Genomic DNA, 113088 nt, shown 5'->3' with positions numbered 1-113088 from the left:
GCCCAGCGTTCCGATCGCCTCGAGCAGCTGGTTGGCGCCGAGGACGACGAAGACCAGCGCGATGATCCCGAGCACCACGTTGAGCACCCATCCGTTGCGCCACGCCTGCGGCATATGCCGCGAATTCAGCAGGAACAGCAGCGTCAGGGCCAGGAACGGCATGAACAGCGAGCCCAGCACCCCGTAGGCCACGATCACCTGCACCGGCTTGCCGAGCAGGAGCAGCAGCATCGGCGGGAACGTCAGCCACAGGATGTAGAAGCGGTAGTAGCGACCGCCGATGCCCCGGTCCCGATGGCCTTCGGGACGCCTGCGCACATGTCCGAAGAAATCCGCGAACATGATCGAGACGCCGTTCCACACCCCCAGCATCGACGAGAACGACGAGGCCCAGAATCCGATCAGGAAGACCCAGCTCATCGGCTCCCCGTACCGGGAGGCCAGGACCTCGGCCAGATCGACCAGGCCCTGATCGCCCTCCTCGATGGCGATGCCGCCGGAGTAGAGGAGCTCAGCACCCACGACGAGCATGGCGACCACGAAGATCCCCGAGATCACGTAGGCCATGGCGTTGTCGATGCGCATCACGCGCATCCAGCGCGGGGTGGACCATCCCTTCGCCGCCAGCCAGTATCCGTAGGCCGCCAAGGTGATCGTGCCGCCGACGCCGCCGGCGATGCTCAGGGCATAGAGGAGCCCGCCGTCCGGGACGCGCGGGACGAGTCCGAGGAGGATCTCGCCGATGTTCGGAAGGGTGACGATCGCGGCGCCGACGACGGTCACGAACATGACTCCGACGAGGACCGCGATGATCTTCTCGAGCCGGTGGTAGTGGCCGAGCCAGACCAGCGCGGCACCGATCAGTCCGCAGCCGACGGCGTAGACCATCAGCGGCACCTCGGCGACGCCCCCGATGTCCCCGATCACGGGCAGTTTCGGGACCAGTGCCACCAGGGGCAGCGCGGAGGCCGACATCGCCGTCGCGCCGTACACGAAGCCCCACACCATGATGTACGGGCCGAAGTAGAGCGAGGTCCACCAGCCGAGCCTCCGCCAGCCCTCGAAGATGGAGTGGCCCGAGGCCAGGGTCCACCTCCCGGCGCCCTCGACGAGGAAGATCTTGATGATCACCCCGGCGACCGCGGCCCACAGCAGGGCGTAGCCGAACCGGGACCCGGCGACGAGCGTTGCGACGAGATCGCCCGCACCGATGCCGGTCGCAGCCACCACGAGGCCGGGGCCGATCAGTCGCCAGCGCGGTGGGGCCTCCGGCTCGGTCGCAGCCCCCGCCGCTGCGCCGGCTGTGCCGGGCCCGCCCGGTGCGTCCGGCGCGGGCGTGGCGTCGTCGCCAGGATGCTGCTGTGGATCCATGGTCCGATGCTACGGGCACCGGTGCCTCTGCTCCGGGAGGTTCGCCCCCGCGGGTGCTCCGTGCTCGCGCGGCAGCGACAACGTCAACGTCAACGTGCCAGCGCTCGGCGATCGCCGCGAGGGGGAGCGCTCAGCGGCCGCGTGGGAGCACCCTGCCGCCCAGCACGATCGCACTGCGCTCGCGCAGGGCGGTGTGGTCGCTCCGCGGATCTCGCGGCAGGACCAGCAGATCGGCGGGAGCACCGTTCTCGAGGCCGGGGACGCCGAGGAACCGACGAGGTGCCCAGGCGGAGGCCTCCAGGATCTCTGTCCCGGTCAGGCCCGCCCGGGAGAGTTCGTCGAGCTCGTCATGGATGATGCCGTGGCCGAGCACTCCCCCGGCGTCGGTCCCCACCAGCAGCTGGACCCCCGCGTCGTGGGCGTCCCGGGTGCGCTGGAAGCGGGCCTCGCGCAGCCGGCGCATATGAGCGGCGTAGGCGGGGAACTTCTTCTCGCCCTGCGCGGCGTACGTCTCGAACTCGTCGACGTTGACGAGGGTGGTGACCACCGGGACCTCGGCCGCGGCGGCTCGCGCGATGGTCTCGTCGGTCAGACCGGTGGCGTGCTCGAGGCAGTCGAAGCCGGCGTCCAGGGCCAGCGGCAGCGTCTCCTCGTCGAAGGTGTGGGTGGTGATCCGGGCTCCGGCGTCGTGGGCGGCTCGGGCGGCGGCCGCGAAGTCCTCGGCGTCCCAGCACGGGGTCAGGTCGCCGACGTCGCGGTCGATCCAGTCGCCCACCAGCTTCACCCAGCCGTCGCTGCGCGCCGCCTCCTGAGCCACCGCGCCGGGGAGCTGCTCGGGCTCCAGCTCATGGGCGTAGCCGCGGAGGTATCGCCGCGTGCGGGCGAGGTGGCGCCCGCAGCGGATCAGCCGCGGCAGGTCACCGTGCCGCTGCAGCGGGGAGTTGTCGATGATGGAGCCGGCGTCGCGGATCAGGAGGACTCCGGTGTCGCGGTCGGTGAGGGCCTGATCGCGCGCCGTCTCGAGGCTGGTGCCTGCCCCGTCGTTCCCGATGCCGATGTGGCAGTGCAGGTCCGCGAGGCCGGGAACCACGAAGCCGTCGACCTCGACGACCTCCGTCCCGGCCGGCAGCTCGGGTCGCTCGTGATGGATGCGCCCACCCATCACCCAGGCCTCGGGGATCTCCTGCTCCGGCCCCAGCAGCACCGGCCCGCTCAGATGCAGGACGTCCTCGTCGCCGTGCTCGGGTGCCGTGGCAGTCGCTCCAGTGCTCATGTCTCGAGGATATCGACGCCTCGTCGCTCCGCGGCCCCGTCCCAGCCCCCACGGCCCAGCGCCCCGGACCGACGCGTTCGGTTCCGATGTGTTCCACTGCTTGGAACATATCGGAACCGAACCGGGGTGCTCACGGTCAGCCCCGGGACGCATCACGATCCTGGCCGGAGGTCGGCATCCGTGCCCGGATGGCCGCGTCGAGGCGCGCGAAGAAATCCGCAGGCCGCTGGAAGTCCGCGACGGAGATCCTGAGCACCTTCCATCCCAGATCGTGAAGCACCTCGTTCTTATGCAGATCGCGCTGCCACGTCCGCCTGTCCTCGCGGTGGTGCTCGCTGTCGTATTCGATCGCGATCCGCCACTGGTCATATGCCAGGTCTATGTAGAAGAGGGAGCCGGTCGCACCGTCACGCACCGAGACGTTGGGCGCAGGCTCGGGGTAGCCGCGAGCGCAGATCAGCAGCCTCATCCTCGTCTCCATCGGCGACCACACCCGCTCCCGCGCTTCGTTCGCAGCTCGGCGCACGGCGCGCGCGCCCCGTCCGCGGGAACTTCTCGCGTCAGCTCGGATCTGCTGCAGGGGCACGCGGATGCTCGCGCCGTGACGGTCCGCAGCCAGGGCGTCGACGCACGCCACAAGTTCCATCCGGGACAGCTTCGGGGCGATCTCCTGGAGTACGGTGACGGGCGCCGAGATCGTCAGTCCGCCGAACTGGATGGTCGGAGCGGGCCGTCTCTGGTGAACGACGAGCGATGCCTGGGTCCTCCGAGCCCCGCCGCGACCCATGCGACAGTGCAGCCCTGCGCCCTCCCTGCGGGTCAGCCGCCGAGGCAATGGCAGCCCCAGCAGTTCGGCTGCGGTCTCATCGCTGATCACGGAGCCGGGCACGACGACGGTCTGCAGGGCGAAGGCCACGTCCGTCAAGGGCGCCGGAGCGTCCGCCCGACAGCACAGGCCCGGGAGCGGGGACGTGATCGCTTCGGACGCGAGCACCCTGGGATGCATGCCCTGCTCGCGGAGCACACGACGGGAGTACATCGTGCCCGGCTTCACGTCCCGAGCCTCTCTCAACACCATGGGCGGGACCATATTGGTCGCGTCAGGTGGCGTTCCGGTGCCACCGGTCCGGTGTGCAGGACGACGCTCTGGGGAGGAAAGGTCCTCGCCGGAGACATGACGTGCACGTGCACGTGCCGAGAGCGGCGTACCCCTCCCTGGTGCCCGGCCGCGTCGCGACCCGTACCCTGCGCCATGCCCCGCGCCGGCTGACAGTGCTACACGACGCCCTACCACGATGGGTTCTGATTTGTTCCGGCACGCGGAACAAATCAGAACCCAACCAGGCCCGCGAGGCGCGTGGCCGTCGGCGCAGGGACTATGCCCCACGGCGTCACGTCACTTGCCGCCGAGCAGCTTCTGCATCTCCGGGGGCAGCTGACTGGGGTCGAAGTCAGTCGCGTCGGGAGTGCCCTGGGTACCGGCCGCGGTGCCGGCGCCGAAGGCCGAGTCGCCCTGCGCGCCCTGGCTGGCCTTCTTGGCCGCCTCGGCCTGCTCACGGGCCGCCTTCGCAGGGTTCTTCGACTTCGACTTCTTGACCTGCTTCTGCGGGGCCTGCTTGCCGCGTGACTTCTTGCCCATGCCCATGCCGGGCCCGCCGGGCATCCCCGGCATCCCGCCACCGCCGGGCATGCCACCGCCGCCGCCGGCCATGCCGCGACCCATCGTCTTCATCATCTGCTGGGCCTGCTTGAACCGCTCGAGCAGCTGATTGATCTGCTGGACGGTGGTGCCGGAACCTCGCGCGATGCGGTTGCGGCGCGAGCCGTTGAGGATCTTGGGGTTGTTGCGCTCCTCCGGCGTCATCGAGCGGATGATCGCCTCGACCCGGCCGATCTCGCTCTCGTCGAAGTTCTCGAGCGCCTCGCGGTACTGGCCCATGTTCGGCAGCATCCCGAGCATCTTCTTGATGTTGCCCATGCTCTTGAGCTGCTGCATCTGGGCGAGGAAGTCGTCGAGGGTGAAGTCCTCGCCGGAGGCCAGCTTCTGCGCGGCCTTCTCCGCTTCCTTCTGGTCGAAGGCCTTCTCGGCCTGCTCGATCAGGGTGAGCACGTCACCCATGTCCAGGATGCGGTTCGCCATCCGGTCCGGGTGGAAGCGCTCGAAGTCGTCGAGGCTCTCACCGGTGGAGGCGAACAGGATCGGGCGCTCGGTCACGCCGGTGACCGACAGGGCGGCACCGCCGCGGGCGTCGCCGTCGAGCTTGGAGAGGACCACACCGGTGAAGCCGACGCCGTCGCGGAAGGCCTCGGCGACACGGGCGGCATCCTGACCGATCATGGCGTCGACGACGAACAGGGTCTCGTGGGGATTGACGGCGTCGCGGATGTTCCGCGCCTGCTCCATCATCTCCTCGTCGATGCCGAGACGGCCCGCGGTGTCGACGATGACCACGTCGTGCTGCTGGAACTGGGCGGTGGAGACGCCGTTCATGGCGACCAGCACCGGATCGCCCACGCCGTTGCCGGGCTCGGGCGCGAACACGGGCACGCCTGCTCGTTCGCCGACGATCTGCAGCTGGTTCACGGCGTTGGGGCGCTGGAGGTCGGCGGCGACGAGCATCGGGGTGTGCCCCTCGCTCTTCATCCACTTCGCGAGCTTGCCGGCCAGAGTCGTCTTGCCGGCGCCCTGGAGGCCGGCGAGCATGATCACCGTCGGGGGGTTCTTCGCCCAGCCCAGCTCACCGGTGGCACCGCCGAGCACCTCGACGAGCTCGTCATTGACGATCTTGACGACCTGCTGCGCGGGGTTGAGCGCCTTGGAGACCTCTTCACCGAGGGCGCGCTCGCGGACGCGAGCGGTGAACGAGCGCACGACGGAGACGGCCACGTCGGCATCGAGCAGGGCTCGCCGGATCTCGCGGATCGTCTTGTCGACGTCCGCTTCGGTGAGGCGGCCGTGGCCGCGCAGACCCTTCAGCGACGCTGTGATGCGATCGGAGAGGTTGTTGAACACGAAGCGCTTCCCCTTGGTCGTATGGACCGCACCAGTGTAGTGGCCTCGTCTGCACCTCCCCAGCGGCGCATGAGGAGAGACCTGACACGCCGCCGATCGCCTCGGCCCGGAGCGGCTCAGGTCGCGGCGGCGTCCATCAGTGCCGAGACGATCCGGCCGACGGTCGGCGGGTCCAGGGCGCGGCCGTGCTCATCGGTCAGGTACAGCACGTCCACGGCCCGCTGGCCGAGCGTCATCACGTGGGCGCTGCGCACCTGCAGCCGGTGCACGGTGATCACCTCGGCCACGTCCGCCAGCAGGCTGGGACGGTTGCGGGCGTTGACCTGGACCACGGTGGCCTCGCGGGAGGCGCCGGGCAGCAGCGTGACCACGGGCGTGTCCTCGGTGGTCCGCGGTGGCGGCGCCGGGGGCAGCTCGAGGACGCGGGCATCGGGCCGGTCGCGGTGGGCGAGCTCGTGGTCCAGGGCGGTGCGCAGCACGGAGGGGTGCGGGAGGTCCGACGGGGCGACCGCGACCCACCAGGTGTTCACCGCGACGCCGTCCATAGTGACGACCACGGCGCTGTGCACATCCAGCCGCAGGCGCACCAGCACCCGGGCCATCGCGGCGAACACCCCGGAGGCGTCGGGGGCGCCGACGCAGATCTGCGAGATCGGCTCGTTCTCGGTCGGTGCCGGGTAGATCACCTGGGCGCTGTCGGTGCGCTTGACCGCGGTGAGCACCGCATCCTGCACGGACCGCTGCGGCGTCAGCACCAGGCGCGGCGCCGGGGCGGTCCCGGTGAGGGCGTCGCGGGCGAGGTCGGTGAGGTGGTCGACGAGGTCGGCGCGCCAGGTGGACCAGGCGGCCGGCCCGGCGGCGATCGCGTCGGCCTCGGTCAGGGCGCGCAGGATCTCGAGCGTGTCCAGGTCGTGGCCGACGGCGGACAGCAGGTCGCGCAGGGTCGCGGGATCGGCCAGGTCCCGGCCCGTGGCGAGCCCGATCAGGGTGAGGTGCTCGCGCACCAGCGTGCCGATCAGTGCGGAGTCGGTCTTGTCGAAGCCGAGATGGCGGGCGGCGGCCTCGGCCAGCGGCGCGCCCTCGGCGGCGTGGTCACGCGCGCCGGGCCGCTTGCCGAGGTCGTGCAGCAGCGCCGTGACCAGCAGCAGGTCGGGACGACCGACGCGCGGCAGGAATCGCTGCGCCTCCAGGACGGTCTCGACCTGGTGGCGGTCGACCGTGAAGCGGTGGACGGCGGAGCGCTGCGGGCGGTTGCGGATCTCGCTCCAGCCCGGGACCCACCGGGCGAAGACACCCTTGACGTCGAGCGCCTCGTAGACGTCGGCGAAGTGCTCGCCCGCGAACGCGTCCACGAGCACGTCGCGCTGGACGGGCAGCAGCGGGTCGGTCCCGCCCTCGGCCATGCGCGCCAGGGTGGCGTCGGCCAGTGGCAGCCCGGTGGTGGCGGCGTGGCGAACGGCGGCGAGGTCGCGCAGCAGATCGCGCACCGAGGGGTCCACCGAGACCTCCCCGGCCTGGACCAGCACGCCGTGGGGCAGACGGGTCAGGGCGGGCCGACGGTCCGTGCCGGCGCCGCGGGTGGCGGCACCGCCCGGGGCGATGGCGGCCTCCGCGGCGCGGACGGTGCGGTGCAGCTCCCAGGTGACGGCGCGGGCGGCTTCGGCGAGCACGGTGTGGTGGTCGTCGGCCGTGGCGTGCCCGGTCAGCGCGGCGACCGCGTCCTGATCGGCGCGGCCCAGGCGCGTGCCCGAGGAGCCGGTGACCGCCTGCAAGGCATCCCGGGCGTCCCCGAGGGTGCGCGCCGCGGCGTCGACCACGGCGTGATCGTGGTCCGCCAGCCAGCTCTCGGCGATGGCCCGGATGACCGTGACGTCGCGCAGCCCGCCGCGGTCGGACTTGAGGTTCGGTTCGGTGGAGTGGGCCAGGGCGCCGTAGCGGTGCGAGCGGTCGAAGGCGAGGTCGACCAGGTCGGAGACCCGCCGGCGTGCCTCTCGGCGCCACTGGGTGCGCACGCGACGGGCGGTCTCCTCGACCATCTCCGCATCCCCGGCGACGTGGCGCAGATCGAGCAGGGAGATCGCTGCTCGCAGGTCGTCGCGGGAGACCTGTTCGCACTCGCTCGGGCTGCGGACAGCGTGATCCAGTGCCGTCCCGGAGTCCCAGATCGGGTACCACAGGGCGCTCGCGAGCCGCTCCGACTCGGAGGCGTCCAGACGCTCCGGGTCGATCAGCAGCACCAGGTCCAGATCGCTGCCGGGTCCGAGGTCCCGCCGCCCCAGGGAGCCGATCGCTGCCAGGGCCGCGCCGGACGCGGGACCGCCGGCCCCCGTCCACAGCTCGCTCAGCCAGCCGTCGACGAGGGCGGCCTGCTCGAGTCTGCGGGTGGGGCCGGCGGAGGGATCCGCGAAGCCGTCGTGGAGAACCTGCGTGATCCGGCGTACGGACAACGCCTCAGACGGCATCCGCGTCCCGTTCCCCGGTGCGCACTCGCACGACGGAGCCGACGTCGGTGGTCCAGACCTTGCCGTCGCCGATGCGCCCGCTGCGGGAGGCGGCGACGATGAGGTCGATGATGGCGGCCTCGTCCACGGTCTCGGCGAGCACCTCGACCTTGATCTTCGGGATGGTGTCGATCGTGTACTCAGCACCGCGGTAGACCTCGGTGTGACCACCCTGGCGGCCGTATCCGGCGACCTCGGTGATGGTCAGGCCGCTGACCCCGTACTCGCGCAGGGAGTCGGTGACCGCCTGCAGGGCGTGCGGCTGGATGATCGCGGTGATGAGCTTCATCGGGGCTCTCCTGTGGTGATGGGCCGGGGATCGTCGTCGGCACCGTCGGTCTCTTTCGCGGTCGTCGAGCCGACGGTACCCGGTGCGGGGTTCCGGGGCTCCCGGGACGCTCCCCCACCGGAGGAGGGCGCGGCGGTCGGGGCGGGCCCCCGGTCACGACGACCGGAGAGGGCTCCGGCGAGATCGTAGCCGGACTCGGCGTGGTGGGTGACGTCGATGCCGGCGAGCTCGTCGGCCTCGCTGATCCTCCAGCCCATCGTGTACTTCAGGGCCAGGCCGATCACGGCGGTGAGCACGCCCGAGATGAGCATGGCGACCACGGCCACCACGATCTGGACGAGCAGCAGGCTGACGCCGCCGCCGAAGATCAGCCCGCCCTCGTCGGCGAGCACACCGATCAGCACGGTGCCGACCAGACCGCCGACGAGGTGGACGCCGACCACGTCGAGCGAGTCGTCGATGCCGAAGCGGTACTTCAGGCCGACGGCGAGGGCGCACAGCGCACCGGCGACCAGACCCATGACGATCGAGGTGACCGGGTTCAGGGCGGCAGCGGCCGGGGTGATGGCGACCAGGCCGGCCACCACGCCGGAGGCTGCACCCAGGCTGGTGACGTGCTTGTCGCGGATCTTCTCGACCAGTGCCCAGCCGAGCATCGCGCCGGCGGTGGCGACGGTCGTGTTGACCCAGGCCAGGCCCGCGGTCTCGTCGGCCGTTCCGGCGGAGCCGGCGTTGAAGCCGAACCAGCCGAACCACAGCAGCGCGGCGCCGAGCATGACCAGCGGCAGGTTGTGCGGCCGCATCGGCTCCTTGCCGAAGCCCTTGCGGGCGCCGACGATCAGGGCGAGCACCAGACCGGCGATGCCGGCATTGATGTGGACGACGGTGCCACCGGCGAAGTCGACCGGTTCGGCGATCGCCGCGAAGGGCCCGTCACCGCTGAGCAGGCCACCGCCCCAGACCATGTGGGCCAGCGGCGCATAGACGATCAGCGACCAGACGAAGGTGAAGACCATCCAGGTGCCGAGCTTGACGCGGTCGGCGATGGCACCGGAGATCAGGGCGGTGGCGATGATCGCGAAGGTCATCTGGAAGCCGGCCGCGACGAGGAACGGCACGCCGGCCTCACCGAGGATCGACTGATCGTCGGTGCCGCTGAGTCCGAAGTACTCGACGGGATTGCCGAACAGAGTGCCGACGTCGGTGCCGAAGGCGATCGAGTATCCGGCCAGCGTCCAGGCGATCGCGACGACGGCGATGGCGCTGAAGGACATCAGCATCATGTTCAGGACGGTGCGGGCTCGCACCATGCCGCCGTAGAAGAGGGAGAGGCCCGGGGTCATCAGCAGGACGAGGGATGCACTGGCGAGAATCCAGGCAGTCGCCCCCGTGTCGAGGGTGAAGTCCATGTCGGCTCCAGGGTGGAGGGGACGGCCCGCGCTCCGTGAGGAGACGGGGCCGCTCGACCAGGCTGGTCGCGCCTCACATAGTGGGGTGCCCGCGCCGGATAACCCACACTCAGAAGCTGGCGTGATCAATCCGTGACCCAACAGGTCGCTCCGCGGGACGACGGCGGGACGACCCGGAGTCCGACCGCCACGCTCCCGGCGCTACTCCCCCAGCAGCGCGTCGACGAAGCCGTACGGGTCGAACGGGGTCAGGTCGTCCATGCCCTCGCCCAGGCCCACCATCTTCACCGGGACGCCGAGCTCGCGCTGGACGTTGACGACGATGCCGCCCTTGGCGGTGCCGTCGAGCTTGGTCAGCACGATGCCGGTGATGTCGACGGCCTCGGCGAACACGCGGGCCTGCTGCATCCCGTTCTGACCGGTGGTGGCGTCGATGACCAGGAGCACCTCGGCGACCTCGTCACCGTGCAGGCCCTTCTGGGCCACGCGGCGCACCTTGCCGAGCTCGTCCATCAGGCCCTTCTTGTTCTGCAGGCGGCCCGCGGTATCGATGATGACCACGTCGGCGGTCTCCTCGATGCCTTCCTTGACGGCGTCGAAGGCGACCGCGGCCGGGTCGGCGCCGTCGCGGTCGGCGCGGATCGTCTCGACGCCGACGCGGGAGCCCCAGGTCGTCAGCTGGTCGGCGGCGGCGGCTCGGAAGGTGTCGGCCGCTCCCAGGACGACGGAGCGCTCGGCGGCGACCAGGACTCGGGCGAGCTTGCCGACGGTGGTGGTCTTGCCGGTGCCGTTGACCCCGACCATGAGGATCACCGAGGGGACCTCGGTGCCGTCGGGGGCGGTGCGGCGACTGGCTGCGACGCGCCGGTCCAGGGCCGGGTCGATGAGGGTGACCAGCTCCTCTCGGAGGGCCTCGCGCACGGCGGCGGGGTCGTCGGTGCCCAGGACCTTGATGCGCCGGCGCAGGTTCTCCAGCAGCTCGTCGGTCGCGTCGGGCCCGAGATCGGCGAGCAGGAGGGTCTCCTCGATCTCGTCCCAGGTCTCCTCGTCGACGCCCGTGCCGCGGGTCAGCAGGGTGAGGATGCCGCGACCGAGCGCCCCGGAGCGGGCGAGGCGGTCGCGCAGACGCACCATCCGGTCCGCCGGTGCCTCGGGGGTCTCCAGCACGCGCGGGGCGGCCGTGGCCTCCGGCTCGGCCTCGGCCTCGGCCTCCGGTTCCGGCGCCGGTGCGACGGCCGTGTCCTCGGCCGGCGGCTGCTGCGGGGGCGCGCCGGTTTCCGTCGGGGCCGTGGCGTCGGCGGTGGGGGCGTGCTCCGCAGCGGGCGGCCCGCCGGCTCGGTCGGCCTCGTCGGTCTCCGGCCGCGCGGGCCGCACCTGCTCGGGCGCGCGCTCGCTCGGCGGCGTCGTGGGGGCCTCGGGCGGTGCGCTGTCCGCGGGGCCGGGTTCTGCGGTCGGCTCCGCCGGGGTCTTCTCGCCGGCGCTGGGCGCCGGGGGCGAGAGGGTGTCCGCCCAGCTGGGCGGGGCGGGCCGTTCCTTGACGGCTGTCGCCGAGCGGCTCTCGCCGCCGGCCGGCTCGCCGGTGCCGGGGCGCCGCTCGTCCTCGGGGCGGTCCGAGGACTTCTTGCCCCGGCTGCGGAGGTACGCCCACGCGCCGGCACCGAGCACGAGGACGCTGCCACCGCCGCCGGCGATCAGGGCGAGGATGTCATTGGGGTCCACGGGTCACCTCCGAGGTCGGGGAAGCCGACGATGCGGCGAGGACAGCGGTCAGTCTAGGCGGACGTGGTGGCGTGACCCCGCCCCGGGGCAGCACTGTGGAGAAACGGTCCTGTGGAGAAGCGGTGCGTCTCACGAGGGCCGGGCGGTCGGCGGGCGTCGATGTTCCGGCGAGCAGGCGACGGCCCGACACTCATGGGGGGCCGACACTCATGGGGCCACGTCACTGCTGGGCCACGTGGCCGCGGCCATGGGCCCACGCGTCAGTTCTTCTCGCGCGAGGTCCGCGAGACGTGACGGCGATCGCGCGGCGTCGGGCCCTCGTCGTCGTCCCGGCGGGCGCGCAGATGGGGCGCGGCGACCGCGAACAGGATCCCGAGCGCCACCAGGACGGCGATCCCCAGGAAGACGATGGTGACGAGGGCCGGTTGCATGCCCATATTGTGCATCGCGCCGTGGGGAGCCCGCTGGATCTCCCGGCGCGGCGCGTGCCGCACGGACCGATGGGTCGGGTGCTCAGCCGAGCTCGGGGAACCAGATGCCGATCTCGCGGGCGGCGGACTCCTCGGAGTCCGAGCCGTGCACGAGGTTCTGGATGACCGGCAGGTCGTACTCCCGGGCGAGGTCGCCGCGGATGGTGCCGGGCGCCGCCTCGGTGGGGTTGGTGGCACCGGCCAGGGAGCGGAAGCCGGCGATGACGCTGTCGCCCTCGGCGACGAGCGCGACCAGCGGGGCCGATCCCATGTATTCCACGAGACCCGGGTAGAAGGGCTTGCCCTCGTGCTCGGCGTAGTGGGCGGCCAGCTCCTCGGAGGTGGCGGTGCGCTGGGCGAGGGCGGAGATCTCGTACCCCTTGGCCTCGATGCGGCGGATGATCTCCCCGCGCAGGCCGCGCTGGACGGCGTCGGGCTTGAGCAGGACGAGGGTGCGCTGTGCGGTCATGGCACCAGGGTACCCACGACGGCGAGAGGTCCCCGCATCGGCGCCTCAGCCCGCGGAGCCCTCGCCGTCCGGCTCGTCTCCCGGACCGCGGGCGGCGCGCACCCGGGCGTCCACGGCATCCTTCTCCCGGTCCAGCTGGTGGCCCTTGAACACACCGAAGACGTACAGCCCGGCGAATCCGAGACCGACCACCCACATCGCGGTGACCTGCAGGCCCAGCAGGATCACGGGGAGCTGCAGCACCATGCCCAGCAGGTAGGGCCACCCGGCGCGCCGGAGCAGTCCGGAGCACAGCACCAGTGCGAGCGCGGTGACCAGTCCCCAGACCCAGGTCACGGTCCTCTGGTCGGGGACCAGCTGGTGGGCGACGAGCACTGCGAAGAAGACCACGAACGCCTCGATGACGAGGATGGTGGCGGACAGGGCGCGCTGGGCGCCGTGGGCTCTGCGCGACGGGGCGAGGTCCAGCGGCATGGTCAGTCCTCCTGCGGAACGCCGAGCAGGTCGCGCACCTCGGCCACCAGCGTGACGGAGCCTGCGACGATCACGCCGCCGAACTGATCGCCCTCGGTCTCGGAGAGGTCCACGGCCGCCTGGATCGCATCGGGCAGGCTGCCTTGTTCGACGACACGGTCGTCGTCGCCGAACACGTCGCGGGCGAGGTCGGCGAGCTCGTCGGTGGCGATGGCGCGCGGTGAGGACGACTGGGTGATGACCACGCTGTCCAGCACGGATTCGAGGACGCCGAGGATCTCTTCGGCGTCCTTCTCGGCCAGGATCCCGACGACGCCGACGGTGCGGGTGAAGCGGAAGTTCTCACGGATGGTCTCGACCAGGGTGAGGGCGCCGGCGGGGTTGTGGGCGGCGTCCAGCAGGATCGTCGGCGACTGCCGCACGACCTCGGCGCGCCCGGGCGAGGTGATCGAGGACAGGGCGTCGGTGAGCATGTCCTTGTCCAGGACGGTGCCGCCGTCGCCCAGCAGCGCCTCCGCCGCGGACACCGCGAGCAGGGCGTTGCGCGCCTGGTGCTCGCCGAGGAGGGAGAGGAAGACCTCCTCGTAGCGCCCCGCGATGCCCTGCAGGCTCAGCATCTGCCCGCCGACGCCGGGGGTCCGGGCGAGCACGCCGATCTGCTGGTCCTCGATCGCCGCGTCGGCCCCGAGCTCGGCAATCCGGTCGCGCAGCACGTCGGCGGCGTCCTCGTAGGGCTGGGAGGCGATGACCGCGGTGGCCTCGGCGGTGAGGATCCCGGCCTTCTCCCCCGCGATCTCGGCGATGGTCTCCCCCAGGTACTCCTGGTGGTCCAGCGAGATCGGGGTGATGACCGTGACGTCGGGCCGGACCACACCGGTCGCGTCCCAGGTGCCGCCGAGGCCGGTCTCGACCACGGCGACGTCCACCGGAGCGGAGGCGAAGGCCTGGAAGCTCATGGCGGTGAGGTACTCGAAGTAGGTCAGCGGCACTCCCCCGGCGGCCTCCGATTCGGCGTCGACGATCGCCGCGAACGGCTCGACGTCCCGGTAGGCCTGGAGGAAGCCCTCCTCGTCGATCGGGGCTCCGTCGATCGCGATCCGTTCGACGGGTGAGTGCAGGTGCGGGCTGGTGGTGCGCCCGGTGCGCAGCCCGGCCTCCCGCAGGATCCGCTCCAGGATCCGCGCCGTGGTGGTCTTGCCGTTGGTGCCGGCGATGCGGATCGAGCGGTAGGCGTGCTGGGGGTCGCCCATCAGCTCCATCACCCGCATGATCCGCGAGAGGTCCGGTTCGATCCGGTTCTCGGGGGCGCGCTCGAGCAGCGCCGCGTAGACCTCACGGAGCTCGGGCGACATGACCGGGCGGGACGTACCCGGGCGGGGAGAACTCGGCACAGCGGCTCCTGGGATCTGCGGGGCGTACGGGGCGCCGATCAGTGTACGAGGGACCGCTGTGATGGTTCCTCCCCAGCGTGCGGCTGTCCACCTCGATGGCGCCGCCGCGGGCGGGAGCATCTGCCCGCTCATAGCCTCGATCCGACGGCCGGCGCGGCCAGCGCGGTCCCGGAGAGGCGAGGGGAGGCAGTGCGATGTCCCACGCGGTCGCGTTCCGGGGGATGGATCCACAGCGGGCCCGCGCCCACGGCGACAGGCTGCGCTCGGCGTCCGAGGATCTTGCCGAGCTCCGCGGGCGGCTGGATCCGGTGGTGGCGAGGGTCGGCTGGGTCGGCCCGGATGCCGATGTCCTCCGCGCGCGATGGAGCGATCTGGCCTCGGGGCGGCTCACTCAGCTGGGCACGGATCTGCTCTCGCTCTCCGGCATGCTGATGGCCGAAGCCGCCCGGCAGGATGCCGCCTCCGCGGCGGGGGCTGCCGAAGCCGCCGGGCGGCCGCAGCCGTTGCCCGGCCACGACGGCCACGACGACCGCGATGGCACCGACGGGTCCGGCTACCTGACCCGGGACGATCCGCGGTTGCCCGACTGGCTCGAGGAGCCCTTCGAGGGTGCCGCGTCGGACCTCGCGGGCGTCGTCTCCGACGCGATCGGGTGGGGCGTCGACCAGGCGCTGGAGGGAGCAGGGTGGGCGGCCGGCCGGCTGGGCCTGGACCCCGACGGTCTCGAGCAGGCCCACCGGGACAGCGACGCCCTCGGCGGCCTGCTGGAGGACTGGGCCACCGGGGAGCGCGTGCCGACGATCGCCGAGCTGGGCGCGAGCACGCTCCTGGCCGCCGGCTCCACCGCCATCGCGCCCGCCGAGCTGCTGACCGAGACCGGGCTCCTCGATCCGAGGACGGATGTCACCGTGCACGGCGTCCGCGCGGTCCCTCATCTCTCGACGCCGCGGGACCTCGCCGATCTGATCGTCGCGAACGATGAGGCGCGGCGGTCGGGCGTCGTCGGGGTGGCGGCCGGCGGGTACGACGGCACGAGCTCGGGGCAGGTGCGCATCCAGACCGTCCGGGCGGCGGACGGGGGCGAGGCCTACATCGTCCATGCGCCGCCGACCGGCGGGGAGCCCATCTGGGACCCGCAGGCGTGGGGTCCCCAGGGCAATTCCGCCGGCTGGGACTCGAACCTGCGGTCCATGGCCGGGCAGGAGTCCGCAGCGATGGCGGACGTCAGGGCCGCGATGGAGGCGACCGGGGTGCCGCCCGGCGCGGACGTCCTGTTCGTCGGCCACTCCCAGGGCGGGCTCACGGCCGCGCAGCTCGCGGCGGACCCCGCGTTCAACAGCACCAGTGGCCGGCCCGGCTCCTACGACGTCACCCACATCTTCTCGGTGGGCTCCCCGGTCGAGACGGTCGTGCCGGCCCGGGCAGCCACCGAGGTGGTCAATGTGGCGCACAACCCGGTGTGGGCGCCGACGCCCCAGGTGTCCGGGTTCCCCTCGCCCGGGTACGCGCCGATCCACATCGCCGATCCGGTGCCGCGGCTGGATCTGGACGGGCACAGGGTCGACGGCAGCCGCGTCGCTGCGCCGAACGTCCACGACGCCTGGCTCGATGCGCCGCAGCAGACGTATGGCGAGTCCTCACAGATCACCAACGCGCACGAGTCCGTGCTGCGAACGTCCCACGGCATCGATCCGACCGGCGGCTACTTCGGCTCCGTGCGCCACAGCATCGACAGCAACCCGGTCCTGGCCCGGCTGCAGGCCGATCTCGAGGGGCGCTACGTCGGCGAGGGGGTGGTCGTGGTCTCGGACCAGGTCGTCGAGGTCGGCCGGGAGGACATGCGCTGAGCGGCGTTCTCCGTCCGGACCGGTCAGTCCACGCTCATCCGGTACACGAAGGCGGCCATCGCGTCCCGGGCGATGGGCCTCAGCGGGCGGTACGTGCCGTCCGGCCAGCCGGTGGTGATGCCCTCCGCGTCGGCCCACGTGATCTCCCGGTAGAAGATCGAGGAGTCCCGGGTGACGTCGGTCAGCGAGGAGGAGGCGGGCGCGGTGAACGCCGGGGACCCCGAGGCGCGGTAGAGGAAGGCCGCCATGGCGTCACGGGCCACGGGCTGCAGCGGGCGGTAGGTGCCGTCCGGCCAGCCGGTCGTGATGCCTTCGGACTCCGCCCAGGTGATCTCCTTGTAGAAGATCGACGTCTTCGCGCTGACGTCGGTGAACGGGGACTTCTCCGGCGGGGTGAACTCCGGGGAGCCGGCGGCGCGGTAGAGGAAGGCGGCCATGGCGTCGCGGGCGATGGGCTCCAGCGGGCGGTATGTGCCGTCGGACCAGCCGGTGGACAGCCCGGTGTGCTTCATCCACGCGATCTCGGTGAAGAAGATCGAGCTGCCGTAGGGCACGTCGGTGAAGGGTGCGACCGGATCCTTGCTCCACGTTGCAGAAATCGGGTGCCGATCCGCCGGGGCTCCCGTGGGCGAGCCGAACCACAGCGAGAAGTTGCGGAAGAAGTTCCGGTTGCCGTAGGTCGCGCAGACGTCATCGGCGACCGCCCCGGCCCCGGCATCGAGGGTGGCCTGGGTTGGCGTGAAGGGCGTGTAGTTGTACAGCGCAGCGGTGGCACGGTTGGCGATCTTCACCTCGCCGTAGCCGCAGAAGGCATACGGGCTGTACTGGATGTCGTAGGTCTTGCCCGCCTGGTACCGGTAGTTGCGGGCGGGGTCGCCGTACTCCTGCAGCCGGGAGGTGCCGTGGTAGATCTGCTGGGCGAATCCGCCGAAAGCCGGGTCGCAGCCGTCGAAGTCGGGACAGCGGAAGCCCAGCGCCTGCTGGAGCTGGCGGGGCGTCGCGTTCCTTGTCGTGATCAGTCCTTGTTCCTTCTGGAGCATCACGAGGATCACCTGGGGGTTCACGCCGCAGGCGCGGGCGACGTCGGCGATGATGCGGCCGGCGGTGGCGTTCCGCGCCGCGGGGATCGCCGCGCAGTACGCGGTCGCGTCCCGTCGCGGCGTGTCCGCCGTGAAGTTCTTCAGGCAGGCCGCGCCGTCCGTGCCGTCAATGCACTTCTCCCCCCGCTCCTCGAGGAAGGCATCGACCTCCGCTCCGGTCATCGACTCGAAGTCGAACATCCTCGTGTTCGTGATGAGGGATCCCGGCGAGAAGCCTCCCAGGCCCGGCGGCGGAGACTCGGCGCGAGCCGACGGGGCGCCGGCGAGCACGACGCCCACGAGCAGGGCCAGGGTAAGGACGAGGAGCGCCGGCGAGCGCCGACGAACTCGAGCGCGAACCGGGACGGACAGGACCGGCGCGAGGGGGCGCGACGAGGAAGAGGCGAGAACCATCGTGATCTCCGAGGTCAGGGATCCCGGGGATGGATCCGTGCTCAGCATAGGGCGGCGCGGCGGTTACGCATCTTCGCTCTGACCAGCTGATGCCGACTTGCAACCCAGTGGCCTCCACGAGTTCACCTGCGGGGGCACGGGATATGGCGCTGACCCTGCTCTATCGTGGTGCTGCGGGCGACCCCCGGGGGGAGGAACAGTGTCTGTGAAACGTCGATATCTGTTCCTGGGAGGTGTCCTCGGCCTGTTCTCCCCATTGACTGGCTGCGGCTTTCTCGGCCCCACCGAGGATGACGTCAACGTCGCCATCAAGAGAGCCCCCGGGGTCACGGGCGCGGACATCCACCACGGCCAAGCGGGGTCTTTTCGATCCAAGATCTCCGGCACGGTCGCCCTCGATGTCACCACGGACGAACTGCACGACGCGTTCGATGAGGTTTGGCGCCGCGGCGTCGAGGTCCTCCACCGGTTGTACGACGGCGACAGAGGAATTCGGGTCGCGGATGTCATAGCCAGCAATGCCGTAGATGCCACCGTCTCTTCGAGAGATCTCGTCGAACTCGGAGAATCGCGGCATCCGACCCTCGGCCACTTCTACGACCACTACGGGATCGCCTGACCCCGGTCATCGACGACTTTCCGGATCTCGAAACTCACGTCGTGCGCCGGATTCGCGCGGGTCACCGGCCCGACGTCGCGTGGTGCTGGCCCGACGCCAAACGGGAGCACCGCGCTACTCTGATGTTGCGCCATCTATCCCGGAGGAAGTCGATGCTCGACACTCGCCGTTACCTCGTCCTGGGAGGCGCCGTGGGCCTGTTCTCGCTGCTGACTGGCTGCAGACTGTTGCGCCCCGCCGGAAGTTCCGTCGTGGAGGCCATGGAGAGCGCCCCGGGAGTCACCGGAGCGGAGATCAACTTCGGTCCCGGCGGAGGCTTGAGGTCCCATATCTCCGGCACCATCACCCTCGGCGTCACTTCCGAGGCGCTGCACGACGCGTTCGACGAAGCCTGGCGGCGCGGCGTCGAGGCCCTCCACCGCAGGTACGACGGCGAACGGGGGATCCTGGTCGATGCAATCTTCGGGGAGGGCGCCGACGGAGCCGAAGTAACGTCGACCGACCTGGTCGAACTCGGAAGATCGAGGCACGCGACCCTGGGCCATTTCTACGACCACTACGGGGCCAACTGACTCTGCTTATCGACGAGGTCCAAGATCCCGGAGCTCTCGTCGCGCAGGGAATCTTGCGAGCGCTTCCGGCGCGAGTGGCGACGACGATGTCTCCTCTACCGTGCTTCCTTTCCGTAGTACGCGCCTCGCATCCTCCCGTTCTTCGCGGGGAAACTGCCCACCCCGGGCCGGGGAGGCGAGACGATCGCCCACCGCCCCGGCCCGGTGCGGCCTCAGGCGCGCGCCACGGACACCATGACGGCGCCTCCGGAGACCGTCTCGCTCGCGCTGTGCGCGCCCTCCGCCGCGGCGGCCGGCACCGCGAGATCCACGGCGAGCACCTCCGCGGCCACCAGGTCCCGGTGCGCGGCGACCGCGGAGGTCACCGCCTCGTCGCCGTCCACGGTCAGGCGGATCCGGTCGGAGACATCCAGGCCCGCCTCGCGGCGCGCGGACTGGATCGCCCGGACCACGTCGCGGGCGGTGCCCTCGGCCTCCAGCTCGGGGCTGACCCGCGTATCGAGGGCGAGGAAGTCCCCGCCGCGCAGCACGCCGACCGCGCGCCCCTCCATGGCCGAGGTCTCTCCCGCGACCAGGTCCAGGGAGTACTCCCCGTCCTCCAGGGCGATGCCGCCGGAGGTGACCTGGCCGGTCTCGTCCACGGACCAGTCGCCGCTCTTGGATCCCTTGATCACGGCCTGGACCTGCTTGCCCAGGCGGGGCCCGGCGGCGCGGGCGTTGACGACGAGGCGCTGCTCGACGCCCATGCCCTGGGCCTCCTCGCTGGTGACGTCCAGCAGGCGCACGTGCTTGACGTTCAGCTCGTCGGCGATGAGCGCGGCGAACGGCTCGAGCGAGGCGGGGTCGTGGTGGACCACGGTGAGCTCGGCCAGCGGCAGCCGGGCCCGCAGCTGCTCCTTCTTGCGCAGCGAGTTGCCGACGCTGGCGATGTGGCGGACGTCGTCCATCTGCGCGACGAGGTGCTCGTCCCGCGGGAACAGGGCGTCATCGGGCCAGTCGGTCAGGTGCACGGAGCGCCCGCCGGTCAGCTGCTTCCAGATCTCTTCGGTGACCATGGGAAGCAACGGTGCGGTGACCCGGCACAGGGCCTCCAAGCACGTCGAGAGCACGTCGATGGCCTGCGCGTCGCCCTCCCAGAACCGGTCGCGGGAGCGGCGCACGTACCAGTTGGTGAGCATGTCCAGATAGTCCTGGATCTGCTCGGCGGCGTCGGCGATCGCCAGCGCGGTCAGCGACCCCTTGACCCCGCGCACCAGATCACCGGTGCGGGCCAGCAGGTAGCGGTCCATGACGTCGTCGGAGTCGTAGCGCGCCTGTCCCCGGTAGCCCGTCGGCCGCCCGTCGGCGTCCTTGTCCCCGGCGGCATTGGCGTACAGCCCCAGGAAGTACCAGACGTTCCACAGCGGCAGCACCACGTGGCGGGTGGCGTCGCGGATCTTGGGCTCATCGACGATCAGGTTCCCGCCGCGCAGGATCGGCGAGGACATGAGGAACCAGCGCATCGCGTCGGCCCCGTAGGTCGAGTACATGTCGCGCACGTCGGGGTAGTTGCGCAGCGATTTGGACATCTTCTGCCCGTCCTCGCCGAGCACGATGCCGTGGCAGATCACGCTGGAGAACGCGGGCCGGTCGAACAGCGCGGTGGACAGGACGTGCATGGTGTAGAACCAGCCGCGGGTCTGCCCGATGTACTCGACGATGAAGTCCGCCGGGTTGTGGGACTCGAACCATTCGGCGTTCTCGAAGGGGTAGTGCACCTGGGCGTACGGCATCGACCCGGAGTCGAACCAGACGTCGAACACCTCGCTCACGCGGCGCATCGTCGAGCGGCCGGTGGGGTCGTCCGGGTTCGGCCGGGTGAGCTCGTCGATGTAGGGGCGGTGGAGGTTCACCTCGCCGTGCTCGTCGCGCGGCAGGGTGCCGAAGGCCTCTTCGAGCTCGGCGAGGGAGCCGTAGACCTCGGTGCGCGGGTAGTTCGCGTCATCGCTCTTCCACACAGGGATCGGCGAGCCCCAGTACCGGTTGCGGGAGATCGCCCAGTCCCGGGCGCCCTCGAGCCACCGGCCGAACTGGCCGTCCTTGACGTTGCCGGGGACCCAGTCGATCTGCTCGTTCAGTTCGAGCATGCGCTCGCGCTGGTCGGCGACCTTCACGTACCAGGAGCTGACGGCCTTGTAGATCAGCGGGTTCCGGCAGCGCCAGCAGTGCGGGTAGGAGTGGACGTAGCTGGTCTCGCGCAGCAGGCGGCCGGCGCGCTGGAGGTTGCGGATCAGGGGCCGGTTGGCGTCGAAGACCTGCAGCCCGGCGATCTCGTCGAGGTCGGTGCCGGCGAAGTAGTCCAGGAACTGCGCGCCGTCGTCGACGGAGACGATGACGGGGATGCCGTACTCGGCATTGACCTGCTGGTCGATCTCGCCGTACGCGGTGGCCTGGTGGACCACGCCGGTGCCGTCGTCGGTGGAGACGTAGTCGGCGACGGTGACGATCCAGGCGTTCTGGGTACCCCAGCGCTCCCGGTCCTCGGAGTAGACGGTCCACAGCGGCTCGTAGGCGACGTGCTCCAGCTCGCGACCGGCGAAGCGGCGCTCCTCGATCGCGGCGACGGCGGCCTCGGCGTCCTCGTAGCCGAGCTCCTTGGCGTGCGCGCCCACCAGGTCGGCGGCCAGCAGGAACCGGCCCTCCCCGGCGGCGGTGCCGTCGGCGGCGCCGAGCGGGCCGGCCGGGACCACGGCGTAGTCCAGCTCGGGGCCGACGGCGAGGGAGAAGTTCGTCGGCAGCGTCCAGGGGGTGGTGGTCCAGGCCAGGGCCTTCACGCCCGCCAGTGCCAGCTCCTCGGCCCGCTCCCCGGTGAAGGGGAACGTCACGGTGACGGTCTGGTCCTGACGCTCCTGGTAGACGTCCTCGTCCATGCGCAGCTCGTGCGCGCTCAGCGGCGTCTGGTCCTTCCAGCAGTACGGCAGCACGTAGTAGCCCTCGTAGGCCCGCCCGCGGTCGTGGAGGGTCTTGAAGGCCCACAGCACCGACTCCATGTAGGAGACGTCGAGGGTCTTGTAATCGTTCTCGAAGTCCACCCAGCGGGCCTGGCGGGTGACGTAGTCCTCCCACTCCTTGGTGTACTTCAGCACCGAGTTCCGGGCGGCGTTGTTGAACGCCTGCAGCCCCATCTCCTCGATCTCGGACTTCTCGGTCATCCCCAGCTCGCGCATCGCCTCGAGCTCGGCGGGCAGGCCGTGGGTGTCCCAGCCGAAGCGGCGGTCGACCTTGTAGCCGCACATGGTGCGGAAGCGCGGGATGACGTCCTTGACGAAGCCGGTCAGCAGGTGGCCGTAGTGCGGCAGGCCGTTGGCGAAGGGCGGCCCGTCGTAGAAGACGAACTCCTCGGAGCCCTCGCGCTGGGCGATCGAGGCGCGGAAGGTGTCGTCGGCCCGCCAGAACTCCTGGACGGAGTTCTCGAGCGCAGGCAGATTCACAGAGGGGACGAGCGGGCCTCCGGTGACCGGGTAGACCATGGGGCGGACCTCCGAGGGGAGAACTGGGGACGGCGGCTGGGACATCTCGCTGTCCGAGGACGCTGCCGGCCGGAGCCGGTGGCGCGGTACCACCCCGGTTGACGCCCTGCGCCGGCCGACGGCCGACGGGACGTCCCCTCGTTCCTCAGCTGTGACGGGCTGGTCCCGGCGGGTTCTACTGGGCCCGCGCCCGCGTGCGGGCGGCCGGGCGGTTCTTCCCGCGGCTCTCCGGTGATGGCCGGGTCGATGCCGATGGCGGCCAGTGTACGCGGCGCCTGCGGACCGGTCACGCGGCGGCGAGGGCAGGAGATGCGGATGACACGGCGACTCGGCCCACGGCGGAACCGGGTCCCGGCGCCGCGGGGCACAGAGAAACCGCGCGGTGTGCACAGCCGCAGTTCAGGTCGACGTCATGGGATGGCCCCATCGGCAGATCGCCGGCAGGTCCCTGAAGGAGGAACCGACATGGAGGACGAGTCCCGCTCCGCGCATCGTCCGCGCCCCTCGTCGCACATCCCTGGGGCGGAGGAGTGCGCGGGACTGCCCGAGGGCACCTTCTCCGAGGCCGGGAGCGCTGCGGCCCATCGCGGCCTGCGCGACCGGGCCACTGCCGGTGCCGCAGCCCTCGGCGCCACCGCCATGCTGGTCCTCAGCTTCGGTCCGGCCGCGCTCGCCCTGAGCCCGTCGGCCCCGACCACCGGTGCAACCGGCTCGACCGGTCACGGCGACCGGGCCTCCGTCGCCTCGCCCACCCCCGGCTCCGCGGCAGCCCCCGCACCGCCCCGATCCCAGGAGGACGACGAGGAGGACGGTCACGGCGAGGGCCAGGAGGGGAACGCCGCCTGAGCCCGCCATGCTGAGACAGGGCTCACGCTGGGCGGCCGGTCCTGTTCGCCTGAGCCGCCGGCGTGGGATATTGGTGGGCGCGTTCCCGCCGACGTCACAGATCCCGGGCGTCGGGACGATCCAGCTTGGAGGAGCACCCATGTCGCTGTTCGGAGAGCCCTTCACCGCCAAGTGCCTGAAGTCGGGCATGACGGTCGAGGTCCAGGAAGGGCAATCCCTCCTGCAAGCGCTGCTCGACGCCGGCATCCCGATGGACTATTCCTGCGAGGGCGGCGTGTGCGGCACCTGCGTGGTCCCCCTGGTCTCCGGCGAGGTGGAGCACATGGACGAGTTCCTCATGGACGACGAGAAGGATGATCAGATGATCACCTGCGTCTCCCGTGGCGAGGGCGAGATCGAGATCGACGTCTGAGCGCTCGCTCGTCACAGTCGCGGCCCGGCCACCACCCAGGTCAGGCCCACCAGCGCCATCAGTCCCGCTGCCGAGGCCACGGCGAGCGGCACGGTGATGCTCGGGCCCGCCACCAGCAGCCAGAGGACCCCGACCGCCGCCAGCCCCAGCAGCAGCACGAACAGGACCGGTCGGCCGGCGGCGGGCTTGCCGCCGCGGTGCCGGGACGAGGGGTCGTCGGGGTGCGTCATCGCCATCATGGCGTCCTGTCCGCTCGGAGCTGTGGTCACCGCCGGGCGGGTGCGCCCGGCGATGCTCCGATCCTCGCTCCGCGGGCCGCTCCCGCACATCCCGCCAGCGGTGGAGATCCCTCTCCCCCTTTGGTCGTAGGCGGCGCGCCGACCGGGCTGCGCCGGGCTACCGCAGTGCGCCCTGGCCGGAGGAATCCTGCGCGGCGAGCTGGGCGAACGCGCCACCGCGGGCGACCAGCTCCGCGAAGGTGCCGCGCTCGATGATCTCGCCGTGGGACATGACGAGGATCTGATCGGCGTCGCGGACGGTCGAGAGCCGATGGGCGATCGAGACCGTGGTGCGCCCGCGGGCGAGAGCGCCGAGCGCCCCGGACATCGCCCGCTCGGTGGCGACGTCGAGCGCGGAGGTCGCCTCGTCCAGCAGCAGCACCGGCGGGTCGCGGAGGATGGCGCGGGCCAGCGCGAGACGCTGCTTCTCGCCGCCGGAGAACCGGTACCCGCGCTCGCCCACCACGGTGGCGTACCCGTCGGGCAGGCCCGCGATGTGCTCGTGGATCTGGGCGATCCGGCAGGCGCGCTCGAGATCCTCGTCCTGGGCGTCCGGCCGGGCGAAGCGCAGGTTCTCCGCGACGGTCGCGTGCAGCAGGTAGGTCTCCTGGGTGACCACCCCGAGGCTCTCGGCGAGCGATTCGCGGGCGACCTGGCGGAGGTCGTGACCGTCCAGGGTGATGCGACCGGAATCGGGGTCGTAGAGGCGGGCCATGAGATATCCGGTGGTGGTCTTGCCGGATCCGGTGGTGCCCACCACGGCCGTGTGCTTCCCGGCGGGGACGACGAGGTCCAGGCCCCGCAGCGCCGGTTCGTCCGCCTCGGGGTAGGCGAACGAGACGTTCTCGAAGCGGATCTCGCCGCGCACCCGGGCCACGTCGAGCCGGACGGCATCGGGGGCGTCGTCGACGGTGACCGGGATGTCGAGGTATTCGAAGACGCGGGTGAACAGGGCGAGGGAGCTGTTGATCTGGGTGGCGACCCGCAGCAGGCCGTTGATCTGGGGGAACAGGCTGGACTGCAGGGCGATGAAGGCGACCAGGGTGCCGATGGTGACGCCCCCTCCCCCGGAGTCGCGGAACAGCAGATGGCCGCCGACGAAGTAGGTCAGCGCCGGGAACAGGGCCATGACGGTGGTGAACACGGCCATCTGCCAGCGGCCGGCCATCTCGGAGCGCACCTCGAGGTCGGCGAGCTCGCGCGAGTCCGCGGTGAAGGCCTCCGTCAGCGCCTGCGAGCGCCCCATCGTCAGCCCCAGCAGCACGCCGGAGACGGACAGCGACTCCTGGATGCCCGCGGAGAGATCCGCGGCCTTCTCCTGCCGGGTGCGGACGATGACCCGCCGGCGGCGCCCCACCCGCCGGTTCATCCACACCGCCAGCGGCAGCGCGATGAGCGAGAACAGAGTCAGCCGCCAGTCCAGCGCCACCATCGCGACCAGAGCCATCACCACGCCGGCGCCGGCGGAGACGATCTGGGTCATGACCGTGGTGACCACGGCCTGCATGGATCCGATGTCCGAGGAGATGCGGGACTGGATCTCTCCCGTGCGGGTACGGGTGAAGAAACCCAAGCCCAGACGCTGCAGGTGCCCGTACAGGGAGACGCGCAGGTCGTGCATGACGGCCTGGCCCACGCGCGTGGACAGCATCGCCTGGGTGACGCCGAGGGCGCTGGAGACGATGGTGACGGCGACCAGGCCGCCGACGGCCCAGGCCAGGAGGTCCGCGCGCTGCTCGGGCAGGGCGACGTCGACGATCTCGCGGATCAGGAACGGGGAGACGACCCCGGCGGCCGCCGCGATCGCGATCAGGGCCAGCACGGCGAGCAGGGTGCCGCGGTAGGGGCGGAACAGGGCGAGCACCCGGCGCAGGTCCGGCCGCTCCGTCCGGTGGTCTGCGACCCGGGCCGCGGGAGGCCCGGCCCCGTGGGCCATCAGACTCCCTGGTGCCGGGCGACCCGGTGCGCGGCGGCCTGGGCGAGGGGGCGCACGGTGACCAGGTCGAGATTGACGTGGTGGGGGGCGCTGAGGGCGTAGGCGATGACGTCGGCGCAGTCCTGGGCCGTCAGCGGGTTCTCGACGCCCTCGTAGACCTTGTCGGCCGCGTCCCGGTCACCGAGCCGCACCAGGGAGAACTCCTCGGTGCGGACCATTCCCGGGGCCACCTCGATCACGCGCACCTTCTCCCCGTTCAGCTCCAGACGCAGGGTACGGGCGAGCATGTGCTCGCCGGCCTTGGCGGCGTTGTAGCCGGAGCCGCCGGGGTAGGCCTCGTGGGCGGCCACCGAGGTCACGAACAGCACGTCACCGCGGCCGCTCGCACGCACCGCGGGCAGCAGCGCCCGGGTGACCCGCAGGGCGCCGAGCACGTTGGACTCGTACATCCCCTGCCACTTCTCCAGATCCGCCTCGGCGACCGGATCGACGCCGAGGGCGCCGCCGGCGACGTGGACGATCGAGTTCAGGGTGCCGCCGAAGAGGTCCTCGACGCGGGCGGCCAGCGCCGCCACGGAGTCGTCGTCGGTGACGTCGACGGCGAGGATCTCGCAGCCGGTCTCGGCGGCGAGCTCGCGGAGCTTCTCCTCGCGTCGGGCGACGGCGAGCACGCGCCACCCGTCGGCGGCCAGGCGGGTGGCGGTGGCGCGGCCGATGCCGGAGGAGGCACCGGTGACGACGGCGGTCAGCGGCGCTGTGCCGGGCGCGGAGGTCTCGGATGCTGCGGCGGCGGAAGTCATGGCTCCGAGCATACGATCCCCGCCGCCCCGGGCGGCGGGCTCACCACGCGGATTCGTGGTCGCTGCGGTGGTCCTCCGGCTCGATCTGCAGCGTGCAGTGCTCCAGCCCGTGGCGGTCACGCAGCAGCACCTCGGCCTCGTCGAGCACCCCGTGGGGGTCGCAGCCGTGGTCGATGCGCAGGTGAGCGGTCGCCACGTCCATCCCCGAGGTGAGCGTCCACAGGTGCAGGTCGTGCACCTCGCTCACGCCCGCGACCCCGGCCAGGTCCTCCTCGACCTCGGCGGGGACCAGGTGCCGGGGGGTCGTCTGGGCGAGCACGCCGAGAACCTCGCGGCCCAGAATCACCGCCCGCACGGCGACGAAGACGCCGATCGCCAGGGCGACGACCGTGTCCGCGAGCGTCGATCCGGTCAGCGCCACCAGCACGGCCGCGATCACCACACCGAGGGAGCCGACCGTGTCGGCGAGGACCTCGAGGTAGGCACCCTTGACGTTCAGGCTCTCCTGCGCACCCTTGGCCAGCAGCCGCATCACCACGAGGTTCACCGCGAGGCCGAGCAGCCCGACCACGAGCATCACCCCCGTGCCGACGCTCGTCGCCTCGCCGATCCGGCCGAGCGCCTCGATGATCACCCAGGCGGCGACGGCCAGCATGACCAGCACGGCGAGCAGCGAGGCGAAGACCTCCACCCGGTACAGGCCGAAGCTGCGGCGCCCGCTGCGATCGGGACGGCCCGCGATCACGGTCGCCCCGAGCGCGGCCGACAGGACCAGGACGTCGGCCGCCATGTGCCCGGCGTCGGACAGCAGCGCGAGCGAGCCCGAGACCAGCGCGGCGATCAGTTCGACCAGGAAGAACGCGCCGACCAGCACCGCGGCGAGCGCGAGGCGCGAGCGGTGGCGGCCGCCGGCGCTCAGCGCCTCATGGGCGGATCCGTGGGAGTGCGAGTGCCCCGCAGCCATCAGCTGTGCCCCTCGCGTTCGGGATGGGCGGCCTCGGTGTGCGCGGTGTGGGCCACCGCGAGATCGAGCAGCATCCGCACGTGCGGATCATCGAGCCGGTAGAAGACGCGGCGCCCGTCGCGCCGCGGGGCGACGACGCGATGGGCGCGCAGCAGCTTCAGGGCGTGCGAGGTCGAGGAGTCGGACTGCCCGGTCACCGCGGCCAGGTCGTGCACGCACAGCTCCCCGTCCAGGAGGGCGAGCAGCATCGCCAGCCGGTTCGGCTCGCCGAGCAGGGAGAAGACGTCCGCGGTGTCGGCCACGTCTGCGTCGGCGGGCATGCGCTCACGGGCGAGCGCGACCCGCCCCGGGTCGACCAGGTCATCACCGGGATTGTCGCCGACCCGCGACGACACCTGCACATCTGATGACATCTTCATATGAGAAGGCTACGTGCGGCTGAGGGGACCGTCAACGGGAGCGGCGGTCAGACCCCGTGCATCTCCGGACGCGGCGCACCCTCGGCCGCCTGCGGGAGGCGGCCTGTGCGCAGCCGGGACATGAGCGCGGCGATGGCGCCGTCACCGGTGACGTTGGTGGCGGTGCCGAAGGAGTCGATCGCGATGTAGGCGGCGATCATCAGGCCGACGGCGGCTTCGCTGAAGCCGAGCACGGAGGACAGCACGCCCGCGGCCGCCATGATCGCGCCGCCGGGGACCCCGGGAGCGGCGATCATCACCACGCCGAGCATGGCGACGAAGCCGATCAGGGCGCCGACGTCCAGGGGCGTGCCGGTGACGATCATGATGGCCACGGCGAAGGTGGTGATCTTCAGGGTGGAGCCGGCGAGGTGGATGGTCGCGCACAGCGGCACGACGAAGTCGGCGATCGCGGCGGGGACCCCGTTGCGCTTGGTGCACTCGATGGTCACCGGGATGGTCGCCGCCGAGGAGCTGGTGCCCAGCGCGGTCGCGTAGGCCGGCGCCATCGTCCACAGCATGCGCAGCGGGTTGCGGCCGCTCGCCCAGCCCGCGAGGGAGAACTGGGCCAGCAGCACCACCACGGTCATCGCCAGCACCAGCAGCACGACGGCCAGGAAGGTGCCGATCACCGTCCAGATCTGGCCGTTCATGGTCAGCCCGAGGAACATGCCGAAGATGAACAGCGGCAGCAGCGGGATGATGATCGCCTCGATGGTGCGGACGACGATCGTGCGCAGCTGCTCGAAGGACTCCTGCAGCGCACCGCGCGGGACCAGGGTGAGCCCGATGCCGAGGCAGAACGCGAGGATCAGGGCGGTCATCACCTCGAACACCGGCGGGATCTCGAGACTGAAGTACGGAGCGATCGCGGAGTCCTCGGGGTTCTCCAGCGTGGCGACCTCCGCGCCGCCGATCAGTCGCGGCAGCACGAGCAGGGAGACGGCGAGGGCGAACATCCCGCACAGCAGGGTGGAGAGGTAGGCGATGCCCGCGGTGGCGGCGAGCATCCGTCCCGCCCCGCGCCCGAGCTCCGCGATGGCCGGGGTCACCAGGCCCACGATGATCAGCGGGATGAGGAACTCCAGGAACGCGGAGAAGAGACCGTTGAAGGTCGTGAACACGCGGGCGATCGCCTCGGGCATGACCAGGCCCAGGAGTACGCCGAGCATGATCGCGACGACGATCCGGGGCAGCAGCCCGAGACGCCGCCGGGCGCGGGACAGGGCGGGAGGATCGTCGTCCGTCCGCCCGGTGGCGGTTCCGGGACGGGCGGACTCAGCAGCGGTGCTCATGGGGATCATCCGGTTCGATCGAAGGAACGAGAACCGGGACAGCGTAGTAGCGGGCCGCACCAATCGCGTCGAACCACGCCGAACCCCTTGTGACCGCCGACACGGCCCCCTAGTATCGCGCGAGTGTCTGCTTACGGGAGGATCGCCGCCGCCTCCTTCCGGCAGTACTCGACGTACCGGATGGCGACCGCCGCGGGCGTCTTCACCAACACCGTCTTCGGATTCATCCGGGCCTCGATCATGTTCGCGGCGATCACCTCGGCGGGCGGCGAGCTCAGCGGGTACAGCATCGCCCAGGCGGCCACCTACGTCTGGCTCGGCCAGGCGCTGCTCGCCCCCATCGAGGCCTTCGGCACGCGGGAGGTCTCCCAGCGGGTCCACCAGGGTGAGGTCGCCGTCGACCTGCTGCGCCCGACGTCGTTCCTGGGACTGTACTACGCGCAGAAGCTCGGCCGCTCGGGCTTCCTGCTGCTGGGGCGCGGGGTCCCGCCGCTGGCCGTCGGCGCGATCGTCACGGGTCTCGCCCTTCCCGAGGAGCCGAGCTCCTACCTGCTGGGGGCGCTGTCGCTGCTGCTGGCCATCACCCTCGCCTTCCTGGCGGACATGATGGTGAACCTGACGGCGTTCTGGCTGCTGGAGATCCGTGGGCTGAGCGTCGTCTACACCACCGTGATGAACCTGCTGTCCGGGTTCCTCATCCCCATCGTGTGGTTCCCGGACTGGCTGCTGGCCATCGCCCGGGCCACGCCGTTCCCCTCGATGATCCAGACCCCGATCGACACGCTCTCGGGCCGGGTGCCGCCCGCCGAAGCGGTCGGGATGGTCGGCGTGCAGGTGCTGTGGGTGGCAGCGCTCCTCGGCGCCGCCTACCTGATGCTGCGGGCCGGCGTGCGCAGTGTGGAGGTCCAGGGTGGCTGAGACGTCCCGCACCCCGCGCACAGACCGTCCCGTCTCCACGGCCCGGATGGTCGCGACCCTGTACGGATCACGGATCCGTTCGCAGGCCACGTTCCGCACCAGCTTCGCCTCCGACATCGCGGGGCAGGTTCTGGTCGTGGCCACGGAGTTCCTCGAGCTGTGGGTGATCCTCGCCCAGGTCGGCACCCTCGGCGGCATGGACCTCGCCCAGGTCGCCGTGGTCTACGGGCTCGGCGCCCTCGCCTTCGGCCTGGCGGACATGTTCTTCGGCGAGATCGACGGACTCTCCGCCTCGATCCGCTCCGGGAAGCTCGAGACGCTGCTGATCCGCCCGGTGCCGATGCTGCTGCAGATCTCCAGCCTCGACCTCTCCCTGCGACGCCTGGGCCGGATCCTCGTGGGCCTGGCGATGTACGTCGTCGCCCTGAGCCTCGCCGGGTTCCAGCCCAGCGCCACCGGAGTGATGCTGGCGATCCTGGCTCCGCTCGCCGGGGCGCTGCTGTTCGGCGCGCTGTTCACGATGGCCGGAGCCCTGCAGTTCTGGCTGGTCGACGGGCGCGAGTTCGCCAACGCCTTCACCTACGGCGGCAACTACGTCGCCACCACGCCCGGCGCCGTGTTCGCCCTGCCGATGCGCGCCTTCTTCACCTTCGTCATCCCGGCGACCCTGGTCGCCTACGCCCCCACCCTCGCGCTGCTGGACCTGCCCGGTCCCCAGCTGGTCCCGCAGTGGGCCGGCTGGATGGGTCTGCCCGCCGCGATCCTCGCCTGGATCGTCGCCGGCCTGCTCTGGCGCGCCGGGGTCCGCAGATACACAGGAGCCGGCGGATGAATCTCCCCCAGTCCACACCCGAGCCCCCGCAGCCCGACAGCGCGCGTGGTCGCCCCGATCCGGCCGCCTGGCTCACGAACCTGCGCCGCGACTACGTCGTGCGCGCTCCCGTGCCCGGTTCCCGGCGCCGCCGGCGCCAGGTGGTCCGGGCGGTCGATGACATCAGCCTGCGCATCGACCGCGGCGAGTCCGTGGGGTTCGTCGGCGCGAACGGCGCCGGCAAGTCCACGACGATCAAGATGATGACCGGGATCCTGCAGCCGACGTCGGGATCGCTGCGCGTGCTGGGCCGCGACCCGGTGCCCGAGCGGCGTCGGCTCACCCGGGAGATCGGCGTCGTGTTCGGCCAGCGCTCGCAGCTGTGGTGGGATCTGCCGCTGCGCGAGAGCTATACGATCCTGGGCTCGATGCACCGCCTCACCGACCGTCAGCGCGAGGCGCGACTGGAGAGGCTCGTCGACGGGCTCGACCTCGGCGGCTTCCTCGGCCGGCCGGTGCGGCAGCTGTCGCTGGGACAGCGGATGCGGGGCGAGGTGGCCGCCGCTCTGCTCCACTCCCCCGACCTGGTGGTGCTCGACGAGCCGACGATCGGGCTGGACATGGTCTCGAAGGAAGGGCTGCGCCGCTTCCTGCGCACCGACCGCGAAGAGCGCGGCACCACCCTGTTCCTGACCACGCACGACATGGGCGACGTGGAGCGGCTGTGCGAGCGGATCGTGGTGGTCAACTCCGGCACGGTCGCCTACGACGGTCCGCTGGACTCGTTCCGCGAGCACCTCGGGGCACCGCGCGAGCTGATCGTGGATCTCGCCGAGCCGGTGGCCGGGCTCGACCTGCCGCGCGGGGCCGAGAAGCTGGCGGTGGAGGCCGACGGGATCCGCCACCGCATCCGGTTCTCCGGCACGGAGCTGACGGTCCCGGCCCTGCTGTCCGCGATCAATGCCCAGGCCGAGGTGCGTGACCTCTCCCTGACCGAGCCGGCCATCGAGGATCTGGTGCGGCAGATCTATGCCCGTGGCGGGGTCGGCTAGAAACCGCATGGCCGACGCACGGGACACGAATCCCGGAAGCTGACACCGAGATGCGATCCGTATATTTTCCTGCATTTTCCCGCGCCCGCGGGCTGTCGCGACATTCCTGGTGAACCCTCACGGCACGGGTCGCGGGAGAGAAGCACGAATTCGCGAGCAGACCGTGATGTGACAGGCGCGCAGACGGAGCGAAAATCACTCCGGTCCTCCCCACCGACCACTCGTCCACAAATCTCCGCACATCCCCGATAGCTCTTTCGCGCAATGGCCACAACAGGTACGCTAGAAGCTACACCGACACGAAAGCCGTTACACACTCTCCCAGGCATTCGACGAGGGCGCGGCAGAGCATTGTGAAACTCTTTCGGTGCGCAAGCGACACGCATTCACGGCAGGGCCACGATCGGAGAGGAGCTGACATGGGCGGCGAGCTGCAGGACCCGGCGCCGGCACTGCTCGACGCCCTCGAGCCTCCTGCAGCGGACCCGGACCGGCCCATCCCGGTGTGGTCCGTGAGGGCGCGCAAACCGCTCACCGACGAGCGGATCATCGCCGCAGCTGACGCCGAGCCGGACACCGACCAGGCTGATCGAGTGCTGCACCTCCACCGGCGCATGCAGTACCGCACCCGCGCGTACGCCGCCCAGCTCGAGACGATGAGCGAGTTCTTCACCGAGGATCCCGATACCGCCGGGCGCCTGGACGACGCCTATGTCGCCGCACTGAAGATCGCCACCGCCATGCGCTGCTCCACCCGCAGAGCACAGGGCATGATCCGTGACGCGCACCTGGCGGTCGAGATCATGCCCGAGACCTTCTCCCGACTGGGTGAGGGCGACCTTCCGGAGGAGTGGCACCACCACCTGCTGCGGAAGGTCCGGCGCCTGGACGAGGAGCAGATCCGTCTGACCGACCACCACGTCGCGACGTGGGATCTCCCGTCGATCTCCCGCTCCCAGTTCGACCGTCACCTCTCCCACCTCATCGCCCTGATCACAGCCGACATGCCCACGCCTCCCCCACAGGCGCAGCGGAACGTCACCGTCGAGGTCGACGACCCTCAGTGCGGCACCGCGACGATGTCGATCACCGGCCCGATCCCGGAGATCGCGGCGCTCGCGAGGCGGCTGGACTCCTCCGCCCGCACCGTGCAGCAGGCCCAGCGCCACGCGCTGCGGGAGGACGGCGAGACCCCGGTCCCGTTCGACCTCGACGACGACGTCCGCGACCGGGGCAGAGCTCTGCCTCGCAGCGCGCTGCGGTACGCGATCCTCACCCGTTCCGTGCTGGACATCGACCCGGTCGAGGAGACGGCCCAGCCCGTCACGATCAACGTCACCGTGCCGGCCCTCACCCTGCTCGGAGCGACGGACGCGCCCGGCATGCTCGACGGCACGACTCCGATCCCCGCCGATCAGGCTCGGGCTCTGGCCGGTGAGACCGGCAGCACCTGGCACCGGATCCTCACCGATCCCGCGACCGGCGCCTACCTCCCCACCACGGCGACGACCTACAAGCCCAGTGCTCAGATGCGCGAACAGCTCCGCCTGCGCCATCCCGTCTGCGCCGCCCCCGGCTGCCACCGGCCCACGGCGCTCGCGGCCGAGGACGATCACATCGTCGAGTTCGACCACGGGCATCCCGCAGGGGGCGGGCAGACCACGCTCGTGAACCTCCACCGGCTCTGCTGGCGCCACCACCAGCTCAAGACGGCAGGCCGTATCGACCCGCAGCGCGATCCTGAGCGCGGTCCTGACCCCGGTACGGCTCCCCCGGGGCCGATCACGACGGACTGGGAGATCGACTCGGTGATCCGCACCCGCACCTGCGAGGACACCGACCTCGCCACCCCGCATCTCGTCGCCGCGCTGGATGTCGCCTGGCAGGCCCATCAGCGCCGCCGGGAGGATGTCGAGCGGCGAGTCCATGGCAGCAGCCGGCGCTCGGATCCCGAACCGCCCGCCGGGGATGCACCTGCCGACCTCCCACCGTTCTGAGCCGGTCGAGTCCGAGCAGGTCGACACGCCTGTCCTCTCTCCCTGCACTGATGCAGACTGTGGGCGGGCGATACTGTCCCACCATCGCGCACCGGGGAACCGCAGGTAAGGGAGGAACATGGCCCGCTCGTACGCCACTGTCGGACAGATGCTGACCTATGCCGTCGATCGGTCCGTGCCCGCCCCGGATCAGGAGGCCTGGTACGACGCGAACACGCGGGCCGAGGCCATCCTGCGCCACATGCTCGAGTTCGTCCTCATGTCGCCGAAGAGCCGCGAGGCGTTTCTGGGCACAGTCGCACGCACCGAGCACACCACCGGCAGCATCGCCGCCCCTCCCCGCCTCCGCAAGAAGGCCCCGGATCTGGTGGCCGAACTGCTGCCCAGCTCCACGAAGTCCGACGACGGCGCGCGCCTGGCCGTCGCGCTGCGCGTGGGCGGCGGCTTCAGCGCCAAGGAGCTGTGGGATCTGCGCCGAACCCTCGGCTCCTCTCCCCTCCACCTCCTCGTGGCCATCGCCCGGCACACGGAGGAGGACGTGCCCGAGGGCGTCGTGCTCACCACCTGGGAACAGCTGGGCACGGACCTGCCCAAGGCCGATTCGGGCCACGGGCATCTGTGGGAGACCATCGGCGAGATCGGGCAGAACGCGGGGCGACCGGTCGAGCAGTACCCGATCGATCCCAAGCGGCTGCTCACCAAGTCGCGGACAGCGCAGGAGTTCCGCGCCCACCTCGACGTGTTCCACCAGGCCAGCCGGACCCTGCTCGGCACGAGTCCGCACTTCTCCACCCGGCGAGGTCAGACCGACGCCCACCTGCAGGCCGGGGTGAGCCGCCTGCGGACAGGCCTGGAGTTCGGCGCGGTGGAGCAGGGCAGCCCGGTCCGCTTCGCCCGCACCGGCTCCACATCAGTCCCTCTCGGCATCGGCCGGCTCGAGACCGACGCCGACCGTGCGGCCGCGAAGGAGCGGCTGGGGACCATCCAGCGCCGCACGGCCTGGCGCAGCGAGACCGGCGACCTGCCCGCCCCGGGTGAGCTGATCGGCGCCGCCGCCTCCCCGGAGGTGGAGAGCGCGCGGCTGCTGCTGTGGGCCATCTTCAACCCCATGCTGCTGCGCGACCGCGGGTTCGACCTCGCCCCGGCCCGTCGGCAGCCGGCGTTGAGCGCGACCACCATGGGGCTGCGCCTGCTGTACCGCGGGGACGACTCCGGTGCCACCTATCGGATCTGGGTGGGCGGCAGCCGCGAGTGGGACAGCCTCATTCCTCGCGTCACCCGGGAGGAGAGCCCGGACCGGCCCACCGAGACGTACGCAGTCGCCCCGCGCAAGAGCCACTCCACCGCGGACTTCGTGTGGGAGGTCCACCGTGCGCTGCGCTCCCTGACCATCGCCTGACGCGCCCGCATGCGCGAAGATGAGGGTATGGATGCCCCTGTAATGCACGGTCAGTACAAGGTTCGTGGCGGCAAGCTGGTCTCCGCCGAGGTCACGGAGCGGGAGGGCCGCATCGCCACGGCCCACGTGTTCGGCGACTTCTTCCTCGAGCCGGACGACGCGCTCGAGGACATGAACGCGGCGCTGGTCGGCATGGAGACCGACGCCTCCGCCGCTGAGCTCACCGCTGCGCTCGATGCGCGTCTCGACGGGGTGGAGATGATCGGCTTCAGCACCGAGGCCGTGGCCATCGCCGTGCGCCGGGCGCTCGGGCACGCCTCCAGCTGGGATGACCTCACCTTCGACGTGATCGGCCCGGTGGCGATGGCTCCGGTGATGCACGTCGCCCTCGACGAGGTGCTGCCGCTCGAGGTGGCCGCCGGCCGGCGCGGCCCGCTGCTGCGGATCTGGGACTGGGACTCGCCCCTGGTGGTCATCGGCTCGTACCAGTCGGTGCGCAACGAGATCGACCCCGAGGGCGCCGCCCGCCACGGCATCGGCGTGGTGCGGCGCATCACCGGCGGCGGCGCGATGTTCATGGAGCAGGGCAACTGCATCACCTACTCCCTGGTCGTGCCCACCTCGCTGGTCGAGGGGCTGAGCTTCGAGCAGGCCTACGCCTACCTCGACGACTGGGTGATGGGGGCACTCGCCGAGATCGGCGTGCGGGCGCACTACGTGCCGCTGAACGACATCGCGTCCGAGCAGGGCAAGATCGGCGGGGCCGCCCAGCGCCGCTTCGCCGGCGGGGTGCTGCTGCACCACGTGACGATGTCCTACGACATCGACGCCGACAAGATGGGCGAGGTGCTCCGGATCGGCCGGGAGAAGATGTCCGACAAGGGCACCCGCAGCGCGAACAAGCGCGTGGACCCGATCCGCTCGCAGACCGGCATGGCCCGCGAGCAGATCATCGAGGGCTTCCTCGAGCACTTCCGCTCTCGCTACGACACCCGCGAGTCGGCCTACACCGAGGACGAGCTCGGCAAGGCCCGAGACCTGGTGGCCACCAAGTTCGGCACCGAGGAGTGGACCCACCGCGTGCCGTGACGCCGCCGAGGGGACGCGCACGCCACATGCTCCCGCGTTGCACTGGCCGGCAGACCTGGAACAATGAGCCCATGACCGATATCGCTCCGCGCCAGAACCCTGCCCTTCCCGATCGTCCCTCGCTCGAGGGCCTCGAGGAGAAGTGGGACGGCGTATGGAGTGAGCAGGAGCTGTACGCGTTCGATCCCGACACCACCCGCGAGCAGGTCTTCAGCGTCGACACCCCGCCGCCGACCGCGTCGGGCTCGCTGCACATCGGCCACGTGTTCGGCTACTCGCAGGCCGACATGATCGTGCGCTACCAGCGCATGCGCGGCAAGAACGTGTTCTACCCGCTGGGTTGGGACGACAACGGCCTGCCCACCGAGCGCCGGGTGCAGAACTACTTCGGGGTGCGCTGCGACCCCTCGCTGCCCTACGACCCGGACTTCACGCCTCCGCAGGAGGGCGGCGACAACAGGTCCTCCAAGGCCGCGAACCAGCTGCCGATCTCGCGCCGCAACTTCATCGAGCTGTGCGAGCGCCTCACCGAGGTCGATGAGAAGTCCTTCGAGGAGGTCTTCCGCACGCTCGGCCTGTCGGTGGACTGGAACCACAGCTACCAGACGATCGACGCTCGCTCCCGCGCCACCAGTCAGCGCGCCTTCCTCGAGAACCTCGAGAAGGGCCAGGCGTACCAGGCGGAGGCCCCCACCATGTGGGACGTCACCTACCGCACCGCCGTGGCCCAGGCCGAGCAGGAGGACCGCGACCGCGACGGCGCCTACCACCGCATCGGCTTCACCCGCACGAACGCGGCCGAGAAGGCAGACTCCACCGTCTATATCGAGACCACCCGCCCCGAACTGCTGCCGGCGTGCGTCGCCCTGGTCGCCCACCCCGACGACGAGCGCTACCAGGAGCTGCTGGGCACCACCGTCACCTCTCCCCTGTTCGGCGTCGAGGTCCCCGTGATGGCCCATCCCCTCGCCCAGATGGACAAGGGCGCGGGCATCGCCATGATCTGCACCTTCGGCGACGCCAACGACGTCACCTGGTGGCGCGAGCTCGAACTGCCCACCCGCAGCGTGATCGGCCGCGACGGCCGCTTCGTGGCCGAGGCCCCGTGGATCACCACCGACGAGGGCCGGGCGCGCTACGCCGAGCTGGCGGGCCTGACCGTCTTCAGCGCCCGGAAGAAGGTCGTCGAGATGGTCACCGAGACCGGTGACCTGGTCGGCGAGCCGAAGAAGATCTCCCACCCCGTGAAGTTCTACGAGAACGGCGACAAGCCGCTGGAGTACGTGACCTCCCGCCAGTGGTACCTCGCCAACGGTGGCCGCGACCAGTCCGGAGGCGGGCTGCGCGACGCCCTCATCGAGCGCGGCACCGAGCTGACGTGGCACCCGCCGTACATGGAGTCGCGCTACCGCAACTGGGTCGAGGGCCTCACCGGTGACTGGCTGATCTCCCGCCAGCGCTTCTTCGGCGTGCCCTTCCCCATCTGGTACGCCGTCGGCGCCGACGGCACGACCGACTACGAGACCGTGCTGACCCCGCCCGTCGACGCCCTGCCGATCGATCCCACGATCGATGTGCCCGAGGGCTACAGCGAGGACCAGCGGAACCAGCCCGGCGGCTTCGTCGCCGACCCCGATGTGCTCGACACCTGGGCCACCTCATCGCTCACCCCGCAGCTCGCCGGCGGCTGGAACACCGATCCGGAGCTGTTCTCGAAGGTGTACCCGATGGACCTGCGCCCGCAGGGCCACGACATCATCCGCACCTGGCTGTTCTCCACGGTCGTCCGCTCCCATCTGCAGCAGGACGCGCTGCCCTGGAAGCACGCCTCGATCAACGGCTGGATCCTGGACCCCGACCGCAAGAAGATGTCGAAATCCAAGGGCAACGTGGTCACCCCCATCGGGCTGCTGCACCAGCACGGCACCGACGGGGTGCGCTACTGGGCAGGCCGGGCCCGCCAGGGCGTGGACACCGCGTTCGACGAGGGTCAGATGAAGATCGGCCGACGGCTGGCGATCAAGGTCCTCAACGCCTCCAAGTTCGCCCTGGGATTCGGTGCCGCTCCGGCCGATCCCGCCGGCCGCCTGGCGGCGGACCCGTCGGCCCTCACCGATCCGCTGGACAAGGCGCTGCTGGCGAACCTCGCCCAGGTCGTGGAGCAGGCCACCGCGGCGTTCGAGGACATGGACTACGCCCGCAGCCTCGAGGCCGTGGAGCCCTTCTTCTGGGCCTTCTGCGACGACTACATCGAGCTGGTCAAGGAGCGCGCACACGGCAACGGGCCGACGGGTGAGGCCGGTGCCGCCTCGGCGCGCGCGGCGCTGGCGATCGCCCTGGACGTGCTGCTGCGCCTCTTCGCTCCGGTGATCGTGTTCGCGACCGAGGAGGTCTGGTCGTGGTGGCGCGACGGCAGCGTGCACACCCAGCCCTGGCCCGAGGCGGCTCCGCTGCGGGAGGCCTCCGCCGGGCAGGATGCCGCGCTGCTGGAGACGGTGGCCCAGGCCGCGATCTCGCTGCGCCGCCTGAAGTCCGATGCGAAGGTCTCGCAGAAGACGCCGATCCTTCGGGTGCGGCTGGTCGCCCCGCAGGCCGCGTCGGCGCACCTCGAGGCCGCTTCGGCGGACCTCACGGCGCTGGGGCGGATCGAGGCACTCGAGCTGGAGGCCCGGGACGTCGAAGAGATCACCACCGAGGACGTCGAGCTCGGAGAGCCGCCGGTCAAGCAGAAGCAGAGCTGAGCGGCCGAGGCCCCGCGGGTCTGATGAGCACGGTACGGTCCACCACCAGCACGCGTCTGAAGTGGTTCGGCGCGCTGATGGTCGTTCTCGGGTTGTTCAGCGGGCTCTACGGCCTGGTGCACCTCGTACGCGGCTCCGTGCTCGCCGGGCTGGCGGTCCTCGCCCTCGGCGGAGTCATCGCCGTGGTGGGAATCGTCGTGCTCGTGATCGGGGCCAGGACCTGTGCACGGGTCGGGCCCCGGTCGATCTCGTGGCCCGCGGGGCTCGGCGCGCGCACCACGGTCGGGTGGGACCAGGTCGCCCGAGTGCTCGTGCCGGGACGCGGCGATCACGGTGATGCGGTCGCCCTGCAGCTGCACGACGGTCGGGTGCTGCCCGTCTCCCCGCTGCGCAAGACACAGGGCGCCGACGACAGTACCGGCCTCTTGCCGTGGTACCTCCGTGCAGGTGCCGCAGTGCAGCGGGCGCACCACGCCTGGAACGTCCAGCAGCCGCGGCGTTGAGCAGCGGCTGCGTTGGCGGTGTCAGTCGAACGGGTTGATGGCGCCGACCACGTCGCCGGCCACCTCGGTGGCGCCGTCGAACGCGCCCTTTGCGTCCCCGATGGCGTCGTCGAGGTTGTAGTCGCCGGGCGTGATGTCGTTGACGATCTCATTGGGGTGGATGGACACGGCGAGATCCGCCTTGACGCCGAGAGCGGCGGCGACATCCCCGCCGACCGCAATGCCGACTTCGTCGGTCGACACGGTGCCGCCCACGCTTCCGCCGAGACCGGCGCCGGCCTCGACGCCGAACGACGCGGACGAGGAGAGCCAGCCGCCTGGCGATGTCCCGGCGATATCGGCATCCGCTTTGGCCCCTGCGAACGCCCCCGCGTCCGCACCGAAGGTGAAGCCGTTGACATTGCCCTCGTCATTGCGTGTCGCGTGCGCATATGCGTTCGCATGAGCTTCGGCGCCCGCGTAGCCGGTCGCGCCCACGGTGGCACTGGCTCCGTGCGGTCCGGCCAGGGTGCCGTGGATGTCGCCGTACGCGCCTGCTCCGGCAGCGGCACCGGCGCTGGCTCCGTCCGGACCGTACGTGACTCCGGCCTCACCGTACGCCTCCGCCCCCACGCGGCCATCGGTCTGGTAGCTCGCGCCCCCGGGCAGGTTCAGCTTCTCGTCGAACCCGATCTCCGCCCCGGCGCGAGCACCGGCTGTATGGGTCGTGTTGCCATAGGCGTCCACGGTGGTGCTGTGTCCGGCACTGGCCCGCGTGTTCGCGTAGCCATCGGCGTACCCGAGTTCGTTGTCGATCTCGCGACCGTCCCAGTGCGAGCCGCCGCTCGAGTACTGCCCCACGGGACGCCCGTCGGACGCCGCATTTCCCACGCCGTAGCCCGGGCCGCCGTAGAACCCCTGCGGACCGCTGCCCCCACCGCCGGTGAACCAGTCGCTGAACGCATTCCCGAGCCCACGGCGGAGGATGCCGGGGTCCAACGGACCGCCGGGCAGCGGCATCGTAAACGGCATGGGGTACGGGAACGGGAAGGGGCCGAAGTCGGGGAGGGAGGGCAGGTACAGCATCCCGCCGCTGGAGGCCTGGTCCTGTTCGGTCGCGTGCTGCTCCAGTTCCCGCTGCGAACCGCGGATGTCGTGCTCGCTCGCCAGCATCCGGGGCCTCACCGTGCCGTGCCAGTGCTCACGGAACGCGGTGGCGTCGGGCCCGACCCATTCGACCGAATCGATCAGGGCTGTGGCCGTGTCCGCGAGATCGGCGATGCGCTGGGCGCCCTGCCCGAAGGCGCTCGCCTGCGAGCGCAGCTGTTCCGTGTCCGCTCCGTAGAATCCCGCCATCGCGCCCACCGACCCCTTTTCCTCGCACTCGTCCCTGACGTGCTCACGACACTAGACGTGCCGTCCGCCGCGCGCGATGGGGAGGACTACCCATAGGGTGTGGCCGCACGCGGGGCCGATCCTCGCCATCCACGTCCTCGGAAGGCATCTCATGTCCACGACACTGCGCAGCGCGGGCTCGCGCGTCAATCACGTCATCGGTCCGATGGTGATGCTGATCGGCGTCGCTGCGGGCATCGCGGCGATCGTTCTCGCCATCGCCCTGGAGGCTCTGCCGTTCCTCGTGCTCTTCGTTCCCGCTGCGCTCGCGGTCGGCGGGGGCGCGTTCGTGCTGTGGGGCGCACGACGGTCCCGGCTGCTGATCGACGAGACCGGGTTCACGTGGGCGGGATTCGTGGGACGGCAGCATGCGGTGCGCTGGGACACGCTGCACCGGCTCCTCCCTCCCCCGCCGGGGGCCTCACGTGTCGTGGCGATTGCCGAGCTGCGCGACGGCTCCTCCGTCGAGGTCCGGGCGCTGTGGGACTCTCCGACCTCACCGTCCGCGCTGCTGGGGGCCTCGGACCATTCTGCAGCCCGGGATGCGCTCATCGCAGCGCACCGGGAGTGGCTTTCGACCCGGTCGTGACCCGACACCGCTCTCTGGGCCTCCCTACGCCCCGCCGACTCGCGATCTCAGGAACCCACCCCTTGCGCACACGACACCGGCCCCTCGCCACCATCGCGATCACCGCAGCCGGCCTCTCCCTCCTCCCCCTGGCCGCCTGCACGACCAGCAACGGGGACGAGGACCCGACCACCCCGACCACGACGCACGAGGCCCCTCCCACTGCGGATCCCGCGGACGCGACGCCACAGGAACGCATCGCGGCATCGTTCGAAGCCTCGGATGCAGCCGCGGCCGAGGGCTGGAAGGACACCAGCTACATCGACGATTTCTTCGTGCCCGAGTTGGCGGAGAAGCAGCGAGCCGACGACCAGGAACGAGCGGAATCAGGCGCCGTGGTCACAGGGGAAACGAAGCTCTCCAGTTGGGAAGTCGTCGAAGAGACAGACACGACCGCGGTCGTGGAGTTCTGTCAGGACTCCGGCGCGTTGGAAGCCACTAAGGACGGTGAGCCCGTGGAGATCACCAACCAGCGGGAGGAAAGCGTCGGCCGCTTCACGCTGGTGAACGAATCCGACTCTGATCCCTGGGTGATCGAAGAACAGGCTTATTACGACGAGGGAACGACGTGCGACGAGTATTTCGCGGGCTGATCACCGTCAGCGCGGCGACCGGCATCCGGCTGGCCTCGAGCCCCGCATGGGCGGAGGGGGACGATCAAGACCAGCGTCTCCGTCCGTGACGGAGGAGGCAGCAGGGCCACAGCCGGCACAGGCGCCGGGGGCTGACCGGCCGCGTGCCCTTCGGTCCCGGCCTCATCCTCGGCACAGCCGTCGTGCTGCTCGTCCGAGTCAGCGCACGACCTCCCGGTATCCGGAATCGAGCCGGCGCGTCCATCCGCGCGAGTCCAGGTGCTCGAGCAGCGGAATCGCGACCCGGCGCGTGGTGCCGAGCGCCTGGCGCGCCTGGGAGGCGGTGAAGGGCTGCGACAGGGCTGCGAGCTCCCGCATCGCGAGGGCCGGCGCGGTCGGCAGCAGGATCACCTCGCCCGGCAGCCGCAGCAGCCGTCCCTGGCGCGCGGCGGCGGCGAGTTCGCGGGGGCCCAGTCCCAGCCCGCGGAGGTCATCGGCTTCCGGCGCACTGAACGGTTCGGCAGCCAGGCGCGTCTCGAGCGATCGCAGGGACTCCTCCGCCGCCCCGAGCCCATCGTCGGAAGCGGCGTCCCGCACCCGGCCGTCGGCCTGGCTCAGGCCGGCGGCGGCCACCACCGCGTCCAGCAGCCCGGGGTCGGGCAGATCGACGGCGTCGGCCGCGGCCTTGCGCGGGAGGCCTGCCGAGAGAGCATCGCCGGCCCGGTCGGCGGCCACCGCCTCGCGCAGCCGGGTCGTCCACCTCTCCATCGAGTCCGTATCCACCAGCCAGTCCCCGTGACGCTCCACGCCGGGAAGGCGGCCCGACGGGAGGGGGATCCCGAAGCGGGCCAGGATCTCGGCACGCACCGCACCTCGCCGTGCGACCTCGGCGGCGGCATCACCGGCCAGCGGCATGGCCTCGAGCGTCTCGCGGCGCCGGGTCCCCTCGCCCCGGCGGGCCAGTGCCGGCGGATCCACGTCCAGCACGCTCACCCCGGTGCGGACCCGGCGGCTGCCGCCGCCGCGCAGCACCATGCGGTCCCCGACGCTCAACGGCAGGCTGCGCGTGAGGGTGAGACGGGCATGGTCGTCCCCGAACGGGCGCACCCGGGCGGGAACGGCGGCGGTCCCCACGTGCACCACGAGCTCGGTGGGCGCATCGGCGAAGCTCGCGCCGGTCACCCGGCGCACGTCGATGCTTCCGGTGACCTCCCATGCCCCGGGAGTGACCAGGGCGTCCCCGCGTCCGATCTCCTCCGGGGCAGTACCTCGCAGGTTCACCGCGGCGCGGTTGACGGGGCCGAGTTGCTCCACCGGGCCGCCGCGGCTCTGCAGGCCGCGCACCACGACCTCTCCCCCACGCTCGGCGCCGCACAGCTCGAATCGGTCCTCCCGAGCGAGGGTGCCGGCAGCGAGGGTTCCGGTGACCACCGTGCCGGCCCCGGAGATGGTGAAGGAGCGGTCCACCCACAGTCTCACCCGCTCGTGCGGGGAGGGCTGCCGGGCGCCGGTCACCGCGACGTCGAGCGCCTCCCGCAGTTCGTCGAGCCCGGCCCCGGTCACGGCGGAGACGGCGAGCGCCGGGGCCTGCCCGAGGCCGGTGCCGGCGAGCTCGACGCGCGCCTGGGCGATCACCTCCTCCACGCGGTCCGGGGCCAGATCGGCGCGGGTGATGACCAGGATGCCCTGATCGATGCCGAGGGCGGCGATGGCGTCGCGGTGGTCAGCGGACTGGTCCCGCCAGCCCTCGTCGGCCGCGACCACGAAGCAGACGATGGGCGCGGGGCCGATGCCGGCCAGCATGTTGCCCAGGAATCGTTCGTGGCCGGGCACATCGACGAAGGAGACCTCGCGGCCCGAGGGCAGGGTGGTCCAGGCGAAGCCGAGATCGATGGTCAGCCCGCGGCGCTTCTCGTCGGCCAGCCGGTCGGGGTCGGAGCCGGTCAGCGCCCGGATCAGGGTGGACTTGCCGTGGTCGACGTGTCCGGCGGTGGCGATGACCTGCCTCATCGCGTGGGGCGCTCCTCGCGCCCGGCGAGCGTGTCCCGGGCCGCCCGGACCGCCTCGACCAGCGAGTCGTCGTCGGCCTCCGGCACGCAGCGCAGATCGAGCAGGCACTCCCCCTCGCGCACTGTCGGGACGACGGCGGGATCGCCCGTGCGCAGCGGGGAGGCGAGCTCGGGCTCGAGCGCGACGGCCCAGCCGGGCAGCGGCACTTCGGCGCCTCCCCCGCCGCCGACGCGGCCGTCGTGCGGGACGAGCCGCCCGTCGACCCGTTCGGCGAGGCGAGCGGTGCGCTCCCGAAGCGCCTCGGGATCGGTGCGCAGCGCCTCGAGCACCGGTGCGGTGGGTCCTGCGAGCGTGGCTTCGAGGGCGGCGAGCGCGAGCTTGTCGGCGCGGACGGCGCGGGCCAGGGGATGCCGGGCGAGGCGCGCGATGACGTCGGCCCGTCCCAGCAGGATCCCGGCCTGGGGGCCGCCGAGGAGCTTGTCGCCGCTGGCGATGACCAGGTCGGCGCCGTCACGGAGGGCGGTCGCGATATCGGGCTCGTCGGCCAGGAGGGCCTCGGGGGTCAGCAGTCCGCTGCCGAGATCGGCGATCAGGGGGATGCCGGCGTCCCGGCAGATCGGGGCGAGCTCGGCGATCGGGACCGCGCTGGTGAAGCCGCTGATGCGGTAGTTGCTGGTGTGGATGCGCAGCACGCAGGCGGTGGCGGGGCCGATCGCGTCGGTGTAGTCGGCCACGTGGGTGCGGTTCGTGGTGCCGACCTCGCGCAGCGTGGGGCCGGTCGACGTGATGAGATCGGGCAGGCGGAAGCCGGCGCCGATTTCGATGAGCTCCCCGCGGCTGACGATGACGTCGTCCCGCTCGGGCCCGGCGGCCAGGGCGGTGGTGGTCAGGGCCAGGGCGGCGGCGCCGTTGTTGACCACGAGGGCGTCCTCCGCGTCGGGGCATGCCTCGAGCAGTGCGGTGCGCACCCCGGCGCCGCGGCGGGAGCGGGTGCCCTGGGCGAGGTCGAATTCGACGTCGGTGTACCCGGCGGCCTCGAGCAGGGCCTGCCGGGCGGGCTCGGACAGCGGGGCGCGGCCGAGGTTGGTGTGGACGATGACGCCGGTGGCGTTCAGCACCGGCCGCAGGGAGGCCGACGGCCGGTCCCCGAGGGCGCGCAGCACCTCGGCCGGCACGTCCTCGGGGGCGATGTGGCCACCGCGGGCGCGGTCCTGCACGGCGCGGACCACGCCGCGGACGACGTGCTCGCCGAGCGCAGCGCGGGCTCGTTCCACCTCGGGGTGGGCGAGCAGCCGGTCGGTGCGGGGGATGCGGCGGCGCGGGTCCTCGGCGGTCTCACGCTGGTCCTCGCGCACGGTCCCCTCCTTCTCGGCCGACGGGAGCGGAGGCGGACGGGAATCGAACCCGCCAGGGCGAGATGCTCGCCCTCACCGGTTTTGAAGACCGGGGTGACCACCAGGACACGGACGCCTCCCAGTCGTTCCGGCCGGATCAGCCGGAACGGTCCTGCTCAGCGTATCGGCGCGTCTCGGGTGCGTGCTGGACGTCAGGCGCCGGCGCGACCGATCGGAAGGGCGCATCGGCACCCGACCGACACCTGTCGCGGGATGGCGACCACCTGCTGACGTGCCGAGCACCTCGTCCGTAGACTCGGTGCCATGACGGCCGACGCAGCCCCGAGCACCGCGACTCCGACCGGCGCCGCGAGCCCCGGCATCCGCCTGACGACGATGGCCCACGGCGGCGGGTGCGCCTGCAAGATCCCGCCCGGCGAGTTGGAGGAGGCCGTCTCGGCGCTTGCCGGGCAGGTCGACGAGAGCGTGATCGTGGGGCTCGACGACGGGGACGACGCCGCCGCCGTGCGGATCGATGGGGACACCGCGGTGCTCTCGACCGCGGATTTCTTCACCCCCGTGGTCGATGATCCCTACGACTGGGGCCGGATCGCCGCCGCCAACGCCCTCTCGGACATCTACGCGATGGGCGGCGACCCGGTGGTGGCCATCAACCTGGTGGGCTGGCCGCGGGACGTGCTGCCCATGGAGCTGCTGCGCGAGGTGCTGCGGGGCGGCCTGGCGGTCACCCAGGAGGCCGGAGTCCCCCTCATCGGCGGGCACAGCGTCGACGACCCCGAACCCAAGTACGGCATGGCCGTCACGGGCATCGCCCGCCCCGACCGGCTCCTGCGCAACGACGCCGCCCGGCCGGGCCGGCCGCTCACGCTGACCAAGCCCATCGGGGTGGGGCTGCTGAACAACCGCCACAAGGCCACCGGCGAGGTGTCCGAGGCGGCCGTGGCGACGATGACCGAGCTGAACCGGGACGCCGCGCAGGCCGCCCTGACCGCCGGCGCGGTGGCGGCGACCGACGTGACGGGCTTCGGCCTGCTGGGGCACCTGTTCAAGATGGTGCGCGCCTCCGGGGCGGGGGCAGTCCTCGATCGCTCTGCCGTGCCGCTGGTCGAGGGTGCGGCCGACGCGCTGCGGGACGGCTACGTCTCGGGCGGGACCCGCCGGAATCTCGACTGGGTGCGTGAGCACCTGCGGGCGGCCGACGGGATCACCGAGGAGGACCTGCTGCTGCTCGCGGACGCACAGACCTCCGGCGGCCTGCTGGTCGTCGGCGAGGTGCCGGGCTACCCGATCATCGGCGAGATCGTGGAGGGCACGGGTATCGAGGTGCGGTGAGGCCGGGACTCGCACTCGCCCGGCCGAGCCGCGTGCTGGGGCTACTGCGGCTGCTCCGCCCGCTCTGAGGACGTCGGCTCGTCCGGCCGCCCGCCGGTCTGCCGCGGTCCCGTGGTGATCGAGTCGTCGACCACGCCTTCCGCGCGACGCCGTTCGAGGCGTTCGCGCTGGGGCTCGATCGTGCGCCGGGGATCCTTGACCGACTCCAGCCCGGCCTCCAGCACACCGAACCGGGTCAGGGCCGAGGCCGCAGCCAGGGCCAGGCCGCTCGCCGCCGCGATCGGCCGGCTGCGACCGGCCAGCAGGGCACCGAGACCGCCGGCGATCGCCAGGCCCTCGGAGAGCTTCAGCTTCCACCCGGCGCTCCCGCTCTCCAGCGGCTCGGCCTCGAGAGGATGCATCTGCCCCCGCATCCGGCGCGTCGCGACCAGGTCCCCGACCACCCCGGCCACCGCCAGGGCGCGCGCCGGCCCGGTCTCCCGGACAGGCGTGGTGACCAGGGCGGTGCCGCCCGCGGCGAGGGAGGCCGAGGAGACGAACACGTAGGCCAGCGACTTCCGGGAGGCGGCCCAGGTGGGAACCGCCGTGTCGCCCAGCAGAGTCGCCGTGTAGGCGGCCAGAGGACCGCCGAGCACCGCGGACGTCGTCCCGCCGGCGCACTCGGCGACCCGCAGCAGCGGCCGCAGCCGTCCCAGCGGCAGCCGTTCCCCCGACATCCGATCCACTTCGCCCGCCGCGGCGAAGCCGGCGGCAGTGCCGAAGGCTGTCAGCAGCCAGGTGCCCATGCTCATCGGGGAGCTGGGCTTGAACACGCGCAGCATGTACAGGAATCGTTCCGGGCGGCCCAGGTCGTACACCAGAGCAGGCAGACCGATGCTGACCGCGCCGAGGGCGGTCAAGCGCGAGTTGCGCCGCAGTCGGGGCCGACCAGTCACGGCGGCGCCGGCACCCAGCAGGGCGGAGCCGCCCGCGAGGCCGCCGACGAAGAAGTACAGCCCGATCGGCCACTCCCACGGCGGCGCCTTGACGACGGGGCGGCCGTAGTACGAGTCGAACTCGCCATCCGTCGTGCTGCTCGGCGGCTCGTTCGACCCCGCCCCGCGCCCGGAGTTCGACTGGTTCGCGGAGTTCGCCCGATCTATCTGGTCAGGTTCGCGCGGCGGCCCGTCCCGGCGCCGGCGGCCGCGTCGGGCGGGCTCGGGCGGCCGGTAGTCGTCGAACTCGGAGGTGACGGCGCGGCCGGAGTCAGCGGAGTCGGTCACCGGCGCGCTCCCAGGAACGCGAGGGCGGTGGCGGCGATCATCCCGAGCGCGGCCGCCCCGGCCGTGCGGTACATCTGCGGCAGCTCCTTCGTGGGCACCTGCGGATCGGGGGGTAGCCCGTACACCTCGGGTTCGTCGAGCAGGAGGAAGACCGAGCCGATGCCGCCGACGCCGTCCTGGGAATTGGCGCCGTACAGGCGCGCCTCCGTCATGCCCTGCCCGTGGAGCTGCTGGACGCGCTCCTCGGCGGCCTCGACCAGGTCCTCGCGGTCACCGAACTTGATCGACTCGGTCGGGCAGGTCTGCGCACAGGCGGGCGTCTGCCCGTCGACGAGGCGGTCGTGGCAGAGCGTGCACTTGTTCGCGGTGCCGCGGTGGGGGACGTCCTGCTCGATCTCCTTCGAGGAGGACCTCGGGGCCACGGTGCCGTCGTCGCGGCGCTCGATCACCCCGAAGGGGCACCCGCCCACGCAGGTCCCGCAGCCGTTGCAGACATCCGACTGGACGACGACGCTGCCGAACTCGGTGCGGTACAGCGCCCCCGTGGGACACACGTCCAGGCAGCCCGCGTTGGTGCAGTGCTTGCAGACGTCCGAGGACATCAACCAGCGGAACTCCGGGGTGTCCGGCATCGTGGTGTCGGTCGCAGTGGTGCCGACGCCCGGTGCAGGCGCGTTTTTGCGGGGACCGACGGTCGGCATTCCCAGGCTGACCAGCTTGCGGCCGGATTCCCTGGCCTCGTCGATCCGCTCGGAGTCCTGTTCGACGAAGGCCACGTGACGCCAGGTGTTCGCCCCCAGCTGCCCGGTGTTGTCGAACGAGGATCCCAGCAGCTCGAACTCGCCGTCGGCCGGGTTGTTGTTCCACTCCTTGCAGGCGACCTCGCAGGCCTTGCACCCGATGCAGATGGAGGTGTCGGTGAAGAAGCCCTTGCGGGGATGGGTGTGCTCCCAGCCCGTATCCGCCGCCGGGTCTCCTGCTGATTCCGTCAGCGATCCCATCACTGCTCCTCTCGCGTGGTGCGGGTGGGGTCCGGGGCCTCGCCCCGGTGACGCTCGGGGGCGATGATCCTCTCCACGCCGGTGTGGATGTCGATGCCGGCGCGGTGCTGATGCTCGGTGACCAGGTCGCGCAGCGCCGCTCCGCGGGGGCGCCGCCCGGGACGCACCGTGCAGGCGATCACCTTGGAGTTCTGGATCTGGGTATTGGCATCGAGGTTGATGCCGATCAGATCGTTGACGCTGTCACCCTCGACGATCGCCGAGGAGCCCTGCGCCCAGTGGTACGGCATGCCGATCTGGTGCACGGTGCGCCCGGCGATCTGCAGCGGCGTCATCCGCCGGGTGACGACCACCTTCGCCTCGATCGCCGAGCGCGGGGAGATCAGCGTGGCCCAGCCGTACGGCTCCAGGCCCACCTCCTCGGCCAGCTCCGGGGAGACCTCGCAGAACAGCTCGGGCTGCAGCTCGGAGAGGTAGGGCAGGAAGCGGCTCATACCACCGGCGGTGTGGTGCTCGGTCAGCCGGTACGTGGTGAACACGTAGGGGTACACCTCCCCCGCGGTGCCGGTGATGCCGGGCCCGTTGAGGTTGTCGGGGTCCGAGAACGCCACCCGGGTGGGGTTGGCCTGCTGGCGGTACAGCGGATTGGCGATGATGGACTCGACCGCCTCGTAGTGGGTGGGCAACGGCCCGTCGACCATGCCCGAGGGGGCGAACAGCCAGCCGCGGCCGTCGGCCTGCATGATGAACGCGTCATTGCCGGCGAGCGCCTCGGCGCCTCCCAGATCGGCGTCCCCGACGTCGTGCGGGGACTTCTCCACCGGGAAATCGGGGACGTCCTTGCCGGTCCAGCGCTGCTGGTCCTCGTCCCACCAGATGTACTTCTTGCGCTCGCTCCACGGCTTCCCGTCGAGATCGGCCGAGGCACGGTTGTAGAGGATCCGGCGGTTCGCCGGCCACGCCCAGGCCCACTCCGCGGCAGTGATGTCCTGTTCGCTGCCGGGCCTGCGGCGCGCCGCCTGGTTGATGCCCTCGGCGTAGACGCCGGTGTAGATCCAGCAGCCGCCGGCGGTGGTGCCGTCAGCAGTCATCTCCGTGTAGGAGGACAGGGCCTCGCCGTCCCTCTCCCCGCCGACGTAGTAGCCGTTGATCTCCTTGAGCACCGACTCGGGGTCGGGCTCCCCGTGCTCCGTCAGCGGGTAGTCCCAGGTCAGGTCCAGCAGCGGACGATCCCGCGGATCCTCGGAGCCGGCCAGCCGATCCCGGATCCGTGTGCCCAGCTCGTACATGAACTGCAGCTCGCTCATGCAGTCGCCGGGAGGCGTCACGGCCTGGTCCCGCCACTGCACGAGGCGCTGGGTCTGGGTGAAGGAGCCCGATTTCTCGGTGTGGTTCGCGGCGGGCAGGAAGAACACCTCGGTGCCGATGTCCTCGCTCCGCAGCTCCCCGGACTCGATCTCCGGCCCCTCCTTCCACCAGGTCGCGGACTCGATCATGTTGAAGTCGCGCACCACCAGCCATTTCAGGTGGGACATCCCCAGCCGCTGCATGCGCCCGTTGGCGGAGCCCACAGCGGGGTTCTGGCCCAGCAGGAAGAATCCGTCGAGCCCGTCCTCGAGCATCCGCATCGTGGTCTGGTACGTCCCGTGGGGGCCGCTGAGGCGGGGCAGGTAGTCGAACGCCCAGTCGTTCTCCGCGGTCGCGGCGTCTCCCCACCACGCCTTGAGCAGGTTGACCGCATAGGCCTCGGAGTTCGCCCAGAATCCCTTCTGGCTCTTGCTGCCGATGGAGTCGACGTACTCGCGAAAGCTGCTGTGCGAGCCGACCTTGGGCATCGGCAGGTATCCGGGCAGCAGGTTGAACAGGGTCGGGATGTCTGTGGAGCCCTGGATCGTGGCGTGGCCGCGCAGCGCCATGATCCCGCCGCCGGGACGACCCATGTTGCCCAGCAGCAGCTGCAGCACCCCGGCGGCGCGGATGAACTGGGCCCCGCCGATGTGCTGGGTCCAGCCCACCGCGTAGGCGAAGCAGGTGGTGCGCTCCGGTCCCGAGTTCTCCGCCATGGAACGGGCGAGGTACTCGAAGTCCTCCCGGGAGATGCCGCAGGTCTCCTCGACCAGCTCCGGGGTGTAGCGGGCGTAGTGGCGCCTGAGGATCTGGAAGACGGTGCGGGGATCCTGCAGCGTCTCGTCGCGCGCCGGGGCGCCGCGCTGTAGGGGCGGCCCGCCGGAGCCGTGCGACTCCCCCTGCGCCTCGCCGTCCTCTGCGGTCTCGCCGCTGGAGCGCCCGGAACGCTCGTGGGAGGCGTACAGCTGCGAGTCGTTGTCCCCGTCGGCCGAGGAGTCGTCGTACTGCCAGGAGGCCATGTCGTACGAGCCCTGGTCCGGGTCGAAGCCGGAGAACAGCCCGTCGGCGTCCTCGGCGTCGACGTAGTCCTCGTCGATCAGGGACGAGGCATTGGTGAACGCCCGGACGTAGTCCTCGAACCAGAGGTCATGGGTCAGGACGTAGTTGATGACCGCGCCCAGCAGCACGATGTCCGTCCCGGCGCGCAACGGGATGTGCTTGTCCGCATTGGCGCTGGTGCGGGAGAAGCGCGGGTCGACGTGGATGACCCTGGCGCCCTTCGCCCGCGCCTCCATGACCCACTGATAACCGACGGGATGGGCTTCGGCCATGTTGGAGCCCTGGATGACGATGCAGTCGGCGTTGGCCATGTCCTGCAGGTACTGCGTGGCGCCGCCACGCCCGAACGAGGTCCCCAGACCGGGGACCGTGGCAGAGTGTCAAATGCGCGCCTGGTTCTCCATCTGGATGGCGCCGGCCGCCGTGAAGAGCTTCTTGGCGAGGTAGTTCTCCTCGTTGTCGATGGTCGCCCCGCCGAGGGAGGCGATGCCCATCGCACGGCGCAGCGGCCGCCCCTGCTCGTCCTCGTCCTCCCAGTGGTGGCGTCGCGCCTCCAGGAAGCGGTCCGCGATCATGTCCAGCGCGGTGTCGAGGTCGAGGTCCTCCCAGTCGCTGGCGTAGGGCCGGCGGTAACGGACCGTCGTGACACGGCGCGGGGAGTTGGCCAGCTGCTCGCTGGCGGCGCCCTTGGGGCACAGGCGGCCGCGGGAGATCGGGGAATCCGGGTCACCCTCGATCTGGATGACCTTGTTGTCCTTGGCGTAGATCTTCTGGCCGCAGCCGACGGCGCAGTACGGGCAGACGCTCTGGACGACGGTGTCCGCCTCTGCGGTGCGTGGAGCCTTGTCCCGGGTGGCCTGCGAGGTGACCGCAGATCCCCGGCCCATCGGATCCTTGCCGCGCAGCTGCCGGATCACCGGCCACTCGAGGAACTGGGGGCGAGCCATGTGAGCGACGTTACCAGCGCGGCCCCGGATCCCGCCATCGACCTGCCGGGCGGTCAGGCCGTCTCGGAGCCCTCGTCGCGCAGGCGCTCGTGATGGCGGATCACCTCGGTGACGATGAAGCGAAGGAACGCCTCGGCGAACACCGGGTCGAGGCCGGCCGTGTCGGCGAGGGAACGCAGGCGCTGGATCTGCTCGCGCTCGCGGGAGGGGTCGGCGGGAGGGAGGCCGTGGGTGGCCTTGAGAACACCCACCCGCTGGGTGTGGGCGAAGCGCTCCGCGAGCAGGTGCACGAGGGCGGCGTCGATGTTGTCGATGCTGCGGCGCTCCTGGCGCAGCAGCTCCTTCGCACGGTCGGCGTCGTCGGCTGCCGCGGCGGATGAGGAGTCGGACATCAGGCCGAGCGATCCTGCCGCGAGTCCTCGACCGCCCGGTCGCTGTCCTTGCCGGTGACCATCAGCGGGGCGCGGCCCTCGGTGACGACGCCTTCGGTGATGACCACCTTCACGACGTCGTGGCGCGAGGGGACCTCGAACATGACCGACTGCAGGGACTCCTCGAGGATCGCCCGCAATCCGCGCGCGCCGGTGCCGCGCTCGATGGCTCGGTCGGCGATGGCCTCCAGGGCGCTGCGCTCGAAGTCGAGTTCGACGCCGTCGAGCTCGAACATCTTCTGGAACTGCCGCACCAGGGCATTGCGGGGCTCGGTGAGGATCTGGATCAGCGCCTCGCGGTCGAGATTGGAGACGGAGGTGATCACCGGCAGGCGGCCGATGAACTCGGGGATCAGGCCGAACTTCAGCAGGTCCTCGGGCACCAGCTCGGAGTAGACGGCCTCCTGCTCGAGCGCGGTGTGCAGCTCGGCCCCGAAGCCGATGCCGCGCCGGCCGATGCGGGAGGTGATGATGTCCTCGATGCCTGCGAAGGCGCCCGCCACGATGAACAGGACGTTCGTGGTGTCGATCTGGATGAATTCCTGATGGGGGTGCTTGCGCCCACCCTGAGGCGGAACGGCCGCGACCGTTCCCTCGATGATCTTCAGCAGGGCCTGCTGCACGCCCTCGCCGGAGACGTCCCGGGTGATCGACGGGTTCTCCGACTTACGGCCGATCTTGTCGACCTCGTCGATGTAGATAATGCCGCGCTCGGCCTTCTTGACGTCGTAGTCGGCGGCCTGGAGGAGCTTGAGCAGGATGTTCTCGACATCCTCGCCGACGTACCCGGCCTCCGTCAGCGCCGTGGCGTCGGCCATCGCGAACGGGACGTCCAGCAGTCGCGCGAGCGTCTGGGCGAGGTAGGTCTTGCCGCAGCCGGTGGGGCCGACGAGCATCACGTTGGACTTGGCGACCTCGATCTCGTCCTTCTCCCCGCCGGCCTCCTCGGCCAGCGCGGCGGCGGCGGACTTCGCCGCGGGCGCGGTCTCCCCGTTCTCCTGCGCGCGCACGCGCTTGTAGTGGTTGTAGACGGCGACGGCGAGGGCACGCTTGGCCGGGATCTGGCCGACGACGTACTCCTCGAGGAAGCCGAAGATCTCCTGCGGGGTGGGCAGCGGTGCCTGCTCCTCGGCGGCGGGCTGCGCGGCCTGGATCTCCTCGGCGATGATCTCGTTGCACAGCTCGATGCACTCTTCGCAGATGTACACGCCCGGCCCGGAGATCAGCCGTTCGACCTGTTTCTGCGACTTGCCGCAGAAGGAGCATTTGAACACGTCGGCCCCATCGCTCGTGCGCGCCATCTCCGTGTCCTTTCGTCAGGCCGTCGTCCATGCGGTCATCGCGGTGCGCGGGATCCCGACCCGGGATCTCGCGCACCCGACCACGGTACCGCGTCGGTCCCCCGCGATACGGGAGGCTAGTCCTCGGGGTGCCGGGTGCGGAAGCGGGCCCGGCGACTGCTCCCCGTGCCCCGGCGCACCGGGAGGCGGGAAGCGGCCGACGGACCCGTCGCCGCCGGTGCGACGCCGCGGCCGGGCGATGACCGCCCGGCCGCGGCGAGCACTCAGGAGGAGACCTGCTGGCGGAGCTCCTTGCGGGACTCCAGGACCTGGTCGACCAGGCCGTAGTCCAGCGCGCCGGCGGCAGTGAGGATCTTGTCGCGCTCGATGTCGGTGCTGATCTGTTCCGTGGTGCGGCCCGTGTGGTGGGCCAGCGTCTCCTCGAGCCAGACGCGCATGCGCATGATCTCGTTGGCCTGGATCTCCAGGTCGGAGGCCTGGCCGCCGCCGCCCTCGCCGCCCATGGCGGGCTGGTGGATGAGGATGCGGGCGTTGGGCAGCGCCAGGCGCTTGCCCGGGGACCCTGCGGCCAGCAGCACCGCGGCGGCCGAGGCCGCCTGGCCGAGGCACACCGTGGTGATGTCCGGCTTGATGTACTGCATCGTGTCGTAGATGGCGGTCAGTGCGGTGAACGAGCCGCCGGGGCTGTTGATGTACAGCGTGATGTCGCGGTCGGGGTCCTGGGACTCCAGGACCAGCAGCTGGGCCATGACGTCATCGGCCGAGGCGTCGTCGACCTGGACGCCGAGGAAGATGATGCGGTCCTCGAACAGCTTGGTGTAGGGGTCCTGGCGCTTGAGGCCGTAGGCCGTGCGCTCCTCGTACTGCGGCAGCACGTAGCGGGACGTCGGCATGGGAGCGGCCTGGCCGTAGCCGCCGGCCTGGGCGGTCGGCAGCGAGCCGATGGTGCGGGGATCGAAGGTCACGGGTTCTCCTTGCTGGAAGCGGGTCTGATGGTGACGGAGGGGCGGTCAGTCGTCGGTGCCGCCGCCGCCCGTGACGTCACCCGAACCGGTGACGATCTTGTCGATGAAGCCGTACTCGAGAGCCTCGGTGGCCGTGAACCAGTGGTCGCGGTCCGAATCCTCGGTGATCTGCTCGACCGTCTTGCCGGTCTGCTCGGCGATCAGCTCGGCGAGCTGACGCTTCATGGACAGGATGAGATCGGCCTGGATCTTGATGTCCGTGGCGGTGCCGCCGAGGCCACCGAGCGGCTGGTGCATGAGCACGCGCGTGTGGGCGGTCGCGTAGCGCTTGCCCTTGGCGCCCGAGGAGAGCAGGAACTGGCCCATCGACGCCGCCATGCCCATGCCGATCGTCACCACGTCCGGCTGGACGTACTGCATCGTGTCGTAGATGGCCATGCCCGCGGTGATCGAACCCCCGGGGCTGTTTATGTAGAGGTAGATGTCCTTGTCCGGATCCTCGGCCGCCAGCAGCAGGATCTTCGCGCAGATCGCGTTGGCGTTGTCATCGCGCACCTCGGAGCCGAGCCACACGATGCGGTCGCGCAGCAGGCGCTGGTAGACGTTGTCGTCGAGGCCCATGCCCATGGGGTTGTCCCCGGCCGCCATGCTCGGCCGGGGGCTGTCGGTGCTCTGGGAGGTCACAGTGTCTCCTTCGTGGCGGGATTGGCGATGAGACGACTCTAAGCGCTGGCGACCGCGCCGGGGTGCGCTGTTCGCCCAAGGCTCAGCGGTCAGGCCGGATCGCGGCACCCGGGCCCCGCCGTCCGCTCCCGAGCAACCGCCTCGTCCCACGGTCATGGCACGCAGGCAGCCTGTGGTCCACGACTCCCGCGAGAGTCAAGTCGCGGCGGGGTCCGGTCCCGAATGGTCGGGATGACGTAAAGGTCCCCCCAAGTCCCCTGCCGGGCTGTTTCAAGCCCCTCGGTTCCTGGCCCGAGCGCTCCTACGGTGGACGCATCACCCACAAGATCGCCCACAAGCCGGTGGTCACATAGTCCCGTAAGACATCCCGACCCAACAGGTCGGAGCCGGAAGGAACGATCCGCACATCATGGCGAAGCACAACACGCACCGCATCCCCGGTCGCGCCCACTCTCCCGTCCTCAACGCCCAGAACGCCGCCCGTGGACTCGGCGGAGCCGCCGTCCTCGGCACCGTCGTGGTCGGGTCCGCCTTCTCCGGCGGCGGCGCCGCGCAGGCCGCGCCCAGCGCGCCCTCCGCTCCGGCAGCCCCCTCCGTGCAGTCCGCGCCTGCGGCTCCGGCCGAGGCGGCGCCGACCGCGGTCCTCGACTCCACCGAGAAGCTCCGCTGGGGCTCCGAGGGCGGCAACGTGGAGGACCTCCAGTCCGCGCTGAACGACCACGGCGCGAGCCTCGCCGAGGACGGCATCTTCGGCCCCAAGACCCACGCCGCTGTGAAGGACTACCAGTCCAGCAACGGCCTGCAGGTGGACGGCGTCGTCGGCCCCGAGACCCGCGGCTCGCTCAACGGCGAGTCCGGCGTGCCCTCCGGTGGCGGCGCCTCGGTCCCGACCAGCTCCTCCAGCTCCAGCAGCAGCTCCATCGTGGACGCCGCCCGCTCCGTGATCGGCACCCACTACAGCTGGGCCGGCAACTCCCCCAGCGAGGGCTTCGACTGCTCCGGCCTAGTCCAGTACGCCTACCAGGCAGCCGGCATCGACGTGCCGCGCACGAGCGGCGCCATCACCGATGGCGGCCGCATGATCTCGCAGTCCGAGGCACAGCCGGGCGACATCGTGGCCTACTCCGGCCACGTCGCGATCTACGCCGGCGACGGCCAGATCATCGACGCCTCCGGCTCCAAGCAGCAGGTCGTCGAGCGCGGCATCTGGGGCAACCCGATCGGGTTCGTCACCTACCGCTGATCCGCTCAGCTCCTCACCGAGGGCCCGGTCTCCGCATGGAGGCCGGGCCCTCGTACGTCGTGAGGCCGTCGGGTATCCGGCGCGGCATAGCCGGACACGCAGCAGTGTCGCGACACGGGGCCGCTCAGCGCCGCGGCCGGTACACCCGTCCGAGCGAACGTGCCGCTCCCGGGATCGCACCCACCAGCTCCCAGTCCACGCGGCGCCCACCGGGCACCTCGAAGATCCGGGTGCCGTCGCCGAGGAAGACGGGCGCGACGAAGACCTGCATCTCGTCGATGAGATCGTGCTCGAGGGCCTGCCGGGCGATGTCGGCGCTGATGATCTGGACGTCCTTCGCGCCGGCTGCCTCGCGAGCGCGACGCACCGCCTCGGTGACGTGGCAGTCCAGCGGGACGACCGTGGGATCCTCGGCGAGCTCCTCGGGGCGGTGGGTCAGGATGAACTCCGTGCCGCTGAAGGCGCCGCCGTAGGCCTCGGAGGTGAGCTCGCCGCGCTGGTCCCGCTGCGCGAGGGCGGCGTCGTACCCTGCGCGGCCGGAGATGATCGCTCCCACCTCACCGGCCATGGCCTCGACGACCCCGTCCTCGAGTCCCTCGCCCTCCGTGCTGTGCGCCTCGTGCTCGCGAGCCGCCAGGTCCTCCAGCCAGCTCATGTCGTGCCCGGGCCCGGCGATGAAGCCGTCGAGCGACGCGGTGAACCCCCAGGTGACCTTGCCCATGACCGCTCCCCGCTGCTCGTCGGCGCCTGATGTGCTCCGGCCCACGATACTCGCGGCGTGCTCGGGTCCTGCGAGCGCACCCGTCGGGCCCGGGCGAGCTCGATGGCCCGGCGCAGTGCGGGCATGCAAACGGGCCGCCGCCCCCGGGTGGGGACGACGGCCCGTCTCGATGGTGGCTGCGAGCTCAGCGCCCACAGCCGGCGGTCACTTCGCCGCGGAGTCCTCGGACTCCTCGGCGGCGCTCTCGTCGCCGGCCTCGTCGTCGCTCGCCTCGGCAGCGGGCTCGTCCTCAGCGGACTCGTCCTCGCCGGACTCCTCATCGGCCGGGGCGTCGAGTCCCAGCTCGAGCACCTCGCCGTCGGTGTTCTTGACGGTGATGTCGGCCAGGACGACGTCCAGGGCCTTGGAGCGCTGGACCTCGGCGAAGATCTGCTCCAGCTGACCGGACTGCGCGAGCATCTGCATCAGCTGGTTCGGCTCGACGCCGTACTGCTGGGAGAGCTGGCTCATGTAGTTCATGAGGTCGTTCTGGTCGACGTTGACCTCGCGGGTCGCGTTGATCTCGTCCAGCAGGAACTGGGCGCGAACGGCGCGGGCGGTGTCCTCGCGGATCTCCTCGCCGTGCGGGTCGCCCTCTTCCTTGCCCTCGTTCTCGAGGTGGGTGTTGATCTCGTCCTGGACGAGCTGATCGGGCACCGGGATCTCGAGCTCGTCGAGGAGCTTCTCGAGCAGGGCGTTGCGGGCCAGTGCCACGCGGTTGCCCTCGGCGTCGGTGGCGGCCTGCTTGCGCAGGTCCTCCTTGAGCTCGTCGATGGTGTCGAACTCGGAGGCCATCTCGGCGAACTCGTCGTCGGCCTCGGGCAGCTCGCGCACCTTCACGGACTGCGGGGTGACCTTGATCTGCGCCTCTTCCCCGGCGTGCTCGCCGCCGGCGAGCTTCGAGGTGAAGGTGGTGGTCTCCTCGGCGGAGAGGCCGGTGAGGGCCTCGTCCAGGCCCTCGAGCATGTTGCCCTCGCCGATCTGGTACGAGACGCCCTCGACGGTCTCGATCTCCTCGTCGTCGATGGTCGCGACGAGGTCGAGGGAGACGAAGTCACCGTTCTCGGCGGGACGGTCGACGCCCACCAGGGTGCCGAAGCGCTCGCGTAGCTCGGTCAGGCGCACCTCGACGGCGTCGTCGTCGACCGTCGGCTCCTCGATCTCCACCTCGAGGGCGGAGAAGTCGGGCAGGTCGATCTCGGGACGCACGTCCTGCTCGACGACGAAGACGAGGTTGCCCTCCTCGGAGCCGTCCAGGCCGGGGATCTCGTTGACCTCGACCTCGGGGCGGCCGACGGGCTTGATTTCGGCCTCGGCGGCAGCCTTCTGGTAGAGGTCCGGCATCGCGTCGTTGACGGCTTCCTGCATGATCGCGGGGCGACCGAAGCGCTGCTCGACGAGACGGGAGGGAACCTTGCCCTTGCGGAAGCCGGGGATCTGCACCTGGTCGGCGATCTTCTTCGTGGCGGCCTCGACGGCCGGCTTGAGCTCGTCGAAGGGCACCTCGACGGTGAGCTTCACCCGGGTCGGGTTGAGCTTCTCGGACTCGGTCTTCACTGGTCAGGTCTCCCTGTACATGGATGTCTATGGTCTGTTCTCACGAGCGCCTCGGAGCTCGCACATGGCGACCCGTCGGCGGAGTCGGGGTGACAGGATTTGAACCTGCGACTTCCCGCTCCCAAAGCGGGTGCTCTACCAAGCTGAGCTACACCCCGGAGGGCAACCCGAGGGATATTACCGTCTCGCCCTGCATGGCGCTCGACTCGCCGTCTCGGGCTGTGAGGAGATGCATCCCGCCACACCCGCTGGAGGGTGTGCCACCTGCGCCGGTGATCTGGTTCAATAGTGGTCCACGCGGATGTAGCTCAATGGTAGAGCCTCAGTCTTCCAAACTGATTACGCGGGTTCGATTCCCGTCATCCGCTCCAGCGCGCGAGCCGCGGCACCGTCCATCGGGCCGCGGCTCGCGCCGTCCTCGGGCCCTCCAGGCCGTCGGTCGCGCCCACGCTTCGGCGCGCTCGCTCATCCCAGCACTCCTTCGCGTAGGGCTCGCAGCACGGCGTTGGTCCTGTCGCGTGCCCCCATCTTCGCCAGGATCGTCGAGGCATGGTTCTTGACGGTCCCTTCGGCCAGGTGGAGCAGCCCCGCGATCTCGCGGTTGCTGTACCCCTCGGCGATCAGCCGCAGCACGTCCAGCTCCCGCCCGGTCAGCTGCTGGATCGGCGCCCCGTCACCCGATATCGACGAGCCCGCGCGAATGGCCCGGAGCAGGCTCTCGGTGATGGACGGCGAGATCAGGGTGCCGCCGTCGGCGAGCGTGTCCACAGCGCGGGCGAGCTGGTCGACGGTGACGTCCTTGAGCAGGTAGCCGCGGGCGCCGGCGCGCAGAGCCCGCAGCACGAGCTCGTCGTCATCGAAGGTGGTCAGCACGAGTACCGGGATGCTGCATCCCCGCGCGCGGAGCTGCTCGAGGGTCCAGATCCCGTCGCGTCGCGGCATCCGCAGATCCAGCATCGCCACATCCGGCAGATGCCTCTCGATCTGCTCCAGCGCCGTCACTCCGTTCTCCGCCTCGGCGACCACCTCGATCCCGGCCACCTCCAGCAGGGTGCGGATCCCTTCCCGGACCAGCGTCTGGTCGTCCGCGAGCACGACGCGGCTCATGGCGCCTCCAAGCGTCCGCTGACGCGGAATCCGCCACGGCCGTCGATGGTGAGGGCCCCACCGAGGGCCTCGAACCGTTCGCGCATGCCTCGCAGTCCGTTGCCGAGCTGCGGCGCCCCCGCCCCGGCCCCGTCGTCGCGCGCCTCCAGCACGGCGTCGGCGCCGTCACGGCTGAGCTCGATGACGAGTCGTTCCGCATCCGAGTGCCGGATCGCATTGGTCACGGCCTCCTGGGCCAGCCGGAGGAAGGCGAGGGCCTGGTCCTCGGTCAGCGGCACGTCAGGGTCCACCCGGACCTCGACCTCGAGCCCGGGGATCCCCTCGACGATGCCCCGCAGCGCCCCGGCGAGATCGACCGGCTCCGCGCGCAGCTCGCCGACGGTCGAGCGCACGTCGCGCAGGAGTGCCCGGGCCACCTCGTCGGCCTTCTCGACATGGGTCCCGGCCCGCTCCGGGTCGAGGTGCCGGGCAGCCTCGAGGTTCAGCGTCAGCACGGTGAGCTGATGGCCGATCAGGTCGTGCAGCTCGCGCGAGATCCGCAGCCGCTCCGCGGTCCGAGTGGATTCGGCGAGCATCACGCTCGCGGCCCGTGCGTCGACGTGCGCCCTCGCGAGCTCGGTACGCAGGCGCTTCTCCCGCAGCAGGGCGGCGGTGCTGAGGGCCGAGGCGATCTGGATCATCAGGTAGAACCCGGCGAGCACCAGCGCCTCGGAGCGGCCGCTGGAGGCGAGCAGGCTCGCGCCCAGGACCGCGGCGGTGTTGACCACGGCGATGGCCACGGTCACCGGGAGCGGCACCACGTACACGCTGAGTGCGGTCGTCAGCACGACGACGATGTGCAGCACGCCGGTCGCGGGCACCGTGAGGATCAGTGCCCATGCGCTCACGAGTGCACAGCACAGGGACGCGATCGCCGCCCCGCGGCGCCTGGTCAGTGCGCCCGTGCCGAACACGGCGGCGAGGAACACCACCAGCAGCAGCGCCCACAGCGGTCGCGCGATCCGCGGCTCGATCACCCCGAGCAGCGACGGCATGGCCACCGCGACCGCGATGACCAGCATCGCCAGCCCCGCCCAGCCCTCGGTGCCCAGTCGTCGCATGCGCTCATCGTAGAGCGGCGCCACCCGCGGGCACCCGTGCCGATGGTCATGGGTCGTGGTGGTGACCGTCGGCACGCGCGGCGGCGAACCGCCGCTGCCTACCGTCGAGATATGACGAACACCCCTGCACCAGCCGTGATCGAGGTCGAGCACGTCGCCAAGAGCTACCGCGGCGCGGTCGCCGTCGCGGACGTCTCGCTGCAGGTGCGCGAGGGCGAGACGGTGGGGATGCTCGGCGTCAACGGAGCGGGGAAGACCACCACCGTCGAGATGATCGCCGGGCTCCGCGCTCCGGATCACGGGCGCATCAGCGTCCTCGGGCTCGACCCCCGCCGCGATCGCGCACAGCTCACCCAGGTTCTCGGGATGCAGCTGCAGGAGGCGCAGCTGCACCCCTCCCTGACGGTCTCGGAACTCATCGAGCTGTACCGCAGCTTCTACCCGCGCCCGCGGTCCCAGGCCGAGCTCCTCGAGCTCGTCGAGCTGACCGCGGAGCGCGACGTCCGCTTCGAGAAGCTCTCCGGGGGTCGCCGGCAACGGCTCTCCATCGCTCTCGCCCTGGCCGGCAGGCCGCGGGTCCTGATCCTCGACGAACTCACGACGGGACTGGATCCGGCGGCCCGGCGCCGCATGTGGCGCACCATCGAGACCCTTCGCGCCGAGGGCGTGACCATCCTCCTGGTCTCCCACACGATGGAGGAGGTCGAGCGGCTGTGCGACCGCCTCGTCCTGCTCGAGGCCGGGCGGGTGATCGCCGCGGCCGCACCTGCCGAGCTGCTCGCACGCAGCGGCACCGCAACCCTCGACGAAGCATTTCTCCAGCTCACCGGCCATGACCCGGAGGTCTCCGAATGAATGCCACCGACGCACACGTCCCCGCTGCGATCCCCGCCCGGTCGCCGGGCCTGCGGTCCCTGCTGGTGCTGGTCCGCTGCGAGATCCGGATGGTCGTGCGCGACACGGCTGGCCTGCTGGTTCCGCTCGGCCTGCCGCTGCTGATCCTGCTCACCAGCGCCGGGTCGGCGGGCGAGCAGGAGATCGTCCGCGGGCGCACGGCACTGGACCTGTTCGTGCTGCCGCTGATCATCGTGATGGTGCTGACGATGGTGGGGGTGCTGAACATGCCGAGCTTCCTGGCCACCTACCGCCGCACCGGGGTCCTGCGTCGGCTGAGGGTGACGCCCGCTTCGCCGCTGATGGTGATGCTCGCCCAGGTCATCACCAGCATTCTGCAATCGGCGCTGGGCATCGGCCTGGCGGGAGCCCTCGCGGTGGCGCTGTTCGGGGCGAACCCTCCCGTGGACGTGCTCCCGGCGCTGGGGGTGCTGGCTCTGGCCGCGGCCGCTCTGTACGCCACCGGGATGATCGTCGCGGCGGTGGCGCCGACCCCGAACTCCGCCGTCGCCATCGGTCTGGTCGCGTTCCTGCTCCTGGGCGCCAGCGGAGGCATGTTCGGGGGACCCGAGGCCCTGCCGGAGCCGGTCGCCGAGCTCGGCTCCCACCTGCCCTTCGGGGCCGCGGTCGAGGGGCTCTCCGCGGCATGGGCCGGTGATCCGGTCGCCGGCATCTCCGTGCTCTCACTGACCGTGACCCTCGTCCTCGGGGTCGGGATCTCCGCCTGGCTGTTCCGCTGGGACTGAGGGCGGCGACGCGGTTCCCGGTCGGGATCAGCCGGTGGCGCGGCGCACCAGCTCCGCGATCCGCCCGGCGACCTCGTCATCAAAGGCCGTGGGCCAGAACGGCCCTCCCGGTTCAGGCCGGACTCTGCTGGATGCGGATCATGTTCCCGGCGGGGTCGCGCACGGCGCAGTCCCGCAGGCCGTAGTCCTGGTCGATCGGCTCCTGGACGATGTCCGCCTCGGCGGCCTCGAGCGCAGCGAACGTCGCATCGAGGTCTGTCGCGGCGAGGTTGACGCCGAAGTAGGAGCCCTTGGCGATGATCGCCTGCAGGGTCGCGTTCTCCTCGGCCGTGACCCCGTTGCCCTCGAACAGGGGGTGCAGCACGATCGCGGTGTCCGGCTGACCGGCGGGCCCGACGGTGATCCACCGCATCTGGCCGCCGCCGACGTCGAGGCGCACCTCGAAGCCGAGGACGTCACGGTAGAAGGCGAGCGAGGCCTCCGCATCGGTGTGGGGCAGGAAGCTGGAGTGGATGGTCAGGGCGGGCGGCGTCTCGGCGTTCGTGGTCATGCCTGAGACGTTAGAGGGGTTCCGGAGCCGACGCTTCTCGATTCCTGACCGGTCTGGTGACGCGGCGCGCGATGCACGGCGGCATGGAGTCCAGAACGTCGGCGCCGCGCTCACGGTAGACGGAGGGCGGGACGCCCACGAGCTCTCGGAACCGCGTGCTGAAGGTGCCGAGCGACGTGAAGCCCACCTCCATGCAGATGTCCGTGACGGATCGGTCCGTCTGCCGCAGCAGGGTCATGGCCCGTTCGATCCGCCGCGTCATGAGGTACGAGTACGGCGATTCCCCGTACTCCTCGCGGAAGCGGCGGCTGAAGTGCCCGGCGGACATGTGCACCGAGCGGGCGAGTGAGTCGACGTCGAGGGCCTGGGCGTGATCGCGGTCCATGCGGTCTCGCGCCCGTCGCAGCGCCACCAGGTCCGCCGTCGGGACGACGGGCCGGGGCCGCCCTGCCGGGAACCGCACGACGACGGTCTCCCCGTCCTCTGCCACCACGGTATCCCCGTGTCCGAGCGCGCCGATCGCCCTCGCCGCGGCCAGCGCCGAGGGTGCCTGGTCGCGGTGCATCTCCATCAGCAGCATGCCTCGCGGGGCGAGCCAGTGCGGTGCCTGCTCGAGCAGGCGACGGATCTCCGTCAGGCCGTCGTCCCCGGCCACCAGCGCAGCGACCGGCTCGTGCTCACGCGCCTCGCGCGGCATCGTGGCCAGCGCGGGAGCGGGAACGTAGGGCGGGACCGCCGCGATCACGTCGGCCGTGCCCATGAGCTCGCCCGGGAAGCCCGCCAGAGCGGCGCCGTGGTGCACGCCGGAGCCCGGCGGGAGGTTGCGCCGGGCGTGGCGCAGCGCCTGCTGGTCCTGGTCGCTCACGTGCAGCCGCACCCCGGGGACCCGGCGGCCGACGATCGCGGCGATCGGGGCGATGCCGCAGTAGGGCTCCAGCACGACGGCTCGTGGGCGCCGGTGGGCAGCGGCGGCGGCCTCCTCGATCAGCAGCTCGGTGCGCTGGCGGGGGACGAACACCCCTGGCCCGATGCGGAGCCTCTCCCCCGCGATCTCGACGGCGCCGATCACGTGCTCGAGGAACTCCCCCGCCACGCGGCGAGCTGTCATCCTCTCCAGCTCGTCCTCGCTCTCGGCGGCGGCGCGCAGGAGCCGCGCCTCGTCCTCGGCGAAGACAGAGCCGGCACGGCGCAGCCGCGCTACCAGCGGATCGGGTCCCATGACCGGCATTCTCGCCCCTCGAGGGCCCCCGCGCGCATCGCCATGACCGAATCCCGCTGGCGCCGCTGGCCGCAGCGCGGTTCACTGGGCACATGACCGTGATGACCGACGACGAGCGCTACGCCGCGATCCGCGCCCGGGACACCCGCTTCGACGGGATGTTCTTCACCTGCGTGCGCTCCACGGGCATCTTCTGCCGCCCCTCGTGCCCGGCCCGCACCCCGCGACGGACCGGCGTGGAGTTCGTCCCGTCGGCCGCTGCTGCGGTGGCCGCCGGGTACCGGGCCTGCAAGCGCTGCGGGCCGATGGCCCCTCCCGGCAGCCCGGATGACGACCCGACGGGTTCGCTCGCCGGGCGGGCGCTGCGGCTGATCGATGCCGGGGCGCTGGATGACGGCGGCACCGTTCCCGCCCTGGCGCGGCGGCTGGCGGTCTCCGAGCGGACGCTGCACCGGGCACTGCTGGCCGCCACCGGGGCCGGTGCCCTCGCCCATGCCCGACTGCGCCGGGCGCGCCGCGCCCATGAGCTCGTCGTCGGGTCCTCTCTGCCGCTGGCGCAGATCGCGCACGCGGCGGGGTTCGGCAGTGAACGGCAGTTCCACGAGACGTTCACCCGCGTCTTCGGCCATGCGCCCTCGGTGGTCCGCGAACGTGCGCGGGGTGGCCCGGAGGCTCGGGGCCGACAGGGCGGTGCAGCACGGGGGCGGGCCGGTGACGCGGCCGGCGCGACCGGTGACGCCGCCATCGTCACCGCCCAACTGGCTGTGCGCCGCCCTTTCGACGGAGCCGGGCTCGCCGCATGGTTCGCGCATCGGGCGGTGCCCGGCGTGGAGGAGGTGAGGGGACTGCGGTGGACGCGGGCGCTCCGCCTTCAGCACGGGCCTGCGGTGCTGCAGGTTGACCTGGGGGCCGAGGGACCGCTGCCCCTGAGGGTGCATCTGGCCGATCTGCGCGATCACGCCGTGGCGATCTCCCTGGCCCGTCGGCTGCTGGACCTGGACGCGGACCCAGCCGGGATCGACGCCGGGCTGGCCGCTGCACTTCCCGCACTGGGCCACCTCGTCGACCACCGCCCCGGAGTGCGCCTGCCGGGCCTTCCGAGCATCGCCGAGGCCCTGCTGTGGTCGGTCACCGGCCAGCAGATCACCACCGCTCAGGCCCGGGATCAGGTCACCCGGGCCACGGATCTCCTCGGGACGCCGCTGCCGGCGAGCCTGCACGTCGACGGCGTCAGCCGGTTGCCGGTGGACTCCGCCATCGCGGCCGCCCACGCCGAGGAATGGTTCCGTGGACCCGGCATCCGCCGCGAGACCCTGCAGACCGCTGTCCGCGCCGCCACCGACCCGGACGCCGGGATCGACGCCTCGCTGCCCCTCGACGAGCTGCGGACCCGACTGCTCGCACTGCGCGGGATAGGTCCCTGGAGCGCCGACTACGTCCTGCTGCGTGCCGTCAGGGCCGTCGATGTCGCGCCGGCACGAGACGTCGCGCTGCTGGCCGCTGCCCGCGACCTCGGGATCGCCCAGGACCACGCCTCGCTCGAGGCCGCACTCGCCGCCGCCTCTCCGTGGCGCTCCTACGCCGCGATGCAGCTCTGGCACCACCAGGCCCAGCTGCGCGCTCCTGAACAGCCCGCCGGCCGCGGCCGGTCCCGGACGGACCGGGACGCACCGGTCCGCGACCTCTCGGAAGGACATCTCCCATGACTCAGCCGCACCCCTTCGGTCCGTCGGCCGCCGACACATCGGCTCCCCGCCGCGCAGCACCCAGCGGGCCGGTCGCCGGCAGCCCGGCCCGCAGCGCACCGGCGACCACGTCGCCGAACGCACCGCGCCACCGCCGCGTGGCCACTGCGCTCGGTGAGTACGTGATCGCCGCGGAGGGCGAGGGCATCACCGGGCTCTGGCGCGCGCGGCAGAGCCACTATCCCAGGCCGGAGCGGCTCGGGAGACCCGCATCGCCCGATGACCCGCTGCTCACCCGCGCCGAGGAGCAGCTGCTCGCCTACTTGGGCGGCGAGCGCGAGGACTTCGCCCTGCCGCTGGCCCCGCGCGGGACACCGTTCCAGCACGCCGTCTGGGACCGGCTCCGGGAGATCCCTCGCGGGTCGACCACCACCTACGGACGGATCGCCCACGACCTCGGCCGTCCCCGCGCCGCGCAGGCCGTCGGCGCCGCCGTCGGCTCCAACCCGATCTCCATCGTGGTGCCCTGCCATCGCGTGCTGGGAACCAGCGGCGCGATCACCGGGTACGCGGGCGGAACAGAGACGAAACAGGCACTGCTGGTCCTCGAGGGGGCCCTGCCCGCGTGACACGATGTCGGCTATGTCCCGACCCGTGCAGCACCCGTTCCACTTCCCCGTCGCCGCCCGCTACGCGGGCATGGAGTCCTCGCCGCTGAAGGACATCTTCACCCTCGCCGCCCGCGAGGACGTCGTCTCCTTCGCCGGCGGGATCCCGGACCCGGACCTGTTCGCGCTCGAGGACGTGGCCGCCTCCTATGACTGGGTCCTCACCCACCAGGGTCATCGCGCTCTCCAGTACGGCGTCAGCGAGGGCGAGGTGGAGCTGCGCGAGCAGGCCGCCGCGCGCCTGTCCCGCTCCCTGCCCACCGCCGCCTCCCAGATCCGCATCACCTCGGGGTCGCAGGAGGGATTGTTCGTCGTCGCCGAGGCCCTGCTGGAGCCCGGTGACGTGGTGCTCGTGGAGTCGCCGACATACCTCGCGGCGGTGCAGGCCTTCTCCGTCCACGGCGCGCGCATGGTCGGCGTCGAGACTGACGATGACGGCGTGGTGCCCGAAGCGCTCGAGGAGGCGATCCGCACCCATCACCCGCGGATGGTCTATCTGATCCCCACCTTCCAGAATCCCACCGGGCGCACCATGCCCGTGGCCCGCCGGCAGGCCGTGGCCGACGTGCTCCAGCGCAACGACGTGCCGCTGATCGAGGACGACCCGTACGGGGAGCTCAGCTTCACCGGCAGCACCTGGGCCCCGATCGCCTCCCTGCCCGGGATGGGCGAGCGCACCCTGCTGCTGAACTCGATGAGCAAGCTGATGAGCCCGGGCCTGCGGATCGGCTGGATCCGCGCCGAGGGCCCGATCCTGGACACGCTGGCGGTCGCCAAGGCCGCGATCTCGATGCAGTCCTCCGTGGTGGATCAGCTGACCGTGGCCCGGTATCTCGAGACGACGGACCTGGATGCGCACGTGACCCGGGTCGCCGCCGTCTACCGCGAGCGGCGCGATGCGATGGCGCAGGCGATCGCACCGGTGCTGCCCGCGGGAGCCCACGTCACCCATCCCGACGGCGGCATGTTCCTGTGGACCGCGCTCGGCGACGGCTATGACGCGCAGACGATGCTCATGGACGCCGTCGAGGCCGGCGTCGCCTACCTGCCCGGCTGGTCGTTCTTCGCCGAGAACCCGGACCGCTCGACGATGCGACTGAGCTTCGTCACGCACTCCCCCGCCGTCATCGAGCAGGCGATCACTCGGCTCGGCGAGGTCATCGCGCGCCACGGGCGGAACTGAGACGCGCCGTCGTTGAGGCGCGGCGCCGGACGGCGTACCGCAATCTGTGACAGCACTCACACGTGGATCAGCGAACTGAGGGCTCCGGGGAGGGTCGTCATGCATGCCACGCAGAACCAACGGGAGAGCCGGCCAGGTGGCCTCCTGCTCGTCGCGGCCATCATCAGCATCTGCCTGTCCTTCGGGTTCTCCGTCGACCGGACCGGTCTCCGCTGGTTCTGGACGGAGACACCGTGGGTGGCGCCCGGACTGGTCCTGCTCGGCGTCGTGCTCGGCGCGCTGTACGTCCTGATGCGTGGCCGCGCCGCCCGCCGTCGGTAGCCGGACGCCGTCGCCGTGGCCCGCCGCCGGCCGCGCTACGCCGTCAGCTCGCGCGGTTTCTGCCAGCGCAGCGTCACCCGGAATCCTTCGCGGCGCCGGAGGACGGCACCCGGAACGATCAGGTCAGCACGCTCGCGCAGTGTGGCGAGGGACCGGGCCGCCTCGCGGACCGGTGGGGAGATCTCGCGCGGCTCCTGCACGACGATCCCGGGCTCCCTCGACGCGGGTCGCGAGGTCCCCGGTGCAGGTCGCGGGTGCTTCAGCATCCCGATCAGCGGATTGGCCAGAGCGTTGCCGACATCCCACAGCTGATCCAGCACGCCGGCCGGGCGAACCAGCGTGACCACGAGCAGGCGGCCGCCGGGGCACAGCAGATCCCGGGCCTGCAGCAGGGTCTCGTCGAGATCCATGTGGTGCAACGACGCGACCACGGTCACGGCATCGTAGGTGCCGAGCAGGCCAGAGTGCTCGGCGTGCTCGGAGTGCTCGGCCAGCGTGCGGCGCCAGATGCGTACCCGGGGATTCTCATGGAAGCGGGTGGCCGAGGCATAGGCCATGGCCTGGTCCGGGTCGATCCCATCGATGCGCCCGGCGTGAGCGCACAGGGCGGCCACGAGATCACCCCTCCCGCAGCCCACGTCGAGCACCCGGCCGCTGGTGGCGGGCAGGGAGCGCACGATCCAGGAGTGGAAGTGGTGGTTGTGGTTCCACGGATGCCGGTCGTTGAGGCGCTTCAGCCCGCGGCCCGCCCAGCGGATCACCGGGTTCTCGGTGGTGCGGATGTCCATGGTCGTTCCTCTCCTCGTCCGTCCGGATGACTCAGGTGCGCAGGGCGCGCAGGCGGGCGCGTGCCATCAGCCCTGTGACCCCTGTCAGGCCGGCCGCGGCGACAAGGATCCAGAGCGGTCCCAGCAGGCCGAGCGCGGCCGTGAGCGCCCCAGCTGCCACGGCGAGCAGGACCGCGTCCGACTGCCAGGCGAGCATCGGGATCACGGACGCATCGCCCTGCGGCGTCGGCATCGGGGTGATCAGCCGCAGCGGCATCGGCCCCTTCGCGGCGTCGCGCACGCGACCCGTGATCATCACCGGCGTCAGCGCGAGGGGCAGGAGCACGGCCTGCAGCGCGCCCGGGCCGCCGGCCCCGATGAGCCAGTATCCGGCGCCGCCGACGCTCGCCAGGCCGGCGAGCAGCAGGGCCGGGGCCACGGTGTGCAGCAGCGCCTGGACCTCGGCGCTCTGCCCGAACAGGCCGGGCGCCCCGAGGGTGTGGACGGCGTGGCGGATCCCGTCGACGAAGGGCCCGCTCGCGGCCCACAGGCCCATGGAGCCGACGAGGACGGCGAACCAGGCCAGCGGCCCGGCCATCGTGGTCGATCCGGCGAGGGTCGCGGCCGCCAGCACCGTCACCAGCGCACCGGTGGTGACGCTCTCGGGCGACCGCGGCCAGGCCACGGCATCCCGTCGCGCGTACACCAGCACCAGCGGCCCGGGCCCGATGGCGCCGAGGCGCCTGCCCGTCGAAGGCGGCAGGCGGAACGTGCCGGCCGCGGCGGCAAGATCGCCGCTGGTCGCGACCGTGACGGCGGACTGCCATCGCTGCGCCTGCTCCTGCAGCACCCGCCCGCGCAGCCGATCCAGCAGCGGGATTCCCGCCGCGGTCAGCAGGATCCCCGCCACGAGCAGGCCGAGCGCCCAGGCGCCGGCCGCCCCGGCACCGACCGGGTAGGCACCGCCGAGGCCGACAGTCAGCGGCGCGAAGGCGGTCAGCACCGCGCCCACCGCGAGCGCCCCGGCCAGCAGACGTCGCCCCGCCGGGTCCAGCAGCTGGCCCGCCAGCCACGAGGCGGCCAGGAGCAGTCCGGTGCCCACCGCGGCCACGACGAACCACATCGACCCCGCCGCCGTGGTGTGCCCGGCCGTCAGCAGCGTGACCGCGATCAGCGCCGCGAGGACGACCGCGGCGAACAGCGGCACCATCAGGGCGCGGAGGAAGGGACGCCACAGCACCGCGCGGCGGCGGATCCCGCTCCAGGCGAGCGTCTCGATGAAGAACGGGGCGAGCAGTGCGGGACCGCGCACCGCACCGAGCAGGACCAGCGCAGCGCCCGCGGCGAGCGTCACTGCGGTGCTGACCTGCGGGGCGGCCGTCGTGTTCAGGACGGGAAGCACGTCCGGCCGGGCCAGGGCGCTGCCGGCCGCCTGCAGTGCCGACGAGCCGAACACGAGCACGCTGAGGGCCGCGACGTAGACGAGATAGAGGACATCGCCGCGGGTTCGGGCCTGGTCGCGCTGGGCCCAGACCTCCCGGACCGCGGCCAGCTGGTTGCTCACGCCTGCTCCTCCAGGCCCAGGCGCGCGCCGGCGAGCTCGTCCAGCAGACGCGGGCTATGGCTGGCCAGCACGACGGCCGCGCCGGCCTCGGCCCGGGCCCGGATGGCGTCGATCACCAGGCCGAGGCGCTCGGCATCCAGCCGCTGCTCGGGCTCGTCGAGCAGGAGCACGCTGCACGGACGAGCGAAGGTCAGGGCGAGCGCGACCAGCTGCGACTGCCCGCTGGAGAGCTCGTGCGGGAAGCGTCGTCCCAGTGGGGCGATCGCCAGCTCCTCCAGCAGTTCGTCGGCGCGCCTGCGCGCTGCTCCGGTGGCCGTTCCCCAGGTGGCCCCGATGAACTGCAGGTGCTCGGCGATCGTGAGGTCCCGCGCCGTCTGCGGCGGCCCGATGAGCGCGGCGAGCGCGGCACGGAAGGTGCGATCCCGGTCGTCGGGCACGCGACCGGCGATGCGGACACTGCCCGCCGTGGGTGCCATGACGCCCGCCAGCACGCGCAGCAGCGTCGTCTTCCCGGACCCGTTGGCACCGGTGACAGCGAGGATCTCCCCCGACCGGACCCTCCCGGTGGCCTCGGCCAGCAGCACGTTCTCGTCCGCGACGACGCCGACGCCCTCGAACCGGACCGGAACGGGCGACGGGTTCGCGGCGCTGCGCCGGGGAGTGCGACTCATGACCCCATGAGACCTCATCGCGGAGCGGCCGAGCATCCGCCATCGGTCGTGGCCGCCACGATAAAGGTCGAGGCATCACCCGTGCCGCCGACAGGGCAGGCACGGGACGGTGCGCAGCCGGTCGGCGGTCAGGGCGGCCCTCACCAGGAGCGGGAGGAACTTCCCGGTACCGACGACCGGAGCTGCGGCCAGGTTCCTCCGGGCTCGCTGCGCAAAGGTGCGATGGGAGCCCTCGGCAACAGCGTGGATCGCGTCGATCAGCACCGTCGGCCGGGTGTCGAGCGCGGAGTGCGCGTGGCCGGCCAGCGGCACCAGCACGCCGTCCGGCAGCAGCTCTGCGGCGGCCTCGGCGACCGGCCGCGGAGTACGGAGATCACGTGCGCCGCTGAGCACGAGGGCCGGCACCGTGACCTCGGGCAGCTGGGCGTGCAGGTCGAAGTGCTCTCCGGTGAATGCAGGGGCGTCCGCGTCATGGAAGACGGCCGCCGGGTCGAAGATCCCTCCGTCGGGCGCGACGCCGGTGTTCAGCTCGGCGTAGGCGAGGTGCCTGACGAGGTCGTACTCCATCACGTGAGGGCTCGGAGCGCCGATCTCCTGACGCAGGAGACGTCGCACCATCGCGGTCGTCCATCGCGCACGGTCGCGGGCGAGCTGGTCGAGATAGTCGTCCAGCAGCGCGGTACCGCCGAACTCGTACACGACCTGCGCCGTCTCGCCGAGAACCGGCGCGCGCAGTCCGTGCTGAGTGACGAGATCGCGGATCCTCCGGGCGCTGGCCGCCGTCTCCTCGCTCTCGCCGTGCCACAGCAGGGAGCGGGCGTAACGGCGCGTGATGTCATGTTCCTGGGCACTGATCGTGGTGCTGTCCAGGACCAAACCGTCAAGACGCTCCGGGTGGGTCACGGCGAAGGTGGCCGCGACATAGCTGCCGTACGAGGTGCCGCTGAGGATCACCCGGTCGATGCCCTCGGTCTCGAGAACGGCACCCAGATCGGCGACGACCTGCGACACGGTCAGCGCCGCCGGCGGCAGATCATGGCCGTCGGGGTCCCGGCGGGAGAGGCCGACGCCACGGTGCTCGACCATGACGATGTCCAGGCCGGCGTCGACCGCGCGAGCTCGGAACGACTGATACATCAGGGGGACGGCGAGCCCTGGCCCACCGGGGATGACCAGGGCGATCGGCCCGTTGCCGGGAGCGGGACGGACGTAGGCGAGATCGAACTCCGGGCTCTGCGCGGTCGCGGGTCGCCGGATCGTGCGAAGCCCGGGAATCTTCCGGGCCGCGGCCTCGCGCGAACGGGCGGCGCGCTCCCGGAACCGGGTGGAATATCCGTCGGAGGGAGCCATGTCCTCAGGCGACCACATCGGAGCAGACCGGACAACCGACCTACGTCGCACCTGCCACTGCCGATCGGGTGTGAGAGATCCCGGGCGGTCCGCCACTGGATATCGTCTCCGCCCCGTGAGATCCTGGTGGGGCGCCGCCGTAGGTGCCGGCACCCTGTTTCTGCAGGTCGGACGGCACCCGAGCTGCTGTGCGCGCACTCGCCGTCCCCGTTCCCCGCCCGGGTCGTCGCGGGACGTCGCGCACGGCCGCCGTGAACCGTTCCGGTTCCCGGTACCGGCGACGCACAGGTCCAACGAGGAGGTCCCCCTTGTCCGCTGCCACCGCACCCGTCAGCACCACCCCGCCGAAGCCCGGCGATCTGCTGACCCACCCGGTCCACGGCCCGGTTCGCATCCTGGCCACCTGCACCCGCTCCGTCCGCGGGACCGACCGGGACTACGTCGACCTCGAAGTCGTCGGGGACGAGATGCGGATCTCCGTCCCGGCCGACAGCAATGACGTCATCGGGCTGCGCCCGCTGCTCGAGGAGAAGGAGATCTCCGAGCTGATCGAGCAGCTCGGCGAACCGATCGAGCCTCCGGAGAAGAAGGCGTCCTGGGCGCACCGGATCAAGGCGCTGACCATGCAGCTGCAGACCGGTCGGCTCACGGACCGCATCGAGGTCATCCGCGGCATCCTGGGTGACTCGGGAGGCACACCGTCGAGCCTCGCCGAGCGCACACTGCTGAAGCAGGCGATCGCACCGCTGGCCACCGAGATCGCCATCGCCCGCGACATCCCGCGTGATGACGCCCATCAGCTGCTGGTCGATACCGCTGAGCAGGCCGTTCAGGCCGGCGGAGCCGCCGGCCACGGGGACTCGGCGGCCTGAGGGGCTGCACGAGTCGGGCCGCTGCGCCGGTCCGGCTCATCGGGCGGCCCGGTTCGGCCACGCTCCTCGACCGACGCTCCCGTTCAACGCACCCGGGTGCTGCCCGACGGCGTGAGGCGAGGAAGCACCCGCATCAGCCAGAGTCCGCCCGCGATGCACAGTCCGCCGGTGGCGGCCCCGGCCGCCGTGACCGGGGCGATCAGGGTGATGCCGGTGACGATCAGCGGTGCCGCCAGCCGCCCCGCGCCCAGCATGGTGTTCCACCACGCCAGATATCCGGTGCGGCCGTGCACTGGGGACACGTCGATCCCCAGGGTCATGACGATGCCCGAGCCCAGCCCGTTGCCGAGCGCGATCAGGAGGGTCGGGACCAGCAGAGCGACCAGGGCGGCCGCGACGCCGCGCCCGGCCAACGCCTCGCCCAGCACGGCGAGCAGCACGAACCCGGCCCCCATCATCACCGCGCACGGGACGGCGACCGCGACGCGGCCGTAGCGGTCCATGATCGTCCCGGCGGGGATCACCAGCAGGATCTCGATCACGGCGCTGACGCCGAAGACGATGGAGACCCACACCGAGCCCAGGCCGAGTGCCGCTCCCAGCAGCGGGATGATCACGGGACGGTTCACTCGGGCCATCATCACCGGTGCGATCCCCAGCCCCACCACGACCATGCGGGCCACCACGGCACGGTTCAGCCGAGTACGAGCCTCGGTGCGCGAGCCCCTCCCGCGTCGCGGCCGGGGCGTGACATCCGGCCTCTCCCCCGGCGGCAGGAACACCGCGACCATCGTCGTCGCCGCCGCCGAGGTGACCGCGAACAGCACGAAGACGCCGGTGTCGGGGCCGAGCGCCATCACGATCGCCCCGAGCAGCGGCCCGATCACCTGGCCGATACGGATCACGCCGCCGAACAGCGTCATCCCGCGGGCCCGCATCGCCGGGGGCAGCACGGTCCCCAGATAGGCCTGCCGGCCCAGCTGCCACACCTGCGTACTGGTCGCCATCACCGTCAGCAGCACCACGAGCGTGACCTGGTGGGCGAGACGGGGCGCACCGGACAGGGCCGGGGTGATCACGAAGAACGCGATGAGGTTGGCGATCACCAGCAGGCACCCGGTGGCCACGAGCGAGCCTCTCGCCCCGAACCGCGAGATCAGCCGCCCGGCGGGGATCGGGCCCAGGAACGAGGCGAGCCCGAAGATGGTGGTCAGCGCCGCCGACTGCGGCACGCTGAAACCGAGGTCGAGCGCGAGCAGCGGGACCACCGGCATCAGGGCGGCCAGACCGGAGAACTCCAGCAGGCTCGGCGCGTACACCGACGGGGTCAGCGCCCACATCACCTGGCGCGGGCTGCGCGACCGCCCCGTCGGGGAGATCTGCGCGGGCGGTGTCACGGGCAGATTCTGCCACCGGGTACTGAGCCTGGGCAAATACTTCCACGACGCGGACGCACGGCAGGTCCGGAACCGCGCGCTCCGCGGTCGTTCTTCTCGGCGCGAGCCGTCAGACGCGAGCCGTCAGGCGCCGTAGGCGCTGGCCGTCGCCGCCTCCCCACGCCGGGCGGTGGTCTCGTCGACGCCGGCTGCGATCGCCTCTGCCGCCCAGCGCACGGACCAGGCGCGCACGTGCTCGGCGCCCTCGGCGCTGTCCAGCCAGGCGGGCGTCGGCGTCGGCACATCGAGCAGGCAGCTCGCGCGCCAGCCGTCGGTCAGGGCGGCGAGCGCGAGCAGCGCGATCTCCCAGTCGACCGCGGCGAGTCCGGGGCCGACGCGGTCGAACTCATCGCGCTCGATCAGGGTCGTATGGCGCACGCGCAGCTCTGTGGTGCCGTCGTCCTCCGGGTCCAGCCGGATCAGCAGCGGGTCCTCCGCGCCGCCGCGGTCCCAGGTCAAGGAGATCTTGTGCGGCGCCTCCACATGGAGGATCCGGCCGACCGCACCTTCCGGCGCCTCGAACCGACCGCCCTCGCGCAGGTCCCCGGCCACCGGGCCGAACCAGCGGGCGAGCTGATCCGGGCGTGTCAGCAGCGGCCACAGCTGCGCTGGGGCCCGGGTGATGTTGGTGGTCAGGGTGAGCACGGTGCGCACCAGGGCACGCCCCTCATGCAGCTGCTCATCGATCTCGAGTTCGCGTCGCACCGCATCGATCACGGGCAGCGACTCCGTGACAGTCATCTTCTCCTCGGAGGGTCGAACCGCTCCGCACCGGCGACTGTGCGCGGGCACGGACGATCGAAGATTAGCCCACGGGAGCGCACCGTGCCATGGGTGCGCAGCGCGCTGTGAGCGAACGGGGCACCGGCGGGGTCGCCCGCGGGCGGCTCCCGCGGGCGAGCACAGGACGGCCCGGGGCCACAGGACGGCCACCGGTCACAAGATGGCCACCGGTCCCCTTCCCCGGCGCCTGCGAGCTTCCGGCCCGTAGCATGGCGGCCGTGGATTACGAGGCAGACTTCAGACCGTCCGACTTCACCGCCCACCTCTTCGACCTCGACGGCGTCATCACGCCCACGGCCGAGGTGCACATGCGCGCCTGGGCCCGCATGTTCGACGGGTTCCTCGCCGCCCGCGGCGTCGAGGAACCCTACACCGATCTGGACTACTTCACCCACGTCGACGGCCGGCCCCGCTACGACGGGGTGCGGACCTTCCTCGCCTCCCGCGGCATCGAACTGCCCGAGGGGGCCGACGACGACCCCGCCGACCAGCCGTCCGGCCAGGAGACCGTGCGCGGCCTCGGCAACCGCAAGAACGATCTCGTGCTGGAGCTGCTGCGCGCCGAGGGCGTGAAGCCCTACCCCGGCACCGTCACCTATCTCGACTCCCTGCCCCGGAGCGCACGGCTGGCGATCGTCTCCTCCTCCCGCAACGCCGAGGAGGTCCTGCGCGCCGCCGGACTGCTCGAGCGCTTCGAGCACGTCGTGGACGGCAACGTCTCCGCGCGGGAGGGGCTGCCCGGCAAGCCGCGGCCCGATACCTTCGTCCACGCCGCCGGGCTGCTGGGCGTGGCCCCGGCAGACGCCGTCGTCTACGAGGACGCCGTCTCCGGCGTGAAGGCAGGGGCCGACGGGGACTTCGGGGCCGTCATCGGGGTCGATCGCGGGGCGGGCCTCGATGACCTCTCCGCCGCCGGCGCCACCCTCGTCGTGACCGACCTCGAGGAGATCGCATGAACCGTCAGCGCAACGTACCCACCGACCCCGTCGACCGCGTCCACCTCCCCGTCGACGAGTGGCGACTGGTCGAGTCCCGCCCCAACGGCGACCTCGGGCTCATGGAGACCCTGTTCGCCACCGCCAACGGGTACCTGGGGATGCGCGGGACGCCCTCGGAGGGCCGTGACGTGCACAGCCACGGCACCTTCCTCAACGGGTTCCACGAGACCTGGCGCATCCACCACGCCGAGGCCGCGTACGGCTTCGCGAAGTCGGGCCAGACCATGATCTCCGTGCCCGACTGCTCGGTGCTGAAGCTGTATGTCGACGACGAGCCGCTGCTGCTGTCGATGGCCGACCTGGACACCTACGAGCGCTGGATCGACTTCCGCGAGGGCGTGATGCGGCGCGAGCTGATCTGGCGCACCCCGGCCGGCAAGCGGGTCAAGGTCACGACCGACCGCATGGTGTCCTTCACCCAGCGGCATCTGGCCCTGCTGAGCATGCAGGTCACCATGCTCGACGGCTCCGCCCCGGTGGCGATCTCCTCACAGCTGATCAACCGTCAGGACATCGCCGACGACTACGGCAAGGGCATCGACGGCGGGCCGATCGCCACCAAGGACGATCCCCGCCAGACCACGTCCTTCGAGCACCGCGTGCTCGAGCCCCAGCAGGACTGGCACAGCCAGCGCCGGATGCTGCTGGGGTACAAGGTCGCCGATTCCGGCATGACGCTCGCCGTCGGCGCCGACCACACCGTCGAATCCGACGTCGAGGTCGAGGAACTCCTCGACACCATGCCGGACCTCGGCCGGCACGTCAGCCGGGCCGAGCTGGGACCCGGTGACACCCTGACCGTGCGCAAGGCCGTCGCCTACCACAGTTCGCGCTCGGTCCCCCACCGCGAACTGTTCGATCGGTGCCGTCGCACCCTGGACCGGGTCCGCGCCGAGGGGTTCCAGAAGCATTACCAGGATCAGCGTGACTACCTCGCCGACTTCTGGGAGCGCTCGGACGTCGAGATGCCCGGACAGCCCGCCGAGCAGCAGGCCGCACGCTGGTGCCTGTTCCAGCTCGCCCAGGCCTCCGCCCGCTCCGACCAGTGGGGCATCCCCGCCAAGGGCCTGACCGGCTCCGGGTACGAGGGCCACTACTTCTGGGACACCGAGATCTACGTCGTCCCGTTCCTGACCTTCACGGAGCCGTCGTGGGCGCGCAACGCGCTGAGGTTCCGCGCCAATCTGCTGCCCAAGGCTCGCGAGCGCGCACGCGAGCTGAACCAGCGCGGAGCGATGTTCCCCTGGCGCACCATCAACGGGGACGAGGCCTCGGCCTACTACGCCGCCGGCACCGCCCAGTACCACATCAATGCCGACGTCGCTTTTGCGTTCTCCCAGTACGTGGACGTCACCGGCGACCTCGACTTCCAGCGCCGCGACGGGGTGCGGGTGCTGGCCGAGACCGCCCGCCTCTGGGCCGACCTCGGCTTCTGGCGGTTCAGCGGCAATGGCCGCTCCAGCTTCCACATCAACGGTGTCACCGGCCCGGACGAGTACACCACCGTGGTCAACAACAACATGTTCACCAACGTCATGGCCCGCCACAACCTGCGCCGGGCCGCACGGGCGGTGCGTGAGCTGCGCGCCGCCGACCCGGAGGCCTATCAGGTCCTGGCCGCCGAGATCGAGTTCGACGAGATGGAGCTCGAGCAGTGGGATGCCTGCGCGGACGGCATGCACGTCCCCAAGGACGAGACCTTCGGGATCCACCTCCAGGAGGACCGGTTCCTCGAGCGCGAGGTGTGGGACATCGCCAACACGCCGGCCGACTCGTTCCCGCTGCTCCTGCACTACCACCCGCTGGTCATCTACCGGTTCCAGGTGCTCAAACAGGCCGACGTGGTGCTCGCGCTGTTCCTGCGCGGCGCCGAGTTCACGCCGGAGGAGAAGCGGGCCGATTTCGAGTACTACGACCCGATCACCACGGGCGACTCCTCGCTCTCGGCGGTGGTGCAGTCGATCATGGCCGCCGAGGTGGGCCACCAGAAGGCCGCCCTGGACTACTTCCGGGCCGGGCTGTTCGTCGACATCGCCGATCTGCATCACAACACCTCCCAGGGGGTGCATATCGCCTCGGCCGGGGGCGTGTGGAACGCGCTGGTCCACGGGTTCGGCGGTATGCGGCAGGTGGAGGGCCGGATCTGCTTCGATCCCCGTCTTCCCGCCGAGTGGCCGGAGCTGCGCTTCCCCCTGACGGTGCGAGGCTCGCGCTTCCGGGTGCGGCTGGTGCGGGACGAGATCTCCTTCACGCTCGAGGAGGGCCCCGAGATCGAGGTCTCGGTGCGTGAGCAGGACGTCACGGTCACCGCCGAGGGGGTCGCCGTGCCGCTCGCGGACCAGGGTCCGGTGCTCGACGACGCGGTCCTGGCCACGCCCGTCGGCCTCGGGGACCAGCGCGCCGACGGGTCCATCGTGACCTCCTACGTGCCGCAGGACCCCGAGGATCCATGGCATTATCCCGTCGCGACCGATCCCGACGACATCATCGAGACCGGCTGAGCGGGGCATGTGACCTCTCGGTGGCATAGGCTCCACCAGCGTCATTCCCCGACGTGACCTGTCTGCCCCGAGGAGCATCGAGCACCATGAGCATCGCCACCGCCCCGTGCCGCGGCGGCCATGCGGCGGCGACCGCCATCCTCCGCGCGACGTCCGCTGGTGTGCACCGGTGACCGCCACGCGCCCACGTCGCCCCAAGCCGACCGTCGAATACCCCCGACCCCGGCTCAGCGTCCTGCACGTCCTGAACCGGGTACGGATGCGACTGCTGGAGATCCAGGTCTGGGACGTGGCCGGGACCATGACGTTCTACGCCGTCCTCTCCCTGTTCCCGGGGGCGGTCGCCGTGGTCTCGCTGATGTCGCTGATCGGGATCGGCTCCGAGACCCTCGATGCGCTGGGGCGGATGAGCACCGAGCTGTTCCCGACCCTGGATCCGGAGCCGTACCTGGCGGCCATCCAGGCTGCCTCCGATACCGGTGGCGGGATCCTGGGACTGGCGCTGGGCACCTTCGGCTCGGTCCTGTCCGCCTCCAACGGCGTCGCCGCCTTCCATCGCGTGCTGCACCGGGTCTATGACACCCGGGAGGGGCGCCCCTTCCTGTGGTTCCGGACCATCGTCTTCGGGGAGACCCTGGTCATCGTCTCCGTGGTGCTGCTGGCCATCGGCATGCTGATCGTGGGCAATGACGCCTCGCAGCGCATCGGCGAGCTCATCGGGATCCCGCGCTTCGCCTTCCTCGCCTGGAACCTGGTGAAGTGGCCGATCCTGCTGGTCATCCTGATCATCGGGGTCTCCCTGGCCTATTACCTCTTCCCCAACGTGCGGCTGCCGCGGTACCGGCTGATGACCCTGGGCTCCGTGCTGTCGGTGCTCACGCTGTTCGGCTCCGCGCTGCTGGCCGGGCGCCTGATGAACTATGCGACGCGCATCGCCGAGGTGCTGACCGTCCTCAACGGCCTGATCGCCATCCTCCTGTTGCTGTGGGTGGCGACCATCGTGATCGTGGCCGGCGCGGCGCTGGACGCGGAGTTCCTGCGGGCACGGCAGATCGCCAGCGGGCTCGACGCCTGGGACCACATCGTGCTGGACTCCCATGCCACCCACACGATGGACTTCCTGGCCGCCGATGCCGCCGAGGCGGAGCAGATCGGCCGTGCGGTCGCGGGGGCCGCCCGCGACGGCGAGCCGCTGCGTCGCGAGCGCGGACCCTGGGTCGTCGACGCCCGCAACCCGCTGGCCGTCAATCCGCCCAAGCGTCACCGCGTCACGAGCCCACCGGGGTCCACCGGGGCCACCAGATCCAGCGATACACCGAGAACAGGAGATCATTCCCCATGACGATCCGCCCGATCACGATCGTCGGTCACCGTGCCCTCGAACAGCGCACCCGCCGGGTCCGGGAGATCACCGACGACATCCGTGCACTGGTGGCGGACATGTTCGAGACCAACGACGCCGCCGACGGGGCCGGGCTGGCCGCCCCTCAGGTGGGATCCCGCTGGCGCCTGTTCGTCTACTCCTGCGCCGACGCCGGCGGGACGGAGCAGCGTGGAGTGGTGATCAATCCGCGACTGGAACGCTTCGGCGGCATCGAGCTCGACGAGGAGACCATCGAGGGCTGCCTCTCGGTGCCCGGCGAGGGCTTCCCCACCGCGCGGCACCGGGGTGCCCGGGTCACCGGCACCGACCTCGAGGGCCACGACGTGGTCGTCGAGGACGAGGGCGGGGTGCTCGCTCGCGCGCTCCAGCACGAGGTCGACCACCTGGAGGGGTCCCTGTACCTCGATCGCCTCACGCCGGCTCGGCGTCGGCAGGCACTCGATGCGATCAGCGATCGCGGCTGGCGGGCACGGTCGATCCTCACCTGGGACCCGCGCGAGCTGGAGGCCGCCGACGTCTGAGGGACCGCGTCGCCCGTCGGCCCCGCCCGGATCGTCTGGACGGTCACAGTGCCGACCCGTGCTTCTCGCTCGGACCAGCGGACTGGCTATCCTGGCGGGATGGAACGTCCGTGCCTCTCCCGCCGCCGTGCTCTCCTGCTGCCCGCCTCCGCCGCGGCCGTCGGCGGTCTCGCCTCCTGCGCCCCGGAGGACGAGGGATTCGGGACCGCGGAGCCGGTCCGGGCCGAGGACGGCGCGGTCCCGCTGGAGGACGTCCCGGAGAACGCCAGCACCCTGGTCAACTTCGGAGGGCAGCGGCCCTTCGTGCTGCTCGTGCGCGGCAGCGGCGACGACCTGGCCGCCTACTCCGGCTACTGCACCCACAACGGATGCGCCCTGCGCCAGGAGACCGAGGGCGAGCTGGACTGCCCGTGCCATGGCTCCCGCTTCGACGCCGAGACCGGTGACGTCCTGCTGGGTCCGGCCACCACGCACCTGCCGGAAGTGTCCGTGGTCGTCCAGGACGGTCTCGTCCGCCGTGCCGGCTGAGGACCGCGCCCCACGCGAGGTCGTCTCCTTCGTCCGTCGCGGCGAACGGCTCTCACCCGGCCGGCAGGACGCGTGGGACCGCTTGGCCGCGACCTACGTGCTCGACCCGCCGCGGGGTGAGCGCGACACCCTGCCCGGCCCGGACGCACGCCTCGACCTCGAACAGGTCTTCGGGCGCCGCAGTGAGCTCGTCGTCGAGGTGGGCAGCGGATTGGGCGAGAACCTCGCCGCCGCCGCGGCCGAGCATCCCGAACGCGACCACCTGGGTGTCGAGGTGTACCGCCCCGGCCTGGCGCAGACCCTGCGCCGCATCGAACGCGCCGGCGAGCCCGGCAACGTCCGGCTGCTGCCGCTCGATGCCCAGAGGGCGCTGCCCGCGCTCCTGCCCGAGGGCGCGATCTCGCAGCTGTGGGTCTACTTCCCCGATCCCTGGCCCAAGTCCCGCCACCACAAGCGACGCCTGATCAATCCCCCGTTCCTGGACGCGGTGCTGCCGCTGCTCGCCGACGGCGCCACGTTCCGTCTCGCCACGGACTGGGCACAGTACGCACACCACATGCGCAGCCTGCTGGATGCGCGCCCCGAGCTCGAACTCCTGTATCCCGACGGACCCGCCCCAGGTCAGCAGACCAGCGACACCGTCCCCGAGGATCTTCCCGCGACGGGCTGGGCGCCACGATTCGAGGGTCGTGTGAAGACGAGCTTCGAGAGCAAAGGACAGCGCGCGGGCCGCTTAGTATGGGATCTTGCGTACGTCCGTGTGTCCCGGCACCGGACGACCGACGCCTGACACTCCCCGAGGACCCTCCGTCGCCGCCGGCGACACTGCGTGAGAGCGAGCCCGAATGAACGTCCCCGACGACGTCGAACTGCCCGCCGACTGGGAGGACGACGACCAGTCCGAGCCGCGTCGCGGTCGCGGTCGTCGTATCGCCCTGATCTCCCTGGGCCTGGTCGCCGTGCTCGTGCTCGGCGTGGGACTGGTAGTGGCCAACTACCTCAACGGGCTCAGCAACCAGTACGAGAAGCGCACGGTCGTGCAGATCACCCGCGGCGCCTCCGACGGCGAGCGCCCCGAGGCGGTCGAGGGGAGCGGCCGCAACTTCCTGCTGCTGGGCTCGGACAAACGCTCCGAGGAGGACGCCGCCTCCGAAGGTGTCAGCGGCCAGCGGTCGGATGTGGTGATGCTGGTGCACGTCACCGACGACAACCAGCAGGTCTACATCACCTCGTTCCCGCGCGACCTGTACGTCGACATCCCCGGCCACGGCAAGAACCGCATCAACGCGGCACTGGCGTTCGGCGGGCCGGGCCTGGCGGTGACCACGGTCGAGAACTACACCGGGGTTCCCATCGACCATGTCGCGCTCATCGACTTCGACGGCATCGAAGGTCTCGTGGACACGCTCGGCGGGGTCGATGTGCAGATCCCCGAGAGCTTCGAGGCCGGCGGCCACCAGTTCACCGAGGGCACCCAGACCCTCGACGGCGAGGAGGCGCTGGTCTTCGTGCGAGAGCGCAAGCAGTTCGCTGAGGGCGACTTCCAGCGCAATCGCAACCAGCAGGCCGTCCTCAAGGGGATCGCGAGCAAGCTCATCAGCACCGACACGCTCAGCGATCCCGGCAAGCTCTCGGACACCGTCGGCGCGATCGCGCCGTATCTGACCACCGACGAGGGGCTCAGCTCCGGCAAGATGGTCGAGCTCGGGCTCTCGCTGCGCTCCGTGCGCACCGATGACCTGTACTTCCTCTCGGTCCCCCACAGCGGCCCGGAGACGACCAGTGGCGGCGCGAGCGTCGTCGGCACCGACGAGGAGTCGATGGACGTCCTGCGGGAGGCTCTGCGCTCCGACGACATGGGGACCTACTACGCTCAGAACGCCGGCACCTGACCCGCCGGTCCCGACGTCCCAGCCGCCCCACCGCTTGGAGGAATCCCGTGGCCAATCCGCTCGTCAAGATCGCCGTGCCCGTGGCCGGAATCGTCGCCGCCGCCGTGGGCAACAAGGCCGCCGCTGCCGGCTGGGGCGCCGTCTTCGGTGAGGACGCCCCCACCGTCAAGGCTGCCAAGAACTCCCAGAAGGAGACGCAGAAGCGCCGCAAGCAGGCCAAGAAGGAAGGTCGCCCGAAGGCTGAGATCTCGCAGATCAAAGACCCGATGGAGGACCAGCCGGTCTGGAAGGTGATGCTGTGGGCACTCGTCTCCGGCGTCATCCTGCAAGGCCTGCGGATCGCTGCCAAGCGGGGTGCCAAGACCGGCGCGGAGCGACTCACGGCGCGCCGGCCGCGCGCGAACCGAGGCTGAGTCCGGGCCCGCTACGTCTCCTGCAGCCGGGCGCACCGAGTCCTGCAGGCGGGCGTGCTGCGTCGCCGGTCACGCGCCACTACCCGGCGCCCCGCGCCACGCGCCACGGTCCGGCGCACCACTCCACCGCGCACGCGCTGCTCCACCGACCACCGATGGGACGTCACGCGAGTGTGCCCGGCCTATCGCAGGGCGTCCTCGATGAGCGTCCCGCTGCTGGACAGCCGAGACGAAAAACGTCCCGATGCTGGACAGCCGAGACGAAAAACGTCCCGACGCCGGGCAGCCGAGACGACAAACGTCCCGATGCCGGGCAGCCGACATGGGAACAGACCTCGTCCGTAGACAGAAGAACCACGCATCGCAGTGCGTGATCACTGCGGTGCGTGGTTCTGCAGTCGTCTACGTGCCGGGACGGGCTGCTGTGCGTGCAGCGCGGGCGGTTCCGACGACCCGCTCCGGCACGAGTACGGCGCCGTGCCGCTGCGACGCGGGGGCCGCGCTGAGGACTCGCGGACTGTCCGAACTCGCGGACTCAGAACTCGCTGACGTCGAAGCCCTCGTGCAGCGTATCCAGCGAGTCGCCGGTGACCAGGAACCCGATGCGGCGCACGAGCGAGACCGCGTGGTCGCCGATGCGCTCGTAGAACCGGATCAGCAGGGTGAGATCGACGATCTCGGAGTTCGTGTACCCCTCCCCCCGCGAGATCTCGCGGGAGATCTGCAGCATGAGCTCGTCGAGCTCGTCATCGGCCTTCTCGGCCTGCGCCGCGAGGGCGAGGTCCCGCTCGGCGATGACCTGCGCTGCACGCTGAAGGGCGGCCAGGGCCAGCTCGGACATCCGGGCGATCTGGTCGCGGTGCTGCTCGGGAACGGCGGGCGTCGGGTGGGTGCGGCGCGCCACCAGCGCGACGTGCGCGGCGAGGTCGCCCATGCGCTCGAGCGAGGAGCTCATGCGCAGGGTGGCGACCAGCAGCCGCAGGTCGGTGGCGACCGGGGCCTGCCGGGCGAGCAGTTCGACGGCCTTCCCGTCCAGCTCCACCTGACGCTCGTCGAGATGGGCATCGGCGGCGATCACGCGTTCCGCCAGGCCGAGGTCACCCTCGAGCAGGGCCGTCGTCGCGCTCTCGAGGGCCGTCCCGACGAGTTCGGCCATGTCGAGCAGGTCGTCGACGATATGCCGAAGGTCGCTCTGGTACGCCTCGCGCATGGTCAATACTCCTCTGTCTGATGGGGGCTTCGCCACGGATTGTCGCAACCCCGGATGAACGCGCACCGGCGATAAGTGAACTCCGAGCGTCTCCCCCGTGAACTCCTGACCCTCAGTCTCTCGCGTCCGGCCGCGGAAGGCCAGGCGGGCGCCGCGACGGGCCTAGGCTGTACGGGTGCCCTTGACAGCCCTTCTCCTGCTCGCCGGAGCGATAGGTCTCGTGATCGGCTGCGCGGCGACCCTGGCGCTGAAGCGATCGGACCGTCGGCCCTCGGCGGCCCCGTCGGCGCCGCAGCCGGTCGTGCCGGATTCCGCCGCGGAAGTGCTCGCGATCCTGTCCTCGGCGTACGTCGTGCTCGATGCCAGCGGCGATGTGCTGCGCGCCTCCCCGCTCGCCTACTCGTACGGCATCGTCCGTGCCGCCGAGGGTGATTACCCGCGACTGGCCAACGCCGAGCTGATGGAACTGGCGTCCGATGTCGGCCGCAACGGCGGCTTCCGCGACGAGCGCCTGACCCTTCGGCGCTCCAGCCGCGGCGACTCCGACGCGGTCATCGATGTGCGCATCGGCGCCCTCGGAGAGCACGGTGCGCTGCTGCTGGCCGACGATCTCACCCGTGCGGTCCGCGTGGAGGAGACCCGACGCGACTTCGTGGCCAACGTGTCCCACGAGCTGAAGACGCCGGTCGGCGCGATCACGCTGCTGGCCGAGACGATGGAGGACGCCGCCGAGGATCCCGACGCGGTGCGCCGGTTCGCGGAGCACATGCAGACCGAGACGCGCCGCCTCTCGCACCTGGTCCAGGAGATCATCGAGCTCTCGCGGGTCCAGGGCAGCTCCGCACTCCTGAACGCGGAACCGGTCGAGATCGACGAGGTCGTCGAGCAGGCCGTCGGCCTGAACCGCAATTTCGCGCTGGGGTCGAAGATCGAGGTGGCCGTCGGGGGGACGAACGGTCTGCGGGTCTACGGATCTGCCTCGATGCTGACCACCGCCCTGTCCAACCTGATCTCCAACGCGATCACCTACTCGGAGCCGCATACGCGGGTCGGGGTCTCGGTGCGTCGCGACGGCGGGATGATCGAGCTGTCGGTCAAGGATCAGGGCATCGGGATCTCCAAGGAGAACCTCGAGCGGGTCTTCGAGCGGTTCTTCCGGGTGGACAAGGCCCGCTCCCGGGACACCGGGGGCTCCGGACTGGGGCTGGCGATCGTCAAGCACATCGCGACCGATCACGGCGGCGAGGTGACCGCGTGGTCGATGCCCGGGCAGGGATCGACGTTCACGCTCCGCCTCCCGGAGATGGGCCGCACCGAGACGATCACCGTCGGCGGCGCGAGGCCCGCGGAGGACCCCCAGCGCTCGGCCTCCGGAGCCGGGACGCCGTCGGACGACGCCTCCCCGGAGGAGAACCCGGTCGAGGGTGCCTCCCCGGCGCGGGGTCCGAGCACGACATCGGACGAGGCGGCGCAGAGCGCGGCCGCACAGGACGAGGCGGCGCAGGACGACGCGGCGCCTCAGAAGGCATCACCGGGCCCGGGCAGCACGGGGCGATCCGGCTCCGGCGAGGACTCGCGTACCGTTGCACCGGACCACACGCCGGGAAAGGGAAGTTGACATGACGCGCATCCTGATCGTGGAGGACGAGGAATCGTTCTCCGATCCCCTGTCGTACTCGCTGCGCAAGGAGGGGTACGAGGTCGCGGTCGCCGACAACGGCACCGACGGGCTGCGGATCTTCTCCGCCCACGGCGCCGACCTGGTGCTGCTGGACCTGATGCTGCCGGGGATGAGCGGCACCGAGGTGTGCCGCGAGATCCGGCGCACCTCGAGCGTGCCGGTCGTCATGCTCACGGCCAAGGACGACGAGTTCGACAAGGTCCTGGGCCTCGAGCTCGGCGCCGACGACTACGTCACCAAGCCGTACTCCTCGCGAGAGCTGCTGGCCCGCATCAAGGCCGTTCTGCGGCGCGGCCAGGACTCGGCCGAGACCGAGGAGGACACGGCGCTGAGCGCCGGCAACATCCTGATGGACGTGGAGCGCCACGTGGTCCAGGTCCACGGCGAGGAGGTCTCGCTCCCCCTCAAGGAGTTCGAGCTGCTGGAGATGCTGCTGCGCAATGTCGATCGCGTGCTGACCCGGGGTCAGCTCATCGACCGCGTGTGGGGCGCCAACTACGTCGGGGACACCAAGACCCTCGACGTCCACGTCAAGCGTCTGCGCGCGAAGATCGAGGATGACCCGAAGAACCCGGTCCACCTCGTGACGGTGCGCGGGCTGGGCTACAAGTTCGAGTCCGCCGGGCAGTCATCCGTCGGCTGAGATCCGGCCGGTGATCCACCCGGCCGGCCGTCACGGAGGCGCGGATGCCGCGCCGGGGATCGTGCGGTCTCAGCCCTCGGCAGGGGCCGACTCGAGCCCGTAGTGGCCGAGCTCCGTGCTGATGATGGGCAACGTGATCACGGTGCTCTGCTCGCCGACGGTGATGTTCAGATCGATGACGCTGCCGGGCTGTGCGCCCAGGTCACCGATCTCGACCAGCTGCTGGCCCTCCTCCGGCCCGAGCTCGAGAGTCTGCTGGGCGGGCACGGTCACCTGCGAGGAGAAGACGGTGCTGCCATCGTCCCCGATGCCCTCGAGCTCGACGGCGAGCTCCTGGTCGGTGTAGTTCACGGCCGTGGCGGAGAACGCCGCACTGCCGTCCTCGGCGACCACGACGATCGCGTTGCGGATCCCGGCGGCCAGCTGACCGGACTGCTCGATGTTCGCGTTGGTGCCGTCACCGGCCTGGTAGAAGTCGTGCGTCTGCACCGGATTGAAGTACGTGCAACCGGTGGCGGCGAGGGCGAGGCCCAGGGCGGCTGCGGAGAGCACGAGACGGCGGGGACGGCGCACGGAGGACTCCTGTTCGGTGCCGCGGAGGACGGCGGGATGTTCCGGGGACAGCAGTGCCACGATACCCCACCGCGACCCCCGGATCGGCGTGCCCGATGACGCGCTCCCCCACTGTGGACCGCCTTCGCCGTCGCGCTGCTTCCCTGCCGCGTCGCACCCCTGAGTCGCACCTCTGAACAGCACCTTCGCGCGGGGGCGCGAATTTTAGCATGAGACACCGGTGATAGACTGATGCGCGGAAAGGGGCCCACCACATGAATTTTGCCGTTGGCGAAACTGTCGTATACCCGCACCACGGTGCAGCGCTCATCGAAGAGGTCAAGACCCGCATCGTCAAGGGAGAGGATCGTACCTACCTCAAGCTGAAGGTCGCTCAGGGCGATCTGACCATCGAGGTCCCCGCCGACAACGTCGACCTGGTCGGCGTGCGCGACGTGGTGGACAAGCAGGGGCTCGATGAGGTGTTCGAGGTGCTGCGCCAGCCCTACACCGAAGAACCCACCAACTGGTCCCGTCGTTACAAGGCGAACGTCGAGAAGCTCGCCTCCGGTGACGTGAAGAAGGTGGCCGAGGTCGTGCGCGACCTGTGGCGCCGCGATCAGGACCGCGGGCTCTCCGCAGGAGAGAAGCGCATGCTCGCCAAGGCGCGCCAGATCCTCGTCTCCGAGCTGGCGCTCGCGGAGAAGACCGACGAGGCCAGTGCCGAGTCGATCCTCGACGAGGTCCTCGCCTCCTGAACCGGATCCTCTCGGTGCCGGATTCCCCGACGACGCCCCCGGTGCGGCCGATCGTCCTCGCCCGTACGCCACTGGCTCCCGGCGCCTCCCACGGGGCCGTGGCGCCCTGTCTGGAGATGCTCGGGGGCTCGCGGCTGATCGAACGCCTGCTCACCACACTCGAGGGTGCGGGCCTCTCCTCGCCCGTGGTCGTGGCCCCTCACGATTCGGTGCCCGCGCTGCGCCGCGTCCTCGGTGACCGGGCACAGGTGCTCGCGAGCGACGGTGACCGGTGCGCGAGCCTCTCCGTCGCCCTCGCGGCGACCACCGACGACCTGCTGCTGATCCACGATGCCGAGCGCGCCCTGACCCCGGCGACGGTCGTGACCGAGGTGCTCGCCGCGCTCGGGGCGGGTATCGACGCCGTGGTCCCCGTGGTCGCGATGACCGATTCCGTCAAGGGCGTCGACCACGACGGCCTGCACAACATCGACCGCTCGAGCGTGGCAGCGATGCAGAGCCCGCGCCTGCTGCGCCGGGCGACGCTCGAGCGCGCCCTGGCCAGGCCGGAGGCCCGCGTCGCGGGGGAGACGGAACGTCCGGGTCATTCCGACGGGGTCGGAGCCGGTGCCGGCTCCGCGGAGCCGTACGACGAGATTCTCGCGGCCCTGGCCGACGGGGCGGAGGTGCGCACCGTCCACGGTTCCCATGCCGGCTTCGCGGTCGTGGACCGGCTGAGTCTGTGGAGAGCGCAGATCGCCCTGGGGCTGGCGCGCGACACCTCGCAGCACCACGGTCTCGCTCGACGGTCCTGACGGGCTCGCACGGCCGCGCATCGGATCCCTTCGGCGGCGGCGAAGCGCCCGAGGGGAACCTGTGCCCCCGCGGTGCCCCCAGCGCCGTGGCCCAGCGCGGCGGCCGGCCTCAGCCGGGACCGGGCGTCATCAGCGTGGTCAGCCTCGTCGTCGGCTGCGCCAGACGGTGCGGAACTCCTCGACCATCCGCTTCGGCTTCGACAGCGTGCGATGGGGGAGGCTGGTGGCGAGCTCCCCGGGATCGTTGCGCAGGCGACGCACGAGGCGACCCGGCTTGCTGGAGATGCGCTGCCGGAGATCGGGAAGGTAGGCGTCGGAGACGTCCAGGCGCGTGAGCGCTCCGCAGCCGGTGCACTGGATCTCGGAGACGAAGCGCCCGGCATAGATGACGACGTGCTCCGCCTCCTGCTCGCAGGCGGTGCATCGCAGGAAGCTCTCCTGGACGGACATCAGCTCCTCCTCACCCGGTCCTCAAACCTAGCGCGGTCACCACGTCCTGCGCCAGGAGCAGATCCTGGCCGTAGGTGATCTTGAAGTTGGTCTCCTCCCCGCGGACCCAGGTCACGCGGGTATCCGTGTAGGCCTCGGCGCAGGAGGCGGTGTCGGTGCCGACGAAGCCGTCCCGGGCGGCGGCCTCGTAGGCGTCCAGGATCGTGGCGGCGTGGAAGCCCTGCGGGGTCTGGACCCGCACCAGGCTGTCCGGGCGGAACCCGTCCCCCGCGGCGAGGCGACCGGGCCGGCCCACGGGTGCGATGTCCACGGCGGGCATCCCGGGGACCGCTCCCCCGCTCTCCCGCGCGGCGTGCAGCACGGCGGCGGCGAGCCCGTGGGAGACCAGCGGCCGGGCCGCGTCGTGGATGAGGACGGTGTCGACCGCGCCGGTGTCGATGCGGTCGGCCAGATGACGCAGCGCCAGCAGCTCCGACTCCTGGCGGGTGTCGCCGCCGGTGATGATCTCGGGGGGCTCGTCGGTCTCGCGGCCGGCCACGAAGCGCGCGTGCTCGAGATCGTCGGGCCGGACCACGAACACCAGGATCCCGACGCCCTCGACCGTGGCCAGCGTGTTCAGCGCCCAGCTGGCGATGCTGCGCCCGGCCAGCGGCAGGAAGGCCTTGTTGATCCCGGCGCCGACCCGGCTGCCGGACCCGCCGGCCAGCACCACTGCCGCGGCGCGGCCGCGCCGGCGGGAACGGTGGCGACGGGACGAATTCACGCTGGCATCGTAGACGTCCGCGGGAGCGTTCGTGGACCGCTCAGCCTGCTCGTGACAGAATCGACCGGCGCCCGGGCACCGTCACGCCCGCGGACCGCAGTCGTCCGTGGCCGCCGGCCTCCCACTTCCGACCTGTCCAGGAGATCGAATGCTCACCATTGCCATCGTGTGCGGCGCGGGGATCGCCACCTCCGCGCTCGTCGCGGAGCAGGTGCGTGATCACATCGCTTCCCAGGGCCGCGACGCGCACGTCGTCCAGGCGACCGTGATGGACCTGCTCTCGGCGGATTTCCACGCCGATCTCGTCGTCAGCACCGTGGATCTGCCGGCCGCTCTCGGCGTCCCGACGGTCTCGGGGATGCCCCTGCTGCTGGGCACCAGCCCCCAGGTCACCTACGACGACATCGACCGTCTGCTGGCCCGGATCGACGCGCAGGGCGGGGAATGACGCCCGGCCTGCCGCGCGTGGGCATCGGCGTGGATGTGCACGCCTTCGCCCCGGAGGGTGCTCAGCGGGAGCTGTGGGTCGCGGGGCTGCACTGGGAGGGCGAGCGCGGGCTGTCCGGGCACTCCGATGCCGACGTGGCCTGCCATGCCGCCTGTGATGCGCTCTTCTCGGCAGCCGGGATCGGCGATCTGGGCGCGCACTTCGGCACCGACCGGCCCGAGTGGGCCGGGGCCTCGGGGGCGCGTCTGCTCGCCGAGGCGGCCCGGCGGGTCCGCGAGGCCGGATTCACCGTCTCCAACGTCTCGGTGCAGGTCATCGGCAATCGCCCGCACCTCTCGCGCCGACGCGACGAGGCCTGCGCCGCGATGAGCGAGGCCGCCGGGGCTCCGGTGTCCGTCTCGGGCACCACCACGGACGCTCTGGGCCTCACGGGGCGCGGCGAAGGGCTGGCGGCGATGGCGACCGCCCTGGTGGCCGCTCAGGAGGAGTCGTGACGGCGCCGTCCGGTGCGACGCTGCCGCTGACCGCCGAGGACGTCGAAGCCGCGGCCGTGCGCCTCGAGCCGGCCCTGCGGCGCACTCCCCTGCTGCGCAGCGAGCGGCTGAGCGATCTGGCCGGAGTGCCGGTGTGGCTCAAGCGCGAGGATCTCCAGTCGGTGCGCTCGTACAAGCTGCGCGGCGCCCATCTGTTCCTCGACTCCCTCGACCGGGCCGCCCGCGAGGCCGGCGTGGTGGCCGCGAGCGCGGGCAACCATGCCCAGGGCGTCGCCCACGCCTGCCGATCCCTGGGCATCCACGGCCGCATCTACGTCCCGGGCACCACACCCCGGCAGAAGCGCGAGAGGATCACCGCTATCGGCGGTGACCTCGTCGAGCTGGTGCTGATCGGCGACACCTTCGACGACGCGGCGGAGGCCGCGGCCGCGGACGCCGAGCGCACCGGCGCCACCCCCGTCCCGCCCTTCGATGACCCCCTGGTCATGGCGGGACAGGGCACGGTCGCGCTCGAGGCGGTCCAGCAGCTGCGCAGCGAGCACGGCCGTGAGCCGGCCGCCATGGTGCTCCCCGTCGGCGGCGGCGGCCTGCTGGGCGGCTGTGCCGCCTGGCTGCGCGAGCGCGCCCCGTCGGTGCGGATGCTCGGCGTCGAACCCGCCGGCGCGGCGTCCATGGCCGCCGCGCTGGAGGCCGGTCATCCCGTGACCCTGCAGGACATGGATCGCTTCGTCGACGGGGCCTCGGTGCGCCGGGTCGGCGCGGACCCCCTGCGAATGGTGCAGGCCGCCGAGCCCGAGCTGACGACGGTCGACGAGGGCGCCGTCTGCACCGAGATGCTCGAGCTCTATCAGGTCGACGGCATCATCGCGGAGCCCGCCGGAGCGCTGGCCGCGACCGCCGTGGCCACCGGTGCGATCGGGGGAACCGGAGCGACCGCACGACAGGGCGGCACAGGTCAGGTGGACGGCGAGCCGGCCGACGCCCCGACGGAGGGCACCGGCGACATCATCGTCATCCTCTCGGGCGGCAACAACGACGTCTCCCGGTACCACGAAATCGTCGAGCGCTCCCTGGTCCACGAGGGCCTCAAGCACTACTTCCTGGTCACGTTCCCCCAGGAGCCGGGGGCGCTGCGCCGTTTCCTGGACCGGGTGCTCGGCCCCCACGACGACATCGTGCTGTTCGACTACATCAAGCGCAACAACCGCGAGGAGGGGCCGGCGCTGGTGGGGATCGAGATCGGCGAGCGCACGGACCTCGAACCGCTGATGTCTCGCATGGCGGCCTCGAACCTGCACATCGAACGGATCGACCCCAGCGAGCCGATCTACCGCTACCTCACCTGAGCACCCGGCCTGAGCACTCGTGCACGGACGATCCGCCGACGGGGCGGTGGCGGCGAAGGGGCTCCCGGCGTGGGCACCGTCAGGTCTCTGGACGAGCGGATCAGCCTCCGAGGGGATGTGCCGTCAGGCCCCTGGGTACGCCTCGACGTCGGGCTCCACGGTCGCGGAGCGAGCCTCGACGGCCGAGCGGACGATGTCATCGAGCCCGTGCTCGGACTTCCACCCGAGGTGCTGGGCGATACGGTCCCCGGAGCAGATCAGGCGGGCGGGGTCCCCGGGGCGGCGCTCGCCGATCTCGGGCGTGATCTCGATGCCCTTGGCGCGGGCGATGGCGTCGACGACCTCCAGCACGCTGGAGCCCTCGCCGGTGCCGACGTTGAACACCCGGTGGGGGCGGTCCTCGCCGCGCAGGTAGTCCAGCGCGGCGATGTGGGCGTGGGCGAGGTCCAGGACGTGCACGTAGTCCCGGATGCAGGTGCCGTCGGGGGTGTCGTAGTCGTCGCCGAAGACCACGGGCGCCTTCCCCTGCTCGAGGCGGTCCAGGACGATCGGCACCAGGTTCATCACAGCGGTGTCGGCCAGCTCGGGCCAGCCGGCGCCGGCGACGTTGAAGTAGCGCAGCGCCACGGTGCGCATCCCGTGGGCGCGTTCGGCGTCGGCCAGCATCCATTCACCGACGTACTTGGTCGCGCCGTAGGGGTTGATGGGCCGGGGTTCGAGCTCCTCGGTCACGAGGTCCACGTCGGGCATCCCGTAGACCGCGGCGGAGGAGGAGAAGACGACGTCGCGCACCTCGGCGCTCGCGCAGGCGGCCAGCACGTTGGCGAGACCGCCGATGTTGTCGTGCCAGTACATCTCGGGCTTCTCGACGGATTCGCCGACCTGCTTGTGCGCGGCGAAGTGGATCACCGAGTCCGCGCCGGAGGCCCGCAGCTGGAAGGCGAGCTTCTCGCTGGCGTCGGGTGCGGTGATGTCGAGCTCGAGCAGCTCGGCACCCTCGGTGCGCTGCTCGATCCCGGTGGAGAGGTTGTCGACCACGACCACCGTCTCCCCTCGTTCGACGAGGAGTCGCACCACGTGCGATCCGATGTACCCGGCGCCACCGATCACGAGAGTCGTCATGCTCGAAGCCTAGCGCTCAGCTCCAGGACGCCGCGACAGGCCGGCCCTCGGCATAGCCTGCTGCGCTCTGCAGCCCGATCACGGCGCGCTCGCGGAACTCGGCCGTGGTGCGGGCCCCCGCGTAGGTGTAGGAGGAGCGCACGCCGGCGGTGATCTCGTCGATCAGGTCCTCCACTCCTCCCCTACCGTCGGCGAGGTACATGCGGGAGGTGGAGATGCCCTCCTCGAACAGGCCCTTGCGGGCGCGGGCGAAGGCGTCCTCGTGGGCCGTGCGATGGGAGACGGCTCGCTTGGAGGCCATGCCGAAGCTCTCCTTGAAACGGCGGCCGCTCTCGTCGGTGCGCATCTGGCCCGGGGACTCGAAGGTCCCGGCGAACCAGGAGCCGATCATCACGTTGGAGGCGCCCGCCGCCAGCGCGAGCGCCACGTCACGGGGGTGGCGGACCCCGCCGTCGGCCCACACGTGGCCGCCGAGCCGCTCGGCCTCGGCGGCGCACTCGAGGACTGCGGAGAACTGCGGGCGGCCGACGCCGGTCATCATGCGGGTGGTGCACATCGCGCCTGGACCGACACCGACCTTGACGATGTCCGCGCCGGCCTCGATCAGCTCGCGCGTGCCCTCGGCAGTGACCACGTTCCCGGCGACCAGGCGCACGGGCGTGCTCCCGCTGTCCCCGAGCACGCCGCGGGCGCTGCGCAGGGCCTCGAGCATGCGGTCCTGATGGCCGTGGGCCGTGTCCAGCACGATCACGTCGACGCCGGCATCGACCAGGTCGCGGACCCGCGTGGCGACGTCGGCGTTGATGCCGACGGCGACGGCGATGCGCAGCCGGCCCGCGTCGTCGGTGGCGGGGCGGTAGATCGTCGAGCGCAGCACGCTGGTGGCGGTCAGGACGCCCCGCAGCACACCGGCACCTCCGCCGTCGCTCCGGCCGGGTGCGTCGTCCACGACGATGGCGGCGTCGTGGTGGGTGGCGGCGATCCGTCCGTGCAGTGCGGCGGGTTCGACGGCGAGGTCCGCCGTCCCGAGGATGGGAACGTCCTCGCTGAGCACGTCGCCCACGGCGGCGAAGGAGTCGCGTCCGGCGATCTCCTCCGCGGAGACGGCGCCGAGGGGGCGGTGGTGCTCATCGACCACGACGACGATGGGGTGCGGGCGCTTGAGCAGCAGCTCCGCGGCCTGACCCAGGGTGCCGTCCGCCGTGAGCGTGAGTGGGTGGTCGACGAGCAGGTCTCGCTGCTTCACCGAGCGCACGATCGAGTCGATCCGCTCCGGCGAGAGATCCTGCGGGAGCACGGCGAGGCCGCCGCGCCGTGCCATGACCTCGGCCATCCGGCGGCCGGTCACGGCGGTCATGTTCGCGGCCACCAGCGGGATGGTGGTGCCGGTGCCGTCGTCGCTGCTGAGGTCGACGTCGGAACGGGAGGTGACCGCGGAACGAGCCGGCAGGAAGAAGCAGTCGTCGTAGGTCAGGTCCGTCGTCGGGGTGTGGATCAGGCGCATGGGACCAGGATACGGATGCACCCCGGATGGATATTGCACATGACCTCCACGACGTTCTCACAGCGACATGCGAGAGGATCCGACGCCGTGAACCTAGGATGTAGTGCATGACGGACCCGCCCTCGGCCCCCCGGCGCCGGCGCCGTCGGTCCGGCAGACACCAAGATCCGGCCCGACGTGCCGACTCCCCGAGCCTGCCGCCGGACCAGGCGCAGAGGAATCGTGACGCCGCCTTCGGCGCCCGCAAACCCAAGCGCACGTGGATCGGCGGGACCCCGGCCTCCGGAGGCTCTGCAGAGCCCGCATCGGCGGCCGAGCCCCCCACGGCGCAGCTGCCGGCCACTGACCTCCCCGATTCCCCCGCGGGCGGTTCGGAGGAGACCGCGGCCTCTCAGTCCTCCGGCTCTCGGTCCTCCGGCGGGGAGCAGCCCTCCGCCGAGCCGCACTCGGGTGGCGCGCAGCCGCCGCCCGGCTCGCAGTCGCCGTCGTCGCCGGTCGGAACGCAGCCGTCCGGCGAGCCGCAGTCGCCGACCGGATCCGCGCCGAGACGTGCCCGTGGTCGCCGTGCCGCCTTCCCGCTCCAGGGATCTGCCGCGGCCGGAGCCGCCGGAGCCGCTGGCGCGGCCGGCTCGGCTGACGCCGCCGGGCCCGCGTCCGCCGGCGAGCACGACGCCTGGTCCTCCGCTGGTTCCGCATCGTCGGCGTCGTCCACGTCGGAGCACGATGCCTGGTCCGCCGCCGAGGGCTCTCCGGAGCCCGACGCGTGGTCGAGCGAGCACGCTCCCCGATCCCCCGCCGAGCCTCTCGCGCCCGGCGCCGGCGCGTCGCCGCCCATCACCCCCGATAGCAGCGCCGGATCCGGCGCCCCGGGTGCCAGCGAAGGCCTCGGTGCCGAACGGCGAGATGCCGCGCGGGACTACTCGCAGGCGCGGACGTTCCCCTCAGGATCGCGCCCGGCGGACGAGACACCTACGGCGGAGGACTCGTCCAGCGGGCAGTCCGCGCGCCAGAACCGGCGCGGCGAACCCGACTCGAGCGGGCGCGGCCCGACCGTCGTCCCGGGACGCACGACGCCCGTCTCGGCGCAGTCCGCACCGTCCGTCCCCTCTGCACCGGTTGCCCCGGAGGGGCAGCAGGCGGCTGCGGCCGCGGGACCGACGTCCGCCGTCGACGGTCCTGCGTCCCCCGGTGGTCCCGCCTCGTCCGCCGGCCCCGGTGCCGCGTCATCCGGCGGCGACTCCGACGATCCTGCGTCCTCCGCCGTCCCCTCCGAGGGCGCCGCGGATGCCGACGGTCGGCGCCCCCTGCGCACCCGACGCGACGCGGACGGCGAGGGCGCCCCGGACGCCGACTCCGGGTCGCTGCCGAAGGTGGCGTTCTGGACCGTCCTGACCTCCATCCTTCCCGGGGCGGGCCTGCTGACCACGCGGATGCGCCGGCTGGGCTGGGTGCTCCTGGCGCTGCTCGCTCTCGCGCTCGTATCCGTCGTGGCGTTCATGCAGGTGGGCGATCCGCTGCGCAACGCCATGATGCTGATCACCAACCGCGGCCTGCTGATCGGGGCCATGGTCACGGTCGTGGTCGTCGGGCTCGTCTGGGGCCTGCAGATCGTGCTGGCGAACCTCGCCCACTCCACCGAGCAGCGTCTGGCCGGGGCCAAGCGCTTCGTCGCCCTCGGTCTCGCCGCACTGATGGTGGTGGCCGTCGCCGTCCCGTTCGGTCGGGGCGTCCAGTCGCTGTGGGCGTACCAGGGGCTGCTCGGGTCCGACACGGTGTTCGGGGGGCGCAACGGGGACAATCCGCTGGCCGACGGCAAGGATCCCTGGGCGGGCAAGGAACGGGTCAACATCCTCCTGCTCGGGCAGGACGCCGGTGCGGATCGCACCGGGACCCGTCCGGACACGCTCATGGTCGCCTCGATCGACACCAAGACGGGGCAGACGGCCCTGTTCTCCATCCCCCGCAACCTCGAGAGCGTCGAGTTCCCCGAGGGCACGGCGGCGGCCGAGGTGTTCCCCGACGGCTTCGACTACTTCGGGCCGCAGCAGAACCTCATCAACGCCGTGTGGACCTGGGCGGAGGACCGTCCGGATCTCTTCCCGGACGACCCGAACCCGGGGCTGACGGCGACCACGTGGGCGGTCGAGGAGACCCTCGGCCTGGAGACCGACTACTACGCGATGGTGAACCTCCAGGGCTTCGAGGACCTCGTCAACGCCCTGGGCGGCGTGGAGATGGTCGTCGAGCGCCGCATCCCCATCGGCGGCGGCGCCGGCCCCATCTCCGGATACATCGAGCCCGGCGAGCAGGAGCTCGACGGCTACCACGCGCTGTGGTACGCACGCTCCCGCGAGGGGTCGAACGACTTCAACCGCATGTGCCGCCAGCAGCGCATCGTGCGCGCGGTCACCGAGGAGGCCGACCCCGCGACGGTCGCCATGTCCATCCCGAAGCTGGTCAACGCGACCGAGGAGAACATCCAGACGGACATCCCCGTCTCGAACCTGGACGCCTTCATCGATCTCGCCCTGCGGGTCAAGGAGGGCGGGTTCACCTCCTACCCGATCACACAGGACGTCACACCGTCCTACGACGCCGACTGGGACTACCTCGAGGACTGGGTCGACGCCTCGATCGAGGACTCCATGAAGCAGGATCCGCCGGAATCCGTGATCGGCGAGACCGAGCCCGGCTCGGACGAGCCCGCCGAGACCGGCGCCCCGCCCGAGGGCGAGCCCGGCACCGACGAGGGCGACTCGCCCGCCGAGGAGACTCCCTCGCAGGAGGAGACCACCGAGGCCGAACCGACCGACGAGTCCTCCACGCCGAGCGAGGGCTCCGGGGACTCGTCGCAGAAGGCGCCCGAGATCGAACAGGATCCGCTGAAGTCCTGCCTCCCCGGCGCCGAACAGGGCTGAGCACTTCTCGCCGGCTCCCGGCGGCGGGCCGGCGACCGGGCCGGGGCCCGCCGCCGGGTCAGTCCACCAGCTGCAGCAGCGCGTTCTCGACCAGCTCCGGCATCGCCGGATGGATCCAGTACTGCGTGGTGGCGATGTCCCGGGCGGTCTGGCCGGTGCTCATGGCCTGGATCAGCAGCTGGATCAGCGTGGTGGCCTCGGGGCCGATGATGTGGGCGCCGAGGATCTCGGTGGTCTCGGCGTCGGCGATGATCTTGGCGAAACCGGTGGTGTCCTCCATGGCCCAGCCGTAGGCGATCGAGGCGTACTCCTGGACGGCGACCTTCACGTCCCGCCCGTCGGCCCGCGCCGCGGCCTCGTCCATCCCGACCCACGCGATCTGCGGATGGGTGAACACCCCGCTGGGCACCGGCATGGTGTCCGAGCGGCGCAGCTGTTCGGGGTGAGCGAGGTTGTGCCGGACGATGCGCTGCTCGTGGTTGGCGACGTGCTTGAGCTGGTGGGGGCTGGAGAGGTCTCCCAGCGCCCACATCCCCTCGAGCACCTCGCCGCCGCCGAGGACGCGCTGATGCGCGTCGACCAGCACGCGACCGTCGGCGGTGGTGTCGATGCCGGCGGCGGCGACGTCCAGCAGGTCGGAGTTCGGGCGGCGCCCGGTGGCGACCAGCAGCTCCTCGGCGCGGACCACGATCTCCTCTCCATCGCGCTGGCCGCGCAGCTGCACCCCCTCGTCGGTGCGATGGACCGACGTGGTCGACAGTCGCGTGTGCAGCGTCAGTCGATCGCCGAGGATCTGGGTGATCCGCGCCGAGACGTCGGCGTCGGCCGCCCGCAGCACCTGCTCGGAGCGGGCGATGAGGGTGACCTCGACGCCGAGGGAGGCGAACACGTGCGCCATCTCCACGGCGATCACGCCGGAGCCGAGGATCGCGAGGGAGGCGGGCAGCTCCTCGATGCGCATGATGGTGTCCGACGTGTGGGGCTCAGCGTCCTCGAGGCCGTCGATCGGGGGCAGGATCGGGCGCGACCCGGCGCCGAGGATGATGTCGTCCGCGGTGATGGTGCGGGTGCCGCCGTCGCGGTCGAGGACGGAGAGGGTCTTGGGACCGGTGAAGGTGGCGGTGCCGCGGATCAATGTGAGGTTGGAGTTGTCCTCGTGATCACGGCGGTACGCCTCCCCGCCCGCGGTGATCGGGTCGATGCGCCCGAAGATGCGGTCGCGGATGGCGCGCCAGTCCACGTGGCGCAGCTGCTCGGTCAGGCCGAAGCGGCCGGATTCGGCGGGCACGTGGGCGAGGTTCGCGGTGTGGACGAACATCTTGGTCGGGATGCAGCCCACGTTCAGGCAGGTTCCGCCGAACACGTGGTCCGGGCCCACTCCGCGGTCGATCTGCACGATGCGACGATCGGCGAACTCGGGGCCGGGGAACGAATTGGCCGAGCCCGACCCGATCAGGGCGATGTCGTAATGGGTGTGCTCATCGTGCGTCTGCTCATCGGTCACCGTCTCAGGCTAGTCGCCTCCGGGCGGACGTAGGCGGCCAGTGCGGCGGACGCCTCGAGCAGGGCGAGGCCTCGCGCCGTGACCTGCCGGCGGGAGGCCTCCAGGGCGGTGCGGACCGATGAGGTCTCCCCCATGCTGCGCACCTGGTCGAGGACGAGGGCGATGTCCTCCAGCCGGTGGCCCGCGCGGCGCAGCAGGTGGACGAGCTCGGCGTCGCGCACCTGCGCCGGCGGATACAGCCGCTGGCCGCTGCCCCGCTCGCGAGGCGGGGCGATCAGTCCCTGGTCCTCCCACGCCCGCAGGGTGGCCGGAGAGATCTCGAGCCGGGCCGCGAGCTCACCGATGCGCAGGTCGCGCCCCGGGGCGTCCCGGAGCCGGGCGACGCCTCCCGCCCGGGTGTCGCCGGTGCCGGTGCCGCGCGTCCCCGCGCCAGGCGCCGACGTCGACCCGACGGCTTCCGCGGTGTCGCCCTCGCCGGTGAGAGCGCCGGCCGCCTGTGCGACCGCGTCGAGGGTGGAGCGGTCCCGCAGCAGCTGGGCATGCGCGCCGTCGAGCAGCGCCAGTGCCCGCTCGACGTCGTCGGCGTGCAGTGCCGTCATGATCTCCAGCGCCGGCCGGTGGCCGCTCGCCTGCACGAGGGTGAGGAACGCCCGCAGCGCCGCCGCATGCCGGGCGGTGTAGACCCGGTGGCCGGAGGCGGTGCGCTCCGCGGGCGGCAGGGCGCCGGCCTGCTCGTAGTTGCGCACCGCTTGCGACGACAGCCCGTGCTCACGGGCCAGGTCGATGGGCCGCATCTCGACCTCCTTTGAGGATTTTCGTGCCCGTGGCTGCGCCACCGGCTACCAGGTCTCAACCGGCTCTTCAAGGATAGGCTGGAGGACCGCAGGACCCGGACCGGCCGCACGATCTCGACGCCCTGGAGGAACCGATGACCGCCCCCTCGCCGCACCAGCCGCCTGCCGATGCCCACGATGCGATCCGGGTGCGCGGTGCCCGGGAGAACAACCTCCGCGACGTCTCGCTCGACATCCCCAAGCGCCGGCTGACCGTCTTCTCCGGGGTCTCCGGCTCCGGGAAGAGCTCGCTGGTCTTCGGCACGATCGCCGCGGAGTCGCAGCGGATGATCAACGAGACCTACAGCTCCTTCGTGCAGGGCTTCATGCCCTCCCTCGCCCGTCCCGATGTCGACGAGCTCCAGAACCTCACCACGGCGATCATCGTGGATCAGGAGCGGATGGGCGCCAACGTGCGCTCCACCGTCGGCACCGTCACCGATGCGGGCGCCTACCTGCGCACCTTGTTCTCCAAGCTCGCCGAGCCGCATGTCGGGGGACCGGGCGCCTACTCCTTCAACGTGCCGAGCGTCAGCGGCGCCGGCGCGGTCACCGTCGACAAGGGCGAGAAGACGATCGCCCAGAAGGCGAGCTACTCCAGGGTGGGCGGTATGTGCCCGCGCTGCGAGGGCATGGGACAGATCTCCGACGTCGACCTCGCCGAGCTGTACGACGAGAACAAGTCACTGGACGAGGGACCCTTCACGATCCCCAACTATTCCGCGGGCGGCTGGTACGTGAAGATCTTCGCCTCCTCCGGTTTCTATCCGTCGGATCAGCCGATCAAGTCCTTCACCAAGCGCCAAATGCACGACTTCCTGTACAAGGAGCCGACGAAGATCTCGATCGACGGGATGAACATGACCTACGAGGGTCTGATCCCGAAGATCCAGAAATCCATGCTGAACAAGGATCGCGAGTCCATGCAGCCCCATGTGCGCGCGTTCGTGGACCGTGCCGTGAAGTTCATCGTCTGCCCGGACTGCGAGGGCACGCGTCTGGCGGAGCACGCGCGCACCTCCACCATCGACGGAGTCTCCATCGCCGACGCGAGCGCCCTGCAGATCACCGATCTGGCGGGCTGGGTCGAGTCCTTGCGCGAGCGGCACAGCGGGCCGACGGTCGCGCCGCTGCTGAGCAATCTCTCGGCCCTGCTGGAGTCGTTCGTCATGATCGGGCTGGGGTACCTGTCCCTGGACCGCCCCTCCGGCACGCTCTCGGGCGGCGAGTCCCAGCGCACCAAGATGATCCGCCACCTCGGCTCGGCGCTGACCGACGTCACCTACGTGTTCGATGAGCCCACCATCGGTCTGCATCCCCACGACATCGCGACCATGAACCAGCTGCTGCTCGCGCTGCGCGACAAGGGCAACACCGTGCTGGTCGTCGAGCACAAGCCGGAGACCATCGCGATCGCCGACCACGTCGTCGACCTCGGCCCCCGCGCCGGCGCCGAGGGCGGCCGGCTTCAGTACGAAGGGGACGTGGAGGGCCTGCGCGCCTCCGCCACCCTGACCGGCCGCCACCTCGACCGGCGCGTCGCTCTGAAAGAGCAGGTGCGCGAGCGGAGCGGGGCGATCGAGATCCGCGGCGCGAGCCACCACAACCTCCGCGACGTCGACGTCGACATCCCGCTGGGGGTGCTCAGCGTCATCACCGGGGTCGCCGGGTCGGGCAAGAGCTCACTGGTGCACGGCAGCCTGCCGCGCGGGGCCGACGTCACCGTCGTCGACCAATCCGCCATCCGCGGCTCCCGCCGCTCCAACCCGGCGACCTACACCGGGCTGCTCGAGCCCATTCGGAAGGCCTTCGCCAAAGCAAATGGCGTGAAGCCCGCCCTGTTCTCCAACAACTCGGAGGGGGCCTGCCCGGTCTGCAAGGGCGCGGGCGTGATCTTCACCGAGCTCGGCTTCATGGAGACGGTCACGACCCCGTGCGAGGAGTGCGAGGGCAGGCGGTTCCAGGCGGCCGTGCTCGAGTACACGCTCGGCGGGACGAACATCGCCGACGTCCTGCTGATGTCGGTGGACGAGGCCCGGGAGTTCTTCTCCGCCCCGGAGTCGAAGGTGCCGACCGCGGCGAAGCTGCTGGGGCACATGAGCGATGTCGGGCTCGGGTATCTCACGATCGGGCAGCCGCTGACGACGCTCTCCGGAGGCGAGCGCCAGCGGCTCAAGCTCGCCACCCACATGGGCGACAAGGGCGGTGTCTTCGTCCTCGACGAACCGACCACGGGGCTGCATCTGGCCGACGTGGGCAATCTGCTGGCCTTGCTGGACAGGCTGGTCGAGACCGGGAAGACCGTCATCGTGATCGAGCACCATCAGGCCGTGATGGCGCACGCGGACTGGATCATCGACCTGGGACCGGGAGCCGGCGTCGAAGGCGGCGAGGTCGTCTTCGAGGGCACTCCGGCGCAGCTGGTCGCGGATGCCTCGACGCTGACCGGCCAGCATCTGCGGGAGTACATCTCCTCGGCCCGGAAGCACGCGACCGCCGCCGTGGAGGGGGCTGAGGCCTGAGGGCCGACGGCACGTACTCTATGTGGGTGCCGACCGCCGTCCCCTCCGCCCTGGCAGGGCTCCTCGATGCGCTGCGCTGCCCCGCCTGCGGGGGCGCCCTGCAGGCCTCGCAGAACATGCTGCGCTGCAGCCACGGGCACACCTTCGACCTCGCTCGCGCCGGCTACGTCTCACTGCTGAGCGGCAGCGGCGCCACCAGCGGGGACGACGACGAGATGGCCCGGGCCAGACAGCGGTTCCTGGCCACCGGGGCCTACGCTCCCCTTCTCGAGGCGATCGGTGACCTCGCCGAGTCACACGTCCCGGACCTGGCCGCGGACGCTCCCCGCAGCAGCAGCCCGGCCCCGACCATCCTCGATGCCGGATGCGGGCCCGGCTACTACCTCGCCGGGCTCCTGGATCGCTTCCCCGCCGCTCGCGGGCTGGGCTTCGACACCTCCGTCCGCTCGCTGCGCTTCGCCGCTCGCAGCCATGACCGCGCGGCGGTCTGCAGCGCGGACGTGTTCGCCCCGCTCCCCCTCGCCGACGGCTGTGCCGACCTGCTGCTGGATGCCTTCGCCCCGCGCAACCCCACCGAGTTCGCGCGCGTGCTGCGCCCCGGCGGGAGCCTGATCGTGGTGCGGCCGCTCGAGGGGCACCTCGCCCAGCTGCGCGACCTGGTCCCCGGCATGGTCGCCGTCGATCCCCACAAGGAGGAGCGGCTGCACGCCGTGTTGGATCCGCACTTCGCGGAGACCGCCCGGCGCGAGCTCCACGTCGACCTGTCCCTGTCCGCGGAGACCGCCCGGGACCTGGCCTGGATGACCCCGAGCGCCCGGCACCTCGAGGTCGCCGATCTGGATGCTGCCCTCGCCCGTCTCGACCCGGCCTCACCGCCGCCGGTCACCGTCTCCGTGCTGATCAGCGTGCACCGCCCGCGCTGACCCGCTCCCCGCACCCCGCACCCCGCACCCCGCACCCCGCACCGGAGGATCCATGCCCGCACGACACTGCGTCTTCATCGACTTCGACGGCACCTTCGCCGCTCACGGCGTCGCCCCGCCCCAGCATGCCGACGCCGTCTGCCGTGCCCGCTCGGCCGGACACACGGTGCTGCTGTGCACCGGGCGGCCCGCCTCGATCGTCGCGCCCGACGTCGCCGAGCTCTTCGACGGGGTGGTCGCGTCCGCGGGGGCGTACGTCCGAGTGGGCACGGACGTCCTGCGCGATACACGCTTCCCCCAGGAGCTCGGCCGTCGCTCCGTGGAGATCCTGGAGGGGCACGGCGTGGCCTTCGCCCTCGAGGCCCCCGAAGCGCTGTACTGCACGCCCGAGACCGCAGCACGGATCCGCGCCGGCGTCGGCTCCCCGCAGCCCGGTCTCGCCGGCGGTGTCGGCCGCGGCCCTCAGGACATCGTGGACGCCTCGCGGACGCCCGCGGACCTCGCGTCGTGCTCCTTCGCGAAGATCTCGCTGTGGGGCTCGCCGGTCCGGGTCGAACAGCTCGCCGAGGAGATCGGCCCGGAGGTCGGGGCGCTGCCGAACTCGATCGCGCAGGACGACACCAGCTCCGGGGAGCTGCACCTGCGGGAGATCGACAAGGCCGACGGCGTCCGCCAGGTGGCCGGGCACCTCGGCATCGACCTCACCGCGACGGTCGGGATCGGGGACGGGATGAACGACCTGGGGATGGTGCGAGCCGCCGGGACGGGCGTCGTGATCCACGGAGCACCGGCTGCGCTGCGCGAGGCAGCAGATCTGGAGGTGCCCGGCCCCGCCGAGCACGGTGTACTGATCGCCTTCGAGCGCCTCGGGCTGCTCTGAGGCACGGGGTCAGCTGCGGCGGCGGAGGCCGACCAGGACCAGTCCCGCGGCTGCCACCAGGGCACCGACGCCGAGCAGGATCACGCCCTGGGGCATCAGGTCGGCCGCGAAACGGACCTCGAAGGCCTGGACGATGGGACCGATGAAATCCGCCCGGTCCACGGAGTCCGGGACCACGGTGCCGATCTGATCAGCCAGCAGGCACGTCAGCGCGCCCGCCAGGATCCCGGCGATGCCCGCCAGGACCAGGAACGAGCGGCGGTGCGCGGCGATCGCCAGAGCGAGGACGGCGAGGGCGAGGGCTGCCGGTCCCATCCAGGCGGTCCAGGGCGCGAGGGTCGCTGCCTGGTTCAGCAGCGGCACGTCCGGGATGGTCGCGAGCGTGACGGTGGCATCGTCGGGCCGCGGGATATCGAACGGGATGACCTCTTCGACGGAGATCAGCAGCTCGTCGATCACGGGGCCGAGGTCGACGCCGAGCTCGTCCTCGCCCGGCGTGAACAGGGCCTCGTGCAGGTCCGCCATGGTCTCGTCCCAGAGGGTCGCGTACATGTCGGTGCCGGTGATCCTCGGGGCCTGCTCCTGGGCGATGGGAGCGACCTGGTCCGCGACCCAGCCGGGGATCCGGTCATCGTCCAGCAGCGTCTCCACCGCGCTGTCCGAGAGGGTGCGCTGGACCTCGGGATCCTCCGCGAGCGGCTGGGCGACGTCGAGGAAGCCCTCCTGGTCGATGACGTGCTCATGGAGCCACACGCCGGGCAGCCAGAGGGCACCGAGGACGGTGGCGAGGGTCAGCAGAAGGGCGGCGAGAAGATCACGTGCGGAAGACACCCGCACACGGTACCGGGACCGCCCGGGATATCTCCGTACCCCGACCGCCGGGACGAGATCGGCCCCGCACCACCAGGTGGTACGGGGCCGTGCTCGATGCGGGACGGATCAGCCGATGCGGATGTAGGTCCAGCTGCCGGAGTAGATGTTGCGCTCGGAGGTGTCGACGCGCTTGTTGCCGGCGTCGACGAAGGTGTTGCCTCCGGCGTAGATGCCGATGTGGCCCGGCTTGTAGACCAGGTCGCCCGGCTTGGCCTGGGACTTGGGGATCACGGTGCCCGCCGAGGCCTGGCCACCGGCGCTGTGCGGGAGGCTGACGCCGTGCTGGGCGTAGACCCACTGGACGAAGCCGGAGCAGTCCCAGCCGGACGGCGAGGCACCGCCGTACACGTACGGCGTCCCGATGCCGGAGCGGGCGGTGGCCAGCACGGAGCTGCCCTTCGCGGCCGACGGGGCCGGTGCCGACTTCTCCTCGGAGGACTCGGAGGACTCCTGCGACTCATCGTCCTCGGACTCGGAGCGCTCGTCCTCGGAGTCCTCGCGGCTGGAGCGCTCGTTCGACCGGGAGGCGTCCTCGTCCTCGCGGCTCTCGCGCTGCTGGTCGCCCTCGTCCTCGGAATCCTGCTGGGCCTCGTCGCTCTGGGCGTCCTCGTCGGACTCCTCGTCGACGGGCTCGGGCTCAGGTTCCGGCTCGGGCTCGGGAAGCTCGACGGTGATGTCCGCGATGTCGGCGGTGGCGCTCTCGGCCTCGTCGTCGCCCTCGGCGGACTCGGCTGCGGGGATGCCGACGGCGGGAGCGGTCACAGGGGGCAGGACCGCGGGAGCGGCACCCTCAGCCTGCGGGGCCTGCGGAGCGTCGTTCTGCGGCTCGGCGGTCGCGGCGGCGGCACCGCCCAGCAGCAGGCCGGCGGCCATCACCGTTCCGGCGGCGGCGCGTCCGGCGCGGACAGCAGGGGTCACCGTGCGCATCGCGCGGCGGTGAGTGTTGTTCGCAGTCTTCGACACGTTTCGCTCCCAGCCCCGGGCATCGGCCCTCGCGCTCTGCAGCTCTCGTACTCCGCACCCGGTGCGCGATGGGCTCTTCCGGGGGGAATGTCGAGGCTCGGCCGCCTCGGCACGTGTTCGACCCTAGGGGTCACAGGTGCCCCTGAGAGCCGAACTGAAAGCTTCTGGGGAAGAGCTTGACGGAGGCTTTACCCGGCCAGAAGAGGGGTCACGTGGAGCTGGGTCGCGACGATCTCGGGCACAGCGACCTCCCCGCCGGCCGGGCCTCGCAGAACCACCGTCCCGGCCACCCTCTCCGCGCGCATCTCGACCCCGGGAAAGATGTCCTGAGCTGCGAGTTCACCGAGAAGTTCCACGTCGCTCTGGACGCGTTCGCCGATCCGGTCCAGCCGTATCGTCGCGGTGCCACCGTCGGCGATGGCCTCGAGCAGCTCCAGAGGCGGATTGGCGGGGGTTTTACCCTCCGTGGTGGCGTGGGTCTCCGCGATGCCGAGGGCGGCGAGGCCCGGGATCGGGTTGCCGTACGGATCGGTGAACGGCGGCTCCAGCTTCTCGGCGAGCCGCCGCTCGACCTCGAGGCTCATCACGTGCTCCCAGCGGCACGCCTCCTCGTGGACGTGGGCGTAGTCCAGCCCGATCACGTCCAGCAGGTGGCGCTCGGCCAGCCGGTGCTTGCGCATCACGTCGACGGCGACCTCGGTGCCCTGCTCGGTCAGGCGGATGCGGCGCTGATCGTCGAGATGGAGCAGACCGTCGCGCTCCATGCGGGCGACGGTCTGGGAGACCGTCGGGCCCGAGTGGCCCAGTCGCTCGGCGATCCGGGCACGCATCGGGGCGACACCGGCCTCGTGGAGCTCGAACACCGTCTTCAGGTACATCTCGGTGGTGTCGATGAGATCTCCGGTCACGAGGCCCCTCCCTTGGTAGGCGCGCTCGGCGGGCGCGCGGTAGCTGCGACAAGCTTAGTCCGTCAGGCGGGATGGCCGTCCGCAGCGCCCGCCGAGCACAGCCACCGCACACAGCGGCACGCCCCGGACCGCGCGGGTCCGGGGCGTGCCACGGGTGGTCGAGGACGGGCCCCGACGAGGATCTCAGCTGCCCGGTGGGGGCAGCTCCGCGCTCAGGAGAGCCCGGAGACGATCTCGCGCATCAGGTCTGCGGTCTCGGTCGGCGTCTTGCCGACCTTGACCCCGGCGGCCTCGAGGGCCTCCTTCTTCGCCTGCGCGGTGCCCGCGGAGCCGGAGACGATGGCACCGGCGTGGCCCATCGTCTTGCCCTCGGGAGCGGTGAAGCCCGCGACGTAGCCGACGACGGGCTTGGTCATGTTGTCCTTGATGTACGCCGCGGCGCGCTCCTCGGCGTCTCCGCCGATCTCGCCGATCATGACCACGCCGACGGTGTCCGGGTCGGCCTCGAACGCCTCCAGGGCGTCGATGTGGGTGGTGCCGATGACCGGGTCGCCGCCGATGCCGATGCAGGTGGTGAAGCCGAGGTCGGCCAGCTCGTACATCATCTGGTAGGTCAGGGTGCCGGACTTGGAGACCAGGCCGAGCTTGCCCGGACCGGTGATGTTGGCCGGGGTGATGCCCGCGTTGGACTTGCCGGGGCTGATCACGCCGGGGCAGTTCGGCCCGATGATCCGGGTGCCGCCCTTGGCCTGGGCATAGTTGAAGAACTCCGCGGAATCCTTGACCGGGATGCCCTCGGTGATGATCACCAGGAGCTCGATGCCGGCGTCGATGGCCTCGATCGCGGCGGCCTTGGCGAACTTCGGGGGCACGAAGACCACCGAGACGTTGGCGCCGGTGGCCTCCATGGCGTCCGCGACGGTGCCGAAGACGGGGACCTCGTGGCCGCCCTCGAAGGAGACCGTCTGGCCCGCCTTGCGCGGGTTGGTGCCGCCGACGATGGTCGTGCCGGAGTCGAGCATGCGCTGGGAGTGCTTCATGCCCTCCGAGCCCGTCATGCCCTGGACGATGACCTTGCTGTTCTCATCGAGAAAGATAGACATGTCGAGTGCTGCTCACTTTCCTGCGGCGGCGAGCTCGGCGACCTTCGCGGCGCCGCCGTCCATGGTGTCGGCCTGGGTGACGAGGGGGTGGGCGAAGTCGGCGAGGATCTTGCGGCCCTCCTCGACGTTGTTGCCGTCGAGCCGGACCACCAGTTGCTTGGTGGCGGCGTCGCCGAGCTTCTGCAGGGCGCCGACGATGCCGTTGGCGACCGCGTCGCAGGCGGTGATGCCGCCGAAGACGTTGACGATCACGGCGGAGACCTGCTCGTCACCGAGGATCACGTCCAGGCCGTTGGCCATCACCTCGGCGGAGGCGCCGCCGCCGATGTCCAGGAAGTTGGCGGGCTTGACGCCGTGCTGCTCACCGGCGTAGGCGACGACGTCGAGGGTGGACATGACCAGCCCGGCGCCGTTGCCGATGATGCCGACCTCGCCGTCGAGCTTGACGTAGTTGAGGTCCAGCGCCTTGGCCTTGGTCTCCAGCGGGTCCTCGGAGCTGGCGTCGACCAGTTCGGCGTGGTCCTCGTGGCGGAACGCGGCGTTCTCGTCGAGGGTCACCTTGCCGTCGAGGGCGATGATGCTGCCGTCGCCCGTCTTGACCAGGGGGTTGACCTCGACCAGCGAGGCGTCCTCCTCGCGGTAGACGTCCCACAGCTTCTGCAGCACGGGGGCCACCTTGTGGGCGGTCTCCTCGTCGAAGTTCGCGGCCTGGACGATCTCGGCGGCCTTGGCCTCGTCGATGCCGACATTGGGGTCGACAGCCACGCGAGCGAGGGCCTCGGGGCGCTCGACGGCGAGCTGCTCGATCTCGACGCCGCCCTCGACGGAGCACATGGCGAGGTAGTTGCGGTTCGCCCGGTCCAGCAGCAGCGAGAAGTAGTACTCCTCGGCGATCTCCGCGCCGGCGGCGATCATCACGCGATGCACGGTGTGGCCCTTGATGTCCATGCCGAGGATCTCGGAGGCCTTCTGCTCCGCCTCCTCGGGGGACTTGGCGATCTTGACGCCGCCGGCCTTGCCTCGGCCACCGGTCTTCACCTGCGCCTTGACGACGACGACCGGGGTGCCGAGCTGCTCGGCAGCGGCCTTGGCAGTGGCGGGGTCCTCCGCGACGACTCCTCCGAGCACGGGCACACCGTGCTTCTCGAAGAGATCGCGGGCCTGGTATTCATACAGGTCCACGGGGTGCATTCCTCTCGATATCGGCAGTGGGCGGCAGGCCTCACTCGGCCTCGGTGCCACCCCTGGGAATACGGCCAGGGTATCGCTTCCGCCGCACCGGCTCGTACGGCCGCCACCCGTGTGCGCGGTGTCTCACCCGGGGCCGGGAAACCGCCTCCCCCGCCCCCTGCCGTTCAGCTGCCCCGGATACGATGCGGAGATGAGCCGACGAAACCGCAGTCTCGCCCAACGCATCCGCGAGCACCTCGGCTTCAGCGTGGTCGCGATCGGCGTACTGTTCATCGTGCTGCGCCTGGTGGGCGTCCGTTCCACGTTCGCGGGCTTCGCCCTGTCCGTGGCGATCACGCTCGCCCTGAACGTCGGGCTGTCCTACTACAACGACCGCCGCGCCCGCTCCCCTCGCCCCCATGTCGAGCAGCGCGGGGGCGGCGACATCCGGTGGCGCGAGGACGACCGTCCGCGTGAGGACCGCTGAGGCGAGGAGACGCCATGGCCGACTGGAGAACCTACGCGAAGGCCGCACGCAACACGGCCCGCAAGCAGGCGCCCGCCGCCGGTGACGCCGCCCGGCGCGCCTCGTCCCGCGCGAGCGGCTATGTCCGCGCCGCCGGCAAGGCGATCGATGAGGGCCGGTCGGAGGACGAGGAGCCCCGCCGGCGCGCCGACCGCGAGAGGGAGGGGGCTCGGGAGGAACCTCGCCGTCGCGATGCCTCCGATCGGGACCGGGAGCCCCGCCGGCACGGGGACACCGACGGAGCCCGGGAGGAACCTCGCCGCTCCGCGTCCTCCCGGCCGGCTGCGACTACCGCGCGCGAGCGCCCGGCGGTCGACACGAGTCGTCTGCGCAAGGACGCGGCGGCGTACTACACGGTCGCCGAGCGGCGCGTGCACTCGGCACAGATCGTCCCGCGGTTCATGCGCGCCCTGCGTGACGCCCTGCTGATCGGCCTGTCCCTGTTCGTCTTCTGGATCGTGCTCGCAGCCGCCGGCATCCAGATCCCCTTCACGACGGTGCTGATCGTGGTGCTGGTCATCGTCGCGATCAGCTTCGCGACCGGACTGCTGGCCCGGCGCAGGTCCCCGGCCGCCCCTGACGACCCGGCCGAGGACCACGGGCCCGGCCCGGCATGACCTTCACGATCCTGCCGCTGACGGCCGACGACGCCGAGGACGTCCAGGCGCTTCTGGGCCGCTCCCCCGGCTACACGCTGCGAACCCGGGGACGCTCGGTCGCCGCCGACGACGGCCACGGCGTCCTCACCGACCGCCCGCCGGGCACGGAGGCGTCCGCAAAGACCGTCTTCGGCCTGCGCGACGACTCCGGGGCGCTGCGCGGACTGTGCGACGTCATCCACGGGTGGCCGTCCCCGGAGACCGCCCACATCGGCCTGCTGCTGGTCGACGATGCCGCTCAGGGCAGCGGTCTGGGGCGCCTGCTGCACGACAGCGTGATCGCCCAGCTGCGTGCCCGCGGTGACATCGCGCAGCTCCGCGCCGGGATCGTCGGGACGAACGCCGACGCGGCACAGGGGTTCTGGGAGCGGTTGGGCTACCGACCGACCGGCGAGGAGCACTCCGTGTCGGCGGGCACGATTCGATCCACCACTGCGATCCTCACCCGCCCGCTGGATCCTCCTGCCTCACCCCCGGCCTCCGGCACGAACCTGTAGCTGAGCGGCACTCGCCCTCCTCTGAGAGGGGTCTGGTGCCGCTCACGGGTGTTGTCAAGCTGGTTGGAGTCAGTGGCTGTTCTGGGTCAGGCTGTTTGCACGAGGTGATTGATCCCGACCGTAGCTGGTGGGGACGGCGTTTTGG

General features: G+C 71.3%; 101 protein-coding genes and 3 tRNA genes (1 of these 104 only partly in view). 47 read left to right on the top strand and 57 right to left on the bottom strand.

Going from position 1 to position 113088, the window contains the following annotated elements:
* From ACFQRJ_RS16675 to ACFQRJ_RS16620, 12 genes are all read right to left on the bottom strand, one after another.
* Positions 1–1371, bottom strand: the 5' portion of a protein-coding gene (locus tag ACFQRJ_RS16675; protein WP_377020344.1) for an Nramp family divalent metal transporter. 6 nt of this gene lie to the left of the window's left edge; only the first 1371 of its 1377 coding nucleotides appear in the window; its start codon is at positions 1369–1371; its stop codon lies off the left edge, out of view.
* 130 nt (positions 1372–1501) lie between these two features.
* The gene (locus tag ACFQRJ_RS16670) at positions 1502–2644 is read right to left on the bottom strand and encodes an amidohydrolase family protein (protein ID WP_377020343.1); all 1143 of its coding nucleotides are present in this window, start codon (positions 2642–2644) and stop codon (positions 1502–1504) included.
* A 136-nt stretch (positions 2645–2780) separates the two neighbouring features.
* Entirely contained in the window at positions 2781–3113 is a 333-nt protein-coding gene (locus ACFQRJ_RS16665) for a DUF559 domain-containing protein (protein ID WP_377020342.1), read from the bottom strand.
* Positions 3114–4040: 927 nt separating this feature from the next.
* A complete protein-coding gene (gene ffh / locus ACFQRJ_RS16660; RefSeq protein WP_377020341.1) occupies positions 4041–5657 on the bottom strand; it encodes a signal recognition particle protein in 1617 nt (538 codons plus the stop codon).
* Between the two features lie 116 nt (positions 5658–5773).
* On the bottom strand, positions 5774–8104 hold the full coding sequence (locus ACFQRJ_RS16655) for an HD domain-containing protein (protein ID WP_377020340.1): 2331 nt from the start codon (positions 8102–8104) through the stop codon (positions 5774–5776).
* Between the two features lie 4 nt (positions 8105–8108).
* Positions 8109–8447, bottom strand: a complete 339-nt coding sequence (locus ACFQRJ_RS16650) for a P-II family nitrogen regulator (RefSeq protein WP_377020339.1) — start codon at positions 8445–8447, stop codon at positions 8109–8111.
* Entirely contained in the window at positions 8444–9856 is a 1413-nt protein-coding gene (locus ACFQRJ_RS16645; protein ID WP_377020338.1) for an ammonium transporter, read from the bottom strand. The genes ACFQRJ_RS16650 and ACFQRJ_RS16645 overlap by 4 nt, the downstream gene beginning before the upstream one ends.
* Before the next feature lie 201 nt (positions 9857–10057).
* A complete protein-coding gene (gene ftsY / locus ACFQRJ_RS16640; RefSeq protein ID WP_377020337.1) occupies positions 10058–11575 on the bottom strand; it encodes a signal recognition particle-docking protein FtsY in 1518 nt (505 codons plus the stop codon).
* A gap of 260 nt (positions 11576–11835) precedes the next feature.
* The gene (locus ACFQRJ_RS16635; protein WP_377020336.1) at positions 11836–12006 is read right to left on the bottom strand and encodes a hypothetical protein; all 171 of its coding nucleotides are present in this window, start codon (positions 12004–12006) and stop codon (positions 11836–11838) included.
* An 82-nt stretch (positions 12007–12088) separates the two neighbouring features.
* Entirely contained in the window at positions 12089–12514 is a 426-nt protein-coding gene (gene ndk / locus ACFQRJ_RS16630; RefSeq protein WP_377020335.1) for a nucleoside-diphosphate kinase, read from the bottom strand.
* 45 nt (positions 12515–12559) lie between these two features.
* Positions 12560–12988, bottom strand: a complete 429-nt coding sequence (locus tag ACFQRJ_RS16625; protein ID WP_377020334.1) for a DUF4233 domain-containing protein — start codon at positions 12986–12988, stop codon at positions 12560–12562.
* Positions 12989–12990: 2 nt separating this feature from the next.
* Entirely contained in the window at positions 12991–14340 is a 1350-nt protein-coding gene (locus tag ACFQRJ_RS16620; RefSeq protein ID WP_377020333.1) for a bifunctional folylpolyglutamate synthase/dihydrofolate synthase, read from the bottom strand.
* 233 nt (positions 14341–14573) lie between these two features.
* Between ACFQRJ_RS16620 and ACFQRJ_RS16615 the strand changes: the two genes are divergently transcribed.
* Complete coding sequence (locus ACFQRJ_RS16615) at positions 14574–16226, top strand: hypothetical protein (protein WP_377020332.1); 1653 nt, start codon at positions 14574–14576, stop codon at positions 16224–16226.
* 23 nt (positions 16227–16249) lie between these two features.
* Here ACFQRJ_RS16615 and ACFQRJ_RS16610 read toward each other — a convergent pair whose 3' ends face one another.
* Positions 16250–17605 carry an S-layer homology domain-containing protein gene (locus tag ACFQRJ_RS16610; protein WP_377020331.1) on the bottom strand — a complete coding sequence of 452 codons (1356 nt, stop codon included), beginning with the start codon at positions 17603–17605 and terminating at the stop codon, positions 16250–16252.
* A gap of 313 nt (positions 17606–17918) precedes the next feature.
* On the opposite strand from ACFQRJ_RS16610, the gene ACFQRJ_RS16605 reads away from it, so the two are divergent.
* Positions 17919–18338, top strand: a complete 420-nt coding sequence (locus ACFQRJ_RS16605; RefSeq protein ID WP_377020330.1) for a hypothetical protein — start codon at positions 17919–17921, stop codon at positions 18336–18338.
* 152 nt (positions 18339–18490) lie between these two features.
* Positions 18491–18910, top strand: a complete 420-nt coding sequence (locus ACFQRJ_RS16600; protein ID WP_377020329.1) for a hypothetical protein — start codon at positions 18491–18493, stop codon at positions 18908–18910.
* A 212-nt stretch (positions 18911–19122) separates the two neighbouring features.
* Here the strand turns inward: ACFQRJ_RS16600 and ileS are convergent, their stop codons facing one another.
* Positions 19123–22419, bottom strand: a complete 3297-nt coding sequence (ileS, locus tag ACFQRJ_RS16595; protein ID WP_377020420.1) for an isoleucine--tRNA ligase — start codon at positions 22417–22419, stop codon at positions 19123–19125.
* 465 nt (positions 22420–22884) lie between these two features.
* Here ileS and ACFQRJ_RS16590 point away from each other — a divergent pair, with 465 nt between their 5' ends.
* The gene (locus ACFQRJ_RS16590) at positions 22885–23265 is read left to right on the top strand and encodes a hypothetical protein (RefSeq protein WP_377020328.1); all 381 of its coding nucleotides are present in this window, start codon (positions 22885–22887) and stop codon (positions 23263–23265) included.
* A gap of 139 nt (positions 23266–23404) precedes the next feature.
* Positions 23405–23677 carry a 2Fe-2S iron-sulfur cluster-binding protein gene (locus tag ACFQRJ_RS16585; protein ID WP_377020327.1) on the top strand — a complete coding sequence of 91 codons (273 nt, stop codon included), beginning with the start codon at positions 23405–23407 and terminating at the stop codon, positions 23675–23677.
* Positions 23678–23688: 11 nt separating this feature from the next.
* Here ACFQRJ_RS16585 and ACFQRJ_RS16580 read toward each other — a convergent pair whose 3' ends face one another.
* The 6 genes from ACFQRJ_RS16580 to ACFQRJ_RS16555 all read right to left on the bottom strand — a co-directional run bounded on the left by ACFQRJ_RS16580 (position 23689) and on the right by ACFQRJ_RS16555 (position 29408).
* A complete protein-coding gene (locus ACFQRJ_RS16580; RefSeq protein ID WP_377020326.1) occupies positions 23689–23913 on the bottom strand; it encodes a hypothetical protein in 225 nt (74 codons plus the stop codon).
* 160 nt (positions 23914–24073) lie between these two features.
* Positions 24074–25891, bottom strand: coding sequence for an ABC transporter ATP-binding protein (locus tag ACFQRJ_RS16575; protein WP_377020325.1), 1818 nt, complete (start codon positions 25889–25891; stop codon positions 24074–24076).
* The gene (locus tag ACFQRJ_RS16570) at positions 25891–26691 is read right to left on the bottom strand and encodes an SDR family oxidoreductase (protein WP_377020324.1); all 801 of its coding nucleotides are present in this window, start codon (positions 26689–26691) and stop codon (positions 25891–25893) included. The genes ACFQRJ_RS16575 and ACFQRJ_RS16570 overlap by 1 nt, the downstream gene beginning before the upstream one ends.
* Positions 26692–26731: 40 nt before the next feature.
* Complete coding sequence (locus tag ACFQRJ_RS16565) at positions 26732–27655, bottom strand: cation diffusion facilitator family transporter (protein WP_377020323.1); 924 nt, start codon at positions 27653–27655, stop codon at positions 26732–26734.
* Positions 27655–28074, bottom strand: a complete 420-nt coding sequence (locus ACFQRJ_RS16560) for an ArsR/SmtB family transcription factor (protein ID WP_377020322.1) — start codon at positions 28072–28074, stop codon at positions 27655–27657. Before ACFQRJ_RS16560 ends, ACFQRJ_RS16565 begins: the two co-directional genes overlap by 1 nt.
* Before the next feature lie 47 nt (positions 28075–28121).
* Complete coding sequence (locus tag ACFQRJ_RS16555; RefSeq protein ID WP_377020321.1) at positions 28122–29408, bottom strand: dicarboxylate/amino acid:cation symporter; 1287 nt, start codon at positions 29406–29408, stop codon at positions 28122–28124.
* Between the two features lie 123 nt (positions 29409–29531).
* On the opposite strand from ACFQRJ_RS16555, the gene ACFQRJ_RS16550 reads away from it, so the two are divergent.
* From ACFQRJ_RS16550 to ACFQRJ_RS16515, 8 genes are all read left to right on the top strand, one after another.
* Positions 29532–30326 carry an ABC transporter permease gene (locus ACFQRJ_RS16550; protein WP_377020320.1) on the top strand — a complete coding sequence of 265 codons (795 nt, stop codon included), beginning with the start codon at positions 29532–29534 and terminating at the stop codon, positions 30324–30326.
* Positions 30319–31158, top strand: a complete 840-nt coding sequence (locus ACFQRJ_RS16545; protein WP_377020319.1) for an ABC transporter permease — start codon at positions 30319–30321, stop codon at positions 31156–31158. The genes ACFQRJ_RS16550 and ACFQRJ_RS16545 overlap by 8 nt, the downstream gene beginning before the upstream one ends.
* Positions 31155–32189: an ATP-binding cassette domain-containing protein gene (locus ACFQRJ_RS16540; protein ID WP_377020318.1), complete on the top strand. Its 1035-nt coding sequence runs from the start codon at positions 31155–31157 to the stop codon at positions 32187–32189. Before ACFQRJ_RS16545 ends, ACFQRJ_RS16540 begins: the two co-directional genes overlap by 4 nt.
* Positions 32190–32608: 419 nt before the next feature.
* Positions 32609–34186 carry an HNH endonuclease gene (locus ACFQRJ_RS16535; RefSeq protein WP_377020317.1) on the top strand — a complete coding sequence of 526 codons (1578 nt, stop codon included), beginning with the start codon at positions 32609–32611 and terminating at the stop codon, positions 34184–34186.
* Between the two features lie 118 nt (positions 34187–34304).
* The gene (locus ACFQRJ_RS16530) at positions 34305–35585 is read left to right on the top strand and encodes a hypothetical protein (protein WP_377020316.1); all 1281 of its coding nucleotides are present in this window, start codon (positions 34305–34307) and stop codon (positions 35583–35585) included.
* Between the two features lie 42 nt (positions 35586–35627).
* Positions 35628–36674, top strand: coding sequence for a biotin/lipoate A/B protein ligase family protein (locus ACFQRJ_RS16525; protein ID WP_377020419.1), 1047 nt, complete (start codon positions 35628–35630; stop codon positions 36672–36674).
* Between the two features lie 71 nt (positions 36675–36745).
* Positions 36746–39415 (top strand): valine--tRNA ligase, encoded by a 2670-nt coding sequence (gene valS / locus ACFQRJ_RS16520; RefSeq protein ID WP_377020315.1) that lies wholly within the window; start codon positions 36746–36748, stop codon positions 39413–39415.
* A gap of 23 nt (positions 39416–39438) precedes the next feature.
* Positions 39439–39918: a hypothetical protein gene (locus ACFQRJ_RS16515; protein ID WP_377020314.1), complete on the top strand. Its 480-nt coding sequence runs from the start codon at positions 39439–39441 to the stop codon at positions 39916–39918.
* A gap of 21 nt (positions 39919–39939) precedes the next feature.
* On the opposite strand, the gene ACFQRJ_RS16510 is transcribed toward ACFQRJ_RS16515, so the two are convergent.
* Positions 39940–41253, bottom strand: a complete 1314-nt coding sequence (locus ACFQRJ_RS16510) for a WXG100 family type VII secretion target (RefSeq protein WP_377020313.1) — start codon at positions 41251–41253, stop codon at positions 39940–39942.
* A 151-nt stretch (positions 41254–41404) separates the two neighbouring features.
* On the opposite strand from ACFQRJ_RS16510, the gene ACFQRJ_RS16505 reads away from it, so the two are divergent.
* Positions 41405–41881, top strand: coding sequence for a hypothetical protein (locus tag ACFQRJ_RS16505; protein WP_377020312.1), 477 nt, complete (start codon positions 41405–41407; stop codon positions 41879–41881).
* A 62-nt stretch (positions 41882–41943) separates the two neighbouring features.
* Positions 41944–42513: a hypothetical protein gene (locus ACFQRJ_RS16500; protein WP_377020311.1), complete on the top strand. Its 570-nt coding sequence runs from the start codon at positions 41944–41946 to the stop codon at positions 42511–42513.
* Between the two features lie 198 nt (positions 42514–42711).
* Here the strand turns inward: ACFQRJ_RS16500 and ACFQRJ_RS16495 are convergent, their stop codons facing one another.
* The 3 genes from ACFQRJ_RS16495 to ACFQRJ_RS16485 all read right to left on the bottom strand — a co-directional run bounded on the left by ACFQRJ_RS16495 (position 42712) and on the right by ACFQRJ_RS16485 (position 45976).
* A complete protein-coding gene (locus ACFQRJ_RS16495; RefSeq protein ID WP_377020310.1) occupies positions 42712–44502 on the bottom strand; it encodes a SelB C-terminal domain-containing protein in 1791 nt (596 codons plus the stop codon).
* Positions 44499–45857, bottom strand: coding sequence for an L-seryl-tRNA(Sec) selenium transferase (gene selA / locus ACFQRJ_RS16490; protein WP_377020309.1), 1359 nt, complete (start codon positions 45855–45857; stop codon positions 44499–44501). Before selA ends, ACFQRJ_RS16495 begins: the two co-directional genes overlap by 4 nt.
* Positions 45858–45884: 27 nt before the next feature.
* A tRNA-Sec gene (locus ACFQRJ_RS16485) sits at positions 45885–45976 on the bottom strand.
* A 184-nt stretch (positions 45977–46160) separates the two neighbouring features.
* Between ACFQRJ_RS16485 and selD the strand changes: the two genes are divergently transcribed.
* Positions 46161–47189 carry a selenide, water dikinase SelD gene (selD, locus tag ACFQRJ_RS16480; protein WP_377020308.1) on the top strand — a complete coding sequence of 343 codons (1029 nt, stop codon included), beginning with the start codon at positions 46161–46163 and terminating at the stop codon, positions 47187–47189.
* Between the two features lie 41 nt (positions 47190–47230).
* On the opposite strand, the gene nrfD is transcribed toward selD, so the two are convergent.
* From nrfD to ACFQRJ_RS16445, 7 genes are all read right to left on the bottom strand, one after another.
* The gene (nrfD, locus tag ACFQRJ_RS16475) at positions 47231–48451 is read right to left on the bottom strand and encodes an NrfD/PsrC family molybdoenzyme membrane anchor subunit (RefSeq protein WP_377020307.1); all 1221 of its coding nucleotides are present in this window, start codon (positions 48449–48451) and stop codon (positions 47231–47233) included.
* On the bottom strand, positions 48448–49452 hold the full coding sequence (locus tag ACFQRJ_RS16470; protein ID WP_377020306.1) for a 4Fe-4S dicluster domain-containing protein: 1005 nt from the start codon (positions 49450–49452) through the stop codon (positions 48448–48450). Before ACFQRJ_RS16470 ends, nrfD begins: the two co-directional genes overlap by 4 nt.
* Positions 49452–52805 (bottom strand): formate dehydrogenase, encoded by a 3354-nt coding sequence (gene fdh, locus ACFQRJ_RS16465; RefSeq protein ID WP_377020305.1) that lies wholly within the window; start codon positions 52803–52805, stop codon positions 49452–49454. The genes ACFQRJ_RS16470 and fdh overlap by 1 nt, the downstream gene beginning before the upstream one ends.
* A 53-nt stretch (positions 52806–52858) precedes the next feature.
* Positions 52859–53197, bottom strand: coding sequence for a chorismate mutase (locus ACFQRJ_RS16460; protein ID WP_377020304.1), 339 nt, complete (start codon positions 53195–53197; stop codon positions 52859–52861).
* On the bottom strand, positions 53197–54537 hold the full coding sequence (clpX, locus tag ACFQRJ_RS16455) for an ATP-dependent Clp protease ATP-binding subunit ClpX (RefSeq protein WP_377020303.1): 1341 nt from the start codon (positions 54535–54537) through the stop codon (positions 53197–53199). Before clpX ends, ACFQRJ_RS16460 begins: the two co-directional genes overlap by 1 nt.
* A 263-nt stretch (positions 54538–54800) precedes the next feature.
* Positions 54801–55430, bottom strand: coding sequence for an ATP-dependent Clp protease proteolytic subunit (locus ACFQRJ_RS16450; RefSeq protein WP_377020418.1), 630 nt, complete (start codon positions 55428–55430; stop codon positions 54801–54803).
* 117 nt (positions 55431–55547) lie between these two features.
* On the bottom strand, positions 55548–56150 hold the full coding sequence (locus ACFQRJ_RS16445) for an ATP-dependent Clp protease proteolytic subunit (RefSeq protein WP_377020417.1): 603 nt from the start codon (positions 56148–56150) through the stop codon (positions 55548–55550).
* A 445-nt stretch (positions 56151–56595) separates the two neighbouring features.
* Here ACFQRJ_RS16445 and ACFQRJ_RS16440 point away from each other — a divergent pair, with 445 nt between their 5' ends.
* Positions 56596–57429: an NlpC/P60 family protein gene (locus tag ACFQRJ_RS16440; protein ID WP_377020302.1), complete on the top strand. Its 834-nt coding sequence runs from the start codon at positions 56596–56598 to the stop codon at positions 57427–57429.
* A 124-nt stretch (positions 57430–57553) separates the two neighbouring features.
* On the opposite strand, the gene ACFQRJ_RS16435 is transcribed toward ACFQRJ_RS16440, so the two are convergent.
* The 3 genes from ACFQRJ_RS16435 to ACFQRJ_RS16425 all read right to left on the bottom strand — a co-directional run bounded on the left by ACFQRJ_RS16435 (position 57554) and on the right by ACFQRJ_RS16425 (position 59904).
* Positions 57554–58150 carry a dihydrofolate reductase family protein gene (locus ACFQRJ_RS16435; protein WP_377020301.1) on the bottom strand — a complete coding sequence of 199 codons (597 nt, stop codon included), beginning with the start codon at positions 58148–58150 and terminating at the stop codon, positions 57554–57556.
* A 204-nt stretch (positions 58151–58354) separates the two neighbouring features.
* Positions 58355–59746 carry a trigger factor gene (gene tig, locus ACFQRJ_RS16430; RefSeq protein ID WP_377020300.1) on the bottom strand — a complete coding sequence of 464 codons (1392 nt, stop codon included), beginning with the start codon at positions 59744–59746 and terminating at the stop codon, positions 58355–58357.
* Between the two features lie 84 nt (positions 59747–59830).
* Positions 59831–59904, bottom strand: a tRNA-Pro gene (locus ACFQRJ_RS16425).
* Between the two features lie 139 nt (positions 59905–60043).
* On the opposite strand from ACFQRJ_RS16425, the gene ACFQRJ_RS16420 reads away from it, so the two are divergent.
* Positions 60044–60117, top strand: a tRNA-Gly gene (locus tag ACFQRJ_RS16420).
* Positions 60118–60211: 94 nt separating this feature from the next.
* Here ACFQRJ_RS16420 and ACFQRJ_RS16415 read toward each other — a convergent pair.
* Together ACFQRJ_RS16415 and ACFQRJ_RS16410 are read right to left on the bottom strand one after the other, a co-directional pair.
* Entirely contained in the window at positions 60212–60853 is a 642-nt protein-coding gene (locus ACFQRJ_RS16415) for a response regulator (protein ID WP_377020299.1), read from the bottom strand.
* Positions 60850–61953, bottom strand: coding sequence for a sensor histidine kinase (locus ACFQRJ_RS16410; protein ID WP_377020298.1), 1104 nt, complete (start codon positions 61951–61953; stop codon positions 60850–60852). The genes ACFQRJ_RS16415 and ACFQRJ_RS16410 overlap by 4 nt, the downstream gene beginning before the upstream one ends.
* Before the next feature lie 111 nt (positions 61954–62064).
* Between ACFQRJ_RS16410 and ACFQRJ_RS16405 the strand changes: the two genes are divergently transcribed.
* Together ACFQRJ_RS16405 and ACFQRJ_RS16400 are read left to right on the top strand one after the other, a co-directional pair.
* Complete coding sequence (locus ACFQRJ_RS16405) at positions 62065–62808, top strand: ABC transporter ATP-binding protein (protein WP_377020297.1); 744 nt, start codon at positions 62065–62067, stop codon at positions 62806–62808.
* Positions 62805–63593 (top strand): ABC transporter permease, encoded by a 789-nt coding sequence (locus ACFQRJ_RS16400; RefSeq protein ID WP_377020296.1) that lies wholly within the window; start codon positions 62805–62807, stop codon positions 63591–63593. Before ACFQRJ_RS16405 ends, ACFQRJ_RS16400 begins: the two co-directional genes overlap by 4 nt.
* A gap of 112 nt (positions 63594–63705) precedes the next feature.
* Here ACFQRJ_RS16400 and ACFQRJ_RS16395 read toward each other — a convergent pair whose 3' ends face one another.
* Both ACFQRJ_RS16395 and ACFQRJ_RS16390 read right to left on the bottom strand, forming a co-directional pair.
* Positions 63706–64143: a VOC family protein gene (locus tag ACFQRJ_RS16395; protein WP_377020295.1), complete on the bottom strand. Its 438-nt coding sequence runs from the start codon at positions 64141–64143 to the stop codon at positions 63706–63708.
* 10 nt (positions 64144–64153) lie between these two features.
* Entirely contained in the window at positions 64154–64606 is a 453-nt protein-coding gene (locus tag ACFQRJ_RS16390; RefSeq protein ID WP_377020416.1) for a helix-turn-helix transcriptional regulator, read from the bottom strand.
* An 848-nt stretch (positions 64607–65454) separates the two neighbouring features.
* Here ACFQRJ_RS16390 and ACFQRJ_RS16385 point away from each other — a divergent pair.
* The 4 genes from ACFQRJ_RS16385 (at position 65455) to ACFQRJ_RS16370 (ending at position 69219) form a co-directional block, all read left to right on the top strand.
* Complete coding sequence (locus tag ACFQRJ_RS16385) at positions 65455–67068, top strand: Ada metal-binding domain-containing protein (RefSeq protein ID WP_377020294.1); 1614 nt, start codon at positions 65455–65457, stop codon at positions 67066–67068.
* Complete coding sequence (locus ACFQRJ_RS16380; protein ID WP_377020293.1) at positions 67065–67676, top strand: methylated-DNA--[protein]-cysteine S-methyltransferase; 612 nt, start codon at positions 67065–67067, stop codon at positions 67674–67676. The genes ACFQRJ_RS16385 and ACFQRJ_RS16380 overlap by 4 nt, the downstream gene beginning before the upstream one ends.
* 13 nt (positions 67677–67689) lie before the next feature.
* Complete coding sequence (locus ACFQRJ_RS16375; protein WP_377020292.1) at positions 67690–68898, top strand: PLP-dependent aminotransferase family protein; 1209 nt, start codon at positions 67690–67692, stop codon at positions 68896–68898.
* A 99-nt stretch (positions 68899–68997) separates the two neighbouring features.
* Positions 68998–69219 (top strand): hypothetical protein, encoded by a 222-nt coding sequence (locus tag ACFQRJ_RS16370; protein WP_377020291.1) that lies wholly within the window; start codon positions 68998–69000, stop codon positions 69217–69219.
* A gap of 35 nt (positions 69220–69254) precedes the next feature.
* Here ACFQRJ_RS16370 and ACFQRJ_RS16365 read toward each other — a convergent pair whose 3' ends face one another.
* The 4 genes from ACFQRJ_RS16365 to ACFQRJ_RS16350 form a co-directional block, all read right to left on the bottom strand.
* Positions 69255–70007 carry a class I SAM-dependent methyltransferase gene (locus ACFQRJ_RS16365; protein WP_377020290.1) on the bottom strand — a complete coding sequence of 251 codons (753 nt, stop codon included), beginning with the start codon at positions 70005–70007 and terminating at the stop codon, positions 69255–69257.
* A 31-nt stretch (positions 70008–70038) separates the two neighbouring features.
* Positions 70039–71550 carry a hypothetical protein gene (locus ACFQRJ_RS16360; protein WP_377020289.1) on the bottom strand — a complete coding sequence of 504 codons (1512 nt, stop codon included), beginning with the start codon at positions 71548–71550 and terminating at the stop codon, positions 70039–70041.
* Positions 71547–72221 carry an ATP-binding cassette domain-containing protein gene (locus tag ACFQRJ_RS16355; protein WP_377020288.1) on the bottom strand — a complete coding sequence of 225 codons (675 nt, stop codon included), beginning with the start codon at positions 72219–72221 and terminating at the stop codon, positions 71547–71549. Before ACFQRJ_RS16355 ends, ACFQRJ_RS16360 begins: the two co-directional genes overlap by 4 nt.
* A 75-nt stretch (positions 72222–72296) precedes the next feature.
* A complete protein-coding gene (locus ACFQRJ_RS16350) occupies positions 72297–73571 on the bottom strand; it encodes an alpha/beta fold hydrolase (protein ID WP_377020287.1) in 1275 nt (424 codons plus the stop codon).
* Positions 73572–73879: 308 nt separating this feature from the next.
* Here ACFQRJ_RS16350 and ACFQRJ_RS16345 point away from each other — a divergent pair, with 308 nt between their 5' ends.
* Positions 73880–74443 carry a CarD family transcriptional regulator gene (locus ACFQRJ_RS16345; protein ID WP_377020286.1) on the top strand — a complete coding sequence of 188 codons (564 nt, stop codon included), beginning with the start codon at positions 73880–73882 and terminating at the stop codon, positions 74441–74443.
* 83 nt (positions 74444–74526) lie between these two features.
* Here ACFQRJ_RS16345 and ACFQRJ_RS16340 read toward each other — a convergent pair whose 3' ends face one another.
* Entirely contained in the window at positions 74527–75840 is a 1314-nt protein-coding gene (locus ACFQRJ_RS16340) for an MFS transporter (protein ID WP_377020285.1), read from the bottom strand.
* 123 nt (positions 75841–75963) lie between these two features.
* Positions 75964–76620, bottom strand: coding sequence for an SRPBCC domain-containing protein (locus ACFQRJ_RS16335; RefSeq protein WP_377020284.1), 657 nt, complete (start codon positions 76618–76620; stop codon positions 75964–75966).
* Positions 76621–76871: 251 nt separating this feature from the next.
* Here ACFQRJ_RS16335 and ACFQRJ_RS16330 point away from each other — a divergent pair, with 251 nt between their 5' ends.
* The 8 genes from ACFQRJ_RS16330 (at position 76872) to ACFQRJ_RS16295 (ending at position 84899) form a co-directional block, all read left to right on the top strand.
* The gene (locus ACFQRJ_RS16330) at positions 76872–77618 is read left to right on the top strand and encodes an HAD family hydrolase (RefSeq protein ID WP_377020283.1); all 747 of its coding nucleotides are present in this window, start codon (positions 76872–76874) and stop codon (positions 77616–77618) included.
* Positions 77615–80161: a glycoside hydrolase family 65 protein gene (locus ACFQRJ_RS16325; RefSeq protein WP_377020282.1), complete on the top strand. Its 2547-nt coding sequence runs from the start codon at positions 77615–77617 to the stop codon at positions 80159–80161. The genes ACFQRJ_RS16330 and ACFQRJ_RS16325 overlap by 4 nt, the downstream gene beginning before the upstream one ends.
* Positions 80162–80330: 169 nt before the next feature.
* A complete protein-coding gene (locus ACFQRJ_RS16320; RefSeq protein ID WP_377020281.1) occupies positions 80331–81503 on the top strand; it encodes a YihY/virulence factor BrkB family protein in 1173 nt (390 codons plus the stop codon).
* Positions 81500–82066, top strand: a complete 567-nt coding sequence (def, locus tag ACFQRJ_RS16315; protein WP_377020280.1) for a peptide deformylase — start codon at positions 81500–81502, stop codon at positions 82064–82066. The genes ACFQRJ_RS16320 and def overlap by 4 nt, the downstream gene beginning before the upstream one ends.
* 99 nt (positions 82067–82165) lie before the next feature.
* Positions 82166–82594: a ubiquinol-cytochrome c reductase iron-sulfur subunit gene (locus ACFQRJ_RS16310; RefSeq protein WP_377020279.1), complete on the top strand. Its 429-nt coding sequence runs from the start codon at positions 82166–82168 to the stop codon at positions 82592–82594.
* The gene (trmB, locus tag ACFQRJ_RS16305; protein ID WP_377020278.1) at positions 82584–83384 is read left to right on the top strand and encodes a tRNA (guanosine(46)-N7)-methyltransferase TrmB; all 801 of its coding nucleotides are present in this window, start codon (positions 82584–82586) and stop codon (positions 83382–83384) included. The genes ACFQRJ_RS16310 and trmB overlap by 11 nt, the downstream gene beginning before the upstream one ends.
* 55 nt (positions 83385–83439) lie before the next feature.
* Entirely contained in the window at positions 83440–84486 is a 1047-nt protein-coding gene (locus ACFQRJ_RS16300; RefSeq protein WP_377020277.1) for an LCP family protein, read from the top strand.
* Between the two features lie 47 nt (positions 84487–84533).
* The gene (locus ACFQRJ_RS16295) at positions 84534–84899 is read left to right on the top strand and encodes a DUF4235 domain-containing protein (protein WP_377020276.1); all 366 of its coding nucleotides are present in this window, start codon (positions 84534–84536) and stop codon (positions 84897–84899) included.
* 535 nt (positions 84900–85434) lie between these two features.
* Here the strand turns inward: ACFQRJ_RS16295 and phoU are convergent.
* Positions 85435–86109 carry a phosphate signaling complex protein PhoU gene (phoU, locus tag ACFQRJ_RS16290; protein ID WP_377020275.1) on the bottom strand — a complete coding sequence of 225 codons (675 nt, stop codon included), beginning with the start codon at positions 86107–86109 and terminating at the stop codon, positions 85435–85437.
* A 175-nt stretch (positions 86110–86284) separates the two neighbouring features.
* Between phoU and ACFQRJ_RS16285 the strand changes: the two genes are divergently transcribed.
* Both ACFQRJ_RS16285 and ACFQRJ_RS16280 read left to right on the top strand, forming a co-directional pair.
* Entirely contained in the window at positions 86285–87727 is a 1443-nt protein-coding gene (locus ACFQRJ_RS16285) for a sensor histidine kinase (RefSeq protein WP_377020274.1), read from the top strand.
* 1 nt (position 87728) lies between these two features.
* Complete coding sequence (locus ACFQRJ_RS16280) at positions 87729–88433, top strand: response regulator (RefSeq protein ID WP_377020273.1); 705 nt, start codon at positions 87729–87731, stop codon at positions 88431–88433.
* A 69-nt stretch (positions 88434–88502) separates the two neighbouring features.
* On the opposite strand, the gene ACFQRJ_RS16275 is transcribed toward ACFQRJ_RS16280, so the two are convergent.
* Complete coding sequence (locus ACFQRJ_RS16275; RefSeq protein ID WP_377020272.1) at positions 88503–89066, bottom strand: hypothetical protein; 564 nt, start codon at positions 89064–89066, stop codon at positions 88503–88505.
* A gap of 194 nt (positions 89067–89260) precedes the next feature.
* Between ACFQRJ_RS16275 and ACFQRJ_RS16270 the strand changes: the two genes are divergently transcribed.
* Both ACFQRJ_RS16270 and ACFQRJ_RS16265 read left to right on the top strand, forming a co-directional pair.
* Positions 89261–89743 carry a CarD family transcriptional regulator gene (locus ACFQRJ_RS16270; protein ID WP_377020271.1) on the top strand — a complete coding sequence of 161 codons (483 nt, stop codon included), beginning with the start codon at positions 89261–89263 and terminating at the stop codon, positions 89741–89743.
* A gap of 14 nt (positions 89744–89757) precedes the next feature.
* Positions 89758–90537, top strand: a complete 780-nt coding sequence (locus ACFQRJ_RS16265; RefSeq protein WP_377020270.1) for a 2-C-methyl-D-erythritol 4-phosphate cytidylyltransferase — start codon at positions 89758–89760, stop codon at positions 90535–90537.
* A 138-nt stretch (positions 90538–90675) separates the two neighbouring features.
* Here the strand turns inward: ACFQRJ_RS16265 and ACFQRJ_RS16260 are convergent, their stop codons facing one another.
* Both ACFQRJ_RS16260 and ACFQRJ_RS16255 read right to left on the bottom strand, forming a co-directional pair.
* Positions 90676–90987: a hypothetical protein gene (locus ACFQRJ_RS16260; protein ID WP_377020269.1), complete on the bottom strand. Its 312-nt coding sequence runs from the start codon at positions 90985–90987 to the stop codon at positions 90676–90678.
* Between the two features lie 10 nt (positions 90988–90997).
* A complete protein-coding gene (locus tag ACFQRJ_RS16255) occupies positions 90998–91750 on the bottom strand; it encodes a 2-C-methyl-D-erythritol 4-phosphate cytidylyltransferase (RefSeq protein WP_377020268.1) in 753 nt (250 codons plus the stop codon).
* A 148-nt stretch (positions 91751–91898) separates the two neighbouring features.
* Here ACFQRJ_RS16255 and ACFQRJ_RS16250 point away from each other — a divergent pair, with 148 nt between their 5' ends.
* Genes ACFQRJ_RS16250 through ilvA form a run of 3 tightly spaced genes read left to right on the top strand, consistent with a single transcriptional unit; the run spans position 91899 to position 94038 of the window.
* Positions 91899–92198, top strand: a complete 300-nt coding sequence (locus ACFQRJ_RS16250; RefSeq protein WP_377020267.1) for a PTS sugar transporter subunit IIB — start codon at positions 91899–91901, stop codon at positions 92196–92198.
* A complete protein-coding gene (ispF, locus tag ACFQRJ_RS16245) occupies positions 92195–92692 on the top strand; it encodes a 2-C-methyl-D-erythritol 2,4-cyclodiphosphate synthase (RefSeq protein WP_377020266.1) in 498 nt (165 codons plus the stop codon). Before ACFQRJ_RS16250 ends, ispF begins: the two co-directional genes overlap by 4 nt.
* The gene (gene ilvA / locus ACFQRJ_RS16240) at positions 92689–94038 is read left to right on the top strand and encodes a threonine ammonia-lyase IlvA (protein WP_377020265.1); all 1350 of its coding nucleotides are present in this window, start codon (positions 92689–92691) and stop codon (positions 94036–94038) included. Before ispF ends, ilvA begins: the two co-directional genes overlap by 4 nt.
* Before the next feature lie 123 nt (positions 94039–94161).
* Here ilvA and galE read toward each other — a convergent pair whose 3' ends face one another.
* Positions 94162–95160, bottom strand: coding sequence for a UDP-glucose 4-epimerase GalE (galE, locus tag ACFQRJ_RS16235; protein ID WP_377020264.1), 999 nt, complete (start codon positions 95158–95160; stop codon positions 94162–94164).
* Between the two features lie 16 nt (positions 95161–95176).
* Complete coding sequence (locus tag ACFQRJ_RS16230; protein WP_377020263.1) at positions 95177–96664, bottom strand: GuaB1 family IMP dehydrogenase-related protein; 1488 nt, start codon at positions 96662–96664, stop codon at positions 95177–95179.
* 1370 nt (positions 96665–98034) lie between these two features.
* On the opposite strand from ACFQRJ_RS16230, the gene ACFQRJ_RS16225 reads away from it, so the two are divergent.
* Complete coding sequence (locus tag ACFQRJ_RS16225) at positions 98035–99582, top strand: LCP family protein (RefSeq protein WP_377020262.1); 1548 nt, start codon at positions 98035–98037, stop codon at positions 99580–99582.
* A 58-nt stretch (positions 99583–99640) separates the two neighbouring features.
* Here the strand turns inward: ACFQRJ_RS16225 and ACFQRJ_RS16220 are convergent, their stop codons facing one another.
* Together ACFQRJ_RS16220 and ACFQRJ_RS16215 are read right to left on the bottom strand one after the other, a co-directional pair.
* Positions 99641–101086: a mycothione reductase gene (locus ACFQRJ_RS16220; RefSeq protein WP_377020261.1), complete on the bottom strand. Its 1446-nt coding sequence runs from the start codon at positions 101084–101086 to the stop codon at positions 99641–99643.
* The gene (locus ACFQRJ_RS16215) at positions 101083–101880 is read right to left on the bottom strand and encodes a MerR family transcriptional regulator (protein ID WP_377020260.1); all 798 of its coding nucleotides are present in this window, start codon (positions 101878–101880) and stop codon (positions 101083–101085) included. The genes ACFQRJ_RS16220 and ACFQRJ_RS16215 overlap by 4 nt, the downstream gene beginning before the upstream one ends.
* 134 nt (positions 101881–102014) lie before the next feature.
* Between ACFQRJ_RS16215 and ACFQRJ_RS16210 the strand changes: the two genes are divergently transcribed.
* The 3 genes from ACFQRJ_RS16210 to ACFQRJ_RS16200 are packed head-to-tail and all read left to right on the top strand — an operon-like array spanning position 102015 to position 106244.
* Complete coding sequence (locus ACFQRJ_RS16210) at positions 102015–104441, top strand: ATP-binding cassette domain-containing protein (protein ID WP_377020259.1); 2427 nt, start codon at positions 102015–102017, stop codon at positions 104439–104441.
* 20 nt (positions 104442–104461) lie between these two features.
* Entirely contained in the window at positions 104462–105364 is a 903-nt protein-coding gene (locus ACFQRJ_RS16205) for a putative RNA methyltransferase (RefSeq protein WP_377020258.1), read from the top strand.
* Positions 105365–105416: 52 nt separating this feature from the next.
* Positions 105417–106244 (top strand): HAD hydrolase family protein, encoded by an 828-nt coding sequence (locus tag ACFQRJ_RS16200; protein WP_377020257.1) that lies wholly within the window; start codon positions 105417–105419, stop codon positions 106242–106244.
* 9 nt (positions 106245–106253) lie between these two features.
* On the opposite strand, the gene ACFQRJ_RS16195 is transcribed toward ACFQRJ_RS16200, so the two are convergent.
* From ACFQRJ_RS16195 to sucC, 5 genes are all read right to left on the bottom strand, one after another.
* A complete protein-coding gene (locus ACFQRJ_RS16195; protein ID WP_377020256.1) occupies positions 106254–107075 on the bottom strand; it encodes a hypothetical protein in 822 nt (273 codons plus the stop codon).
* 108 nt (positions 107076–107183) lie between these two features.
* On the bottom strand, positions 107184–108080 hold the full coding sequence (locus tag ACFQRJ_RS16190) for an NlpC/P60 family protein (protein WP_377020255.1): 897 nt from the start codon (positions 108078–108080) through the stop codon (positions 107184–107186).
* Positions 108081–108268: 188 nt separating this feature from the next.
* Positions 108269–108988 (bottom strand): metal-dependent transcriptional regulator, encoded by a 720-nt coding sequence (locus ACFQRJ_RS16185; protein WP_377020254.1) that lies wholly within the window; start codon positions 108986–108988, stop codon positions 108269–108271.
* A 212-nt stretch (positions 108989–109200) separates the two neighbouring features.
* Positions 109201–110091, bottom strand: coding sequence for a succinate--CoA ligase subunit alpha (gene sucD, locus ACFQRJ_RS16180; RefSeq protein ID WP_377020253.1), 891 nt, complete (start codon positions 110089–110091; stop codon positions 109201–109203).
* A gap of 12 nt (positions 110092–110103) precedes the next feature.
* Positions 110104–111273: an ADP-forming succinate--CoA ligase subunit beta gene (gene sucC, locus ACFQRJ_RS16175; protein WP_377020252.1), complete on the bottom strand. Its 1170-nt coding sequence runs from the start codon at positions 111271–111273 to the stop codon at positions 110104–110106.
* A 199-nt stretch (positions 111274–111472) separates the two neighbouring features.
* Between sucC and ACFQRJ_RS16170 the strand changes: the two genes are divergently transcribed.
* Genes ACFQRJ_RS16170 through ACFQRJ_RS16160 form a run of 3 tightly spaced genes read left to right on the top strand, consistent with a single transcriptional unit; the run spans position 111473 to position 112943 of the window.
* Positions 111473–111748 carry a hypothetical protein gene (locus ACFQRJ_RS16170; protein WP_377020251.1) on the top strand — a complete coding sequence of 92 codons (276 nt, stop codon included), beginning with the start codon at positions 111473–111475 and terminating at the stop codon, positions 111746–111748.
* 14 nt (positions 111749–111762) lie between these two features.
* Positions 111763–112404 carry a hypothetical protein gene (locus ACFQRJ_RS16165; RefSeq protein WP_377020250.1) on the top strand — a complete coding sequence of 214 codons (642 nt, stop codon included), beginning with the start codon at positions 111763–111765 and terminating at the stop codon, positions 112402–112404.
* Complete coding sequence (locus tag ACFQRJ_RS16160) at positions 112401–112943, top strand: GNAT family N-acetyltransferase (RefSeq protein WP_377020249.1); 543 nt, start codon at positions 112401–112403, stop codon at positions 112941–112943. The genes ACFQRJ_RS16165 and ACFQRJ_RS16160 overlap by 4 nt, the downstream gene beginning before the upstream one ends.
* The last annotated feature ends 145 nt before the right edge of the window (positions 112944–113088 follow it).

The sequence above is a fragment of the Brachybacterium sp. GCM10030252 genome (genome assembly GCF_042666535.1).
In the GTDB taxonomy this organism is placed as follows: domain Bacteria; phylum Actinomycetota; class Actinomycetes; order Actinomycetales; family Dermabacteraceae; genus Brachybacterium.
Note: the sequence above shows the minus strand (reverse complement) of the source record. Positions and strands in the feature narration are given on the sequence as shown.

Excerpts from the sequence above, each read along its gene's own strand:
- ACFQRJ_RS16670 (WP_377020343.1), bottom strand. The coding sequence starts at position 2,644 with ATGAGCACTGGAGCGACTGCCACGGCACCCGAGCACGGCGACGAGGAC.
- ACFQRJ_RS16665 (WP_377020342.1), bottom strand. The coding sequence starts at position 3,113 with ATGAGGCTGCTGATCTGCGCTCGCGGCTACCCCGAGCCTGCGCCCAAC.
- ACFQRJ_RS16650 (WP_377020339.1), bottom strand. The coding sequence starts at position 8,447 with ATGAAGCTCATCACCGCGATCATCCAGCCGCACGCCCTGCAGGCGGTC.
- ACFQRJ_RS16645 (WP_377020338.1), bottom strand. The coding sequence starts at position 9,856 with ATGGACTTCACCCTCGACACGGGGGCGACTGCCTGGATTCTCGCCAGT.
- ACFQRJ_RS16635 (WP_377020336.1), bottom strand. The coding sequence starts at position 12,006 with ATGCAACCGGCCCTCGTCACCATCGTCTTCCTGGGGATCGCCGTCCTG.
- ndk (WP_377020335.1), bottom strand. The coding sequence starts at position 12,514 with ATGACCGCACAGCGCACCCTCGTCCTGCTCAAGCCCGACGCCGTCCAG.
- ACFQRJ_RS16625 (WP_377020334.1), bottom strand. The coding sequence starts at position 12,988 with ATGCCGCTGGACCTCGCCCCGTCGCGCAGAGCCCACGGCGCCCAGCGC.
- ACFQRJ_RS16620 (WP_377020333.1), bottom strand. The coding sequence starts at position 14,340 with ATGTCGCCCGAGCTCCGTGAGGTCTACGCGGCGCTGCTCGAGCGCGCC.
- ACFQRJ_RS16615 (WP_377020332.1), top strand. The coding sequence starts at position 14,574 with ATGTCCCACGCGGTCGCGTTCCGGGGGATGGATCCACAGCGGGCCCGC.
- ACFQRJ_RS16600 (WP_377020329.1), top strand. The coding sequence starts at position 18,491 with ATGCTCGACACTCGCCGTTACCTCGTCCTGGGAGGCGCCGTGGGCCTG.
- ileS (WP_377020420.1), bottom strand. The coding sequence starts at position 22,419 with ATGGTCTACCCGGTCACCGGAGGCCCGCTCGTCCCCTCTGTGAATCTG.
- ACFQRJ_RS16590 (WP_377020328.1), top strand. The coding sequence starts at position 22,885 with ATGGAGGACGAGTCCCGCTCCGCGCATCGTCCGCGCCCCTCGTCGCAC.
- ACFQRJ_RS16585 (WP_377020327.1), top strand. The coding sequence starts at position 23,405 with ATGTCGCTGTTCGGAGAGCCCTTCACCGCCAAGTGCCTGAAGTCGGGC.
- ACFQRJ_RS16580 (WP_377020326.1), bottom strand. The coding sequence starts at position 23,913 with ATGGCGATGACGCACCCCGACGACCCCTCGTCCCGGCACCGCGGCGGC.
- ACFQRJ_RS16575 (WP_377020325.1), bottom strand. The coding sequence starts at position 25,891 with ATGGCCCACGGGGCCGGGCCTCCCGCGGCCCGGGTCGCAGACCACCGG.
- ACFQRJ_RS16570 (WP_377020324.1), bottom strand. The coding sequence starts at position 26,691 with ATGACTTCCGCCGCCGCAGCATCCGAGACCTCCGCGCCCGGCACAGCG.
- ACFQRJ_RS16565 (WP_377020323.1), bottom strand. The coding sequence starts at position 27,655 with ATGGCTGCGGGGCACTCGCACTCCCACGGATCCGCCCATGAGGCGCTG.
- ACFQRJ_RS16560 (WP_377020322.1), bottom strand. The coding sequence starts at position 28,074 with ATGAAGATGTCATCAGATGTGCAGGTGTCGTCGCGGGTCGGCGACAAT.
- ACFQRJ_RS16555 (WP_377020321.1), bottom strand. The coding sequence starts at position 29,408 with ATGAGCACCGCTGCTGAGTCCGCCCGTCCCGGAACCGCCACCGGGCGG.
- ACFQRJ_RS16540 (WP_377020318.1), top strand. The coding sequence starts at position 31,155 with ATGAATCTCCCCCAGTCCACACCCGAGCCCCCGCAGCCCGACAGCGCG.
- ACFQRJ_RS16535 (WP_377020317.1), top strand. The coding sequence starts at position 32,609 with ATGGGCGGCGAGCTGCAGGACCCGGCGCCGGCACTGCTCGACGCCCTC.
- ACFQRJ_RS16530 (WP_377020316.1), top strand. The coding sequence starts at position 34,305 with ATGGCCCGCTCGTACGCCACTGTCGGACAGATGCTGACCTATGCCGTC.
- ACFQRJ_RS16525 (WP_377020419.1), top strand. The coding sequence starts at position 35,628 with ATGCACGGTCAGTACAAGGTTCGTGGCGGCAAGCTGGTCTCCGCCGAG.
- valS (WP_377020315.1), top strand. The coding sequence starts at position 36,746 with ATGACCGATATCGCTCCGCGCCAGAACCCTGCCCTTCCCGATCGTCCC.
- ACFQRJ_RS16515 (WP_377020314.1), top strand. The coding sequence starts at position 39,439 with ATGAGCACGGTACGGTCCACCACCAGCACGCGTCTGAAGTGGTTCGGC.
- ACFQRJ_RS16510 (WP_377020313.1), bottom strand. The coding sequence starts at position 41,253 with ATGGCGGGATTCTACGGAGCGGACACGGAACAGCTGCGCTCGCAGGCG.
- ACFQRJ_RS16505 (WP_377020312.1), top strand. The coding sequence starts at position 41,405 with ATGTCCACGACACTGCGCAGCGCGGGCTCGCGCGTCAATCACGTCATC.
- ACFQRJ_RS16495 (WP_377020310.1), bottom strand. The coding sequence starts at position 44,502 with ATGAGGCAGGTCATCGCCACCGCCGGACACGTCGACCACGGCAAGTCC.
- selD (WP_377020308.1), top strand. The coding sequence starts at position 46,161 with ATGACGGCCGACGCAGCCCCGAGCACCGCGACTCCGACCGGCGCCGCG.
- ACFQRJ_RS16470 (WP_377020306.1), bottom strand. The coding sequence starts at position 49,452 with ATGGGATCGCTGACGGAATCAGCAGGAGACCCGGCGGCGGATACGGGC.
- ACFQRJ_RS16460 (WP_377020304.1), bottom strand. The coding sequence starts at position 53,197 with ATGTCCGACTCCTCATCCGCCGCGGCAGCCGACGACGCCGACCGTGCG.
- clpX (WP_377020303.1), bottom strand. The coding sequence starts at position 54,537 with ATGGCGCGCACGAGCGATGGGGCCGACGTGTTCAAATGCTCCTTCTGC.
- ACFQRJ_RS16450 (WP_377020418.1), bottom strand. The coding sequence starts at position 55,430 with ATGCCGACGTCCCGCTACGTGCTGCCGCAGTACGAGGAGCGCACGGCC.
- ACFQRJ_RS16445 (WP_377020417.1), bottom strand. The coding sequence starts at position 56,150 with ATGGCGGCCGGGGACAACCCCATGGGCATGGGCCTCGACGACAACGTC.
- ACFQRJ_RS16440 (WP_377020302.1), top strand. The coding sequence starts at position 56,596 with ATGGCGAAGCACAACACGCACCGCATCCCCGGTCGCGCCCACTCTCCC.
- ACFQRJ_RS16435 (WP_377020301.1), bottom strand. The coding sequence starts at position 58,150 with ATGGGCAAGGTCACCTGGGGGTTCACCGCGTCGCTCGACGGCTTCATC.
- ACFQRJ_RS16415 (WP_377020299.1), bottom strand. The coding sequence starts at position 60,853 with ATGAGCCGCGTCGTGCTCGCGGACGACCAGACGCTGGTCCGGGAAGGG.
- ACFQRJ_RS16410 (WP_377020298.1), bottom strand. The coding sequence starts at position 61,953 with ATGCGACGACTGGGCACCGAGGGCTGGGCGGGGCTGGCGATGCTGGTC.
- ACFQRJ_RS16405 (WP_377020297.1), top strand. The coding sequence starts at position 62,065 with ATGACGAACACCCCTGCACCAGCCGTGATCGAGGTCGAGCACGTCGCC.
- ACFQRJ_RS16400 (WP_377020296.1), top strand. The coding sequence starts at position 62,805 with ATGAATGCCACCGACGCACACGTCCCCGCTGCGATCCCCGCCCGGTCG.
- ACFQRJ_RS16395 (WP_377020295.1), bottom strand. The coding sequence starts at position 64,143 with ATGACCACGAACGCCGAGACGCCGCCCGCCCTGACCATCCACTCCAGC.
- ACFQRJ_RS16385 (WP_377020294.1), top strand. The coding sequence starts at position 65,455 with ATGACCGTGATGACCGACGACGAGCGCTACGCCGCGATCCGCGCCCGG.
- ACFQRJ_RS16380 (WP_377020293.1), top strand. The coding sequence starts at position 67,065 with ATGACTCAGCCGCACCCCTTCGGTCCGTCGGCCGCCGACACATCGGCT.
- ACFQRJ_RS16375 (WP_377020292.1), top strand. The coding sequence starts at position 67,690 with ATGTCCCGACCCGTGCAGCACCCGTTCCACTTCCCCGTCGCCGCCCGC.
- ACFQRJ_RS16370 (WP_377020291.1), top strand. The coding sequence starts at position 68,998 with ATGCATGCCACGCAGAACCAACGGGAGAGCCGGCCAGGTGGCCTCCTG.
- ACFQRJ_RS16365 (WP_377020290.1), bottom strand. The coding sequence starts at position 70,007 with ATGGACATCCGCACCACCGAGAACCCGGTGATCCGCTGGGCGGGCCGC.
- ACFQRJ_RS16355 (WP_377020288.1), bottom strand. The coding sequence starts at position 72,221 with ATGAGTCGCACTCCCCGGCGCAGCGCCGCGAACCCGTCGCCCGTTCCG.
- ACFQRJ_RS16350 (WP_377020287.1), bottom strand. The coding sequence starts at position 73,571 with ATGGCTCCCTCCGACGGATATTCCACCCGGTTCCGGGAGCGCGCCGCC.
- ACFQRJ_RS16335 (WP_377020284.1), bottom strand. The coding sequence starts at position 76,620 with ATGACTGTCACGGAGTCGCTGCCCGTGATCGATGCGGTGCGACGCGAA.
- ACFQRJ_RS16330 (WP_377020283.1), top strand. The coding sequence starts at position 76,872 with ATGGCGGCCGTGGATTACGAGGCAGACTTCAGACCGTCCGACTTCACC.
- ACFQRJ_RS16325 (WP_377020282.1), top strand. The coding sequence starts at position 77,615 with ATGAACCGTCAGCGCAACGTACCCACCGACCCCGTCGACCGCGTCCAC.
- def (WP_377020280.1), top strand. The coding sequence starts at position 81,500 with ATGACGATCCGCCCGATCACGATCGTCGGTCACCGTGCCCTCGAACAG.
- ACFQRJ_RS16310 (WP_377020279.1), top strand. The coding sequence starts at position 82,166 with ATGGAACGTCCGTGCCTCTCCCGCCGCCGTGCTCTCCTGCTGCCCGCC.
- ACFQRJ_RS16300 (WP_377020277.1), top strand. The coding sequence starts at position 83,440 with ATGAACGTCCCCGACGACGTCGAACTGCCCGCCGACTGGGAGGACGAC.
- phoU (WP_377020275.1), bottom strand. The coding sequence starts at position 86,109 with ATGCGCGAGGCGTACCAGAGCGACCTTCGGCATATCGTCGACGACCTG.
- ACFQRJ_RS16280 (WP_377020273.1), top strand. The coding sequence starts at position 87,729 with ATGACGCGCATCCTGATCGTGGAGGACGAGGAATCGTTCTCCGATCCC.
- ACFQRJ_RS16270 (WP_377020271.1), top strand. The coding sequence starts at position 89,261 with ATGAATTTTGCCGTTGGCGAAACTGTCGTATACCCGCACCACGGTGCA.
- ACFQRJ_RS16260 (WP_377020269.1), bottom strand. The coding sequence starts at position 90,987 with ATGTCCGTCCAGGAGAGCTTCCTGCGATGCACCGCCTGCGAGCAGGAG.
- ACFQRJ_RS16250 (WP_377020267.1), top strand. The coding sequence starts at position 91,899 with ATGCTCACCATTGCCATCGTGTGCGGCGCGGGGATCGCCACCTCCGCG.
- ispF (WP_377020266.1), top strand. The coding sequence starts at position 92,195 with ATGACGCCCGGCCTGCCGCGCGTGGGCATCGGCGTGGATGTGCACGCC.
- galE (WP_377020264.1), bottom strand. The coding sequence starts at position 95,160 with ATGACGACTCTCGTGATCGGTGGCGCCGGGTACATCGGATCGCACGTG.
- ACFQRJ_RS16230 (WP_377020263.1), bottom strand. The coding sequence starts at position 96,664 with ATGCGCCTGATCCACACCCCGACGACGGACCTGACCTACGACGACTGC.
- ACFQRJ_RS16215 (WP_377020260.1), bottom strand. The coding sequence starts at position 101,880 with ATGCGGCCCATCGACCTGGCCCGTGAGCACGGGCTGTCGTCGCAAGCG.
- ACFQRJ_RS16210 (WP_377020259.1), top strand. The coding sequence starts at position 102,015 with ATGACCGCCCCCTCGCCGCACCAGCCGCCTGCCGATGCCCACGATGCG.
- ACFQRJ_RS16205 (WP_377020258.1), top strand. The coding sequence starts at position 104,462 with ATGTGGGTGCCGACCGCCGTCCCCTCCGCCCTGGCAGGGCTCCTCGAT.
- ACFQRJ_RS16200 (WP_377020257.1), top strand. The coding sequence starts at position 105,417 with ATGCCCGCACGACACTGCGTCTTCATCGACTTCGACGGCACCTTCGCC.
- sucD (WP_377020253.1), bottom strand. The coding sequence starts at position 110,091 with ATGTCTATCTTTCTCGATGAGAACAGCAAGGTCATCGTCCAGGGCATG.
- ACFQRJ_RS16170 (WP_377020251.1), top strand. The coding sequence starts at position 111,473 with ATGAGCCGACGAAACCGCAGTCTCGCCCAACGCATCCGCGAGCACCTC.
- ACFQRJ_RS16165 (WP_377020250.1), top strand. The coding sequence starts at position 111,763 with ATGGCCGACTGGAGAACCTACGCGAAGGCCGCACGCAACACGGCCCGC.
- ACFQRJ_RS16160 (WP_377020249.1), top strand. The coding sequence starts at position 112,401 with ATGACCTTCACGATCCTGCCGCTGACGGCCGACGACGCCGAGGACGTC.